Below are 110,302 nucleotides of genomic sequence, written 5' to 3'. Positions count from 1 at the left end.
GCGCTGCCATCCATGGCGTCGAGATCGGCCCTGCGGCCGGCTCCTGCGGAACGGCTGCGTGGTGCGGCGAACAGGTGATCGTTTCCGACGTCTTCGCCGATCCGCTCTGGGAGGAATACGCGCCTCTCCTGGGGCCTTCCGGCCTCCGCTCCTGCTGGTCCACGCCCATCCTGTCGCGCGAGCGCAATGTGCTCGGGACATTCGCGCTCTATGCGCAGGAGGTTGGAACGCCGAGCGAGCAGCAGCAGGAACTGATTGCCATGGCCGCTCATCTCGCCGGAATAGCGATCGAGCGCAAGCGGGCGGAGGACCGCATCGGTTTCATGGCCCATCACGACGCCTTGACGGGGCTGCCGAACCGCGTCCTTTTCGAGGAGCAGGTCGCCGGCATGCTCGAGGAGATCCGCGAGCGGGATCAATGGGCCGTGCTCGCCTTTCTCGACCTCGACGATTTCAAACTGATCAATGACAGCCTTGGGCACGCCACAGGTGATGAGCTCCTGAAGGTCGTAGCCGGGCGCATGCGGGGTGCCGTGCGCAGGTCCGATTCCGTCGTGCGCGTCGGCGGCGACGAGTTCATCATCCTCCTGAACGGCCTGCCGAAGGAGCGGGACGTCGTTCTGTCGCGGCTGGAGGACATCCGCGCTGCAATCGCCATGCCGGTGCAGTTGCAGGGCCGCTCCCTGCAGGTGAACTGCAGCATGGGCGTGGCCTGCTTCCCCAACCAGGGCACGACGGCGGGCGAACTTCTCGCCAATGCCGACATGGCCATGTATCGCGCCAAGGAGCTCGGCCGCAACAACATCCAGGTCTTCACCGAGGCGATGGCCGCCAGAGCCCATGAAAAACTCCAGTCGCAAGAAGAGCTTCGCGAGGCGCTTGCGCGGGAGGAGTTCCTGCTGCATTTCCAACCGCAGATGAGCCTCGAGACCGGCCGCATCTTCGCTGCGGAGGCGCTGTTGCGCTGGCAGCACCCGGTGCGCGGCATCATCTCGCCCGCGGCATTCATTCCGCTCGCCGAGGAAACCGGTCTGATCGTCCCGATTGGAGACTGGGTCCTGCGCGCCGCCTGCCGCCAGCTGAAGGCCTGGCAGGACGCCGGTCTGCCGCCGCTGATCGTCAGCGTCAACGTTTCAGCGCGGCAGTTCCGCGAGCGCAACTGGGCGGCGCGTGTGGCGGCGGTTTTGGAGGAGACCGGCCTCGAGGCCCGTTACCTCGAACTCGAGCTCACCGAAAGTCTGATCATGCAGGACGTGCCGGGGGCGATCGCCACGATGCATGCGCTGGAGGCGATCGGCGTGCACCTTGCGATCGACGATTTCGGGACAGGCTATTCGAGCCTCAGCGCGCTCAAGCGCTTCCCGGTGCGCCGGCTGAAGATCGACCGGTCCTTCGTGACGGACATTCCGGACGATGCCGACGACATGGCGATTACATCCGCGATCATCTCGCTTGCACAGAAGCTCGGCCTGCGCGTCATTGCCGAGGGTGTCGAGACAAAGGCCCAGGTCGAGTTTCTCAAAGAAAGCGGCTGCGACGAGATCCAGGGCTATTTCTTCAGCCAGCCCTTGTCGGGCGAGGATTTCGAAGCGCTGCTTTCCTCCCAGCGGCCGTGATGTTCGCGAGCGGCCGTAAATGCAATCTGGTGCCACAGGGAGCGGTTTCCGCTTGCGTCCCGTTCCGACTTGCCGATAACCATTCGAGACGGCTTCGCAACGATTCACTTTCGAAGCACCTTGATCCGGCCCTCGGAATGGAGCACCTGGACTCTTTCCGTGCAGCACAACCCCGTTAGAGTTAGATGTCATCACTGCCAGCTTTGTCCCGACGTCAGTTTCTCCGCACATCCGGCTTGGCAATCGCCTCCGCCGGACTTGCGGGCTGCACCTCATCGATGAACACGAACCGCTTCCGCGAGCAAACGATGCCGGTCTACCGCAATCCTGCGCTCGAAAGCCGCTGGAACGGGCCGCCGGGCGGGATCTTCGAGGGACCGGTCGGCGAGGGGCCGATCGGCCTGCCGCCGCAGGATGCCTATTACGCGGAGATCTATGCGGCGCGGGAGGATGGCGGCTTTCTCATCCCGGAGGTGCCCTTCAGACAGATCGATCCGCGCTTTTATCGCCAGGAGGTCGGCGATCCCTTCGGTGAGGCCCCCGGCACGATCGTCGTCGATACGGCCGACCGCTATCTGTACCTCGTCCAGCCGGGCGGGCGGGCGATGCGCTATGGCGTCGGGTTAGGCCGCGAAGGCTTCGCCTGGTCGGGCCGCGGTCTGATCCAGTGGAAGCAGAAATGGCCGAAGTGGACGCCGCCGAACGAAATGATCGCCCGTCAGCCGGTACTGGCGAAATATTCCGCCGATAATGGCGGCATGCCGCCGGGACTCGACAATCCGCTCGGCTCGCGCGCGCTCTACATCTTCCAGAACGGCCAGGATACGCTCTATCGCGTCCACGGGACGCCCGAATGGCAATCGATCGGCAAGGCGGTCTCTTCCGGTTGCGTCCGCATGGTCAATCAGGACGTGATCGATCTTTACGATCGCGTGCGCAACAAGGCGCCGATCCTCGTCATCTGACGGCCTGTGCGGGGGCGTAACGAAGGAGCCGTTCATCTCTGCGGCGAAAATCGCTTCTTTCTGCGTTTTGATGACCAGCGAAAGCGTTGCGTCATCACCCGATCGTATGGGCATCAAACAACCCGAACCGGCCGCCCAAAGCTACAGGCCGGAACGACCGTCAGAGAAGACCCTTGGCCTTGAGATCGGCGGCGAAGGTGACCAACGGCATGACCAGCGTGAGCGGCCGGTTCTGAAGCGGCTCTGCTCCGTAGCCGGCATACCATCGCGCAGCACGCTCGCCTTTGGCGTCGATAATCAGCAGCACGCCGCCGGCTTCGGACGCGACCCGCAAGCAGCGAAGCGCCGCGGCGGCAAGAAGCTGACCGCCCAGGCCGTGACCCGCTACGCTGACATCGGTGGCGATCCGCGCCAGCTTAAACCCGGAGACCTCGTGCTGGGCCAACCCCTGCGTCATCGACGCCGGCACGTCGTCGTGCTTCACGGCAGAAGGGGCCAACGTGTAGAAGCCGAGCACGCGGTTAGGCGTGGCGACATCGATCGCGCAGAAGGTTTTTGAGGCATTCTGTTCGTGGCTTTGACGCGCAAAGCGTCGAAGAAAATCATTCATGGCGGGATCGCCACAGTCGAAGGACTGGCGGTCATGCGATTTCGCGATTGCTTCCTCGTTCCAGACCGGCAGCGTCATAGAGTATCAGGCAACGCCGCTATCGCTGCCCGCAGCTTCGCGTTGGGCTTGGGGGGATTTTCCAGCAGTTCGAGCACACGCGCATGATCGCGCGCAGACAAGCGCACGACATCGGCCGCCTCGATCACGGCCTCGGCTTCACGCAAGGCGGTCTGCGTAACGAAGTTGGTTAGATCGGTGTCGCGCAACGCAGCGGCGCGCACGAGCTTGGCCTTCGTTTCCGGCGAGACCCGCAGATTCATGCGCTTATTGTCATCTACGGCAGCTCGGGGCATCTCCGTTGTCCTTGTATATCGTACACATTCAAGATGTACGCGATCACCCTCGGATTTTCAAGGCCGTGCGTCTTCATGATGTACGTGGCCTGCCCGACAACGCCGGGGGCGGGGGAGACGTTGCGGGTCTAACCGTAGATGTGGGCGTCCGAGACCGTGGCTCGACAAGGACATACAGCAGCTTGCGAATAGTTCGCGGCCTACTCAACCCTTTGAACCCGAACTTCCGGACGGAGAGCGGTACACCTTTTCCTTCAGGTGCTCTTGTCAGCTTTCGTGTCGACTCCCGGCCAGCCGCTGCGTCAGCCTGTGCAGCGCGTCGCGCAATTCGCCGACCTCCTCGAGGCTGCAGCCTGATGCATTGCCGATGTCGCGCAGAATACCGAAGGCTTCGGCCTTCAGCTCCCGGCCGCCATCCGTCAGGCTGACGATCACCTGCCGCTCGTCCGCCGCATCGCGTACGCGGCGGACATATCCGCCTGCTTCCAGCCGCTTGAGCAGAGGCGAAAGGGTGCCTGAATCGAGGCCCAGTTCTTCGCCGATTCGTTTCACCGTCATGCGGTCCTGCTGCCAGAGCGTGAGCAGCACGAGATATTGCGGATAGGTCAGCCCGAAGCGGTCGAGCAACGGCTTGTAGGCGCGATTGAAGGCATGCGCCGCCGAGTAGACGGCGAAACAGAGCTGGCGGCCGAGCGCCAGCACCTCATCGGAATCTGCGTCGAATTTTGCCGCTTTCCTCGTCATGATGTCATTGTCGCAAATTCACGCCGGCAAAGCAATTTGCAAAATTAATTTGCGCGCTATTTAATATTGCGATATATAAATCCCGGCAACCACAAGGAAGGAGACTGTCATGCCCATCCTCTACCGCACTACCGCGTCCGCGACCGGCGGCCGCGCCGGCCAGGCCAAGAGCAAGGACGGCGTTCTCGACGTGACGCTGACCGTTCCGAAGGAACTCGGAGGCGACGGCGCGCGCGGCACTAATCCCGAGCAACTCTTTGCCGCCGGCTATTCCGCCTGCTTCCTCGGTGCACTGAAATTCGTCGCCGGCAAGGAGAAGGTAAAGCTTGCGGAAGACACGACGGTGACGGGCACGGTCGGCATCGGACCGCGCGACGACGGGACAGGCTTCTTTATCGACGCGGCGCTGGAAATCTCGTCTCCCGGCGTGGAAAAGGCGGTCCTGGAAGACCTCGTCCAGAAAGCGCATATCGTTTGCCCTTACAGCCATGCGACCAGGGGCAATGTCGACGTTAAGCTGACGGTGGCCTGATAGAACCGTTGCAGATAGCCGAAGCCCGTAACCCCGGGCTTCGGCCTGCCCCGGCAGTTCCGCCGCAAGCAAGTGTAGGGGATCGATCGGGAGGTCTCACGCCTTCTTCAGAAACTCGGTACGCAGCACCAGTCCCTTGATTTTTTCTACCCGGCATTCGACCTCGTCCGGATCGTCCGTCAGGCGGATGCCCTTGACCAACGTGCCACGCTTCAGCGTGGCGGAAGTTCCCTTTACCTTCAGATCCTTGATCAGGATGACATTGTCGCCGTCCTTGAGAACGGCGCCGTTCGAATCCTTGACGTCCATGGCCGATGCTCCCCGGCTTTTCTAGTGCGGGATGAGGAAAACTATGTGCAGTTTTCCGCCCGCATCCCGCGTCTCAACGATCGTGATCTAGCGCTTCAGACTGCCGAGTATTCCGCGCACAAGGGCTCGCCCCACCTGGGTCGCAACCGTTCGCGCGACCGACTTCATCGCAGCTTCCATGATGGTTTCCCGCTTGTAGCCGGAGGATCGCGGCCGGGCCTGCTTGCCGGAAGGCGCTTCGGCCGCATCGTCGCCGAAGCCGGGCAGGGTCCAGCGGCTGCCGCCGGAAGTCTCCTCGGCGGGTTTTTCTTCTGCCTGCCGGGCAGCCTCCGCCTGTTCCGCTGCCTTGGCTGCACGTTTGGCAAGCATCTCATAAGCCGAGTCGCGGTCGAAGTCCTCGTCGTAGAGACCGCGCACCGGGCTCACGTCCACCACCTTCTGCCGCTCCGCATCCGTGAGCGGGCCAAGGCGCGACGAAGGCGGCCGGACCAGGGTTCGCTCGACGATCGACGGCGATCCCTTGCCCTCGAGCGTCGAGACCAGAGCTTCGCCGGTGCCAAGATTCGTGATCACGTCGGCACAATTGAAGTCGGGATTCGGGCGGAATGTGTCGGCAGCCGTCTTGACGGCCTTTTGTTCGCGCGGGGAATAGGCGCGCAACGCGTGCTGGACGCGGTTGCCGAGCTGGGCGAGGACCGTCTCCGGTACGTCCAGCGGGTTCTGCGTGACGAAATAGACACCGACGCCTTTAGAGCGGATCAGGCGGACGACCTGCTCGACACGCTCGACGAGAACCTTCGGCGCATCGTTGAAGAGCAGATGTGCCTCGTCGAAGAAGAACACCAGCTTCGGCTTGTCGGGGTCGCCGACTTCGGGCAGTTCTTCGAACAGCTCGGACAAGAGCCACAGGAGGAAGGTCGCGTAGAGACGCGGGTTCATCATCAGCTTGTCGGCGGCAAGCACCGAAATCGCGCCGCGCCCGTCATTTGTGGTCCGCATGATGTCGGTGATCTTCAGCGCCGGCTCGCCGAAGAAATGCTCCGCACCCTGCTGCTCCAGAATCAGGAGTTCGCGCTGGATAGAGCCGACGGAGGCCTTGGAGATGAAGCCGAACCGATTGGAAAGCTCGCTCGCATTCTCGCCCATGTAATTGAGCAGCGCCTGCAGGTCCTTGAGGTCGAGCAGCGGCAGGCCGCCCTCGTCGGCGATCTTGAAGGCGATGTTCAACACGCCTTCCTGCGCGTCCGTCGCATTCATCAGCCGCGACAGAAGAAGTGGGCCCATTTCGGAAATGGTGGTGCGGACCCTGTGGCCCTTCTCGCCGTAGAGATCCCAGAAGATCACCGGGAATTCCTGGAAATCGTAAGGCTCGAGGCCGATCTGCTCGGCGCGCTTCAGCAGGAAGTCCTTGGGCTCGCCCATGGCGCCGATACCGGACAGGTCGCCCTTCACGTCCGCGCAGAAGACCGGAACGCCCGCATTCGAAAAACCCTCGGCCAGGATCTGCAGCGTCACGGTCTTGCCGGTCCCAGTGGCGCCGGTGATCAGCCCGTGGCGGTTGCCGAACTTCAGCTCCAGATATTCGCCTTTGTTGATCGAATCGTCCGGCTTGCGGCTGGTTCCGATATAGATCTTGCCTTCCTGCAGCATGGGGGCTTCATCTCCGTCTTGTCAATTTTATCAATGAAAGCGGGTATTTCCCGCATGTCGCACAAAGTCGGTCATCGAAACATAGCGTGCATCTGTTATAGGCGGTGCGTCTGTTCCCGGCAACATGATTGCGGGCGCGAACAAGGCCGGATTGCCATCTGGCGAGCCCCGTGAAACGATGCTGCGAGGTGGCGGAATATGGTATTCGGCGTGCGTTTCGATGCTCTTGTCATTCCGGCATCGTTCATTTACCTTGACGTTAACGTCAAAATTCGATCGAGGAGATTTCCATGAGTGAACTGGTCACGCGCGTGGCGGAAAATGTCGGAATCGAGACCGCAACGGCGGAAAAGGCAGTGGGGATGATCCTCGGCTTCCTGCAGCGTGAGGCAGCCGAAGGCCCGGTCGCCCAGATGATCGAGGCGATCCCCGGTGCGCCCGAACTGGTCGCCCAGTACAATGGCGAGGGCAGCGGTGGTGGCGGCCTTCTTGGCGGCCTGATGTCGGCGATCGGCGGAGGCGGCGGCGTCATGGCGCTGGGGCAGCAATTGATGAGCCAGGGTCTTGGCATGGGGGAGATTACGGCGCTCGCCAAAGAGACGATCGCATTTGCCAAGGAGAAGGCGGGCGAGGAGGTCGTCGACGAGGTGGTTGCCTCCGTTCCGGGCCTCAGCCAGTTCGTCTGATTGCTCTGATGCGCAGGCAGGCGTTACCCCCTCTGGTCGGCAGCCAGAGGAGGTAACGGTCGCGGTGCGGCATGGGGGCCGCTAAAGGCCTTCACCTCACGCATCCCATTCGGGAGCAAGACCCTGCGGATTGACGATCCGCCCGGACGGGCGGGCAAGCTCGCGGACTGCCGCCATCTCCTCCCGCGTCAGCGCGAAGTCGAATATCGCGGAATTCTCCTTGAGCCGCGCCTCCGTCGCCGTCTTCGAAAGCACGATCACATCCTGCTGTTGCACGAGCCAGCGCAGCGCCACTTGCGCCGCCGTCTTGCCGTGGCGGCCGCCGATCTCCGCGAGCAGCGGGTCGGCAGGCACTTTGCCGTTGGCCATGGCATAGTAGGCCGTGAGTGACATTCCGAGCCGCCGCGCCGTCTGGAGGACCTTCGTCTGGTCGAGATAAGGATGATACTCGACCTGGTTCGTGGCGATCGGCGCATCGCTGAGACGCGTCGCCTCTTCCATTTGCGCGGCGTTGAAGTTGCTGATGCCGATATGGCGTACTTTGCCGGCATTCCGCACCTCGTTCAGGGCGCCGATGCGTTCGGCCATCGGCACGTCGCTCCCCGGCCAGTGCAGAAGCAGCAGATCGACATGGTCGGTTCTCAGCTTTCTCAGGCTCTCATCGACCGAGGCGATGAAGGCGTCGTGGCGATAATTGTCGACCCAGACCTTCGTGGTCAGGAAGATGTCCGCCCGTGCAATGCCGGACTTCTGGATGGCCTCGCCGACTTCCGCCTCGTTGCCGTAGATCTGTGCGGTGTCCACGTGGCGGAAACCAAGCTTCAGGGCCTGCGGCAGGATGCGAAGCACCTCCGCTCCGGACATACGGAATGTGCCGAAGCCGAGCGCGGGAATATTGGCGCCATTTGAACTGACTGCATGCATTGAGAGCTCCTTCACTGCGAGCGCCCGGCGGGCCGAAGCGCGATCTCCTATACTTGTCCGCGCAAGGCGCGCCTTCAAGCTTGTCCGGAAGACAGGGCCGCGCCTGCCGGAGCCGGCGAGAACCCGCATGCACTCCCGCTCTAGCGATTTTTTGTCGCCACGATGAAAAGCCGCGGGAAACGCAGGAGCACGCGCCCGTTTTTCATCGCCGGATAGGCCTTCCTGATCTTTTCGGCATAGGCGGCGAGATAGCCCGCCCGCTGAGTGGTGGGCAGCGCGTCCAGATAGGGGCGTAATCCCGTGCCCTTCACCCATTCGACGATCGCGTTCGCATTTGCGAGCTGGTGGTAGTAGACGGTGTGCCAGACGTCGACGCGGACCTCCTTCGAGGTGAGCCTTTCGACATAGGTAGCCGGTGAGGGGAGGGACCTGCGCCGAATGGTGCGGCCCGCGAAGGCCGGGGCGAAGGCGGCCTCCTCTGCCGTTTCCTCCATCAGAAGATGCGACGATTCATCGAGGTTGTCGGGCATCTGCACGGCAAGCGTTCCGCCGGGCGCAAGCGCCAGTATGAGCCGCTCGAAAAGCGTGACGTGCTCCGGTAGCCACTGGAAGACCGCATTGGCAAAGAAGAGCGCGCTTTCCGCGGGCGGCGCCCAGGCGGCGAGGTCGCCTTTTTCGAAGCGAAGGTCCGGCAGGCGGGTGCGGGCGGCCGAAAGCATGTCATCGTCGCTGTCGATGCCGGTGAGCGGGCTGCCCGGAAATCGTTCGAGGATCAACTCGGTCGAATTGCCCGGGCCGCAGCCGAGGTCGAAGGCCGGACCGGCGGGCAGATCGGGTACCTGCGCCAGCAGGTCGCGCGCCGGACGCGTCCGTTCGTCCTCGAACTTGGCATATTGCGCTGCAGACCAGGCCATGGGCGGGCTCCTTCATACGCCGAATTGCAGGCTTTCGAGCGAGGGGAGGATCAGCGAAGGACCATGGTCCTTGTATTCATCCGGCCCGTCGGCCCGGTTGATCCAGACGGTGCGAAAGCCGAATTTCGTGGCGCCGGCGATATCCCACCGGTTCGAGGACTGGAACGAGACCGCCTGCGGATAGAGCCGGTAGCTCGTCGTCACCAGGTCGTAGACAGCCGGTGCCGTCTTGAACGCCTTGACGGCATCGACCGAGAAAACGTCGTCGATGACGATATCGAGTGCGGCGTTCTTGACGGCCGAGGCCAACATGGCCGGCGAACCGTTGGAAAGAATGGCGATGCGGGCGCCACGTTCCTTCAATCCCTTGAGGACCGCGGGAACTTCCGGATAACAGTCGAGCGCCCAATAGGCATCGAGAAGCGGCTTTTTGAGCCCGGGATCGGCTGAGGGGAAGCGCTGAAAGGCGTAGTCGAGCGACTGCTCGGTCAATTCCCAGAAGTCGACATAGGCGCCCATGAGCGAGCGCACCCAGGAGTATTCGAGCTGCTTGGCGCGCCAGAGTTCCGAAAAGGCCTGGCCGTCCGGCCCGATCGCATCGGCATGCCGGCGTACGGCCGCATGCACGTCGAAAAGCGTGCCATAGGCATCGAAGACATAGGCGGCGTAAGACATCGAGTTCTCCCGTCTATCCACCGTCCGGGCGGCGCGCCGGAGGTTTTCACCATTTTGCGCGAGTAGCCGCCGGGCAGGGGCTTGAGGCACTGCGTCGGAGACGCTGTGCCTCAGCATTCTTTTGCGCGCATCATGTCAAAACTTTGTGCGCCGCACAATGTCTTCGTCGCCCGCCTTCGTTCAATCTTTCCAAACCTTTGCCGGGAAACGCAGCGCCTGTTTCGCAAGTTTGCCCTTGAGGCCGAGGGCCGCGTCGCAAAGGCCGAGCACGTGCCGGTTCGGTTTCGCCTCCGGGCGCAGCGCGTGAAGCGCTGCCGCAGCCTCCTCCGGTCCCAGATAGCGCGCCAGAACGCCGAGGGTCAGCGCCGTCGAACGTCCGATGCCTCTGAGGCAGTGAACCAGCAGGTGCGCCTCTCCGGGCAGGCTGTCGATGAAGTCAAATGTCGCCTCGATGGCCGCCGGACGCGCGGCATCCGGCGCATCCGGGTCGATGGTGTCGCCGAAGCGGAGTTCCAGATGCCGCTCCGGCGGCAGGTCGATCATCGAAAGCAGACGCGTCGCTGGCGCTTGGATGGAGACGAGATGCGTCGGCGCCCATAGCGCGCGATTGTGCCGCGCCTCGGTTTGCGAGCTCACGATGAGGCGCACCGGCCAGCCGTTCGGATGCGCCGGATTCGCGTCGAGTACGGGCCGATAACAGGCGCTCTCGATAGCCTGAACCGCAAGAGCCATGACGTGCCTCCTGATTCGTCTCGGATTGCCGGCAGAATAGCAGCGCCGGCACGCAACCGAAATCCGGTCAGAACCGCGTGATGACACTGATGCCGAGGTCTGTCGCCCGGTCCATCGCAGCAAGCGCCGGCGCCGCCTCTTCGAGCGATATCTCACGGCCGATCAACTGCTTCGGGTTCAGTTTCCCGGCGGTGATCATTGCCAGCATCGCGTCGTAACGCCAGGCCTGCATTCCGTGGCTTCCATAGATCTCGAGTTCATGGCCGATCACTTGCGCCATCGGAATCTGCGGCGTCGCGTGCTCCGCCAGCATAAGCCCGACCTGGACGTGCCGGCCGCGGCGGCGCAGATTTTTGATCGAGTTGAAGCAGGTAACGGGCGAGCCGAGCGCATCGAGCGAGACGTGGGCGCCACCTCGGGTGAGTTCCCTGACAGCTCCCGCGACGTCCTCCGTCTCGCGGCCGTCGATGGTGGCGACCGCCCCGAGCGTCCGGGCGAAGGCGAGCTTCTCCTCCGAGATGTCGATGGCGATGGGGTTGGCGCCGAGTGCCGCGGCGATCATGATTGCGGAGAGGCCGACACCGCCGCAGCCGTGCACAGCCACCCACTCGCCGCCCTTGACGCGGGCCTGGTCGACGACAGCACGGAAAGAGGTTGCGAAGCGGCAGCCGAGGCTCGCCGCCGTTGCGAAATCCATGTTCTCGGGCAGATGCACGAGGTTCTGCTCGGCAAAGTCGATCGCCACATATTCCGCAAACGAGCCCCAGTGGGTGAAACCCGGTTGAAACTGCGCTTCGCAGACCTGGCTGTTGCCGGAGCTGCATTCGAAGCAGCGGCCGCAACCGGAAACGAAGGGTACCGTCACCCGGTCGCCGATCCTGTAGCGGAGGACCCCGCGCCCGGTCGCCGCGATCGTGCCTGCCAGTTCGTGGCCCGGCACATGCGGAAGGCGAATGTCCGGGTCGTGCCCCATCCAGCCGTGCCAGTCGCTGCGGCAAAGGCCGGTCGCCTCGATCTTTATGACGACCCCGTTCTCGGTCGGCGCCGGATCGGGAAGCGTCCGGATATCCGGCATCTTCTCGAAGGCATCGTAATACATCGCTTTCATCGAGATCTCTCCCTTGGGGCGTTTTCATCATTCTGACACGTCGCCCGGGAGGGCTCCAGAATGGACGCCATGACATTTTTTGATGTACCCATTCACCCTCATGCTGCTTTTTCCGGCTAGAGCGGAAGTGCGTGAAGAAAGAAGGAGGCACCGATGGCCGTCGATACATCCCCACGATCCACCACCTGGACCTTTGTCGACGGCGAATGGCTTGCCGGCAACCCGCCGCTGATCGGCCCGACATCCCATGCGATGTGGCTCGGTTCGACCGTATTCGACGGCGCCCGCTGGTTCGACGGCATCGCGCCGGACCTCGACCTCCATTGCCGGCGCGTCAACCGCTCCGCCGAGGCTCTGGGTCTCAGGCCAACGATGTCGGCCGAGGAGATCGAGGGACTGACCTGGGAAGGCGTGAAGAAGTTCGACGGCGAGACGGCAGTCTATGTGAAGCCCATGTATTGGGGCGAGCACGGGTCCTGGAGCGTCGTTGCGGTGGATCCTGAATCGACACGCTTCGCGCTTTGCCTTTTCGAGGCGCCGATGGGCAATGGCCGTGCCGGCTCGTCGCTGACGCTCTCTCCCTTCCGCCGGCCGACGCTCGAATGCATGCCGACCGATGCCAAGGCCGGTTGCCTCTATCCCAACAACGCCCGCATCCTCAACGAGGCACGTTCGCGCGGCTTCGACAATGCGCTGGTGCTCGACATGCTCGGCAACATCGCGGAGACCGGCTCCTCGAATATCTTCATGGTGAAGGGTGGCGTCGTCTTCACGCCGGCCGCCAACCGGACCTTCCTCGCCGGCATCACCCGCTCGCGCGTGATGGCCCTTCTCAGGGAGGCAGGCCTCGAAGTGATCGAAACCAGCTTGACCATGGCCGATTTCGAAGGGGCCGACGAAATCTTCACCTCGGGCAACTATTCCAAGGTGCTGCCTGTCACCCGCCTCGAGCAGCGCGAATTGCAGGCCGGTCCGGTCGCGGCGAAGGCGCGCGATCTCTACATGGACTGGGCGCACGCGACCGGAGGGAAGTGATCTCCTCTCAGTTCAGCCGGCCGTTATTTCTCCGCCGCCCTGAACGCGCGAGGCATCGCCAGTCGCTCTTCGAAGGTCACGGTTCAAGCGGACGGACGACCACATCGGCGGACGAGCGCGTGTTCGGTCCGTGATAGACGGCTTCGACATTGTTGCCGTCCGGGTCGAGGAGGAACGCGGCATAATAGCCCGGATGGTAGCTTCGCTCTCCGGGCGGTCCATTGTCGGTGCCGCCATTGGCCAGTCCGGCATCGTAGAACCGCTGCACCGCATCGGGTCCCGTGGCCTGGAATGCGAGGTGGACGCGGGTGCGGTAATCCTCCGCCGCGTCGACGAAGAACTCGTCGAACGCAAAGAACTCGTCGGTCTCGTAGGTCGGCTGGTGGCCAAGCGCGCCGAGCACCGCCTGATAGAACCGCTTGCTCGCCTTGAGGTCCCCGACGCGAAGATGCACATGGTCGATGAGCCGTCCCTGGTGAAATTCCATCGTCTTCTCCTGTGGCACGGTTGGGCACATGCCCTCGATAACGTAAGATAGGACCGCAAGGCGGCGCGTCGAGGCGCTTGCGCGCGAAGGCGGAAGTCACGAAAGCAATGAAAGTATTTTGCGTGGGTTAGCGAAATTTTGGCGCTGCATCGGTTGCCTCCCTGCAAGGCGGTGCCTATGTTCCGCTGACAGATTTCCCCGACGAAATCCATGCCAAGAGGAGATGCCACAATGGCTTTCGAATTGCCGAACCTTCCCTATGACTACGATGCGCTTGCGCCTTACATGTCGCGCGAAACGCTCGAATACCATCACGACAAGCACCACCTCGCTTACGTGACGAACGGCAACAAGCTCGCCGAGGAAGCCGGTCTTTCCGATCTTTCGCTGGAAGATATCGTCAAGAAATCCTACGGCACCAACCAGCCGTTGTTCAACAATGCCGGCCAGCACTACAACCATGTTCACTTCTGGAAGTGGATGAAGAAGGGCGGCGGCGGCACCAGCCTGCCCGGCAAGCTCGATGCGGCGGTCAAATCGGACCTTGGCGGCTACGACAAGTTCCGCGCCGATTTCATTGCTGCCGGCGCAGGTCAGTTCGGCTCGGGCTGGGCCTGGCTTTCCGTTAAGAACGGCAAGCTGGAAATCTCCAAGACCCCGAACGGCGAAAACCCGCTCGTCCACGGCGCAACCCCGATCCTCGGCGTCGATGTGTGGGAACATTCCTATTACATCGACTACCGCAACGCGCGTCCGAAATATCTGGAAGCCTTCGTCGACAATCTCATCAACTGGGATTACGTCCTCGAGCTGTACGAAGCGGCTGCAAAGTAAGCGCTGCTTTCTACCAGCGGGAATTCGGCCCGGCGCTTGCGCCGGGCCTTTCGTTATGAGGGGGGGTTTAAACGGCCATCTCGTCACGGTTTTCTACCCGTCCGCCGCCTCGAACGGCCGAACCGCATTCGCCTGCCATCCCGCAATCCACACCTGCCTCAGCCGGTTGCCTTCGCCGCGGAAATAGGCGTCGGCGGGTTCGCAGTGTTCAACGCGGTCGGCGCGGAAGTTGCGGATATCCTGCCGCAATTCGCACCACGCGACCATCATCGCGTGTTCGGAATAATAGATCAGCGCAAGCGGGAGTACTGTGCGCTCGGTCGCGCGCCCGAGCTCGTCGCGATAGTCCAGCACCAGCTTCTGCTCGTCACGGATAGCCCGCCGGATCATGGCCAAGTCGACCGCCGGCGGCGGCGAGGCGATCGTGCCCCAGGCGTGCAGCGCCTGTGACTGGAAGGCTTTGCGCAGCAGTTCCGGCACGGCGCCGGTGATCTTCTGATTGACGCGCCGTGCCGCCGCCTTCAGCTCCTCGTCGCCCGTGCGACCCAGAAGCGCAAGCGCCAGCACGATCGCCTCCGTCTCCTCGATCGAGAACATCAGCGGCGGCAGGTCAAAGCCGGGCCTCAGGATATAGCCGATGCCACGCTCGCCCTCGATCGGCACGCGCATCGCCTGCAGGGCGGCAATATCCCGGTAGATCGAGCGGGGCGTCACCTCCAGCGCGTCGGCGATTTGCGCCGCCGTCACCGGTGTACGGGCGAGCCGCAGCATCTGAATGATTTCGAAAAGACGCGACGCCTTGCGCATGAAGCGGCCTCTAACTGCTCACTCCTGACACGACCTTGTCAGTAGGAGAGAGATATAACACGCGCCAACGGGTTGAAACTAAACAATCCGCCCCTGGGATATCACGGAAATCGGATGAGCAACTGACATGACCTATGCGGAAAACCTCTGGCTCTTTTTCACCCTGCTCTTCGGCATCATCATCGTTCCCGGCATGGACATGGTTTTCGTCCTCGCCAATGCGATGACCGGCGGGCGCGCTTCCGGGCTTTCCGCAACGGCCGGAATCGTGGCAGGCGGCGTGCTGCACACGCTCTATGCAGCCCTTGGCGTCAGCGTCGTCCTGCATCTGGTGCCCCACCTCTTCAACCTGCTGCTCGCTGCCGGCGCGGCCTATATCGCCTGGATCGGTTTTTCGCTCCTGCGCAGTTCCATCACCATCAGCGGCGTCGAAGGAGGGGCACGGCTGTCGCGTTGGGCGAGTTTTCGGCAGGGCGCCCTGACGAGCCTGATGAATCCCAAGGCCTATCTCTTCATGCTTGCGGTCTACCCGCAGTTCCTCAAGCCGCAGTTCGGCCCGGTGTGGTCCCAGGCGGCCGTCATGGCCGTGATGATCGCGCTGACGCAGCTTGCGGTTTATGGCGGGCTTGCACTTGCCGCCGGCCGCGGGCGTGATTTCCTCGTGGGCAGCCCCGGTGCCACGGTCACCATCGGCCGGCTCGCCGGTCTCCTCCTCGTCGTCATCGCCATCTTAACGGTATGGCATGGCTGGAGCGGGGCTGTTTGAGACGCCGTCGAACAAGTATAAAGATGAGTTCTGTAATCATATTTGAATATCTGAAGGCGTCGCCACGCGGCCAGGTATTGCGTGGTGAATTGTGCTGAATCGATAAGCACATCAAAAAAAAGTTACTTCCGTAGAAAACCCAAAATGCCATCATGCCGGCGCTTGAACACCACGCCGCGGAAGCGGGTCAGACCGGAGAACATGATGAAGATACGAGCTCTTATGCTTGCCGCAGCCCTGGCGGGCCTGGGCGTGACCGCCGTGACGGCGGCCGACGAGCCGCAGGCGGTGCGTCAGCAGCTGATGAAAAAGGTGGGAAAGGCCACGGGCGAACTCAGCGGCATCGCCAAGGGTGAAAAGCCTTATGACGCCGAGATCGTCAAAGCATCTCTGGCGACGATAAGCGAGACGGTGAAGGTTTTCCCGAATCACTTCCCGGCCGGCTCCGAAACGGGAATGGAAACCGAAGCAAGTCCGAAAATCTGGGAGAACATGGAGGACTTCAAGGAAAAGGCCGCCAAGCTCGGCGGTGACGCAGAAAAGATCCTTGCCCAATTGCCGGCAGATCAGGCCGGTGTCGGCGCCGCGCTCGGCATTCTGGGAAAGGACTGCAGCAGCTGTCACGAGACCTACCGCCTGAAGAAGAATTGACGATCAGACGGTTCTTCCAATCCGTTTCGAACCGCGCCGGTTCGCCGGCGCGAGCTCTCCGCAAGCAGGTCGAAAAGCCCTCCGGCCGTTGTCATCCGCATTCGTGATTTCAAGAGGAGCCCATGGGCCGGCGCGCGAGGTATCTGCTTTCTGGTCTGGTCCTGCTGGTGGTGGCGGGAGGGAGTCTCGCCTGGTGGCTGACCAAGCCCGATCGCTGGGACGCCGCTCATTGGGAGGGGCTCGGCGAGCCCGATCTCGCCAATGGCGAACAGATCTTCTGGGCCGGCGGTTGTGTCAGCTGCCACGCTGCTCCGGGCGCCAAGGACGACCAGAGGCTCGTGCTTGCCGGCGGCCGCACCTTGAAGAGCCCTTTCGGCACCTTTTATCCGCCCAACATCTCCCCCGATGAAACCGTTGGCATCGGCAACTGGACGCTTGCGGAGTTCGGCGACGCGATGACCCGCGGCGTCGGAAAGGACGGGGAGCATCTCTATCCCTCCTTCCCCTACGGCTCCTATATCCGGATGACCGCGAAGGACGTGAACGACCTTTGGGGCTTCATGCAGACGCTGCCGAAGAGCGGCAACGCGACACCTCCGCACGACCTGGCATTCCCCTACAATGTCCGCCAGGCGCTCGGGGCATGGAAGCTGCTGTATCTGAACGCGGAGCCGCGTACTCAGGTCAATACCGCCGACACCAAGCTCGCCCGCGGGCAATACCTCGTGGAGGGCCCTGGTCATTGCGGCGAATGTCACACGCCGCGCAATGCGCTTGGCGGTTTCGAGGAGGGCCGGTGGCTCACCGGCGCACCCAATCCCGAAGGTGAAGGCCGAATTCCCGACATCACCCCGTCTTCGAAAAACATCGGGGGCTGGAGTGCATCCGACATCGCCTCCTATCTCGAAACCGGCTTCACGCCGGATTTCGACACGGTCGGCGGCTCGATGGTCGAGGTCCAGAAGAACATGGCGGAGCTGCCGGCCTCCGACCGCGATGCGATCGCGGCCTATCTCAAGGCGCTGCCGGCGCTGTAAACCGGAGCGACCCGCGGCCTCCGTCACCCGAGTCTCTGCAGGTAGCGCATGCCGGTTACCGGGCGCGGTACGAAACGCTCGGACTCGTAGAAACGGTGCGCCTGAAAGTTTCCGGTGGCGGCACTGACCGAGAGGTAATCGCAGCCCGCCATTTTCGCCTGCTCGCGAGCCTTGGCCACGAGGTGGCGCCCGATGCCGGTGCCGCGGTGACCGGGGCGTACGAAGAGGTGGTGCATTTCCATGCCGCGGGCACCTTCGGCCGCCCGGTATTGCGGGACGAGAACGGCATAGCCGATCAACGCGCCGCCGGCTTCGGCGACCAGCGCCGTGATCCAGGGCGTGCGTCCGAAGAGATCCCGCTCGAGCTGTTCGGGCGTGACTGTTGCGGCATCGCCGTGATGGGCGGCAAGCTCGGCGACCATCTCGCGCAATTCGGCGAGATCACGTGGCTTGGCGCAACGGATCGTCACCATCGGCGCACGGGCCGACGGAACGGGCTGAAGGGTAGGGGTGACGGTCTGCAGCATTCTCGGCTCCTAATGGTTCTCTTCCGCCATCAGGTGCCGTGAAAAACAAAAGCCGCCTGATGGCGGCCTTGTTGAATATGATCAGCAGGCCGCTCCTATCGGAACAGCCAAAAATATACGCTGGAAATGGGCGCGTTCTTGATCATGCGCGTAGATTGTCCAAATTCCGGAATTTGTCAACGAGGAATTTCAATGCTCTTTTCCGCACAGCGAGTGGTCGGCAAGCGCGCGGATCACATAGCAATCGCCGATCGTGTGATCGCCATGGCAGGCGACGATGCGCTCGAGCTCATGCTCCAGCCTTCTGAGCCGGGCGATTTTTTCCCGCACGGAGGCAAGATGCTCGGTCGCGATGCGGTCCGCCTCGCCGCAGGGGCGTTCCGGATGCTCGCTCAATGCCAGAAGGTCCCGGATAGCCTCAATCGAAAGTCCGAGGTCGCGTGCGTGGCGGATGAAGGCGAGCCTTTCGAGCTCGTGCTTTTCATAGCGCCGCTGATTGCCCTCCGAGCGCTCCGGCGCAGCGAGCAGTCCCATCTGCTCGTAATAGCGGATGGTCGGAATTTTTACGCCCGTCCGCCGGGAAAGATCGCCGATCGTGTACATGCGATGGCCCGTTGCTCCAACACTTTGAAACTGCGTGTTTCCGGACGGAAACCGTCACACCGCTTCCTTATCCTCTAGTCTCTAGAGCTTTATATGGGCAGGGACCTGCTGCCGATCAAGCCTTGAAAGCGGCATCCGGGGTCCGTTCCGTGTCGGAGAGCGCAGCTTCGGGCACAAGCCCGCCGCAATCGCCCTTTAGCGATTCGACCGTCGGAATCGCCAGGAATAATATTCCAGATCAATAATTTAGCTATGTCTCGGCGCTTGAGCCCCACAGACGGAGGAAGACATGCCTTTGCACATTACCCGCCGAGCAATGCTGGCCGCGTCGGCCATGCTCTATCCGGCATTCGTGCTCGGAACGCCCACGCTTGCGGCCGGCGGGGCGGAGGATGACGTCACGGAACGGCTTCGCCGGCTTGAAGAGCGCACCGGCGGACGCCTCGGGGTTGCCGTGCTCGACACCGAGACCAACATCTCGTTCGGGCACCGGGAGGCCGAGCGTTTCGCCATGTGTTCGACCTTCAAGGCGCTTGCGGCGGCTTGCGCGCTGGCACGCGTCGATCGCGGGGAGGAAAAGCTCGAACGGCGGATCACCTTCGGCAAGGAGGTCCTGCTGCCTCACTCGCCGGTGACCGAAAAGCATGTGGGTGGCAACGGCAAGACGGTCGCGGAACTCTGCGAGGCGGCGATCACCGTCAGCGACAATGCCGCCGGCAACCTGTTGCTCGAAAGCTTCGGGGGCCCCGAGGGCCTGACGTCCTGGCTGCGCTCGATCGGCGACGAGACCACGCGGCTCGACCGAACGGAGCCCGAGCTGAACGAGGCCAGGAAGGGCGATCCGCGCGACACCACCACACCGGCCGCCATGCTCGACACGCTCGGGAAATTGGTCCTGGGTCCGGTCCTCTCGCAAGAAGGGCGCCAGCAGCTCATCGACTGGCTGGTTGCGAACAAGACCGGCGATGCGCGGCTACGGGCGGGCCTGCCCAAGGACTGGCGGATCGGAGACAAGACGGGAACGAGTATGACCGGTGCCGTTTCGGATATCGCCGTCGCCTGGCCGCAGGGCCGTGGCCCGATCCTGATCTGCGTCTACATGGGCGAGGCCAAGGCGCCGCTCGACGACCTGAACCCGGTCTTCGCCGATATCGGCAGTATCGTCGCCGACATGGCCTAAGGCCTGTCGAGATACGGCCCGCCCGCCGCCGCTTGTTTGCCCTTCTCATCTCTGTGACAACCACAGAGATGAGAAGGGGAGAGATTGCAGTCCTCCGAAAAGCCCATGCGGGCGCGCACATTCCGGTTCGTGCGTCAGGGCAGCGTATAGGCGATGACATAGTCGCCCGGCTTGGTGCCGACCGAACCGTGTCCGCCCGCAACGATGAGCACATATTGTTTGTCGCCGACCGTATAGGTCATCGGCGTCGACTGGCCGCCGGCAGGAAGCCGCGCTTCCCAGAGCTGCTCACCCGTGGTCAGGTCGTAAGCCCGGAAGTAATTGTCGACCGCGGCACCCAGGAAAGCGAGACCGCCCTTGGTTATCATGGGTCCTCCGATGCCCGGCACGCCCAGCTTGAAGGGCAGCGGCAGCGGCGTCATGTCGTAGACCGTGCCGTTCTTATGCTTGTAGGCGATCTTGCCGGTTCTGAGATCGGCGCCTGCGACATACCCCCATGGCGGGGCCTGGCAGGGAATCCCGAGCGGGCCGAGGAACGGACCCATAAAGACCCCGTAAGGTGCGCCTTCATTGCGGTTGAGGCCCTGTTCGCTACCCTTTTCGCCCTCGCCCTTCGGGGCGATCTGGTCGCGCGGAACGAGCCGCGAGGTGAAGGCGAGATAGGTCGGCATCCCGAACATCACCTGGCGTTCCGGGTCCACGGCGACCGAGCCCCAGTTGAAAGTCCCGAAATTTCCGGGATAGACGATCGTCCCCTCGAGGGAAGGCGGCGTGTAGCGCCCCTCGTATTTCAGCGATCTGAATTCGATACGGCACGCAAGCTGGTCGAACATGCTGATCCCCCACATGTCGCGCTCCATGAGCGGCGGGGGCATGAAGGTGAGGCCCGAGACGGGCTGGGTAGGCGCAGTAAAATCCTCTGGGATCGCGCCGCCGGGCGCGGGTACTTCCTCGATCGGGATAATCGGCTCCCCGTTTCGCCGGTCGAGCACATAGATGTCGCCCTGCTTGGTCGGTCCGACGAGTGCCGGCACGACGGTCCCGTCCTCTCTCGTGATGTCGAGCAGGGCGGGTTGGGCGGGCACGTCCATGTCCCAAAGGTCGTGATGCACCGTCTGCCGTACCCAGCGAACCGCGCCCGTGTTGATGTCGAGGGCGACGATGGAGGAGGAATATTTCTCCACATGCTCGCTGCGTCCCATGCCGAGCTGGTCGGGTACCTGGTTGCCCATGGGAATGTAGACGAGGCCGAGCCCCTCGTCATAGCTGAAGACCGACCAGCTGTTTGGCGAATTGGTGGTGTAGGTTTCACCCGGAGGCAGCGGCGTCGTCACGTCCGGATTTCCGCTGTCCCAGTTCCAGATGAGGGCGCCGGTGTTGATGTTGAAGGCGCGGATCACGCCCGACTGCTCCATGGTCGAATAGTTGTCGTTGACGGCACCGCCGATGATGATCTTGTCGCCGACGGCGACCGGCGGCGACGTCGAATAGTAATAGCCGGCCGGGTTGTACTTCATGCCCTGCTCCAGGTGCAGGACCCCGTTATCGGCGAAGCTGGTGCACACCTCTCCATTCGTCGCGTCGAGCGCGATCAGGCGGGCGTCGGACGTCGGCAGATACACCCGTTCGGCGCAGGGGCTGCCGGGCGCCGCGGCCGGATCGGCCCAATAGGTGACACCGCGGCAGGTCTGGTGCTGGCGGTCCGGGTTCATGCCGGAATTCGAATCGTACTTCCACTTCTCCTGGCCGGTGGCGGCGTCGAGCGCGATCGCCCAGTTGTGCGGTGTGCAGACATAGAGCGTGTCCTTCACCTTCAGCGGCGTCACCTGGTAGGTGGTTTCGCTGACGTCCTCCGGCAGCTTCACGTCGCCGGTCTGATATTGCCATGCCACCTGGAGGTTCGAGACGTTCTCCGGGCGGATCTGGTCGAGCGGGGAATAACGCTGGCCGAAGGGCGTGCGCCCGTATTGGTGCCATTCGCCCGGCGGCACGTTACCCCCGAGATTCGGGTTTGCCACGACCTCGCCCGGCAGATCGCCCCTGATGTCGTGGGGGTTCTGTGTCATCGAAAACAGCGCAACGCCGATCGATAGAAGGCTGGCCAGGGCGAGCGGCCAGGCGCGCGCGCCGTATTGCTCGCCCGTGGGGCTGACGAAGCCGAGGGGGCGCCGTATCCAGGGTGTGAGCAACCACAGCCCGAGCAGGATAATCACGCCGCCGCGAGGCCCGAGCTGCCACCAATCGAATCCCACCTCCCAGACCGCCCAGGCAAGCGAGCCCAGGACGACCAGCGCATAGACCCAGAGCGCGGCGGCGCGTCGGCGAAAGAGCAGAAACGCGGTGAGCAGGAAGCCCAGGCCAGCGACGAGGTAGTAAGGGCTGCCGCCGAGCAGCAGGAGCCGCGTTCCGCCCGCACCGAGGGCGAGGCCGATCACGGCAAAGACGATGGCGGTCAGGACGATGAGCATCAAGTAGAACTCCCGAGTTGAGGACGTGCGTGGGCACGACTGATTCCGCGGGCAGGCCCGGCCGGGCCTGGAGGAGAATGCGCATTGCCGATGACGAAGGCGCGGCTCCGTGCGGAGCCCGGTCGGTGCGCTATTTCGAAGTTAACGCAAAACGCGTGCCTTTCAATGGCCACAATCCGCCGGAGACCGAGATTGTCGACATGGTCTCATGACGATCGACAGGGAGTGTCAGGTGCCGCAGAAGGTTTGGAGCACTTCCTCGCCCGGCTTTGGTGGCGCGGCGTAGGCTTCGCGGCCCGGCTGGTCCTCATAGGGACGGGAGGTCACCTCGACGAGCGCTTCGAAGAGCGAGAAATCCGCGTCTTGCGTTGCCGCATCGATCGCCTGTTCCACCCGGTGGTTGCGCGGAATGAAGGCGGGATTGACGGCGCGCATCGCGGCCGCGCGTTCGCTCGCCGGCTGCGGTTCGCGTTCGAGCCTTCGGCGCCAATCCCCGAGCCAGGGTGAGAGTGCCTGCGGTTCTTCGAAGAGGCTTGCAAGCTCCGTATCGGCGGCCGCGTTTTCCGCGGATGCCGCCAGCTGGCGGAAGGTGAGAGTGAAATCGGCTTTCCCGTTCTGCATGAGCGTCAGCAGCGACTGAACGAGGTCGAGATCCTCGTCTTCGTCCGTGAACAGGCCGATCTTGCGCCGCATGCCGCCGAGCCAATGGTTCTGGAAGATACTCCCGTATTCGCCAAGAGCGTCGTTGGCGAGGTTCACGGCCGTGTCCGCCACGGGATCGAACAGCGTCACCAGCGTCTCGGCGAGGCGGGCGAGGTTCCACTGACCGATCGCCGGCTGGTTGGCATAGGCATAGCGGCCGAACTGATCGATCGAGCTGAACACCGTTTTCGAATCGTAAACGTCCATGAAGGCGCAGGGGCCGAAATCGATCGTTTCGCCCGAAATCGTCATATTGTCGGTATTCATCACCCCATGGATGAAGCCGACATGCAGCCAGCGCGCGATCAGTGCAGCCTGACGCGCCGCGACCGCCTTGAAGAGCGCGAGATAGGGTTTCTCATCCTTCTTCAGCTCCGGATAATGACGGTCGATCACATAATCCGCGAGCGTCTTTATCGACTCCATGTCGCCGCGTGCCGCGAAGAACTGGAACGTGCCGACACGAATGTGGCTTGCCGCGACCCGGGTGAAGACGGCACCCGGCAGGATCTGTTCGCGGTAGACGGGCTGACCCGTGACCGTGGCGGCCAGCGCACGGGTCGTCGGCACGCCGAGCGCGTGCATCGCCTCGCTGACGATATATTCGCGTAGGACAGGCCCGAGCGCCGCCCGTCCGTCGCCGCGGCGGGAGTAGGGCGTCTGGCCGGCTCCCTTGAGCTGGATATCGCGCCGCCGTCCGCCGGCGTCGGTCACCTCTCCGAGCAGGATGGCACGTCCGTCGCCGAGCTGCGGCACGAAAGCGCCGAACTGGTGGCCCGCATAGGCCATGGCGAGCGGTTCGGCACCTTCGGGGACGAGATTACCCGAAAAGATCGCCGCGCCGTCGCGTTCGAGCGCTTCGGAGTCGAGCCCAAGCTCGACGGCCAGCGGTCGGTTGAGCTTGATCAGCCACGGTTCCGCGACCGGCGTCGGCTCCACACGGGCGTAGAAATTGGCCGGCAGCCGGGCGTAGCTGTTGTCGAAGCGGAATGCGGTCATCTTTGAAATTGGCTGCGTTGGAACGGAACTCATCGCGATACAGCGGCACGCCGGAAGTCGGCCGCCCTTTCGCAGCAAGTCTACACGAGCCTCGCGCTTTTCGCGAGTTTTCGGCCTGGACGCCTATATGAGCCCCCTCGCTCCTTCGTGCGAAGGGGCCGTCGCGATCAGGCACTGAGCGCAGCTCGTGGCAGGCACGCCTCGCAGATCGCCGCCATGTGCCGGTGGTCGGTACCGCAACAGCCGCCGAGCACCCGCAAATGCGGCAGGCGGCGGGTGAGCGAACGATAACGTTCTGCAAGGTCGCACGCGTCGCCCGCATCCAATGTCTCGCTCTCGTCGAGTTCGGCATGGCTCTTCGTCGAGGCATTGGCGCGAATGCCGCCGATCCGCCGGACCCAGGCGCTCTGCCGTTCCAGCACATTCTCGAAATGGGTCGGATGGGCGCAATTGATCATGTAGTAGTGCGGATAACCGCCGGTCTCGGCGTCCACCGTCTCGATCGCGTGCTGTAGCGAGCGACCGGTAACCAGGCGGCCGTCGGTCTCCACCGTGAAGGAGATGGCGCAGGGCATGTCATGGCCCCTGGCGGCCCGGACGACCCCGATCGCCTCCTCGGTATTCGTCATCGTGACGGCCGTGATCATGTCTGCTTGGCTGTCGGCAAAGGTGGCGACCTGGGCGCAATGATAGTCCTCCGCTTCGTCGGCCGTAATCCGGCCCGCCTGATAGCCATCGCCGCGCGGGCCGATCACGCCATTGAGGACGACCGGAGCCTGCGGCCGCTCGTACTCGGTGCGCAACCCCGTGAGGAGATCAACGGCATCCTGATTGACCTTTCTCAATGCCGCCGCATCGTAGCCGAGTTTTTCACCCCAATCGGCATTGGCGCGCCATGTGGCGGTATCGAGCACGAAGCCGGTGCCGTGGCGCCTGGCGATTTCGAGATAGCGCGTGTAGTAGCGCAGAAGCCGCCGCCGGCCTTCCGCCGTCGAGAGCAGGACGAAGGACGCGAAATGCGGGAGTTCGATCCCCTCCTGGAAGATCAGCGCGGTCTCCATGCCACCGTCGCTCAAGAACATGCCGCCCCGTACAAGCGGCAGATCGTGTCTGTACCTGGCCAAGTCCTCCACCTTTATCCCTCCTTGCGTTTGTTCTCCTGCCAAATTGGCAGGGGCGCAGCAGAGTATGCACAGGTGTCGGCGTCTCGCTGTAACGTCAGGAACCCACTTCCATCGCGGCGGCCATTTCCGCCAGCTTGCGTATTGTGTTGAGATTGCGCGCCGTGCCCGGTCTGAGCGCCGGAAGCTTCAGCTTCGATCGTCCGGATCCATTCGGATAGTGGATATAGATTTCGCGCCCGTCGATCCGCACCTTTTCTCCATCGGGTGCCACCAGCTTGTCGAGCGCGTCGCGGGGAGGCGGCTCCGGCAGGAAGGTGATCAGCAGCAAGTTCGGCTTGGCATCGAGAAACCGCTCCGCCCTGGCGGCGACGTCCTCCAGTTGGCGGCGGCTGCGGAGCAAGACTCCCGGCGCCTTGCCCATTTTCGCCGCCAGCGCCTGTTCGAGTTTCGCCTGCACTGCGGGCTCAGGCAGGTCAGAGCGAAAAACGACGTTGCCGCTCTGGATATAGGTCTTGGCCCCCGCGAAGCCGAGCCCATCGCAGGCGGCCCTCAGGTCCGCCATCGTCAGCTTGCCGGTGCCGCCCACATTGACGGCCCTGAGCAGTGCTACATAGACCGGCACCGGCTCTTCCCCTTACGCCTTGCCTGCGACCTTGATGGCGAAGGCATATTCGAAGGCGATCTCCTCCAGCCGCTGAAAGCGACCGGAAGCGCCGCCGTGGCCCGCATCCATGTTGGTCTTGAGCAGGATGGGTTCGCTGCCGGTCGTCTCCTCGCGCAGTTTCGCCACCCATTTCGCCGGTTCCCAATAGGTGACGCGCGGATCGGTCAGGCCTCCGAGCGCCAGAATGGCGGGATACGGCCTGGCACCGACATTGTCGTAGGGCGAGTAGCTCGCGATGATGTCGTAGAACTCCGGGCTGTCGATCGGATTGCCCCATTCGGGCCATTCCGGGGGTGTCAGCGGCAGCGTGTCGTCCAGCATCGTGCTGAGCACGTCGACGAAGGGCACCGCGGCGATGATGCCGCGGAACTTCTCCGGCGCCATATTGGCGATGGCGCCCATCAGCATGCCCCCAGCCGATCCGCCCTCGGCGACGATGTTCGCGTAGGAGGTGAACTTTTCCTGATTCAAATAATCGGCGGCTGCGATGAAGTCTTTGAACGTATTGGTCTTCTTCGCCATCTTGCCGTCTTCGTACCAGTGGAAGCCCTTGTCCTTGCCGCCGCGGATATGGGCGATGGCGTAGACGAAGCCGCGGTCGACGAGCGACAGGCAGTTGGTGTTGAAGCTGGCGGGAATGGTGATGCCGTAGGCACCGTAGCCGTAAAGCAGGCAAGGGGCGGATCCGTCGAGCGGTGTGTCCTTGCGATAGAGCAGGGTGACCGGCACCTGCTCGCCATCATGCGCCGGGGCGAATACCCGGCGGGTCACATAGGCGTCCGGATCGTGCCCGGAGGGGACTTCCTGCGTCTTGAGCAGTGTGCGCTTGCGCGTCTGCATGTCGTAGTCGAACAGCTGCGAAGGCGTCGTCATCGACGAATAGGAGAAGCGGATGATGTCGGTGTCGTATTCGGCCGCACCCGAAAGCCCCAGAGAATATGCCTCCTCGGCGAATGCGATGGCGTGTTCCTCGCCGGTGCGGCGGTCGCGGATGACGATTTCCGGCAGCCCGTTGCGGCGCTGCAGCCAGACCAGATGCCGGGCATAGGCCATATGGCTGAGGATCAGCGTTCCCGGCTTGTGCGGCACGACCTCGCGCCAGTTTTCCTTCTGCGGCGCTTCCACCGGCGCTTCCATGATCTTGAAATCCTTGGCGCCGTCGGCATTGGTCAGAATGTAGAAGACGTCGCCGCCCTCGGTCATGGAATATTCCAGACCGGTTACGCGCTCCGCCACGAGCCTGGGCTCCGCGGCAAGGTCGCTGGTCGGGATGAGCCGATACTCGCTCGTCTCGTGGTCATGGATGTCGATATAGATGAAATCGTCGAGGAGCGAACCGCCGACAGACATGAAGAAGCCGGGATCGGGCTCCTCATAAACCAGCCGGTCTTCCGACTGCGGCGTTCCGATGACGTGGTGGAAGATCTTCGATGGCCGGTGGTTCTCGTCGAGCACGGTATAAAAGAAGCTCTTGCCGTCCGGCGCCCAGGCGCCGCCGCCGCCCGTATTTTCGAGCAGGTCCTCGAGGTCCTCGCCGGTCGAAAGGTCGCGCACCTTCAAAGTGAAATATTCGGACCCTTTGTCGTCGTACCCCCAGATTCCGCGGGAATGATCGCTCGAATGGTCGAGCCCGGCGATACGGAAATAGGCCTTACCTTCAGCCTCCCTGTCGCCGTCGAGCAGCACCTTGCGGATCGTCTCGTCGCCCGCTGCACCCTCGCGCGGGATCCGGAAATAGCGCGGATGCTCGCCGCCGGTGACGTAGGACGTCCCGTAGGCAAAAGGTCCATCCTTCATCGGAACCGATGAATCGTCTTCCTTGATCCGGCCGCGCATTTCGGCAAACAGCGTCTTCTGCAGATCCTTCGTGTCCGCCATCGCGGCGTTCATATAGGTATTCTCCGCCTCCAGATGGCGACGGATCTCGGGATCCAGGATCGACGGATCCTTGAACATGGCCTGCCAGTTTTCGGCCCTGAGCCAAGCGTAATCGTCGGTGCGGGTCATGCCGTGGCGGGTATCCGTTGCCGGCTTTTTCGGGGCGACGGGTGCGGCGGGCAGGTTCTTGAATACGGACAAGGCATGTCTCCGGGATCGGTCCTGCTGCATGTCTTCCGGAGGGGAAAACAGGCAGCAGATTAATGCGCTACAGCGACCTCTTGCGCGTCTGACGAGACGTGCGGCGCCGTATGGGGGAGACAATGAGATAGAGGGCACCAGCGCGGCGATCAAGCGGAAAGGGCCGCCGAGACGCCTAGGCGACGAGTTTGAGGCCGATGCCCCACGGGTCGGTGAGGCTATGCGTGTCGCCCTGCCTGTCCCTCGCTATTTCGAGCGCGTCGAGCTTCTGGATCGCCGCGTCGAGGGCCTCCGGGTCCCGGAAGCGGATCGTGTAGTCGGCAAGACCGGTCATGTTGCCCAGGCGTTTCGGCGCTCCGCGAGAATTCCAGATATTGGCCGCCACGTGGTGATGGTACTTGCCGGTCGCGAAGAAGCTGGCTCCAGGGTAGCGTGCCATGAGGTCGAGCCCCAGGCCATTGCGGAAAAAATTGTCCGCCTGCGGGATATCCGAGACCTGGAGGTGAATGTGACCGATCCTGGTGCCGGCCGGCAAGCCGTCCCAGCTGTTCTTCGGCACCTCGTCGTAGAGTGCCTGCAGATCGAGCGGCAGCGTGTTCATTGCCACCATGCCGTCCGCTCCGTAATTCCATTCGGCGCGTGGGCGATCGCGATAAATCTCGATTCCGTTACCCTCCGGATCAGCGAGATAGATTGCTTCGCTGACGAGGTGATCGGAGGCTCCCTGCAACTGCACCCCGTTCTCGGCGGCGTGCACGAGCCAGCGTCCGAGCTCGGTGCGGTCCGGAACCAGGAATGCGTGATGGAAGAGACCGGGTGCACTTCGCGGAGCCCTTACGGCATTGCCGTCGCCCGTCAATGTCAGGAGCGGTCTTCCGGCGACGCCAAGCGTCACGCCGCTTTTGTGCGCCTCGATCGGCGACAGGCCGAGTATCCGCTGGTACCAGGACGACACCGTCTCCAGGTCGCTTACGACAAGATGCGACCGGTCGACATAAGCGGGCATCGCGGTCGCGTGATCGGCGGGAACGCTGGCCTGCGGCTTCGGTTGTGCGGTGTCCTTCATCCTATTCGCCTTTCGGACAGCGGGAGGGCGACGCCCGAGACTGTGATCTGCTGCCCTCAATCCAATATGAGTACGTGAACAGGTAGGCGGAAGCTCTTATATTACTTGATGTTGTGTTCGACAAACGTTGACAGTCGTCGCGGCCGCGCTACCTTTAACGGTGGGAGCGATGGGAGCAGAGGGGCGGTCACTTTGATCCAAGTCAAGGCCCGTACAGCCGTCACCGTTCGATGTCGGTCCGGCGCAGGACGGCGTACGTGATGTGGTTTCCGTCTCTATCGGGAGCCAGGGGCCGTCGCATTCGGCGTGCGACGTGGTAACATAGAAAAGGACGTAGCAGCATGTACAGGAAGATCATCGTGCCGATCGCCATGGATCAACTGGAGCACGGCGAGTCCGTCCTTGGCATCGCCGAGAAACTGATCGACGAGGGGGGAGAGATCATTCTGCTCAACGTCGTCGAGGATCTCAACGCCTATGCACAAGGCTACATGATCGTCGATTTTCCGCTGGAGATGATCGAGGAATCGCGCAAGCACGCGGTCAAGACCCTGGAAGCGCTGAAAACCAAGCATGGCATCAACGGACGCGTCGAAATCCGCACCGGCGGAGCTGCCGGCAGTATCAATGCACTGGCCGAGGAAGAGAAGGCCGACCTGGTGATCATCGCGTCCCACCGCCCGGGCCTGATCGATTATTTCATCGGGTCGACCGCCAGCCGTGTCGTCAGCCATTGCCCCTGCGCGGTTCTCGTCGACCGGTAACACTGGGAATAAAACGGCACGGTGCAGGCCCCCTGCGCCGCGATCCGAAGGAGTCACGCAATGGATAAGTATGCGCTTGACGACTTTCGCGAACAGCTTTTGCGCCGCAAACGCGAACTTCATGGCCGGTTGGTGCAGATAGAAGAAGACCTCGAGCAGCCGATGAATGCCGATGTGCCGGATCGCGTAACGGAACGGGAGAGCGATGAGGTCCTGGAAGGACTCGGCCTGGCCGGCCAGGGCGAAATTCGCGCGATCGATGCTGCACTCAACCGCATCGAAGCAGGGACCTTCGGCATTTGCGTGCGTTGCGGCGACCCCATATCCCCGGAAAGGCTGCGCGCCGTGCCGCATGCTCCGCTCTGTCAGACCTGCGCCGCCGAGATCGCGACCGGCGGGAGATAACCGCCCAAACTCCCACCTGCTCCAGAGGAAGCCGCCTGCCGCACGCTCCGGCGGAGGGTGCGGTATTTGTTGTAATGCGTTGCAAAAGTTGATCCTTTCGCCCGATCCTGGTGCTTTGACGCGCCGCTGCCCTGTGGCAGGATGAACCGAACCAGTGGTCTTGTGCGGCGTTACGGACCGTTCGAATTCGCCGTGATCGATCATGAGGTATTTCGTTGCTGCTGCAGGCTGCACGGATATCGGAAGCGGAGCGGGAGGGGCCGCGTGAAGGTTGCCGGCGTCAAATGGGACTACGACCGATCGGAGATGATCGCCGACGCAATCGTCCATGGGATCGGCCTTTCGGCGGCGCTCGTCGGTGTTACCGCCCTGATCTTTTACGCCACCGTCTGGAGCACGTCCGGGCAATTGGCCGCGGCTTCGATCTATGGCGGCGGGCTCATCGCCGCTCTGTCCATCTCATTCGTCTATAATCTCCTTCCGGTCGGCCGGGCCAAGTGGCTGCTGCGTCGGCTGGACCACTCCGGAATCTTCGTGCTGATCGCTGCAACCTACACGCCGTTTCTGCAGCGCGGCTGGGATGATCCGTTCCTCTTCTCGATGCTGGTCGCCATCTGGCTTATCGCAGCCGCCGGCATCGCCATGAAGTGCCTCCTGCCCGGGCGCTTCGATCGGCTGGCGATCTTGCTTTATCTCGCAATGGGCTGGAGCGGCTTGCTCGCCGCGAAATCCCTCTTTACCGCCTTGAGCGCAACGACGCTCACTCTGATCGTCATTGGTGGCGTCATCTATTCGGTCGGGGTCATCTTCCATGTCTGGGAGCGCCTGCGCTTCCAGAACGCCATCTGGCACGGCTTCGTCGTCACGGGAGCTGCTGTGCACTATTCCGCAGTCCTAACCTGCATCAGCAGCGCCGCCGTATCTTAAGCTTGGAGTCAGAGCTGCAGCTTCAGTCTGCAGCAGGCTGACATTCTTCCGACGGCCTGAGTGCCGAGGCCATGCGCGAGATGACCCCATCGAAACTGGTCAGTTTGCTCTTCCGATACTGGAGCCTGAAATAGGCGGCGCTGCCGTCGCAGAGCGCAATCGCCCGCGTATAGAAGACGTCGCTCTCGCGCGCGCCGGAAAAGCTCGCCCAGGCGGACGTGACGCGCGAGAAGATGATTCGCCAGTCGTCCTGCTTCTCGTAGCCGATCCTTTCGGCGACGTCGGTTTCGAAGTCGCCATCCGGCGGATGGGTGCCGAACACCATGAGCGTCGCGCCGTTGTCATCGGCGTGAAATCTGACGCCGTCGCCGTTATCGGCCTCGAGGCCCATCTCGAATCCGGGCGGGATGTCGACCGTGTAACCGAAGCGGGGATTGGCGTAAGGGTGCCAGTCGTCCTCGGCGACAGCGGGCGAGGCAAGCGTCACGAGGAGCAGAGATGCGATACAGGCACGGCGCATGCGGGGCGTCCTCTAGGCTTCGTTCGACCTGCCGCTTCTCCTCACCGCGCCGCGCGTTTTGTTCTGGACGCCGAGGGCCGCCGCAACGGCTTTGAACTGCTGCACCATCTTATCTTCAAAACGTTCCGGGTTTAAGGGCATGCGGCAGACCACACGCATGCTGGAAAGTGCCGCCGAAACAGGCCCGTGGTCAATCCTCCTCGAATGTCATCGCGGTGCCGTTCAGGCAATAGCGCAGGCCCGTCGGAGGAGGCCCGTCGGGGAAGACATGGCCGAGATGGGCGTCACAATCGGCACAGCGAATCTCCGTTCTGACCATGTGGTGCGAGCGGTCCACATATTCAGAGATCGCGTCCGGATCGACCGGGGCGAAATAGCTGGGCCAGCCGCAGCCGGAATCGAACTTTGTATCCGAGCGGAACAGCGCGCGGCCGCAACAGACGCACTTGTAGGTGCCATGCCTTTTATTGTCGAGGAAGGGGCCGGTGAAGGGACGCTCGGTGCCATGTTCGCGTGTGACGCGGTACTGCTCGGGCGTCAGCGCTGCCCGCCACTCCTCGTTCGTCTTCGTAATCTTCGGCATCCGGTTTTCGGACATGGCTGCGCTCCTTTCGATTGCAGCGAATATATAGGATGGGTTCTGCTTGGGCACAAATGGGAGTCGATGCCAGGAGCTCCGCGTTTTGGACAGGATGATCAGGGTCGGGACGAAGCCGCTGCCCTCTACACAGTATAAACGTGGCATAACCTCACACCCCGGCCGATTTCCCTTGAGGCAGGCCCGACCATCTTCTATGTCCGGTTAAAGCTTGACTGAAAGATCAAAGACAAGGAGCGTGTCGATACGATGGATGCCGCGGCCCTGACATTCCTGGCCCTCGGTCTTCCCTTTGCCGCGGCCGTCGTCGCGCCGGCCCTGACCCGGCTTCTCGGCGGGAATGCCGCCTGGCTGTTGGCGCTGGCGCCACTCGCCGTCTTCATGCATCTCGCAGGCTTCATTCCGGAAGTCGCCGCCGGCGAGATCGTCACCGGCGGCTATATCTGGATACCATCCTTCAACGTCAGCTTCTCCTGGCTGATCGACGGCTTGTCACTGACATTCGCACTTCTGATTTCGGGCATCGGCACACTGATCGTCCTCTATTCGGGCGGATATCTGAAGGGGCATCCCGACCAGGGCCGCTTCTTTTCGTTCATTCTGATGTTCATGGGCTCGATGCAGGGCCTCGTCGTCTCGGACAGCTTCCTGATGCTCTTCGTCTTCTGGGAGCTGACGTCGATCACTTCGTTCCTGCTGATCGGCTTCGATCACGGCCGCGAGGCGGCGCGCCGCGCGGCTTTGCAGGCTCTGGTCGTGACCGGGGGAGGCGGACTTGCCTTGCTAGCCGGGCTCCTCATCCTGTGGAACGTCAGCGGCGTCACGCAATTTTCGCTGCTGCTGTCCTTCGGAGACGAACTGAAGCAGAGCCCCTTCTATCTCGCGGCGCTGCTCCTCGTCCTCGGCGGCGCATTCACCAAGTCGGCACAGTTTCCGTTTCACTTCTGGCTGCCGAACGCCATGGAAGCGCCGACTCCCGTTTCGGCCTATCTGCACTCGGCGACGATGGTGAAGGCGGGCGTCTATCTTCTGATGCGGCTCAACCCGGTGCTCGGCGGCACGACGGAGTGGCAGGTGCTGTTGCCGCTGTTCGGCGTGACGACGCTCGTCGCCGGAGCCGCCCTGGCAGTGCGCCAGACGGACCTGAAGATGATGCTGGCCTATACGACCATGTCGTCGCTGGGTCTTCTGGTCATGCTGACCGGGCTCGGCCTGCCCTACGCCATTGAAGCCGCAGTGCTTTACCTGGTGGCGCATGCCCTGTTCAAGGGGGCGCTGTTCATGGTGGCCGGCATTATCGATCATGAAACCGGTACGCGCCACCTGACGAAGCTCGGCGGCCTGCGCAGCGCCATGCCTCTGACCTTCGCCATAGCTCTTGCGGCGGCCCTGTCGATGGGCGGCCTTCCGCCCTTTTTCGGGTTCCTTGCGAAAGAGGAAATCTACGCCGCACTCTCCGGTTTCGACCGTCGGTCCATGGTGTTCGCGGCCTTGACCATCCTCGGCAACGGCCTGATGTTCGCCGTCGGCTTCGCGATCGCTCTAAAACCGTTTCTCGGCCCTAAGGTCGATACGCCGAAGCATGCCCACGAGGCACCGGTGCTCCTCTGGATCGGCCCGGCTATCCTGGCTGCGATGGGCCTTTTCATCGCGCTGATGTCGGGCCTCGTTCATCGGTTCGTGACCTCGCCCATGGCCTCGGCCGTTGCCGGCGAGCCGAGAACCGTGACGATATCGCTCGCACCGCATATCGGCGTGCCGCTGTTGCTCTCCGTGGTGACGCTGGCGGTCGGCGTCGTTCTGTTCCTCAATCTGACGCGGCTGCGCGCAGCCATGGCGGTGATCCTTGCCGATATCGGCTGGGGACCGGATCGAGGCTTCGACCAGTTCATACGCGGCCTCGTGCGGTTTGCGGTCGCCGCGACCCGGCGCTTGCAGGGCGGCCGTCTCGATAACTACATGACCGTAACCTTCCTGCTCGTCGCCGCCGTCATGCTCGCATTGCCGCTGCGCTATGGCGAATTCCCGCGCGCACCTTTCTTTCCGGGCGACGTGCCGCTGCACGAGTTCGCGATCATGGCGATCGCGGTGCTTGGCCTCTTCGCCGTGGTGCTGGCCGCGGACCGGCTGACGGCGATCGTGTCGCTCGGAATTCAGGGCTTCGCCGTTGCGATGCTCTTCCTGCTTTACGGCGCTCCGGATCTCGCCTTCACCCAGTTCATGATAGAGACGCTGTCCGTCGTCGTGCTGGCACTGGTGATGACCCGGCTGCGGCTGTCTCCCTCCGATCACCGACCACTCAGACAGAAGCTTCCCGACTTCACAATCGCGCTCGCCTGCGGAATCGGATTCGGCCTTTTCCTACTCCGGGTTACCGGCGTGCCGTTCGATTCGACGCTGACGGAATTCTTCAACCTCTATTCGAAATCGATCGCGCACGGCGCGAACGTGGTCAACGTGATCATCGTCGACTTCCGCGGTACGGATACGCTCGGGGAAATTGCCGTCGTGCTGGTTGCTGGCCTGTCGATCCTTTCCCTCGTGCGGTTGCGGGCGGGATCGTTGAGACGCGGCGAAACGCGCGAGATCGCGGCCGCTGAAGCGAACACGAAGGAGCCGGTATGAAGTCGATCATTTTTCGGACCGTCGCGCCCTTCCTCGCCGGATTGATGATGCTTTTTTCGATCTTTGTGCTGCTGCGTGGCCACAACGAGCCCGGAGGCGGCTTCATCGGCGGGTTGATCGCCGTTTCGGCGCTGGCGATCTACGGCATCGCCCACGGTGTGGAGACGGTGCGGCGGGCGATATTCTTCCACCCGATGGCTATCGCGGGCGCCGGCCTTTTCGCCGCGACCTTGGCGGGACTTGCGTCACTTTTCGCGCGGGTGCCGTTCATGACCGGGCTGTGGATTTATCCCTCCTTTTTCGGCGTCGAGGTTCCGCTCTCCACGGTCATGCTGTTCGATACTGGGGTCTACCTGGTCGTCGTCGGTGCCATCAGTTCGATCGCGCTGTCGCTTGAAGAAAGAGGGGGCGCCTGATGGAGACCTGGTTTTCCCTGCTGGTCACTTTCTTCTTCACCGTCGCCATTTACCTGCTTCTGTCGAAATCCATCATCCGCGTCCTCCTGGGCGTGGCGATCCTGGGAAATTCGGTGAACCTCCTGATCTTCACCGGCGGCCGCCTGACGCGCGACGTACCGCCGGTCATAGCGGAGGGTGCCGATGTGCTTTCCGGTCCGGCGGCCAATGCCTTGCCGCAGGCGCTGATCCTGACCGCCATCGTGATTTCCTTCTCCTTCTTCGCCTTTCTCCTCGTTCTCGCCTGGCGCGCCTATGAAGACCTCGCGACAGACAACACGGACGAGATGCGTGTTGCGGAACCGGTGAACGAGCCGGCGCCGCCACTGGGATACTGACGCACATGGCCGTTTCCACCCCCGCTCCCGTCGACCTTTCCGCGGCCCTGATGCTGACCCCGGCGTCGGCCGTTGAATGGCTCGTCGTTCTGCCCGTCGCCTGGTGTCTGGCCGTCGGCGCGCTCCTCGTGATGCTTCGTCGCTGGGCCGGCCTCCAGCCCGCAATAGCGCTTGCGAGCCTGGCCGTTCTGGTTTTGATCGACGTGGCGCTGCTCGATCACGTCGCAAGAAACGGGCCGACGACCATGGTGATGGGGCGCTGGCTGCCGCCGTTCGGCATCGCCTTCACGGTCGACCTGACCGGTGCGCTCTTTGCCCTGGTGGCGGCCTTGGTCGCTTTTGCGGCCGGCATCTTTTCGCTGGCCGATATCAACGACAGCGGCCGGCGCTATGGTTTCTATCCGCTGCTGATGCTGCTGATGGCCGGCGTTTCGGGAGCCTTCCTGACAGGGGATATCTTCAACCTCTATGTCTGGTTCGAGGTCCTGCTGATTTCCTCCTTCGGGCTTCTGGTCCTCGGCTCCGAGCGCGGGCAGATCGACGGGACGGTGAAGTACGGCTTTCTGAACCTGGTCGCAACGACGCTGTTCCTCGTCGCTACCGGCTTCCTCTACGCCGTGTTCGGCACGCTCAACATGGCCGATATCGCGCGCAAGGCCGACGAACTGCGCGTCAATGCGCCGTTGATGACTTTGGTCGGACTCTATGTTCTTGCCTTCGGCATGAAGGCGGCCGCGTTTCCCTTGAACTTCTGGTTGCCTGCTTCCTACCATACCCCTCGCGTCGTCGTGTCGGCGCTCTTTGCCGGCCTGCTCACCAAGGTCGGTATCTATGCGTTGATCCGGGTGACGGTCATGCTCTTCCCGATCGAAAGGGAGGAATTGAGCTTCGTACTGGCGCTCGTCGGTGCCCTGACGATGATGGTCGGCGTTCTCGGCGCGCTCGCGCAAACGGATTTCCGGCGCCTTCTCGGCTACCTCGTCGTTTCGGGCATAGGTTCGATGCTTGCAGGCATAGCCATCGGCGGACCGGGCGGCATTGGCGGCGCGATCTTCTACGCGCTCCATTCGATGCTGGTGATGACGGGCCTTTATTTCGCCTCCGGGATCGCAATGCGCCTCGGTGCAGACAGCTCGATCGCAACGCTTGCGGGCCTTTACCGCAAGCATGCGGGGTTTGCGGCGCTGACCTTGATGCTGTGCTTCGCCATTTCGGGGCTGCCGCCCTTTTCCGGCTTCTGGCCGAAGGTCATGCTGGTGAAGGCGGCCATCGATATCGGCGCCTGGTGGCTTGCCGCCGCGCTCCTTCTCGTCGGCTTCTTCACCATGATTGCGACCGGCCGCCTTTTCCTCCTGGCCTATTGGCGAGACAGCGCAATACCCGAGGCGGCCGCCGGCCCGGCCCCCCTGTCCGCGACGGCCCTGGGTCCGCTTGCAGCACTTACGCTTCTGGCGCTTGCGCTCGGCCTCTATCCCGAACCGCTGCTTGCGACGATCCAGAGCGCCGCAGCCGGTCTTGCAGAGCCGTCCGCTTACCTGAATTCAGTCTTTCCCGCAGGAGGTCCGCAATGAAATTCCTGCTGACCAACCTGGTCTTTACGCTTATCTGGGGGGCAATCAGCGCCAGCTTCAGGCCCGCTAACCTCCTGCTGGGCTTCGCGGCCGGCGCCTTGTCGCTCTGGTTGATCCGGCGTGAGCTGCGCCCGGTGGCTTACCCGCTGAGACCGTTGCGGCTGCTGTTGCTCGCATTGTTGTTTTTCAAGGAGCTCGCGATTTCCGCAACGAAGGTCGCAATTCTGGTTCTCCGCTCGAACATGGCGCTGAAGCCTGGCATTTTTGCCTATCCGCTCGCGCTCAGGAGTGACTTCGAGATAACGCTGCTCGCCAATCTGATCACGCTGACGCCGGGTACGCTGTCGGTGGATGTCTCCGAAGATCGCAAGACCCTCTACGTCCATGCGCTCGATTGCGCCGACCCGGGGGCTCTACGGCGAGACATCGCCGGCGGCTTCGAACGTCGAATTCGGGAGGCCTTCGAACGATGACGCCCGCTGCAGTCCTGAGCACGGCCTCCGGCGTGGCGCTCGTGCTTCTCTCTCTCGCGCTGCTGTTGACGGTGCTGCGCATCATTCGCGGGCCGACTCTTCCGGACCGGGTGCTGGGCCTCGATATGCTGGTGGCGATTGCGATCGGCCTGATCGCGGTGATCGCTGTGAGAACCGGCTTCTATCTCTACATCGATATCGCGATCGCCCTCGGGCTCGTCGGCTTTCTTGCGACGGTCGCTTTCGCCCGCTTCATCCTGGCGCGCGGTCTCTCGCCGGAGCGCATGACGCCGGGCGCAACTGACCTGGCCCAGGCAAAGCCGTCGTCGACGCGCTCGCGCGCGGGACAGGCCGGGCGCCGCAAACGCAAGGGAGCGCGTTGATGGTTCTGCAAATCATCGCCTACCTCGTTGCGCTGATCATGATTGTCGGCGCCTGCTTCTCGCTGCTTGCCGCGGTTGGCCTCATCCGCTTCCCCGACCTTTACACCCGCATGCATGCGGCCTCGAAAGCCGGTACCGTCGGTTCGGGTCTGCTGCTCTTTGCGGCCGGGCTGCATTCGCTCGATGCCGCCGTCTTCGTGCGCGCACTTGCGGGATTTGGCTTCTTCGTGCTGACGGCACCGATCTCGGCCCATCTATTGGCAAAAGCCGCGCATCAAGCGGGCTACAGGATGACAAAACGATCGGTGATAGATCAGCTTCCCCATAAGGAAGAGCCGCGCGGGCATTGACGGGCAGCATTTCTGACTCTGTATTTGAGGACAATTTTGCCGAGCGTGACAATTTTAGCAACTCGGAATAAAGTTGCTGCATGCCGATAAATTTATGTTTGGACTTTTGGCAGATCAGTGTTAATGCAGTAAATGCAAAGTGTCGTCGTGGAAAATACTTTGAGATGAAATTCCAGCCTGAGTTGTGATGCTTGTCCGTTGCTTTGAGGTGTCGGCCGCTTTGGCGCCTTGGTGACGGTTCTTCCCTCTCGCAATTCGAGCCTTGATGTTGCGGCAGAACCGCAGTCTCCATTGCGAGATCGCGGTCGGTTCCGAGGCGGCAAGCGCTGATTGACGGCATTTTGTACATCCTCCCCCTGGAACTCTGTTTCAGGTTTCGTCGCTGGATTCCGATAGGAGAAAGAAATGACAGAGACTTCGCTCGGTGCGAGCAATGAACTCCTGGTTGAGCTTACGGCGGAGATCGTTGCCGCCTATGTAAGCAACCACGTGGTTCCGGTTGCCGAGCTGCCGACGCTGATAGCCGACGTGCATTCGGCTCTCAACAACACCACGGCTCCTGCACCGGTGGTCGTCCCGGTGGAAAAGCCGAAGCCCGCGGTTTCGGTCCGAAAGTCGGTGCAGGACGACCAGATCACATGTCTCGAATGCGGCGGCACCTTCAAGTCGTTGAAGCGGCATCTGATGACGCACCACAACCTTTCGCCGGAAGACTACCGAGACAAGTGGGATTTGCCTGCGGATTATCCGATGGTCGCGCCGGCATACGCGGAAGCACGCTCGCGGCTCGCCAAGGAAATGGGTTTGGGACAGCGTCGGAAGCGCCGCGGCAAGTGATCCGGGCGGCCCCACGGGGCCATCGGGAACGCGCAACGCCTGAGTTGTGTCATAAAGGCCGGCCGGTTCATTCGGGCCGGCTTTTTCAGGACGTTTAAGTATTTCATTGAAACACTGACACGCTGCCACCCGTTGAAGCTACGCGCTTCCGGACGAAAAACCGTTACGCACTTGTCCTGGAAGTGCTCTGACTCTTCGCCGGTCAGGCAGGCAGGCGTCCTTCGGCTTCGCTCTTGATACGCCGGATCATCGAGCGCAGGCCGTTCGCGCGTTGCGAGGAAAGATGTTCGATGAGGCCGATCTTGCCGAAGATGTCGAGAGCGTCGGTTTTGGTAATTTCCGAAGCACGCTTGCCGGAGAAGATGGCGAGGACGATTGCCACGAGGCCGCGCACGATATGCGCATCCGATTCTCCCTCGAAGGTGAGAAGCGGGTCTTCCGTATCGCCGGTCGCATGGGTCACGAGCCAGACCTGGCTGGCACAGCCCTGCACCTTGTTCTCGCTCGTCCTCGAGGCTTCCGGCATCTCGGGCAGGTTCTTGCCAAGTTCGATCACATAGCGGTAGCGATCTTCCCATTCGTCGAGAAATGCAAAGTCGTCGATGATCTGGTCAAGTGAAGTCATGCTATGTCCGGCTTTCGGCGCCCGCTGCGTAGCGCAGTCCGCGTGTAACTGCTTCAATCGCAGTGCGGGCGCATCGTTTCACCTTCATATAGGAGAGGCGGGCCGCAAAGAGAACAGGCAATCGCGTTTCCCCGCGCTGCCACGCCCCAACGATCAGTCTTGCTTCTCCGCGGCAGGGCTTACTTCCCGGAAGCCGGACCGGGATCGAGGCGGTGTTCCGGAACCGGCATACGCTTGAATGCTTGTTCGGCCTTCTCGGTCGCTTCCGCCGAAGGGATACTTTCTGCCGGTGCGACGGTACCGGTCATGACCTTGACGTCGGGAGCGGCGGCGTCGCCTTCCGCGAACTGGGTGTTGAGAAACTCATAGGCGATGCGAGCGCCTTCGCGGGCGCGATGTCCGAGGGCGACGAAAGTCTCCGCACCCTTCTCGCAGACGTCCGGCTTCTCTACGCAGATCGCGCTTATATATTGAAAGGCTTCGTTCGCGGCAGAGAATGTGCCGCCGATCTCCATCTTCGGGCCGTGCTCGAGCTTCTCGCTGCTCGACGGATCGAGAAACGGCAGCAGCACCAGCACCAGCGAGAACCAGAACGTCGCCTTTACGAGAAACCACATCTTGCGCCATCCTCTTTTGCCTTCGGCTCCGGCCGTGGTGTTTACGCTTCGAAACTAGCGCGGGAATCACAAGGCCGCTTTTCCAGAAACAACGGTATTTGCTTCAAATTTTATTGAAATTCAGGGATCAGCATATTCGTGCAGACGCTTTTCCCTGCATTTCAGCGGCCGTCGTTAACGCTCGTGGCTGAGGTCTCGGCCTCAAGCCTCGCGTTCCCGGCACCGGATAGTGGCGATGCCTGCCCAAATCGTTAACGCGAGCCGAAAAATCCACGAAAATCCGCTGCTTACGCACCGTTAACCACATCTGACGATGCTCGCTCGGATTGCCTCAAATCGGGAACTTTCGGTCGCCCCGGACGCCTCCGGAGAGCGGCCGTTTATTCTTTCATTAAGTCAGGGGTGCGAGATTCGGGTCATCACGAGGCGGTCGTCCGCGACGACGCGGAACGGTCCGAAATTGCCTCGCAAGAACGACAAATTCGGCAGGGCAAGGCGTGAGTTTATTGCGTGACATGGCTGGCAGATGGACATCCTTTGTGGATGAAGCGGCCGCACCCTGGCTGCCGCGCGGCGGCCTGGGCCCAGCAATTGCGCGTCACGACTTCAGACGCTTGCGTGCCGTCGCTGCCGTATCCCTGACCGCGCTGCCGATCGTCCCGCTCGCGCTGACCCTGGCATTGCCCGTATCCGCCGCGCTGCCGGCGGGAGCGGCGCTTTGGGCCTCGGCGTCCCTGCTGGCCGCGGCTGCAGCCATTGCGAGCGGCCGCGATTTCCCGGCGGCCGGCGAGGTGGAACTCGCGCCTGCACCGGAACTGCCCGATCTCAATGCGGCATATAATCTCTTTGCGGGTTTGGTGACCGTCCACGATACCCGGGGCCACGTCCTGTCCGTCCACGGCCGCGATGCGAGTGAGTATCTGAAACTGATGCGCGATCCGCATGGGCGCGGCTTCATCGAGCAGATCCATGTATCGGATCGCATCGCCTTCCTGAGAGCGATTGATTCGCTGCGCCTGGACAGCGAGCGCTCTGCCGTGGACATCCGTCTCGAACGGACGTCGGCGGATGGCGCTCAATTCGCACATATCTACTGCGAGATGACGCCGATTCGAGACGCTGAAGGAAATCTCCTTGCGATTGTCGCCCAGTCTCGCGATGTTTCCGAAGAGGCCCGCTTGCAGGCAGAGGCGGCCGCCAAGGCAGCACATGCCGAGTCGGCCAACGATGCCAAAACGCGGTTCCTTGCGGCCGTCAGCCATGAATTGCGCACGCCGCTCAATGCCATCCTCGGCTTTTCGGACGTGCTTGCAGGCGAATATTTCGGCAAGCTCGAAAACGATCGCCAGCGCGAATACGTGTCGCTGATCCATCAATCCGGCACGCATCTTCTCTCGGTCGTCAACACGATGCTCGATATCAGCAAGATCGAAGCAGGCCGTTACGAGCTTCTCCTCGAACCGTTCCGTGTCGCCGAGGCGATCGCCGCCTGCGAGGCCATGCTGTCGCACCAGGCGCGCGAAAAAGGCGTGCGGCTGACGAGCCGCGTCACCCGTTCCGTCGGCGAGATCAATGCGGACCAGCGCGCCTTCCAGCAAATCCTCATCAATCTCATCGGCAACGCCATCAAGTTTACCGACCGCGGCGGGCTTGTCACGGTGGATGCCGCACTTGAAGGCAACATGCTGAAGCTGACGGTCAGCGACACCGGGATCGGGATCGCTGCGGACAAGCTGCAAATGCTCGGCCAACCTTTCGTCCAGATTCAGAATGACTATACCCGCCGCTACGAGGGTACCGGACTCGGCCTCTCGCTGGTCAAGGGACTTGCCGAACTGCATGGCGGCGATTTTGCGATCCGCAGCGCCGAGGGGGAGGGTACCGTTATCGTCGTAACCATTCCCAGCGATGCCGCAGGCGCGGCAGAAAGGGAGTGCGCGAATGCGCCCGTCACAGTGGAGTTTCCGCCGCGATTGAAGCAGCACGCAGACGGAAAGAGCGAAACCGGAGTGCCGGCGCTCTCCGAGGCTTTCCACACCGTAGAAATTGACAGGGAAGGGGGACATGGCGCCGCGCAAGCGAAAACAGCCTGAGCGCAAGCGGGCGGCGCGGCGCGGAGCGGGTCTGGCCTTGCGCGGACTCGCCGTCGTCGGCCGTGGTCTGGTGCTCACCGGTCGCCTGATTTCCCGCCATCCGGTGAGCGCCGGCGGGTCGGCGATCTTTGCCGTCGTCTTCAGTTTCGTCGCCGCAAACGCCATGTGGTACCAGAACGGTACTCATCCCTCGCCGCTTCTGCGTACCCGCGTGCCCCTCGTCAGTCCCGAAGTGGCCGAACGCCTTGCGGCTGCCAAAGGCGAGCCGGTCGAGCAGCGCGATGTTACCACCTTCGTCATAGAGCGGGAGGGGAACGCGAAAGCCGGCGATGCGGCAACGGACGGGCCCAACGAACGGCAGGCGTCGCTTCCGGCGCAGGACTCACCGGATGCGCCCGGCAGCACGGTCTCGACGCTGGTTGCGGACATCCAGAAGGAACTGGCAAGGCTCGGCTTTTACGAAGGAGCGCCGGACGGCCGAAGCGGTCCGAAGACCTCGGCGGCGATCCTCCGCTTCGAAAAGCAAGCCGGCCGTATGGAGACGGGTGCGCCGAGTGACGATCTGCTTCGGGCACTGCGCAACGCCGGCGGCTCCCCGCCGGCAGTTGCGACGCCCGCCAACCGGCCCTATGCCGACCCGAAGACTGTTCCGGCCGAGGCAGATCCGGTCGCCGCTGCCATCCGCAGCGCCGAGAAGGAGAACGCGCTCGGCTCCCGCACGGAGGTTCCCGTGTCGAGCGAAATGGTGATGAACATCCAGAAGGGGCTGAGCAATCTCGCCTATGCGGATGTCGTCGTCGATGGCGTTGCCGGCGATCAGACGCGCGCCGCCATCCGCCATTTCGAAAAACACTATCGTCTTCCTCAGACCGGAGAGCCCAACCCCAAGGTTCTCAAGAAGCTTAAGGAAATCGGAGCGCTCTGACGGCCAGAGCAAGAGGATCAGTTGCGCACCACTGCCGGTCGACCGCTCCGTTTGCATCTCGCCGGTCGCGCGTGTATCAGCTGTGCATGCGCCTGAAGTCCCACATTTTCGTCTCCTCGCTTTTGCGGAACGCCTTTGGACGCGGCGGGTATGCGGCTGTGCTGCGCAAGGGAGCGGAGGACGCCGGCGCGATCTTCATCCGGCAGCGCGGACGATCGGGCTACGAGACGCTTTATGCGCCGGCGCCGCAGAATTTCTTCGATGGGGAAGGAGATACGTCGCGCCGCTTCGAGGTGCGATTGCGTGGCGCCGAGGCCGACGCCGTCGAACGGGCGCTTTCCTCGGAAATCCGCTTCGACCCGGACTGCTGGATTGTAGAGCTGGAACTCGACGACTGCAGCGATCTGTTCGATCTGGTTTGAGACCTGTCGAGATTCGGGACACCCGCCGCAGTTTGCTCGCTCTCCTCATTCCTGTGCTTGTCACGGGAATCCAGCCGGACCAAGTCCTTGGGCTGAAAGAACTCCTCCCGCGCCCGTAGCAATTTGAGCTGCTGGATGTCGTTGTGCTTTGATCGGCTACGATCAACGGATCTAGAACTGGCCGAAGCCTCGCTTTGGTTGGACGGCCTTGCTTTGACGCGCAATCGGTTGCGCGTCGTGCCGGCGCGGGTCCGCGGCTCGATTATCCGCAAGCAGGCTCTCATGCCGTCCTGGCTTCGGCCCGTTTGCATCGGCGCGAACCCAGGACGCCACCCGTTCGCCGCTCGCCTGCCGGTCGAGACTTCCGATCAGCGCTTCGGCGCGGTTGCCGCCGCCGATTCTTTCGGAAAGATGGGGATAGAGCGCCTCGAGCACGCGGCTTTCCTCGTCCGCCGGGAAGGCGAGAGCTGCAAGCGTCGCGGCGAGTTGCTGGCCGGAAACATCGAGCAATATCCGGTCGGTGAGTGCGCGGCTTGCTCCGAGCGCGTCTGCCAGGGCCGTGGAGAAGAGGGTCGCTTCGCCATTGCGCGCAAAACGGACGAGCAGCGCGCAATGCAGCTCGCTGACGGGTTGGATCGACGAGGTGCCGTTCTTCTCCTGTGATCCGACGCGCGCCAGCGCCTTGATTTCCGCGCGCAGCTTTTCTTCGCGATCGGCGGCTGCGGCAGCCGGCTGCGGATCGCTCGCCGCCGGGCGACTGGCGCCGTCGTGAAGACGTGCGGGGAGAGGAGCGGACTGATGATGCTCGACGAGCGCGTCGATCACCGAAGGCGAAAGGCTCTCCCGACGGGCAATGGCGTTCGCATGGCCCTGCCCTTGCTGGCGAATGATGGAAATGAGCACGCCGTCGGAAATCGCTGTCGCACGGGCAAGGAAGGCGGCGGCGATCGAAATCGGCATGCTGCCGATCAACAGGGCCACCGGCTCCGGCACGTGCGGGCATTGGGATAGTGCCGCCGCCGCCTGTCGGCGGGCCTCGTTGCTGGAGCCGAGGAAGAGCGGCTCGAACAGCTCGGCAAACTGCTTCATGTCGGACCTGCTTGGAATCCGAAGGCTCTCGAAGCCGGTGACAGTCGCCATCAGCACGACGTCCTTCAACCGCCCCGTCTGCGGCCGTTCCAACTCACGAAACCGGTTTGTCACGACATATCCTAAAACGCAAAGCATGACGGCATTCCGATGGCTCGGAACGACACACGTGTCTAAAACTAGATCGAAATCGTTAGCGCAGCATTAACTATGGACGTTGGGGCTTTATTCAGGCTTGCGTCATTCTGGTGACGAGCCGCCCCGGCAGCGGAGGCCGCTTTCCTCAGCCATAAAAAGTCCACAAGCGCTCCTATTTGATCCGATTGACGGCAAACGCCGGAAGCGAGTCGGGCTGCGGCCTCTCATGTGGGAGTTGATTTGTGAAGAAAATATTCTTGCGGGCAGCGGCTGCCTTTGCGCTGCTGCTCATGCCCGCGGCCGCATCGGCGGCCGAAGGTTTTGCCACTGCCAATGTCAATATGCGCTCGGGACCGAGTACATATTATCCAGCTGTAACGGTCATTCCGGTCGGCGAATCGGTGGAAATTCACGGCTGCCTGTCGGAAAGCCCCTGGTGCGACGTTTCCTTCTATGGCGGGCGGGGATGGGTCGCAGGCCGATACGTGCAGGCCGCCTATCGCAGCAGCCGGGTCTATGTGGAGCCGGAATACTACCGTCCGCTCGGCATTCCGACGGTCGTCTTCGAGTTCGACAGCTATTGGGATCGGAACTACCGCGGCCGGGATTTCTATCGCCATCGCGACCGCTGGAGGCATGACCGCGATTGGGATCGCGAGCGTGAACGCGACCGGCCGGAATGGGATCGCCGCCAAGTGCGGGAACGCCGAGACTGGGAGCGTGACCGGGAAAGGGAGCGGCGCGAATGGGAATCGGAGCGCGGCCGTGACGATGACCGCTGGCGGCGGGGGATCGAGGGCGCTGAACGGGAACAGTCGCGCCGCGAGCGCCGTTACCACGGGCAGAGGACGATCGCGGAATGCGACGGCGGCGATTTCCGCTGCGAAGAGTAGGCGCGGCGATTCGGCCGCTTCACTCCAGGGTGGGCGGCGATCGTCGCCGCCCTTCCTTGAGCCGCTGGTTCTTGCGTCGTCCTGATGGGAACCAATCCGGCCTCGACGCGTTGAAAACGCGCAAAGGGTGATACCGGAATGGCAAGGAGCGGAGAGATGGCGGAGAAGAATCTGGCGGCAGTCGGTGCAGAGACGGGTGCCCAAACGCGGGCGTCCGGCGCACAGGCCGAATTGGAATCCCAGGTCCAGGAACTGAAGGCAGAGATCGCCCGGCTGACGGAGACCGTCTCGGCCATTGGCACCGGAGCCAAGGCGATCGTGCAGGGGGAAGCGGAACTGATGACGCAGCGCGTCCGGGAGCGCGTTCGGGAAGAACCGATTTCGACATTGCTGACGGTTGCGGGTGTGGCTTTCCTTTTCGGTTTGATTGCAAGGCGCTGACGGACGGATTGCCGGATTTGCAAATCCCCCAGGATTGAGGATTGCGCGAGGTTAATGCGTCATGGTCTGGATTAACAAACGGTTAACCAGGCTGTGGCTCAATCGGCACAAGGCGGCTATTATCGCCTCGCCTCTTATGCCGAAACGGACGACATCCGGGTGACCGGAAGAAGGAGTGACTGAGAAGGGCGCGTCTGTCCGGGCACCCGGAAAATGCGTCAGCCCGAAAACGGGCAGGGTGAAATCTGTACGGTAGTTCATCCGTCTCGTGAGACTATGGAGACGAGCATGGCAGACGTAATCAGAATGCAGGACCGGATCGTCAAACGCCCTCGACGGCGTCCTGTCGGGAAGGGCGGCGCCAAGGTGTTGTTCTTCACAGGAATCCGTTACGAGAGGCTGGACGGCCGCGGACCGCAGCCAACTGCCCCGGCTGGCCGCCAGGCCAAGAAGCAGTAAACCCGCGGGCAAAGCGCCGGCAGCGCCCGCCCGGGCGGTGCGCCCGTTCGCCGCCCGACTTCGACCACTTCGATTTCAGTTTCCCCCAAATCGCCGTTACCTTCGCCTCTACCGCTGGAAGGGCTCGCACCTCGACTCCGCAAGGAATGTGCGGACCAGGTCCTCGAAGCTGTCGAGAGGTGCCAGGGCTCGAAGAACTGCGTAACCTTCCTCGTCCTTCATCTCGATCATGATCGATTGCGCCAGCGCTTCGGGCGGCGACTTGCGCAGCTCGACGAGCTGGATCGGTGTGGCGACCACGAGGTCGAGATCGCCATGGACGGCTGTCTGGTCGTTCATGCTGAAGACCTCGTTCGACCCGCTGTCGAAGATCGCAAGCGACCAGAAGGGCACGTCGCCGCGCCCGACGAAGCGAGCCGGAGCGTCCGCCACCGAGAAGCTGCAGACGGCCGTACGCAGGAAGGGGTCGGCGTTGTTCAGGCCTGTCGGCCCCGGTTCGGCGGTCAGCGGAAAGAAGCTGTCCATTTCGAGCAGGCCGAGCACGCGCGTATAGGCATCGCGGCCGGTGAACTGGGGCAGGGCGAGCACGATCACGATATGAAGAAGCGCCGCTCCGACGAGACCGACGAGAATGGCGAAGATGATGCTACGCATGCCCGCACCCGGTTTTTGCGATCTTCGGCATTGCGAGGTCGATCAAGCCGGAGGACCCTGCCGTCGGCGTGTCCAGAAGGGTCAGCACGAGCGCGAAGCTGCCCGTCCGGGGTATCGCCAGCCAGTTGTCGGGCTGGGCAACCGGGGAAACGTGGATGACGAAGCGGCTGTCCTCGGCGCGCAGGACGGTCCAGGAATTGATTGCGGAGGGCAGGTCCGGCCCCGGCAACAGCGCGGTCCCGTCCGCCGCCGCCGCATAAAGGGTCCAGAACCGCGCCGGCGGTGTCATACCCGAAATGTCATAGGAGCAGGCGGCCGAGAGGCGCGCACCGGTATCGTCCGTGAGCGCGGTAAAGGCCAGTCCCTCGGCGCCGCCATAGAGCAATTCGCCTGCCCGGGCGCGGTGCGCCTTGGCATAGGGATCGGCGGAGACGGTCTGCGCTTCGGGAAAAGCGATCCAGGGACCGATCGCGATCGAGCCGAAACCGACGGTCGCCTTCAGCGCCCATACGGCCGTCCCGATTCCGCCGCCGAACGCGACGATGAGGGCAAGAGCGACAAGGAGGGGAACTCGAAACAAGTGGCGGCTCTATCGAATGTTGCGTCGTTTACCCTGTCGGCGCTCGTAGGGGCGCCGCTCGGCCTGTGCGCCAGAGAACGGATTTCTGACTGCAAAGTCAATTGTTTGTCGTGCCGGGCATGGTCCGTATGTTCACGCCGCGATCCGTCGGCTCGAGCACGGCAACCTTGCCGCCGGGCCTTTCGCGCGCCTTGAGCGGTTGCGCTTTCTCGAATGTGTCGCCGATCTTTTTCAAGAGCCGGGTTACGTCGGCGGATAATGACCGCGGCCGCACGAGCGGCGGCAGGGCGTTCTCGTCCGGCTTCGCAGTTTCGGCGACCCGCTCCTTCGCCGGTTTGGCGGGTGCGATTTCGATGCCCGGAATCGCGCGGTGCTCGATCCCCTGTTCGGCATAGTCCATCAGCCGCTTGAAGGTCATCGCCGGGAGAGATCCGCCGGTCATTTCATCGGTGGAGGTATAGTCGTCATTGCCGAACCAGACGGCCGTGGTGTAGTCGCCGGTGAAGCCGACGAACCATGCGTCGCGATAAGCCTGTGTCGTTCCGGTCTTGCCGCCGGTGACGATCCCGTTGTCGAGGGCTGCGCGCCGCGCCGTCCCGATGACCGGAATCTGCGTCAGGATGCGGTTCATCGACGAGACCGCCTGTTCGCTCAGAACCCTGCGTGGCGGCGGCGCGTCGCGCCCGAAGTCGTAGAGAATGTCGCCGTCATAGTTGAGAATCTGGCTGATGCCGTGGCGTTGCGACTGGAACCCGCCCGCCGGAAAGACCGCATAGGCCGTCGCCTGATCGAGCACGGTCACTTCGGAGGTGCCGAGCGGCATGGTCTTGTCGGTCCGAACCGGGGTCTCGACGCCCATTCTCCTGGCGGTCTCGGCAATGATTTCGGTACCGAGCTTGTCCTTGGCGAGGCGGACCGGAATAGTGTTGATCGATCTGGCGAGCGCGTTCATCATCGTTACCCGGCCGGCATATTTGCGGCCGTAGTTCTGCGGCGACCAGCCGCGCCAGGTGATTGGCGCGTCCACGACCACGGTTTCCGGTGTCATGCCCTTTTCCATCGCGGCAGCGTAGGTATAGACCTTGAAGGACGACCCCGGCTGGCGCAGCGCGCGCGTGGCGCGGTTGAACTGGCTTTCGCCGTAGTCGCGGCCGCCCACCATCGCCCGCACCGCGCCGCCATGCTCGACCATGACGAGAGCGCCCTGCTTGACCTTGTAGCTCTCGCCATATTGCCTGAGGCCCGATTCGACCGCTTCCTCGGCTGCTTGCTGCAGCCCCATGTCGATCGTCGTGCGCACGATCAGCGAATGCTGCGCGAAGGGAGCGGCAATGCGCTGGACCTCTTCGAAGGCCCAGTCGAGGAAGAAATCCGGTGCCTTGACCTGAGCACGATCGACCACCGAGGCTGGGGTCAGGCGGGCGGCGATCACCTGTCCTTCCGTCATCAGCCCACCCTGTACGAGATTGCTCAGGACCTCGTTGGCGCGGGCACGCGCCGCCGGCAGGTTCACATGGGGGGCATAGCGCGCCGGCGCCTTGAAGAGACCGGCGAGCATCGCCGACTCGGCAAGATTGACGTCGGTAATCGCCTTGCCGAAATAGAACTGCGCCGCCGCTGCCGCGCCGAAGGTGCCGCCGCCCATATAGGCGCGGTCGAGATAGAGGCGGAGGATTTCCTTCTTCGACAGGTTGGATTCGAGCCAGACAGCAAGAAAGGCTTCCTTGATCTTGCGCTCGATCGTCCTCTCGTTCGAGAGGAAAAGGTTCTTGGCCAGTTGCTGCGTGAGGGTGGAGCCGCCTTGAACGACCCCGCCGGCGCGAGCGTTCTCGGTCATGGCGCGTGCGAGCCCGAGAAAATCTATGCCCCAATGGTCGAAGAAACGCCTGTCTTCCGTGGCGAGGACCGCCTTTATGAGGTGATCGGGCAGCTCGTCGATCGGGACGGAATCCTCGTGGATGATGCCCCGGTGGCCGATCTCGTTGCCGTAGCGGTCAAGAAAAGTGACTGCGAAATCGCTTTGCGCCCGCCAGTTGCCCTTGGTTTCCTCGAAAGCGGGAAGGGCGAGCGCCAACATCAGCACCGAGCCCGCCGCGCCAAGGGTCATTCCCTCGCCGAGCACTTCGAAGAACGCTCTTTTCCAGCCACGCACGCGAAAACGGCGGAAGAAGATGGTGGTGTCCTCCCACCACTCACCGAGCCGGAATCCTGCACTCCATACGGTCGAATCGATCCAGGAATCGATCCGAAGAAAGATGTGTCGCCTTTTCGGCCGGTTGTCCTCTTTCCTCGGTTCCTGCACGGCTTTCATGTCCCGAAGGTTCTGCCTCATGACGATATTTGCACGGGGCGGCAATCCAATCTACTTGCATATCGCGCAACCCGCCTTAAAAAACCGGCAATTTTCTGCGAAGTTTCAAAGTTGGCTCGGATTTTACGAAAGTGTGACTTTATGGGCGAAATGCCTTTCTGGAAGACGAAAGGTCTCGAGGAGATGACCGGCGCGGAGTGGGAGAGCCTCTGCGATGGTTGCGGGCTCTGTTGTCTCAACAAGCTCGAGGATTGGGACAGTTCCGAGATCGCCTGGACTTCGATCCGCTGCACCCTGCTGGATGGCGAAAGCTGTCGCTGCAAGGACTATGACAATCGCCAGGCAACCGTCCCGGACTGCATCCAGTTGACGCCGAAAGCGGTGCGCGAAATCAGCTGGCTGCCGCCGACCTGCGGCTACCGTCTGGTTGCCGAAGGCAGGGATCTCTATTGGTGGCACCCGCTCGTCTCCGGCGATCCGGAGACCGTGCATGCGGCCGGCATATCCGTGCGCGGACGCACCGTCGCCGAGGACGGCATCGACATCGAAGATTATGAAGATTATCTCGTGACCTGGCCACTGGAGGTCGGCAGGGAACCGGCCGATTAGGGCACGCCTCAGAGGGCTGCAGCGACTTTGCGCACTGTCGCCGTCAGTGACGGCCGTTTTTGCTGACGAGGCTTCTCGGCGCGACATTGCGCCATGCGGTTTCCATGGACTGGCGAACGAGTTCGTCGTCGGCACCGACGAAATAGAATGATGTCCAGCCGCGTGCGCCCCAGCCGCCGGGAACGGCGGCGCAGACGCCGGGCTCCATTTCCAGAAGCATTCGCTGCTGGTCCGGCGTGAACTTGAATACGGCGCGACCGGCTTCCGGCAGGGTCATGAAAATCCGGTTGCCCACACGGAAATCCCGTGCACCGAAATGGGCATTTTCCTGGGTTCCCGGAAGGCTCAGGGCCAGCTTTTCGATTTCTTCGGACAGCATGGAAGGAGAGTAGCACGGAATTGCCGATTGGCAAAAATCCGGCGGCTCCGGGCCGCCGGGGCAATTCACTCTGCGGGAGGAACGGTCTTCTGTGCAGCCTCGCCGACCGTGCGCATTTCGCGCCACTCGTTCTCGAACCGCTCGAGCAGCGATTGCGGGATTCTGGATTGCGGTGATACCGGTGGCTTGTTCGCGAGTGTCTTCATCCGGACCTCCTTTGGGCGAGACTGTTGGACTGGGCGGACGATTCCACAGGATAAAGACTTTGTAAATCAGCGGTTTAAAGCATTTAAACGATTGAAAAAAATTTAAATCGATTAATTTCCCAGCCGATCCACAGAAAGGTGGCAGCAGTCTCGTTGATGCCCGCGCCGAGCTGTCCCAAAGACTTGTTCGTCCAACTTCTGCAATCTACGGTCGTTTCCCGTATCAGAGATCAGACAACCGCCGGACGCGAGTCTGCGGATCCACAAGGCCGACATTCATTTGCCATTCAGCCTGTATCGGTTAATGATTCCGGCATAGTGCTTCCCAAGTCGAAAGTGCGTTCATGTCTTCAGCATTGACCATAGCCGCGCTCGCCGCAGGCCTCGCAGGCTTTTCTCCGCCTGCCGTCAACATGCCTGCGGTTGTCGTCCGCGTGGCTGGCGATTGCAGCGCGGCCGCCGCGCAGGTGGTTGCCCAGACGGGTGGCGAGCTGCTTTCTGCCCAGCCGACCGGCGATGGGCAGTGCGTGGTGACGGTGCTCATCCCGGGCAACGGAGGGCGCCCCAAGAAAGTCACGGTGAAAGTGCCTATGTAAGCTTTTTCGGGGTACCCGAAGGCAAGGGAAGTGGACGAGAATGCGCATTCTGATCGTCGAGGACGATACCAATCTGAACAGGCAGCTGGCCGACGCTCTCAAGGAGGCCGGTTATGTCGTCGACCAGGCTTATGACGGCGAAGAGGGCCACTATCTGGGCGATGCGGAGCCCTATGATGCGGTGATTCTCGATATAGGCCTTCCGGAGATGGACGGCATCACCGTTCTCGAGAAGTGGCGCGCAGACGGCAAGACCATGCCGGTGCTGATCCTGACGGCCCGCGATCGATGGAGCGACAAGGTCGCAGGCATCGATGCCGGCGCGGACGATTACGTGGCGAAGCCTTTCCACGTAGAGGAGGTGCTGGCCCGCATCCGTGCTTTGATCCGGCGGGCCGCCGGGCACGCAAGCTCCGAGATCGTCTGCGGCCCCGTCCGTCTCGACACCAAGGGCTCCAAGGCGACCGTCGCAGGCGTGGCGCTGAAGCTCACATCGCACGAGTTCCGTCTGCTTTCCTACCTCATGCATCATATGGGACAGGTGGTTTCCCGCACCGAGCTGGTCGAACACATGTATGATCAGGACTTCGATCGCGATTCCAACACGATCGAGGTTTTCATCGGCCGGCTCCGCAAGAAGATCGGCAATGATCTGATCGAAACGGTGCGCGGCCTCGGATATCGCATGCAAGCACCCGGCAATGGCCATTAGATCGCTCACGGCGCGCGTTCTGGCGGTTTCGACCGTCTGGGCCGTCGTTGCCCTCGTGGTGATCGGGGTGGTCATCTCCGCCCTATATCGGCAGGGCTCCGAGCGCGGCTTTCAGGACCTGCTGCGGGCGCAGCTCTATAACGTCATCAACTCCATCTCTGTCGACGAGAAGGCCGCGCTCTCCGGGAGCCCGCAGCTTGGCGACCTGCGCTTTTCCCAGCCGCAGACGGGCTGGTATTGGATCGTCGAGCCGATCGGCGAATTCGACACGCCGCCGCTGATATCGACTTCGCTCGGCACGGCGAAACTGCCGATCGTCAGCGTCGACGAGGTCCCCTTCGATATCCGCTACGAGCGGTTCTACACCACCACGGATCCGTTCGGAAACGCGGTGGAGGTGGCCGAAACCGAGGTCGTTCTCGACATTCAGGGCCACGCCGCCCGCTTCCGCGTCGCCGGCAATCGCGATGTCCTCGAGGCCGACATAGATCGCTTCACGCGCAACCTCACGATCGCCCTGTCCATTTTCGGTCTCGGCGGCCTTGGCGTTAACGCGCTCACGATCCTGTTCGGCCTGAAGCCGCTCGACCAGGTACGCCGCTCGCTCGAAAAGATCCGCACGGGGGAGAGCGAACGGCTGGATGGCGCGTTCCCGCGGGAGATCCAACCCCTTGCCAACGAGGTGAACGCGCTGATCGACAGCAATCGGCGTATCGTCGAACGCGCGCGCATGCAGGTCGGCAATCTGGCCCACTCGCTCAAGACGCCGATCGCCGTGCTGCTCAACGAGGCGAGAGTGCTGGAGGTGCCGCACGGCGAGCTGGTCAGGGCCCAGGCGGACGCCATGCAGACACAGGTGCAGTCCTATCTCAGCCGCGCCAGGATTGCCGCCCAGCGCGGGTCGATTCTGGCGCGGACCGAAGCCCAGCCGGCACTGGAAAGAATCATGCGGGTGATGCGGCGGCTCAACCCGGACAAGCAATTCAGCCTCTCCATCAATCCGCCCGGACTGGTGCTGGCGATGGAACAGCAGGACGTCGAGGAAACGGTCGGCAACTTGCTGGAAAACGCCGCCCGTTACGCGCATGATAGGATTTCGCTGAATGTTGAGCCGGCCCCCGAAGATGCGCGCGAAAGGGACCCGGGCCGCCAGTGGATCGTGCTCCAGATCGACGACGACGGACCGGGGCTCGACCCCGATCAGATCGCGGTGGCGATGAAACGCGGCAAGCGGCTCGACGAGAGCAAGCCCGGAACCGGGCTCGGTCTTTCGATCGTAAGCGAGATCGTGGGTGAATATCAGGGAAGCGTTGAGCTCAGCCGTCGCGATGTGGGAGGGTTGCGGGCCACGCTCGTACTGCCGGCGGCGGTTTGAGCGCCGGTCGGATACGACTGATGCGGGACGATCGTGATCCGGCGGTCACACCCGGTCCTGAAAATGCCGGCGCTGACGGCAGGCGGTTGCCTCCACCCGCAGGTGGTGCAAAAAGAACTCGACCGAAGCCAGCCGTTTCGATGGATATTCCCGAGGCGCGACTGGCGACCGGCAAGAGGAATGAGTAGCGCGTATCATGAGGAATTACGCAGAAATGACGCGAGCTTTCGCGTCACGCGGCAGGATAGCGGTGGTGGCTTCGGGTGTAGCCCTCGCCGGCTGTGGCACGACGTCGTCCGGTCAGGGTGGGGCGGTTGCCGGGCTCGGAGCAGCGTCCACCCGCGTTGCATCGTCAGCCACCTATATCGAGGCCCTGCAGGGTGGCGTCGTTTCGCGTCTTGGCGGCGTCGAGCTCGGCAAGTCGGATCGGCAGCGGGCGCTCGAGGCCGAGTATCGCGCCCTCGAAGCCGCGCCGGGCGGGCAGCCCGTCGCCTGGCAAGGGCGGGGCGTCAGCGGCTCGGTCGTCGCTGCCGCACCCTATCAGGTCGGGTCGCAGAATTGCCGTCAGTACAGCCATACGGTGACCGTCAAGAGCCAACAGACCACGGCACGCGGCGCCGCCTGTCGCAACAGCGATGGAAGCTGGACGCCGCTCACCTGAGCGGCACCGCCCTCGAATATCGCGAACCGTGGAAGGCGTTGAATCGCCGGGGGCTGCTTTGGCGAGCGGATTCTCCTTGCGCGGCGGCATTCTTGCGGCGAAACGCCTCAAATATACGTCATTGCCGGTTTTCGAGTTGGAATGACATGGCCCTCATAGTATTCCCCAAGCATGTTGTTCTGGATCCTCGTCGCCCTTCTGACGGCGGCTGTCGCAGCCGTGCTTCTTCTGCCGCTCATGCGGGCGGCAGAGCCGCTGCCGTCTCGCCATAGTCACGACATCGAAGTCTATCGCGATCAGCTTGGCGAGTTGGCGCGGGACCGGGAGGCCGGTCTGATCGGAAGCGAGGAGGCCGAGCTGGCCAGGGCCGAGATCGCCCGCCGCATGCTGGCCGCCAGTGCCGCAGATCAGGCTGTGGCGGAGCGCACGCCGAAGCGGCTTCTATCCAACCGCCTGGCGCAGGCTTTCATTTTCCTCTGTCTTCCGGCCGTCGGCCTTTGTCTCTATTTGACGACCGGCAGCCCCGGTGTGCCGGCACAGCCGCTCGCGGCTCGCCTTGCCGATCCCGGCGACGACGTCAACATCCTGATCGCGAAGGCCGAAAACCACCTGGCCCTCAATCCGCAGGACGGCGCCGGCTGGGACCTGCTGGCGCCGATCTACATGCGCCACGGCCGCGTGGATGACGCCGTCGCCGCCTACGACCGCGCGATCCGCCTGCTCGGGCCAACCCCGGCAAGAATGGGCGGCTACGCCGAGGCTCTTGTGGCGCAGGCGGGCGGCCTGGTCACATCCGAGGCGCAGAACGCGCTGCAAAAGGCGCTGGCGCTCGACCCCGACGATCCGCGCTCCGCATTCTACCTCGCACTCGGCCTGAAGCAGGAGGGCAAGCACACCGAAGCGCTCGCAGCCTTCCGCAAGCTCGCGGAGAGCTCACCGGCCGATGCGCCCTGGCTGGCTCTGGTGAACCAGCATATCGCGGAGCTCGCCGCCGCTCCGGCTGGTCCAGGCCCTGCCGCGCCCGGAAATCCGGCTCCCGGCGATATCGCCGCCGCGGAGCAAATGAATGCCGGCGACCGGCAGGCGATGATCCGCGGCATGGTCGACAGCCTGGCAAGCCGCCTGAAAGAGGATCCGGCCAATCTGGAGGGGTGGATGCGCCTGATCCGTTCCTATGTGGTGCTCGACCAAAGGGACAGGGCGAAAATTGCGTTGCATGACGGGCTGAGGGCCTTCCCGGAAACGGGCGAGCAGGGAAAGCAGTTGCTGGCCTTGGCCCGGGAACTGGGGATCGACGCCGGCGGAGAGGCTGAATGACACGCAAGCAGAAAAGGTTGGCGATAATCGGCGGCGGCGTGGCATTTCTGACGGCCGCGGTGCTGCTCGTCATGTTCGCCTTCAGCCAGGCGGTCGCCTATTTCTACGTTCCGGGCGATCTTGCTAAGGCCGGCGTCGCGCCGGGGACGCGCATCCGCCTCGGCGGGCTTGTCGAGGCGGGCTCCGTAAAGCGCGGCGAGGGAAGGACTATCACATTCACGGTGACGGATACGCTTGCGACCGTTCGGGTGACCTATACGGGCATCCTGCCCGACCTCTTCCGCGAGGGCCAAGGCGTGGTGGCCGAGGGAGCCTTCGTCGGAGGCAGCCCGGTTTTCGTTGCGGACACCGTCCTCGCAAAGCATGATGAGACATACATGCCGAAGGATGTCGCCGACCGCCTCAAAGCGCAGGGCGTCACGCTCGGCGGGGAGGAAAACATCCGATGATCATCGAACTCGGGCACTATGCACTGGTCCTGGCGCTCGCGACCGCGATCATCCAGGGGGTCTTGCCGGTCCTGGGAGTGCGGCGCGGCGACCCTTCCTTGATGGGCCTGGCAGCAAACGCGGCGCTCGTCTGCTTCCTGCTGGTGGCATTCTCCTTCGCGGTGCTGACATTCGCCTATGTGACATCGGATTTCTCGGTCAAGAACGTCTGGGAGAACTCGCATTCCCTCAAGCCGCTGATCTACAAGATCACCGGGGTCTGGGGAAACCATGAAGGCTCGATGCTTCTCTGGCTGCTGATTCTCGTCTTCTTTTCCGCGATGGTGGCGCTCTTCGGCCGCAACCTGCCGGAGACGTTGAAGGCGAACGTGCTTGCGGTGCAGGCCTGGATCGCGACGGCCTTCGCGCTCTTCGTCCTGCTGACCTCCAATCCCTTCGCGCGGCTCGTGCCGGCACCGGGCGAGGGCAGGGACCTCAATCCCGTGCTGCAGGATATCGGGCTCGCGATCCACCCGCCCTTGCTTTATCTCGGCTATGTCGGCTTTTCCGTATGCTTCTCCTTCGCGGTCGCCGCCCTCATCGAGGGGCGGATCGACGCGGCCTGGGCGCGATGGGTGCGGCCGTGGACACTCGCCGCCTGGACCTTTCTTACCGCCGGCATCGCCATGGGCTCCTATTGGGCCTATTACGAGCTGGGCTGGGGCGGCTGGTGGTTCTGGGACCCGGTCGAAAACGCCTCTTTCATGCCTTGGCTTGCCGGAACGGCACTTCTGCACTCGGCCCTGGTCATGGAGAAGCGAGAGGCGCTGAAGATCTGGACCGTGCTGCTGGCGATCATGACCTTTTCGCTGTCGCTGCTCGGCACGTTCCTGGTGCGCTCCGGCGTGCTGACATCCGTCCATGCCTTCGCCACCGACCCGACCCGCGGCGTCTTCATTCTCGCCATTCTGGTCGTCTTCATCGGCGGTGCGTTTTCGCTCTTTGCCTTCCGTGCCTCCCATCTCAAGGCCGGGGGAATTTTCGCGCCGGTTTCGCGCGAGGGTGCGCTCGTCGTGAACAACCTGATCCTGACGACGGCCACGGCGACGGTGCTGACCGGCACGCTGTATCCGCTGGTACTCGAAGCGCTCACCGGCGACAAGATTTCGGTCGGCGCGCCGTTCTTCAACATGACGTTCGGTCTGCTGATGCTGCCGCTCATCGCCGTCGTTCCCTTCGGTCCGCTGCTTGCCTGGAAGCGCGGCGACCTTGCCGGTGCGGCGCAACGTCTGTTTGCGGCTGCCGCCCTGGGCCTGCTCGCTGCCGCGATCTGCTATTACGCGCTGCACGGCGGCCCGGTCCTGGCTCCCTTCGGCCTCGGCCTCGGCGTGTACCTGATCCTGGGAGCGCTTACCGATCTGGTTCTGCGCTCCGGTCTCGGCAAAGTGGCGGCGGGCGTTGCCTGGAGACGGCTTTCGGGACTGCCGCGTTCGGCTTTCGGCACGGCGCTCGCCCATATCGGGCTCGGAATCACCCTTATCGGGATAGTCACGGTCACGGCTTTCGAAACGGAAACGGTCGTCGAGATGAAGCCCGGCGCGGTGGTCGACGTCGGGCGCTACAGCCTGCGCTTCGACGGCATGCGTGAAGGGCGCGGGCCGAACTATACCGAGGAGGCCGGCCACTTCACCATCAGCCGAGGCGGGGTCGCGGTTACCGATATCTGGTCGTCGAAGCGGCTCTATTCCGCGCGCCGCATGCCGACGACGGAAGCCGGAATCCGGACCTTCGGCCTCAGTCAGCTCTATGTTTCGCTGGGCGACGACATGGCGGATGGCGGCATCGTCGTCCGCATCTGGTGGAAACCGCTGATTCTCTGCATCTGGGGCGGCGCGCTCGTGATGATGGCTGGCGGCATCGTCTCGCTCAGTGATCGGCGCCTTCGCGTGGGCGCACCGGCGCGTGCCAGAAAGGCGCTGGCGATGGGAGCTGCGGAATGATCAGGCGGCTGCTGCTCGCGCTCTTCCTTCTCCTTGCCTCGGTCGTTCCGAGCCTTGCCGTCAATCCTGACGAGGTGCTCGCAGATCCGGGGCTAGAGGCGCGTGCCCGTGCGATTTCCGCCCAGCTTCGCTGCATGGTCTGCCAGAACCAGTCGATCGACGACTCCAATGCCGAACTCGCCAAGGATCTGCGGCTGCTCGTGCGCGAGCGGCTGAAGAACGGCGATACGGACGAGGCTGTGATCTCCTACGTCGTCTCGCGCTATGGCGAATTCGTTCTTTTGAAACCTCGCTTCGAGGCCAAGACGCTCGTGCTGTGGGGCATGCCCGCCATCCTTCTCGTGGCCGGCATCGTCACCCTCGTCCTGGCGGGGCGGCGCCGCGCCGCGAGGATTCCCGGCGCCCCCCTTTCCGCCGAGGAAAAGGAAGCGCTGGACAAGCTCCTGCGGCCCTGATCTCGAGCGGGATTCCCGGCTTTGCGGCGCACCACCCGGCGCAGGGACTCCGGCAGCTTGCCGGGCCGAGCGGAACATTACCAAAAATTCATCTGCCGGACAGAACTCAGTAAGGTCCAACCCGTTACATCTTTCGACACAGGCTGTTTCCCCAGGGGACAGCCAGACGAGCGGATCTCCGGCAATCAGGCCCTTGGTCCGGCTCGGAGAAAGGTTTCGAAGCCGCCTGCCCCTGCAGGCGGGCTTCCTGAAAGAGAGAAGGCAAAGCGAATGTCCACGATCAAAAATTCCCGGCCCTCCTTGAAGACAGTGCTGAAGACAACGACGGTTGCGGGTGTCGCGGCCGTGCTGCTGACCACCGGCCTCCCGGCAGAGGTTACCAAGTCCTTCGCCGAAGCCGTCAGCGTGCCCGCTCCGGCTGTTCCGAGCTTCGCGAACGTCGTCGACGCCGTTTCTCCGGCGGTCGTCTCCGTCCGCGTCCAGGCACGTGAGCGCGTCAGCGACGACGGAAGCAACTTCACCTTCGATTTCGGCGGCCGCGGCTTCGAGGATCTGCCCGAAGACCATCCGCTGCGGCGCTTCTTCCGCGAATTCGGTCCCGGTGACAACGACCGCGCGGATCGCTGGCGCGACCGTCGCGGCCCCCGCGGCGAGGGTCGTCTCCGTCCGCGGGCACAAGGATCCGGCTTCTTCATCACCGAGGACGGTTACCTCGTCACCAATAATCATGTCGTCTCCGACGGCTCGGCCTTCACCGTCATATTGAACGACGGTACCGAGCTCGATGCCAAGCTCGTGGGCAAGGACAGCCGGACCGATCTCGCCGTGCTCAAGGTCGACGACAAGCGCAAGTTCACCTATGTCAAGTTCGCCGACGACGAAAAGGTCCGCGTCGGCGACTGGGTGGTCGCCGTCGGCAACCCCTTCGGCCTCGGCGGCACGGTGACCGCGGGCATCATCTCCGCCCGGGGACGCGATATCGGTTCCGGTCCCTATGACGACTATCTGCAGGTCGATGCAGCGGTGAACCGCGGCAACTCCGGCGGCCCGACCTTCAACCTCGCAGGCGAAGTGGTCGGCATCAACACGGCCATCTTCTCGCCCTCCGGCGGCAATGTCGGCATCGCCTTCGCGATTCCCGCAACGGTCGCGAAAGACGTCGTCGACTCCTTGATGAAGGACGGCACGGTTTCGCGCGGCTGGCTGGGTGTCCAGATACAGCCGGTGACGAAGGACATCGCCGAGTCGCTCGGCCTGTCCGAAGCGAATGGCGCCCTCGTCGTCGAACCCCAGGCAGGCTCGCCGGGTGAAAAGGCGGGCATCAAGAACGGTGACATCGTGACGGCCCTGAATGGCGAACCGGTCAAGGATCCGCGCGATCTTGCCCGTCGGGTCGCGGCATTGCGCCCCGGCTCCACCGCCGAGGTCACGCTGTGGCGTAGCGGCAAGTCGGAGACGGTCAAGCTCGAAATCGGCACGCTGCCGAGCGATTCCAAGGAAACGCCGGCGCCCAGCGAAGCGCAGCCCGATGAAGGTCAGGCAGGCGAGGAGGCGCTGGCAGACCTCGGCCTGACGGTAACCCCGTCGGACGACGACAGTGGCGTCACGATCACGTCCGTCGATCCGGACTCCGCCGCCAGTGATCGCGGCCTGAAGGAAGGCGAGAAGATCGTCTCCGTCAACAATCAGGACGTGAAATCGGCGGATGACGTTCTCAAGGTCATCAACAACGCCAAGAAGGATGGACGGACCAAGGCTCTGTTCCAGATCGAGGCTCAGGAAGGCAGCCGCTTCGTCGCACTCCCCATCGCTCAGGGCTGAGACGCCGCAGGAAGGGGCGCGGACTTTCCGAACCCCGCTCCGCCTTGGAAGGCGCCGCGACATCGAAAACATGTCGCGGCGCTTGGTGTTTCAAATCCCGTCAGCCGCAGCGGGCTGAAACCGGTTGAGACGAACGGAGGTCCGGGACTATGGTCACCCGTATGAAGATTCTGATTGTTGAAGACGATCTGGAGGCGGCCGCCTATCTGGCTAAGGCATTCCGTGAGGCAGGCATCGTCTGCGATCACGCGAGCGACGGCGAGGCCGGCCTGTTCATGGCGAGCGAGAATGCCTATGACGTTCTCGTCGTGGACCGCATGCTTCCCCGCCGCGACGGTCTTTCGCTGATCACCGAACTCAGGCGCAAGGACATCCACACGCCCGTGCTCATTCTCTCCGCACTCGGGCAGGTGGACGACCGCGTCACCGGTCTGCGTGCCGGCGGCGACGATTACCTGCCGAAGCCCTACGCCTTCAGCGAGCTCCTCGCGCGTGTCGAGGTGCTCGGCCGCCGAAAGGGCGCACCCGAGCAGGACATGGTCTATCGCGTCGGCGATCTCGAACTCGACCGCCTGTCCCATTCGGTCCGGCGGCAGGGCAAGGAGATATCCTTGCAGCCGCGCGAATTCCGGCTGCTCGAATACCTCATGAAAAATGCCGGGCAGGTGGTGACAAGAACCATGCTGCTCGAAAACGTGTGGGACTACCACTTCGACCCCCAGACCAATGTGATCGACGTGCACGTCTCGCGCCTGCGCTCGAAGATCGAGAAGGATTTCGATCCTCCCCTGCTGCGGACGATCCGGGGCGCCGGATACATGATCAAGGACGACCGGACCACGGACACATGAGCAGGGTAGGCGTGCTGTTCAGGACGACCGCAGTCCGGCTCTCTGCGCTCTATCTGGTCCTCTTCTCCCTGTGTGCGGCCTTCCTCGTCTTCTACGTGACCGGCATGTCGGAGCGCCTCCTGCAGCAGCAGACGCGGGAAGCGATCGCCGCCGAAGTGGCGCAGATCGCCGGCGTATACGACCGGGCCGGCATCAACGGGCTGCTTCGCTCGCTCGAGCGCCGGGCACGTCAGCCGGGAGCCAATCTCTACGTCATTGCGGGTCCGAACGGAGAGATCCTCGCCGGAAACGTGGCCGCGCTGGAGCCGGGGCTGCTCGATGACGAAGGATGGAAATCCGAGCCGTTCCGTTACCGGCGCTTCACCGACGAGAGCCGCGCCGACAGGCATGTCGCCCTTGCCCAGGTCCTGATGCTCGACAACGGGTTGAGAGTCCTCGTCGGACGCGACCTGCAGGAACCCGAAAAATTCCGTGCGCTCGTCCGTCAGGCGTTGATGGTCGCGCTCGGCATCATGGGGCTCGGTGCGCTGGTGATCTGGTTCGGCATCGGCCGCAACGCCCTGCGCCGGATCGACCGCATGTCGGAGGCGAGCACCAAGATCATGGCCGGCGACCTCTCGCAACGCTTGCCGACGAGCGGTTCCGGCGACGAGTTCGACCGTCTTTCCGAATCGCTGAACGCGATGCTCGAGCGCATCGAAAAGCTGAACGAAGGACTGAAACAGGTCTCGGACAACATAGCGCACGATCTCAAGACACCGCTGACGCGCTTGCGCAACAAGGCAGAGGCGGCGCTCGCCGATACCGAAGAGGGCAACCAGAGCGGTGCGCTCGAACAGATCATCGCCGAGTCCGATCAGCTGATTCGTACCTTCAACGCGCTTCTGATGATTTCCCGCGTCGAAGCCGGCTCCGCCGTCGCCGAGATGAACGAGGTCGACCTGGCGCAGATCGTGGCGGATTGCGTCGAACTCTACGAGCCGCTGGCGGAAGACAAGGAAATGCGCATCGAAGCGGAGGCGGCGGCGGGGGCGGCGATCTCCGGCAACCGCGAACTGATCAGCCAGGCGCTTGGCAACCTGATCGACAATGCGATCAAATACGCGGAAGGTGCCGAAAATCCGCTGATACGGGTTGAATTGAAGAGGAGCGCTCGTCACGCCGTGTTGACCGTTGCCGACTACGGGCCTGGCGTTCCGGAGAATATGCGCGGGGAGGTCGTCAAGCGTTTCGTTCGCCTGGACGAAAGCCGGTCGAAGCCGGGGACGGGTCTCGGCCTCTCGCTCGTCGAGGCCGTCATGGAGATGCACCGCGGCTCGCTGGAACTGTCGGCGACGGAGGAGGAAGGTCGGGGCCTGGCGGTTCGCATGGTTTTCCCGGCGGTTGCGACCTGATAAACCCATGACGGGAACCGAAGGGGGGATTGTGCATGGCGGAAGCGATCGAGCGGTCTTTGTCCGATATCGATGTGGTGGCGATTCGCCCGGCGAGCCAGGCGGACGCCAAAGCCGCCCTTGCCGTACTCAAGGATGCGCCGAAAGGCAGCGAGCAGATTGCCAAGCTCATTGCCTCGGACGCGCCGCTCAAGGATTTTCTCGTTGCCGCCTTCGCGCTTTCGCCATTCCTGCGGGACACGGCGCGTAGCCACCCGGCGATCCTCGAAGCATTGCTATCCGAGGCGCTGCCGACGTTTTTGAAGCGCAGGATCGAGGCCGCAAGGGTGTCCTGGCGGGGCGATGCGCCCGGGGCGGCGCTGCCGGACGCCGAGATCATGACGCGATTGAGACGGGCGAAGCGCGAGGTCGCCTTCGCCGTCGCGCTTGCGGACCTTTCGCGGCTTTTCGGTGGACGTGAGACGACACGGTGGCTCAGCGATTTTGCAGAGGCGGCCGTTTCGGCGGCGATCGATCATCTGCTGCTCGGCGCGCATGAAAGCGGCAAGTTCGTGTTGAAGGACAGTTCCGCGCCGTCTACCGCCTCCGGCGTCGTCGTGCTTGGAATGGGTAAGCTCGGCTCCGGCGAGCTCAACTATTCTTCCGATATCGATCTTGTCGTCTTCTACGATCCGCAGTCGGGCATCATCACCAATCGCGACGATGCTCCTGAAACCTTCGCCCGGCTGTTGCGGCGCTTGATTCGCATCCTGCAGGAGAGAACCGGCGACGGCTATGTCTTCCGCACGGATCTGCGGCTCAGGCCAGACCCGGGCTCCACGCCGCTTGCCATCCCGGTCGAGGCGGCAATGCTCTATTACGAGAGCAGGGGGCAGAACTGGGAACGGGCCGCCTTCATCAAGGCGCGGCCGATCGCGGGCGATCTGGAGGCGGGCGAACGCTTCCTGAAGGAACTGACGCCCTTCGTCTTTCGCAAGTACCTCGACTATGCGGCAATTGCCGATATTCACTCGATCAAGCGGCAGATCCATGCCCATAAGGGGCACGGAGAAATCGCCGTGAAGGGACACAACATCAAGCTCGGGCGCGGCGGCATCCGGGAGATCGAGTTCTTCGTTCAGACCCAGCAGCTGATCGCCGGCGGCCGCACGCCCGCGCTGCGGCTGCGCGAAACGGAAGCGATGCTGCGGATGCTCGCCGAGAGCGGCTGGATCGACGCGGCGACGGCCGAGGAGCTTACCGATGCCTATTGGTTCCTGCGCGACGTCGAGCACCGCATCCAGATGGTGCATGACGAGCAAACCCACCTCCTTCCGGAAACCGAGCCGGAGCTCAGGCGGATCGCCTATATGCTGGGCTTCGAGGATACGGCTTCCTTTTCGAATGCGCTGTCGCGCGTGCTGCGCGCCGTCGAGCGGCGCTATGCGCAGCTTTTCGAGCAGGAGGCGAAGCTATCCACCGAAACCGGAAACCTGGTCTTCACCGGTCAGCAGGACGATCCGGATACGCTCGAAACGCTGAAGAAGCTCGGTTTCCAGCGGCCGTCCGACATAGCGAATATCATTCGCACCTGGCACTACGGGCGCTATCGGGCAACGCAATCGGTCGAGGCGCGCGAGCGGCTGACGGAACTGACGCCGGAGCTCCTGCGCGTCTTCGGCGAAAGCAGGCGGGCCGACGAAGCGTTTCTGCGTTTTGACCACTTCCTCTCCGGTCTGCCCGCGGGGATCCAGCTCTTCTCGCTGCTCGGCAACAATCCCGGCCTCCTGTCGCTGATCGTCAATATCATGTCGTCGGCACCGCGCCTGGCTGACATCATCGCCGCCAAGCCGCATGTCTTCGACGGCATGCTGGAGCCGGGGCTGCTTGCCGAACTGCCGACAAGGGATTATCTGGCGCCGCGCATCGCGACCTTCGTCGGCGCAGGCCGGCACTATGAGGAGGTGCTGGACCGCTTGCGCATCATCGCCGCCGAGCAGCGCTTCCTGATCGGTATCCGGCTGCTCACAGGCGCGATCACCGGCCTTCAGGCGGGGCGCGCTCTCACCGACCTTGCCGATCTGATCATTGCCGCCGCGCTCGATGCGGTTCTGGAGGAGGTCCGGTCGGCGCATGGACGTTTGCCCGGCGGGCGGGTCGCAATCGTCGGAATGGGCAAGCTCGGCAGTCACGAATTGACCGCCGGCTCCGATATCGATCTCATCCTGCTCTACGATTACGACGACGAAGTGCTCGAGTCCGACGGCGCCAAGCCGCTCGATCCGGTGCGTTATTTTACGCGGGTCACGCAGCGGCTGATCGCCGCGCTTTCCGCCCCGACCGCCGAGGGCATCCTCTACGACGTGGACATGAGGCTGCGACCCTCCGGCAACAAGGGGCCGGTTGCCACCCGCATAACCGCCTTCGCCAAGTACCAGCGAACGGAAGCCTGGACCTGGGAGCATCTGGCGCTGACGCGGGCGCGCTGCATCTGCGGCGACGAGAGCCTCGTCGGCGAAGCGGAGGCGATCTTTGCCGAGATACTCACTGAAAAGCGCGACATCGCGAAGATCCGCAAGGACGTCGAGGAGATGCGCGGCCTGATCGACAAGGAGAAGCCGCCGAAGGACATCTGGGATTTCAAACTCATTCCCGGCGGATTGGTCGACATCGAGTTCATCGCCCAGTACCTCGCCCTGATCGCGCCGGCGAGGGGAGTGACGTCCCCTCCTGCCGGCACGCATACGCTCGAGGCGCTGAAGGCGCTCGGTGCCGGGATGATGAATGCGAACGATCTCGATACGGCCGCCGAAGCGCTCGTACTCTTCACCGAGCTGTCGCAGCTCGTGCGCCTCTGCATCGATGGCGACTTCGATCCGAAGGAAGCGCCGGCCGGTCTCGTGGATCTCGTCTGCCGTGCCGGAGACTATCCGGATCTGACGCATCTCGAAGCCGACATTCGCCGTTACTCGAAGGCCGTGCGCCGGATCTTCCAGGGGGTCGTCGCTGCAGCGTAAGCGGACGTAGTCAGCCGCGGTCGGGAATCCTGACCGATATGATGGTGCCGACATTCTCTGCCGAATGGATCTTCATCGTCCCGCCGTGAAGCCGCGTCAGCGAACGGGATATGGCGAGCCCGAGCCCGGAGCCGCCCTTGCTCTTGGCATATTGGCTCTGCACCTGCTCGAAGGGCTGGCCGATCTTCTGCAACGCGCCCTTGGGAATGCCGATGCCGGAATCGGCGATCGTCAGCGTGACGGCGCCCCTCACCTTGCGCGCCCGCAAGGAGATGCGGCCGCCTTCATTGGTGAACTTGACCGCATTGGAGAGGAGATTGAGCAGGACCTGCTTCATCGCCCGGCGGTCGGCGAACATCGTCAGGCCGGAGGATATCTGCTGGACCACGCGGATGTTCTTTCGCTCCGCCGGAATCGCCGTGAAACGAAGGGTCTCCTCGATGAGTGGCGCGAGATCGATCCGCTCGCGCGTGATGCGCATATGGCCTGCCTCGATCTTCGACATGTCGAGTATGTCGTTGATGACGTTGAGCAGATGCTTGCCGCTCTCGAAAATGTCGCGCGAATACTCGTGGTATTTCTCCGAGCCGAGGGGGCCGAACATCTGGTCCTGCAGGATTTCCGAGAAGCCGAGAATGGCGTTCAGCGGGGTGCGCAGCTCGTGCGACATGTTGGCGAGGAATTCGGACTTTGCCCGGTTCGCGGCCTCGGCGCGCTCTTTCTCCGCCTGATAGTTCGCGTTGGCGACGGAAAGTTCGGCCTTCTGCTGCTCGAGCGTTACGCGGGAGGCGGACAGATCGCCGATGGTTGCCATCAGCCGCCGCTCCGATTCGCGCAGGCGAACTTGATGCCGCTTGAGGAGCGTGATGTCCGTGCCCACCGAGACGAGCCCGCCGTCGCGCGTGCGCCGCTCATTGATCTGCAGCCAGCGTTCGTCGGCAAGCTGAACCTCGCTCGTCTGCGAGTGATTGCTCCGGTCCGGATCGGCGACGCGCCTTTCGACAACGGGCCTTGCCGCCGCCGCATGGACGATCGTGCGTTCGGTGCCGGGCACCAGCACGTGGTCGGGCAACTGCCAGGCTTGCTGGTAATGGGTGTTGCACATCACCAGGCGATCGTGCTTGTCCCAGAGCACGAAGGCCTCCGAGGTGCACTCGATCGCGTCCGCCAGGCGCTGATCGGCCTCGGCGTAACGCTGCGCAAGCCTGTGTTGCTCGGTCACGTCCATCGCAATGCCGATCAGATGCGTCCGGCCCGACACGGTGCGGATCACCTGGGCACGCGCTCGAAGCCATACATAGTGGCCATCCGCATGGCGCATCCGGAACACCTGATCGATCTGGCGCTCGTTGCCTTTCGCGATCGCCCGAGCGACCCGGTATATGCCCCGGTCTTCGACATGCATGAGACGGGCGGCATCGCCGAACGAAAGCACGCTCGCGTCGCCCGGCATTCCCAGCATCTCGTACATCGAGCGGGACCAGAAGAGGCGCCGGTTGTCGAGATCGAAATCCCAGAGGCCGCAGCGTCCACGCGAGAGCGCCGTTTCGACGCGCAGGTTCGACTCGGCAAAGACCGCATCGGCATCTCGGGCGCGCTTTGCCTGGATGTAATAGGCATAGAGGACGACCATCAGGATTGCCGAAACGCCGGCAAACAGCGTGACGTTGAGTGAAATTTCGTCACGCCAGGCCGCTTCGAATCTGGCGATCGACGTTGCCGCCAGAACCGCGCCGCCGGAATCCGGCAATTGCCGGAGCGCGATGAAATGCTCGATGCCGTCGATCGACGCTCTTACGACGCCGGCACCCTCGCCGTAATATTGCAGCGTCGCGACCTCGGGAGCGATTGCGGAGAGCGTGCGCCCGATGAGATGGACGCCATCCTGCGTCCCGGCAAAGACGCGTCCGTCTCTGCGGACCGTCAGCAGGAAAATTCCGGCGTCCAGGATTTCGGCAGGCAGAAGTTCGGTGAGCCGGCGTTCGACCTCCCAGCGGCGGCCATCGGCGAAGAGTTCCGATCCGCCGGTCTGGAAAACACCGGCTGCCGCTGCGGCCGCGAGGCTGACCGTCCGGCGGGAGGAGGCTTCCATGCGGGCATGCTCGTCCATGATGCCCGACATCCGTGAGATCGCCACGATGAGAAGAAAAGCGATAATGAGGACCGGGATGGACCGCTTGAGCATCGGCTCTGCCATTGCGAGCTTCTGCGAGGCCGGTTCGGCAAATATCTTTGCCTGCTCGATGAACTCCCGTTCGAGGCTCGAAAAGCCCGGAAACTTGAGTCGCAACCGCCCTTCGGCTGCGCTTCCCCGTCGCGCGTCCGCCATCTTATCCAATTTGTCGTCCTCGAAAAGCGATCCGCACGCGACCATGCCGCAAGGAACGCTTGATTCTTCTCAGTCCGAAACGTCGGTCCCGTCTTTATCGGTTTCCCGGAAGCGGGCGTTTCAGTGATTCGGCGCGCCGCTCGCCCGAATCTGACTCAATGAATCACAGGGCGATTCGCCTTGTCCAGAGGTAACGGTAAAGATTTGTTAACCATATTTCATCGTTGGGAAATGATAGCCGGACTGCCAGAGCCGACTTCGGGCCAGATCCACGACGGTTTCAGGTCGATCCGACCTGAAACCGTCGTGTTCGGCGGTGTGCCGGTGCTCCGGTCAGTGCTTGTCTTTGAGCATGCGGTCGACGATGTCGCTGACATCGGCGGAAAGATTGGAGGCGCGCGCGATATCCTCGAGCGCGCTGCGGGCGTGGCCGGCCCGGATCTTTTCGAGCGACCGCCAGGAGCGCATCGACGTCAGAATACGCGCCGCAAGTTGCGGGTTGCGCGCATCGATGTCCAGAATCTGCCGGGCAAGGAAACGATAGCCTTCACCGTCGATGCGGTTGAAGCCGGTGGCATTCGCGAAGGCGAATGTGCCGACCAGTGAGCGAACGCGGTTCGGATTGCTGGCATTGAAGAGAGGATCCGACATCAGCGCCCGAACGCGGTCGAGCGTCGATGCTCCGGGAATCGTCGCCTGAATGGCGAACCACTTGTCGATGACCAGCGCGTTGTCGGCAAAGCGCTTCTTGAACGCGGCCAGGGCGTCCGCCGTCTCTTCGGCGCCCGGAAACCGATGCGCAAGAAGCGTCAGCGCCTGGCTGAGGTCGGTCATGTTGTTGGCGGACCGAAACGCATCAGCGGCTTTCTCCGGTTTTCCGTCGGCATAGACGAGGTAGGTGAGCCCGGAATTGCGCAGCGCCCGCCGCCCGGCGCTGTCGGCATCGGGACGGAACGGGCCGGACAGGGACATTTCGTTCACCAGTCGCGCAAAGGTGTCTTTGCGGGCAGTGGCGATGGCGGCCAGAATAGCCTGGCGGCCGGCGTGAATGGCATCCGGGTCGTTGTTGCCGCCGATTTCGCGGCCTATGTCGGTTTCGCTCGGCAGGGACAGCACTTGCGATCGGAACGCCGGCTCCAGTCGGTCGTCGCCGGCTGCGACAAGCAGGGCGTCGACGAGCGCATCGTCACAGGCAACCGGCTGGCCGGTACGCGCTTCCGCTGCCGCCTTGACGAGATTGTCGAGGGCCATCGCGTTCAGCGCCTGCCAGCGTGCGAAGAGGTCGGTCTCGTGGCGTGCGATCAGCGCCCGGTGCTCGGCGCTTTGCGCCAGGTGCAGATTGACGGGCGCGGAGAAGCCGCGATTGAAGGAGGGGACCGGCTCGGATGGCATGCCGGAAAAGGTGATCGTCTGTTTGCGCTCGGTCAGGTGCAGTACGTCGCCGGTGATCTCGGCGCCGGAGACGGCCGAGGGCCTCGCCTCGCTTCCGTCCGGAAGCAGCAATCCGAAGCGGAGCGGGATATGCATCGGTGCCTTGCTGCTCTGCCCGGGCGTCGGCGGAACGGTCTGCTCCAGCGATAGCGTGTATGTCTGGCTGGAGGCGTCATAGGTGCCCGCAGCGGTGACGAGCGGCGTTCCGGCCTGATGGTACCATAGCGAGAACTGCTTGAGGTCGCGGCCGCTCGCAGCCTCGAAGCAGGCAACGAAATCCTCGATCGTCACCGCCTGGCCGTCGTGCCGCTCGAAGTAGAGGTCCATTCCCCTCTTGAAGTGGTCGCGGCCGAGGATCGTCGCGATCATCCGCGTGACCTCGGATCCCTTCTCGTAAACCGTCGTCGTGTAGAAATTGTTGATTTCGCGGTATTGCGTCGGGCGCACCGGATGGGCGAGGGGGCCGGCATCCTCGGGGAACTGCTCGGATTTCAAGTGCCGCACTTCGGCGATCCGCTTCACGGCGCGCGAACGCATGTCGGCGGAAAACTCGTGGTCGCGATAGACGGTCAGGCCTTCCTTCAGGCAGAGCTGAAACCAGTCGCGGCAGGTGATGCGGTTGCCGGTCCAGTTGTGGAAATATTCGTGGGCGATGATCGCCTCGATATTGGCATAGTCCGCATCGGTCGCCGTCTCGGGATCGGCGAGCACGTATTTGTCGTTGAAGATGTTGAGCCCCTTGTTCTCCATGGCGCCCATGTTGAAATCGGAAACGGCAACGATCATGAAGATGTCGAGATCGTATTCGCGGCCGAAGACTTCCTCATCCCATTTCATCGACCGCTTCAGCGCTTCCATGGCGTAGGCGGCACGCGGCTCCTTGCCGTGCTCGACATAGATCTTGAGCGCGACGTCGCGGCCGGAAGCGGTGGTGAAGGTGCCCTCGACGACGCCCAGATCGCCGGCAACGAGCGCGAACAGGTAGCTCGGCTTCGGATGCGGATCGAACCAGGAGGCAAAATGACGGCCGTCGCCCATGTCGGCGCCGCCGAGATAGTTGCCGTTCGAAAGCAGGAGCGGTGCGGAAGCCTTGTCCGCGATGATGTTCACGGTATAGACCGCCAGCACGTCGGGGCGATCCGGGAAGTAGGTGATGCGGCGGAAGCCTTCGGCTTCGCACTGGGTGCAATAGACGTCGCTCGTGCGGTAGAGGCCCATCAGCTTGGTGTTCGTCTCAGGCGACAAGGCCGTCGTGGCGGTGATCTCGAAGGGCGCCGCTTCCGGCAGGCCACGAATGGTAAGCGTGTCGTCCGTCGCTTCATAGAGCGTGCCGGGAATCGCTTCCTGGTCGAGCAGCAGGCCGGTCATGGTGAGCTCGTCGCCGTCGAGAACGAGCGGTGCAGAGGGGCTGACGCCTTCGCGGCGATGGAAGATCATGCGCGCCTCGACCTTCGTTTCCCTCGGGTCGAGTTCGAAAGTCAGGTCCACCCTCTCGAGTACGAAATCGGTCGGCCGGTAGTTTTCCAGATGAACGATCTGGCCAGTGTTTGTCCGCATGGTCAGTCCTGCTTACGCCTTCTTGCTCTTTTGATTTGTAGAGGGCGCTCGTGATGGTGAAAAGCCAAGATCCGAGATTTACGCACGAATGTGGTGCCGGCGACAGTACATCCGGCAGCAAAAACGCAGGGCCACTCCCGCCTCTTATTGACCGAAGGTTTATCGGAGCGGCACTAACAAGAACTAAATCCGTGACGATTTTTTCGGGCTTGCTAAATAACCTGCAGACCCATCTTTCTTGGCAACAAGCTTTGCATATGCGGGCGAATTCATCACGAAAAAACCAGCTCCATCACGAAATTTGATCCAACATGCTGCGCAAGCACGGCTAAGGTGGCGTGGTCCTTTCGCGGCCTTGCCGCCGCGTCCTCCCGTTTCTGTTGGCCTTCCGACCGGTTCGCCGATGTCAGTTTGAAAAGTTGCGTTTCATGGATGCGGACGATGTGAGCCCGATGAAGGGGATTGTGCTCAAGGTGCTCTCCGTCGTCGTCTTCGTGTGCATGTCGACCTGCATCAAGGCTGCGGGCGACGATATCCCCACCGGCCAGATCACCTTCTATCGCTCGGCTTTTGCGATGGTGCCGATCCTTGGATTTCTGGCATGCCGTGGCGCATTGCGGGACGCGTTCAGGACCACTGATATCACCGGACACCTGGTGCGCGGCTTTGTCGGCATTCTCGCCATGAGTTGCGGCTTTTACGGCCTCGTCCATCTGCCGCTGCCGGAGGCGATTGCGATCGGCTATGCCATGCCGCTGCTCGCTGTCGCTTTCGCGGCAATTTTTCTGGGCGAGATCGTGCGGCTCTATCGCTGGTCTGCGGTGTTTGTCGGGCTCGTCGGGGTGTTTATCATCTCCTGGCCGCGGCTTACGCTGTTCAACGAAGGCGGCTTCGGGTCGGCCGAGGCCAAGGGTGCGGTCGCCGTATTGCTTTCGGCAGCGCTCGGGGCAACGGCGATGGTGCTCGTGCGCAAGCTCGTGCAGAAGGAGCGCACGCATACCATCGTCCTCTACTTCTCCCTTTCGGCCGCGGTGTTCTCGCTCGCGACGCTGCCTTTCGGCTGGTCCGAGCTTTCCTGGCAGGCCTTCGTTCTCCTGACGATCGCCGGCTTTTGCGGCGGCGTCGGGCAGATCCTGCTGACGGAGAGCTATCGCCACGCCGATATGTCGACGATCGCTCCCTTCGAGTACACGTCGATCGTGCTCGGCATAGTCATCGGCTACTTCCTCTTCGGCGACGTGCCGACCTTGACCATGCTTGCCGGGACGGCAATCGTCGTCGGCGCGGGCATCTTCATCATCTACCGGGAGCATCGGCTGGGACTGGAGCGCAAGGGCGCGCGCAAGCACGTGACGCCGCAGGGATAAAGGGATGTGCTACTCGGCGCGTTGCTCCCAGGCAGGAACGGTATCGTCCTCGATGAGTTCGCCTGCGTCCTGCTGTGCGAGCGGACCGGTGACGTCGGGACCGGGGGTCGGCAGCACCGTGGTCGCCTGAAAATCGGTCTTCGCGACGAGGCCGTCATGCTGCTCGCGCTGAAGGATGCGCCACGCGGCATAGCCGCTGTAGAGTGCAAAATACACGGCAAGCGCGATGAACAGTGCGACGGGGCCAAACCGGTCCATGACCGGACCGACCATCAGCGGACCGGAGATCGTGCCGAGGCCGTAGGTGATCATCAGCCCGGATGAAATCTCCACATATTCGTCGGGGCGGGCAAGGTCGTTGGCATGCGCGACGTTCAGCGCGTAGATCGGGAAGAGGACCGTGCCGATGCAGGCGGCGAGTGCATAGAGAACCGGGGGACTGCTCGCAATCGAAACGGACATGGCAAGGCACGACACGACGCCGGCGATGCCGCAGGCAACCATGACGATGCGCCGGTCCATCCGGTCCGAGGCGCGGCCGATCGGGACCTGCGAGATCGCGCTGCCGGCCAGAAGCGACGCGAGTAGTGTCGCTCCCTCGCCGGTCGAAAGGCCGATCTTCTGGGTGAAGACGCCGCCGAGATTGAGCCACGCGCCCGAGAGCGCACCGGCGAGAAAGCCGCCGACGACGGCGACCGGCGAGCGGCGATAGAGTGCGGGGATATCGAAATTTGCCCGTGCCGGGGGGGCCGGCATCGGCGAGGAGGAAAGGGCGGTCGGCAGCAGGGCGAGCGAGAACAGCACGCCGCAAAGGATGAACAGGGAGGTGTTGCTCGGATCGCCGAGCGGCACCAGGTACTGTCCGCCGATCGTGCCGACCATGCTGGTGATGAGATAGAGCGAGAAGAGCAGGCCGCGATTGTCGTTCGTCACCCGCTCGTTCAGCCAACTCTCGATGACGAGATAGCTTCCGGCAATCGCAAAGCCCGACACGGCACGGAAGCCGATCCAGGCGCGCCAATCGACGACGAGCCCGCACATCAGTATCGCGATGGAAAGGAGCGTTATCAGGGCTGTGAAGACGCGGACATGGCCGACGCGCAGGACGAATTTAGGCGTGACGATGCAGGAAAGGGTGAACCCCAGCGTGTAGCCGGTTGCGAAGATCGAGATGGTGAGGGTCGACCAGCTTTCCGCCACGGAGCGTACAGGGATGACATAGCTCTGCAGCCCGAAGGCGACCATCATCAGGAAGGTCGAGAGCATCAGGCTGAAAACGGAAGCGAAGTTCGCCAGCATCGGCGCTCCTGGAGAGGGGATTAAGGAGCGGCTTCGTTTCGGCTCGGCCGATGAACTTCGTCACTCCGTCAAAACGAATCGAGAGTGGCTGTAACGAAGTTCCGGGGCGCTGTCGATTGCGACAGGGAATGGCGAAATGGCGCAGCCGGAAGGCTGGAGCGGGATGAGGAAAGTGTGTGCGGATTTCCGCCCGCATCCGCGTTCCACCAATTGGAATCGATCACGTTGGTTTCAGGTCGATCCGGGACCCAAACGAGCCCTATCTCGGCAGCAACTGGCTCGCCGCGCCGTGATCGGCGCGGCGCCCGTCGCTGGCGATGCTCAGGCGGCTGTACTCGCGAGACGCGCGGACGGCGGTGCGAATGTCGGAGATCGTGTCGACGAGACCGCGAATGCTGTCGAGCGGCTTGGACATGATCGTTCTCTCCTGCAGTCTTTCCGGCGCAGGGCGTTCAGCGCTGGATGAATTCGGCGTAGATCTGAGCCGGGCGGGTCGTCCGCGCGAGACCGATTGCTGTCAGCTGCTCGTTGGCAGCCGACCCGAAGCTGTTGAACGGCGCGCGCGAGGAGGCACCGGCGTAGCGGAGCGTCTCGAAGCTGCTGTGAATCGGGCGATAGCGGGCAGTCATGGTTCAAATCCTTATCCATTCCTCCCGTCGTGCTATATTGCGGTGCAGCATTGATTTTGCAATGCGCTAAAACGCCGCTCAGACATGCGCAAATCGCATGGCTTTTTTCACACCTTTTTCATAAATCGAGCAGTTGGATCAGCCGAGGCGCGACTTGAACGCCAGCAGGTCCAGCCAGGCAAAGCGCTTGTTGACGGGAGCGGCGACAAGGTCCTGCGGATGCAAGGTGGCGAGCGTTGGAATGCGGGTGCCACCAAAGGTGAGCTCTCGCCATTCGCCGCGCAGTTGATGGATCGTTTCGCCGCCGAAGAAGAAGCGGGCGGTGAAGTTGCCGAGCAGAAGCAACTGCTTGGGTTCGGCCAGCGCGATCTGACGCTCAATGAACGGCCGGCAGATATCCGCCTCGCGAGCGCTCGGAACGCGGTTTCCCGGTGGCCGCCAGGGCACGGCATTGGCAAGAAGCACGTCCTCGCGCGAAAGGCCGATGCCGGACAGCATGCGTTCGAGCATCTCGCCGTGCCGCCCCGCAAAAGGGCGGCCGTCGCGGTCGTCATCCGCATAGGGCATCGGACCGATGATCATGACACCCGAAGCAGCACTGCCTTCGGCAAAGACGAGGTTGCGGGCGCTGTTCCTGAGGTTGCAGCCGGCAAAGGCCTCCATGGCGGTGCGTAGCTCTCCCAGCGATCGCGCTGCATCGGCGACGAACTGCGCCTCCTTGATGGCCTGCTCGTCCGGTATCGCAACCACCGGAGGGGATGCCGGAGGCGCGGGGCGACGCTCGCGCGAGGGGGCGGCAAGGGGAGCAGGCTGCTGCGGTTCGACTGCGGTCGCGCTGGTTTGCGGCACGGCGCGGCTTTGCGCGCGCCTGATTCTCATCGCCTCGAATTCAGCGAGCCGATCGACCGGTTCGTCTTCGAGGAGCCACTCGACACCCGCCTCCGCATGGAAGGCGAGAAGGGCAGCGAGTTCGGAGCGGGAGAGGTCGTTGGCCGAGATCATGAGGCGAATGTAACAGATCGGTGGGCGTGGTCCACTGCACGTTACTCAAATCTGTGGTGGCAGGGACTGCCTTCAGGCCGCCGCTGTCCAGGCCGCGATGTCGTTGCGCTCGCCGATAAGCGCCAGGCCATGGGCGATCGACAGGAGCTCGCCGCCGCTCTCGATGCGCTCTTTGCCGAAGCGGTTCTCGAAGAGACGGCGAATCGCCGGCACGAAGGATGTCCCGCCGGTCAGAAACACCTTGTCGATCCCGTCCGGTGTTGTCGCAGACGTTGAAAGGACCTCGTCAAGCGCCTCCTCGATGCGGGCAAGGTCAGGCGCAATCCAGGCTTCGAACTCTTCCCGGTGAACGGTACGGCGTGCGCGCTCGCCCAGCGGCGCAAAGGCGAATTCGGTCTCCTCAGCCTGCGAGAGCCGCATCTTGGTGGCCGAGACCGCCTGATAGAGTGGATAGCCTTCGTCGTGCTCGATGAGCTCCACGAAGGACTCCAGCTTTTCCGGCTCCAGGCTTGCGCGCACCAGTTTTTTCAATTCGGTGAAATCTCTCAAGGTCTTGAAGATAGAAAGCTGATTCCAGCGGCCGAAATTCGCGTAGTAGCTCGACGGCACCTCAAGCAGCTTGTCGAAGCTCTTGAACAGACTCCCCTTTCCGATGAGCGGCGAGACGATGTTGTCGATAATCCGGAAGTCGAAATGGTCTCCTGCGATGCCGACGCCGGAATGTCCGATCGGCGTTGCCGTCAGTCGACCGGCCTGGCTCTCGAATCGGATGATCGAGTAGTCGGTGGTGCCGCCGCCGAAGTCGGCGACGAGCACCGTCGCGTCGCGATCGAGGTTGCGCGCGAAATAGAAGGCGGCCGCGACCGGTTCGTACACGTAATGGACTTCGGGAAAACCCATGCGGGTAAGCGCGCGATTATAGCGTTCGAGGGCCAGTTTCTCGTTCGGATTGGCGCCCGCAAACTGCACGGGACGGCCGATGACGACACGCCTGAAGGTGGACTCCCAGTTACTGCCGGCATAGTCTTTGAGCCGCGTCAGGAAACGCTGCATCAGGTCCTCGAACTCGTAGCGCTTGCCGAAGATCAGCGTGCCCTGGAAGAGCGCGCTCGCGGCAAAGGTTTTGATCGACTGAAGGAAGCGGCATTCGCCCGGATTGTCGATGAATTCGCGGATTGCCGCCTGTCCTGCTTCGACTTTCAAGGGCGAGGGACCGGCATCCTTCAGGAAAGAGAGCGCCGTGCGCGTCGTGTCCGATCTCCCGATCGGGCTTTCCACGACGATGGAGCGCGTCGAGGCGCCGTCGGCCTGCGCCAGTACCGAATTGGTCGTGCCGAAGTCGAGGCCTAGGGCGAATGCCATGATCGTCTCCGTCTTGTCGGTGATGCGGCTTGCGGGGTGGGGCGGGCCTCCTCGCATGCGAGCGCTGCAAAAGCAAGCTGCCCATCGGCCGGATCCGCCCAGATGGATTTACGTTTACGTTCAAGTAACATAGTAATCTCATGAACTCATGCGCAAATGCAGAGACAGTCTGTCGCATCCCGGCTCGACAAGGTTTACGGCATTTGTCATGACGGGATGATTTGGCCGGGAACGGAGCCGGCAGAAGACCGGCAGAACTGGAGAGTGTAATGACCGAGCAACAAGAACTCCCCGAACGCGAGAGCATGGAATTCGACGTCGTGATCGTCGGGGCGGGACCGGCTGGTCTTGCGGCGGCGATCCGGCTGAAGCAGGTCAATCCGGAACTCTCGGTCGTGGTTCTGGAGAAGGGCGCCGAAGTGGGCGCGCATATCCTCTCCGGCGCCGTGGTCGACCCGATCGGCATCGACCGGCTCTTGCCCGGCTGGCGCGACGAATCGGACCACCCGTTCAAGACGGAAGTCACCGACGACCAGTTCCTCTTTCTCGGCCCCGCCGGTTCGGTCCGCCTTCCCAATTTCCTGATGCCGCCGCTGATGAACAATCACGGCAACTACGTCGTCTCCCTCGGCAATGTCTGTCGCTGGCTGGCCACCCAGGCGGAAGCGCTCGGCGTCGAAATCTATCCGGGCTTTGCCGCGACCGAGGTCCTCTACAATGACCAGGGCGCGGTGATCGGCGTTGCGACCGGCGACATGGGCATCGAGCGCAACGGCGAGCCGGGGCCGAACTTCGCCCGCGGCATGGAGCTGCTCGGCAAGTACACCCTCATCGGCGAGGGCGTGCGCGGCTCGCTCGCCAAGCAGCTGATCGCCAAATACAAGCTCGACGAGGGGCGCGATGTGCCGAAATTCGGCATCGGCCTGAAGGAACTCTGGGAGGTGAAGCCGGAAAATCATAGGCCCGGCCTCGTGCAGCATTCCTTCGGCTGGCCGCTCGGCATGAAGACCGGCGGCGGATCCTTCCTCTATCACCTCGAGGACAATCTGGTCGCCGTCGGTTTCGTCGTCCATCTCAACTACAAGAACCCATATCTCTATCCGTTCGAGGAGTTCCAGCGCTTCAAGACGCATCCGGCGATCCGCGGCACCTTCGAGGGCGGCAAGCGGCTCTCCTACGGCGCACGCGCCATTACCGAGGGCGGCTACCAGTCTGTGCCGAAGCTTTCCTTCCCCGGCGGGGCTCTGATCGGCTGCTCGGCCGGTTTCGTCAACGTGCCGCGCATCAAGGGCAGCCACAATGCGGTGCTGTCGGGCATTCTCGCGGCGGAGAAACTCGCCGAGGCGATCGCCTACGGCCGCGCCAATGACGAGCCGATCGAGATCGAGCGCGGCTGGCGCGAGAGCGCCATCGGCCAGGACCTGAAACGGGTCCGCAACGTCAAGCCGCTCTGGTCGAAGTTCGGCACCGCTGTCGGCGTGGCGCTCGGCGGTCTGGACATGTGGACCAACCAGCTCTTCGGCTTCTCCTTCTTCGGCACGCTGAAGCACGGCAAGACCGATGCGCAATCGCTCGAGCCGGCCGCCAAACACGAAAAGATCGACTATCCGAAGCCGGATGGCGTGCTGACCTTCGACCGGCTCTCCTCGGTGTTCCTGTCGAACACCAATCACGAGGAGGACCAGCCGGTGCATCTTCAGGTGAAGGATTGGGATCTGCAGAAACGCTCGGAATACGAGGTCTATGCCGGCCCGTCGTCGCGCTACTGTCCGGCCGGCGTCTATGAATGGGTGGAGAAGGACGGCGAGCCCACCTTCGTCATCAACGCCCAGAACTGCGTCCACTGCAAGACCTGCGACATCAAGGACCCGAACCAGAACATCAACTGGGTGCCGCCACAAGGGGGCGAAGGGCCGGTCTATCCGAACATGTGAATGTTCGGAGAGGCGGGCCCGCACGGACTCCCGTGATGAGAAGCGGGCGAAGGGCCGGTCTATCCGAACATGTGAATGTTCGGAGAGGCAGGCCCGCACGGACTCCCGCCATGAGAAGGGTGGCGAAGGGCCGGTCTATCCGAACATGTGATGTTCGTGGAGGCAGGTCGAACGCCCCTGTCCGAACACGCAATTGCACTTCTGGAAAGGCCGGCGATCGTTCGCCGGCCTTTTCGCATATCCTTCTAAGTCGTCCAGCTTCCGACGTTGATGATGGGGGCTGCCGGCAAATGAATTTAAAAAAGGGGGTTAAACCCATCAATTATTTGTGTAGTTTGACAAACGGCAGGAATGTCAGCCGCTGACGCAAATGGGAAAGTGTTCGCCGGAAAGACACGATAGCAATGTGGGCGGTACCGGTCCGAACAGGTATCGGTTGACCCGCGAGCTGTCGCGCCCCGGCATCGGATCGGGGCGGGTGCTTGTTCCGTTCACTGTCAGCAGCTGCGGTGAGGCTGGCAGTCCGCCATAGAGACACCGCCAAAACAGAGGGAGCCGAAATGAAAAAACTTCTTGCAACGACATGCCTGGCCGCCGGTCTTTTGGGACTCGGCAGCGCGGCATCGGCGGCGGAATGCGGCGATGTGACGATTGCCAACATGAACTGGCAGAGCGCCGAAGTCCTGGCGAGTGTGGACAAGTTCATTCTGACCGAAGGCTACGGCTGCAGTGCGGAGCTCGTCGTCGGCGACACGGTGCCGACCATCACGTCGATGATCGAGAAGGGCGAGCCGGATATCGCGCCGGAGGGCTGGGTCGACCTGCTGCCGGACGTGGTGAACCGCGGCCTCGAAGAAGGCAAGCTCGTAGGCGCCGCAGTCGCGCTTTCGGATGGCGCCGTACAGGGCTGGTGGGTTCCGAAGTACATCGTCGATGCCAACCCGGACATCAAGACGATCGACGACGTCCTGAAGCATAAGGAACTCTTCCCCGATCCGGAGGATCCGAACAAAGGCGCGATTTTCAACGGTCCTCAAGGGTGGGGCGGCACGGTCGTGACGACGCAGCTTTACAAGGCCTATGGCGCCGAGGCGGCGGGCTTCACGCTGGTCGATACCGGCTCGGCGGCCGGCCTCGATGGCTCGATTGCCAAGGCCTACGAGCGCAAGCAGGGTTGGGTCGGCTACTACTGGGCCCCGACAGCGCTGCTCGGCAAGTACGAGATGGTCAAGCTCGAGCATGGCGTCCCCAACGACATGGCCGAATGGAAGCGCTGCAATACGGTTGCGGATTGCCCGGATCCGAAGAAGAACGATTGGCCGAAGGACAAGGTCCAGACACTGGTAACCAAGGAATTCGCCGACCGCGCCGGCCCGGCCATGGAGTATCTCAACACCCGCGCCTGGACGAACGACACGGTCAACAAGCTCATGGCCTGGATGACCGACAATCAGGCGAGCGGCGAGGAAGGCGCGAAGCACTTCCTCGAGGAAAACCCGGACCTCTGGACCAAGTGGGTCTCGCCCGAAGTCGCCGAAAAGATCAAGGCTGCCCTCTGATCGACTCGCCTCGAATGAACGGCGCGCGTAAAAGCGCGCCGTTTTTTGTTTTCTGCTGCGTAGTTTTCGAAGGAAGGCGCAAGATTTCGTTCACCGCATGTCGGTTTGAGAATAAGATTGCGCGGCTTCATCGTTTACACCGCGCGTTAGCGTTAAGAGGCAGGCGGCAAAGCAATAACAACCATAAGCCGCCCAAAAGAGTGCGAAGGGGAATCGACACATGGAATGGCTGACCAAATTTCCGCACATGGACGACGATCGGCTTCGGCAGTTGAAGAAGATAATCGACGAAGGGTTCCGTAGCTTCACACGCGCCTATGGCGACGCGATCGAATCGTTCTTCGACCCGCTCCAGTTCTTCCTGATCCACGCCGAACGGTTCATGACACGAACGCCCTGGCCGATCATTCTCATACTGATTGCCGTGATCGCCTGGTTTGCCAGCCGCAACTGGAAAATCGTTGCCGGCGCCGTCGGTACCCTGCTCCTCATCGGTTATCTCGACATGTGGGACGACACGATGAAGACGATCTCGATGATCTTCGTCTGTACGGTCCTGTCGATAGCGATCGGCATACCGATGGGCATCATCATGTCACGTTCCGATCGTTTCCAGAACATCGTCAATCCGGTGCTCGACGTGATGCAGACGATGCCGAGCTTCGTCTACCTCATTCCCGTCGTGATGCTTCTCGGCATCGGCAAGGTTCCGGGGCTTATAGCCGTCGTCATCTACGCGATCCCGCCGATGATCCGCCTCACCAATCTCGGAATCCGGCTGGTCGACAAGGATGTGCTGGAGGCGGCGGACGCCTTCGGCTCGTCGAACTGGCAGAAGCTGAAGAACGTGCAGATGCCGCTGGCGCTGCCGACGATCATGGCCGGGATCAACCAGACCATCATGATGGCGCTCGCCATGGTCGTCATTGCTTCGATGATCGGCGTTCAGGGCCTGGGTCAGCCGGTCTTGAAGGCGATCGCCAACCAGTATTTCACGCTCGGCATCTTCAACGGCCTCGCCATCGTCGGAATCGCCATCATCTTCGACCGGGTGAGCCAGGCTTACGGGCGCCGGCTCCAGCGCCACCGCGAAATCATTCACGGATAGAAGCACCAAAGAACTTCCCCTCCCCAGTCCCTCCCACTTGTGGCACTTGTGGGGAGGGGTTGGGGAGGGGCCTTGCAGACGGCCCACATCGCCACCGGATCAGAATCCGGCGAGCACCAGCTTGCCGCGCGTGCGGCCGGTTTCAATCATCTGATGCGCCTTCCTGAGCGTTGCCGCGTCGATGGGGCCGAGCGTCTCCGTTAAGGTCGTGCGGATCTTGCCGCCATCCACCAGTTCCGCGACCCTGTTCAAGAGGTTGTGCTGCTCGATCATGTCCGGGGTCCCGAACAGCGGACGCGCAAACATCATTTCCCAGTGGATCGAGACGGATTTGCGCTTGAACGGCATGACATCGAGGACCGCCAGGTCGTCGATCAGCGCAAAGCGCCCCTGCGGCGCGATCAGCTTGACGATCTCGTCGAAATGCTTGTCGGTGTTGGTCGTTGAAAACACGAAGGCCGGCGCGCCGAGGGCGAGCTGCTCTACCTCGGCCGCAAGCGGGCGGCTGTGGTCGAGCACATGATGGGCACCGAGCTTCAAGGCCCACTCGCGGGTTTCGGCGCGTGAAGCGGTGGCGATGACGGTGACATTGGTCAGAGCGCGCAGCAACTGAATGGCGATCGAGCCGACGCCGCCGGCGCCCCCGATGATCAGCACCGCGTTCGCTGCTCCCGGTACGGGATCATTGACCCTGAGCCGATCGAAAATCGACTCCCAGGCGGTGATCGCCGTAAGCGGCAAGGCGCTGGCGGCCGCGAAATCGAGCGAATGCGGTTTCCGCCCGACGATCCGCTCGTCGACGAGGTGAAACTCCGCATTCGTCCCGGGCCGGCTGATGGCGCCTGCGTAGAACACTTCGTCGCCGGGTTTGAAGAGCGTAACCTTCGGGCCGACCGCCTTGACGACGCCGGCGGCATCCCATCCGAGAACCTTCAGCTGCTCCGGCTCCGGCTGAACGCCGGCGCGCACCTTGGTGTCGACCGGATTGACGGAAACCGCCTTGACTTCCACCAGGAGATCGCGCTCCCCCGGCGTCGGCACAGGCAGGTCCACGTCCATCAGCGCGGTCTCGTTGGCGATGGGTTGCGGTGTCTTGTAGGCGACGGCACGCATGGAATGCTCCTTTTTAAATTGAACAGGAGCTACATGGCCCCTATGCTCAATGCACACAAGAATGCACAAATTTGGCCTATAGTGTCGAAAAGGATACCGTATGTCCCGGCCGCGCGCGAAGCTGACGAACACATTTCCGGGCTGCCCGGTCGAGTCGACCTTGAGTTTCATCGACGGCAAATGGAAGGGCGTCATCCTCTATCACCTGATGAGCGAAGGCGTCCTGCGCTTCAACGAACTGCGCAGGAGGCTGCCGAGCGTGACGCCGCGTATGCTGACCAGGCAGTTGCGTGAGCTGGAGGAGGCGGCGCTTCTGTCGCGTACGGTCTTTCCGGTCGTTCCGCCGCGTGTCGACTACGCCTTGACGCCGAGGGGAGAAAGCCTGAAACCGGTGATCATGGCCCTGAAAGCCTGGGGCGACGAGAATGTCCTCTGCGACGGCGATCGCATGACACTGAAGCCGCTCGAATCCCGCTCGGGGCCAGAACTCAAGCGCGCGTGATCGCTTCGTTGAAACTTCCGTACGCCGAAGCGGCCGGCGATAAGGCCGCCCGCACTTTTCGTCCGCATAGCTCTGGAAACCCCCGCTGCCGCTCTTATCTGAGAAGCTGAACGCACTCGCATGACGGAGGCAGCAGCCCTTGAAAGTCAAAGCCATCTTCAATCGAGATGGGGGAACTTTCCGCACGACGGACATGGATGCCTACAGCAGGAAGGTCGAGGAGGACTTTCGGGCGGCCGGCCACGAGATCGAGATCGCCGTGGTCGCAGCGGATGAGATGCGGGACGCGTTGGAGACCGCTTGCGGACGGGACGATCTCGACGCGATCGTCGCCGGCGGCGGCGACGGCACGATTTCTGCGGCAGCAGGCGTGGCCTGGAAAACCGGCATGCCGCTGGGCATCGTCCCCGCCGGGACGATGAATCTCGTCGCGCGCTCCCTGAAGCTGCCGCTCGATATCTGGAAGGTTCCGGAGGTGCTGGCCAATGGCCGAATCATCGATGCCGATATAGGCAGCGCTGACGGCCGCGCATTCGTGCATCAGTTCTCGATGGGGCTCCACGCCCGCATGGTGCGTTATCGTCAGTCCTATCGTTTCGCGTCGCGACTCGGAAAGATCAGCGCCAGCGTACGCGCCGCCATCGGGGTAATCTTCAACCCGCCGGATTTCGAGATCGAATTCGACGCGGACGGGCACCGCGAACGCCGGCATGTTTCGGCGATTTCCGTTTCAAATAACCATTTCGGCCACGACACGCTGATGTATGCGGAAGACCTGACGAGCGGCCACCTTGGCTTCTACACGGCGCCGCCGCTAAGCCCTGCGGGCGTGGCGAAGCTCTCCTTCGACATCCTGCGCGGAAAATTCAGGAGCAGCACGCTGATCACCGAGATGAGCGCTCTGACGGTCGACCTGCACTTTCCGAAGGTGGATCGGAAGATCAACTGCGTCATCGACGGCGAGCTTATCCCGATCAGAAGCGGCAAGGTCGCATTGCGCGTTCACCCCGGTGAATTGAAGCTGCTGGTCGGCTCGCAGGAGAGCAATTTCGGGAACCCCGTGTAGCGGCTTCCCGCGCGTCTATTCCGCGACCCAGATATAGCTGAAGCTGTAGCGGTCCTCGCCGGTCCCGTAGAGATAGGGCAGCGCGAGGTGGCGCGGTGCCGCGGCCGCGTCCGGAATGCCAAGTGCGGAGAGAGCGTTCCGCAACAGGTCGGGAACGGGTGCTTCCGGCTGTGCGTCGTTATGCCAGACCGCGAGAAGGGGCCTTTTCGACATATCGACCGGAAGCGCATTCGAGGGGCTTGGCATCGTGACCTGTGCTCCGCTGAACTGCATTCGGAGATTTCCCGCGATCTGCTTGTCATTGGCGAGGATAAGCGCCGGCTGGCCTTCTGCCTGTGCCACCGCTTCGGCCAATGCGGCGTAGGGTATGTTCAGCCTCGAATAGTCACCAAACCACGGCCGCACGACCGCTCGCGCCGACACGAGCACGAGTGCGCCCAGCACGATGACTAAGACCAGCAGAAAGAAGCGCCTGAGGCTGTCTGTAAGGTCGATATTCGCCGCCTCGATCTTCAGGCAGAGATAAAGCGGAATGAGAACGAGGAAGAGGACCAGCCATTTTTCGCGCACATGCGTGGCGGCCACGCCGAGTACGACCAGCAGGACCGCGATCAGGCAAAGGGCGAGCATCCGCCCGATGATCCTGCTCCACGGGCTTTCCGCCTGCCAGATCGCGCGGAACTTGCCGCGGAAGACGAGGCCGAATACGAGCAGCGGCACCAGGCTGCCGCCGATGACGGCGGAGCCGAGCGAATAGACGCCGTAAAAGGCCTGAAGCAGAAATCCCTCCGCCTCGCGCTCCCTCATCTCGTTCAAGGTCCCACCCGAGGCGAAACCGAAATTCTGCAGCATCCAGTAGGCGTGGGGCAGAACGATGAGCGTTGCTACCGCAATCGCCGGCAGAATGCGCCAGTCGAGTATCCGCGCCCGCAGCTCCCGTTCCGGCAAAACGGCGACGATCGCCGCGACCGGCACGAGGACGAAGTTGTACTTCGCCATCAGGCCGATACCCACCGCAACGCCGGTGAGAATATAGGAGAAAAGGCTGGGCCGCTTCAGCGTCTTCAGGAAGCTGTAGAGAAACAGCGAGACGGCGAAGAGTGCTGCGACCGTGTGGGAAAGATCGCGCTGTGCGAGTAGGAAGATCGGGGGCAGCGTAAGAACGCCGAGCATTGCGATCGGGGGCAGACGGCGGTCGGTCAATACCAGCCGTGCCGCAAGGCCGTAGAACAGACAGCAGAGAAATAGGAGCCCGTTCTTGAGGATGGTCATCGTCGCCAGCGAGGTCCCGATCACCTCTGCCAGTCCATATTGCAGCCAATTGTAGAAGGGCGGCTGCGGTCCGTATCCGAGGGCGAGGAACTGAGACAGAAATGCCTGTTCCGCCTCGTCGATTTCCAGCGAGCTCGAGACGGAGACCCGCAGGATGATGCACAGCAGGAAATAGCCGGCAACCGCCAGGACGACCGCTCCAGGGCGTCGATTGACCGCTTCAAGCACGCGGCTGCTCCCGCTCGAAAGTCTGGCGCACGATGTAACTCGTCATTTCATCGTCGCGGAAATAGGCGCGCGCCATCATCTCCGAGAGAATGCCGGTGGTGATCAGCTGGACCGAAGAGAGGAACAGCATCACGCCGACGATCAGCATCGGACGGGTGCCGATGTCGTTGCCGAAGATGAACTTGTCTATCGCTAGATAGAGAAGGATCAGCACACTGAGACCGCCGGCAGCCAGGCCGATGGAGCCGAAAAAGTGCCCGGGCCGCGCCTTGTAGCGCATGAAGAACAAGACCGCGAGCAGATCGAGAATAACGCGGAACGTGCGCGAGATCCCGTACTTCGAGCTGCCGTAATGCCGCGCGTGATGGGTCACCGGCATCTCGCCGATCCGACTGCTCGGCACGACACCCGCCACCCAGGCCGGAATGAAGCGGTGCATTTCCCCCATCAGCTTCACCTGCTTGATGATGGAACCGCGGTAGATCTTCAGGCTGCAGCCATAGTCGTGCAATCTCACGCCCGTGATCTTGCCGATCAGAACGTTGGCGCACCAGGACGGGATCTTCCTCAGAATCAGTGCATCGCGTCGGTTTTGCCGCCAGCCGACAAGGAGGTCGAGCCCGCGCTCTTCTATCGCCGCGACCATGTTGGGAATGTCCGCCGGATCGTTCTGAAGGTCGCCGTCGAGCGTGGCGATCAGCCGGCCGGACGCCGCGTCGATCCCCGCCTGCATTGCGGCCGTCTGGCCGAAATTCTTCTGGAGTTCGATGATCTTCAGTTGCAGGTCGGGGTGTGAAAGCTCCTTGCGCGCGTTCGGCAGGGTTCGGTCCGTGCTGCCGTCGTCGACGAGGATGAGTTCCCATGACTTCAGGAACCCGGCCATTGCCGCCCGGATGCGCGTGACGAGCGGTCCGACGCTCTCCTCCTCGTTGAACACCGGCACGACTATGGAGAGCTCGACACCCTCCAGGACTTCGGTCATCGGCTTCACGGGTTCTTCGATGCGATTCAAGAGGGCAGTCTCCGGTGGGCTGGCAGGTTTTCTTGCATACTTCTGAGGTTATAACCAATGTCGAATCGCATTGCTGATACAGGAAAACGGTCTCGATGAATACGAACTGGGAGCGCAGCCGGCGGTCGTGGCTCGCGCGCAACCGTCTGGCACTGATTTCCGCTGCGGCAATCGCGGCTTATGCCGTCTTCGTGGAGTGGGTCTGGGGCTGGCCGGTATTGCTGCGGCAATGGGCCGAAATCGGCGTCGTGCCGGTGCTCTCGGCGCTAGCGCTTCTCGTCGCCACCTATCTCATCCGTTGCTATCGGATCCACGACTACTTCCCGGGCGAAACCAGGGGCCGGTTTCTGTCTCTCTTCCGGGTGACCCAGGTTCACAATCTGCTCAACATCATGCTGCCGTTCAGAGCGGGCGAAACGAGCTTTCCCTTGCTCATGCGCAGCGAATTCGGTGTGCCGCTGGTGCGTGGTACCGCAGCGCTCTTCGTCATGCGGCTTCTGGACCTGCACGCCCTGCTGACCGTCGCTGCGGTGGGTCTGGTGGCCGGGCGGGGCCCAGGGGCGATCGGCTGGGTTCTCTGGCTGGTCGCTTTTCTGTCGCCTCTTGCCTTCTTTCTCATGAAGGAGAAAGCTCTCACCGGGATGCGCCGTTTCGCGCCGGCGAAGGTCGGTCCGCATCTGGACGAGGTGGAGGCGGGCCTGCCGATCGACATTCCCGCTTTCCTGCGGGCTTGGGCGATGACGATGCTGAACTGGGCGGTAAAGGTCGTCGTTCTCGCCTGGGTGCTCGCGATCATGGGGGTCGCTCCGCTCGCCGCCTCCTTCGGCGGGGCGCTCGGCGGCGAATTGTCTTCCGTCCTGCCGGTGCACGCGCCGGCGGGTGTGGGAACCTACGCAGCGGCGATCGTCGCCGGTGCGGTTTCCTTCGGAGCGGATCACGCGACGCTCGAGACGCTCGGCCGCGCCAGCGTCAATGCCCACCTCATGGTCATCGTGTCCGCGGTAGTCGGCACGCTGCTGTCGCTCTTCCTGCGGCCGAAAGCGTGAAACGCTTCTGAGCGACAGGATGCGGGCTCTACTGGAACGAAGTCTCGTAGAAGCTTCTGAGCTTGCGTGAATGGAGCTTCTCGGAAGGCATCGCCGCCAGCTTCTGCAGGGCCAGGATACCGATTTTCAGATGCTGGCTCACCTGGGTCCGGTAAAAGGCGCTCGCCATGCCGGGCAGCTTCAGTTCGCCGTGCAACGGCTTGTCGGACACGCAGAGCAGCGTCCCGTAGGGGACGCGGAAGCGGAACCCGTTGGCGGCAATGGTAGCCGATTCCATGTCGAGCGCGATGGCCCGGGCCTGCGAGAGTCGTTTGACCGGCCCGCGCTGATCGCGCAGTTCCCAGTTGCGGTTGTCGATCGTCGCGACCGTGCCCGTGCGCATGATCTGTTTGAGGTCGTAGCCCTTGTAGCCCGTCACTTCGGCGACGGCGTCCTGCAGGGCAACCTGCACCTCGGCCAGTGCCGGTAAGGGAATCCAGACCGGCAGATCGTCATCGAGCACGTGATCCTCGCGCATATAGGCATGCGCCAGCACGTAATCACCGAGCCGCTGGCTGTTGCGCAGGCCCGCGCAATGGCCGAGCATCAGCCAGACATGCGGCCTCAACACGGCGATATGGTCGGTGATCGTCTTGGCATTGGATGGGCCGACGCCGATATTGACGAGAGTGATGCCGCCGTGCCCCTTCTTCTTCAGATGATAGGCGGGCATCTGCGGCAGGCGGGCGAGCGAATAGTCGGCATCCGGCCGGTCGGCACCCGCGGGGGTGGTGATGTTGCCGGGTTCGATGAAGGCGGTGTAACCGTTGCCGCCCTCCGCCATCTGCTGGCGCGCCCAGGCGCAGAACTCGTCGACATAAAACTGATAGTTTGTGAAAAGCACGAAGTTCTGGAAGTGCCTGGCGCTGGTCGCGGTATAGTGGCTGAGGCGCGCGAGCGAATAGTCGATGCGCTGCGCCGTGAAGGGCGCGAGCGGCGACGGCTCTCCCGGACCCGGCTCGTAGGAGCCGTTGGCGATCTCGTCGTCGGTGGTCGTAAGATCCGGCGCGTCGAAAAGGTCGCGCAGCGGAATGTCGATGCCGTCGGCCGCAGACGCTTCGACATGCGCCCCTTCGCCAAAGGCGAAATGGAGGGGGATCGGTGTCGAGGATTCCGACACCGTGACGGCGACGCCGTGGTTGCGCATGAGATGGCCGAGCTGTTCTTTCAAATAGTGCCGGAACAGTTTGGGCCGGGTGATGGTCGTCGTGTAGACGCCGGGCGCGCTGACATAGCCGAAGGAAAGCCTCGAATCGACATGTCCGAAGCTGCTCGTCTCGATGCTGACCTGCGGATAGCAGGCGCGGAAACGAGTGAGGGGCCTGCCGCTTTTCCCGAGACCTTCGAAGGCTTCGCAGAGGAAGCGAGTGTTGCGTTCGTAGAGCGCTTCCAGACAATCGACGGCCTGGGTCGCATCGTCGAAGAGCTGCGGCTCGAAGGGTTCAGGGGTGGCGACGGAGAGGACGGAGTGTGAAGAGATTCGCTTGTTCATGTCGCATTATATGCAGCACCTTTCGACAAGCAAACGACAAGAGTGCTGTTTTTTGTTCTACAGCGCCGCACGTTGTACTTCAGCGCGGCCCCGCGAGAATGATCGCGCTGCCGGCGAGCGCCACGGCGGCGCCCGTCATGTCCCAGTGATCCGGCCGGACGCCTTCGGCAAGCCAGAGCCAAGAGAGCGACGCGACGATGTAGACGCCGCCATAGGCGGCATAGGTGCGGCCCGCCGCTGCCGCGTCCACCATCGTCAGCAGCCAGGCGAAAAGCGCAAGCGAAGCCATGCCGGGAATGAACCATAGCGTGGATTTGCCAAGTCTCAGCCAGGACCAGAAAGCGAAGCACCCGGCGATTTCGGCAAGAGCTGCGGCAAAATAGATAGCGTATGCGGGCATGGCTTACAGGTCCTCCCGATCAGGAGAGGAGCGCACTTTCAACCGATATGCAAGGACCGAAGGCGGCGTCTCGAAATCAGCTCATCGCCTGGCGCTGGAGGGTGACGAAAAGAACGAAGCCGGCACCGTTCTTGCCGATGCCGTAACCGGCGGCTTTGCTGTAAGCGACCGCTCCGATGGGAGCGATCAGCAGGCCCGCGAGTATCAGGAGCCTGAGCGAAAGAATGGCAGAGGAGACGAGCGCGGCCATTCCACAGCTTCCTTCAGAGTTTGGCTTGGCAGTATTGCGCCGTGTGAGCGGTGCAATCCGTGAGCGAACCGATATAGGTGTTCTGGCGGCGGCGTTCCGTGTCGGCGCCGACTGCGGCGGCAAGCGTCATCGCGAAGACGACCATGAGCAGGCTGATAATGGTGAGGCGGCGAGCGAGAATGTCCATGGTTCCGTCCGTTGAAGCGAGACACGTTCAAATCGATTGATCGTCTTTTCGCACAACCAAACTGAACTCTGGCTGAGACGTCCGTTCATCTGGCGTTCATCTAAGCAGCGCCGGAGATGTGCAGCGGTTTAGGGAGAACGATCATGCACTTAAACGAATGCGCGCCGGACTGCGGCCTTGCCGATGAGCCGTCGTGTTCCTAAGTCTGTCCTTCCGACAAATCAGGAGAGACGCGATGACCGCTCCGATCGAGCTTTATTACTGGCCCACGCCGAACGGCTGGAAGATCACCATAATGCTGGAGGAGCTCGGCGTTCCCTACGTCGTCAAGTACATAAATATCGGCCGGGGCGATCAGTTCCAGCCGGACTTCCTGAAGATCTCGCCGAACAACCGGATGCCGGCGATCGTCGATCCGGACGGTCCGGGCGGCGAGCCCATCTTCGTATTCGAATCAGGAGCGATCCTGCAGTATCTCGGCCGCAAATACGGCAAGTTCTATCCGTCCGACGAGCGCGCCCGCGTCGAGGTAGAGGAGTGGCTCTTCTGGCAGGTGGGCGGCCTCGGCCCGATGGCGGGGCAGGCACATCATTTCCGCCAATATGCCCCGGAAAGAATCGCCTACGGCATCGACCGCTATACCAATGAAGTGAACCGCCTCTACGGCGTGATGAACAAGAGGCTCGCCGACCGGCCGTTCCTCGCCGGCGACTACTCGATCGCAGACATGGCCGCGATCGGTTGGGTGATTCCGCACGAGAACCAGGGCCAGGACCTCAACGAATTCCCTAACCTGAAGCGCTGGTTCGACGCCGTACTTGCGCGCCCCGCGGTGAAGAAGGCCATCGAAGTGGGCAAGGAAGAGCGGGCTCGCCAGAAAAGCCTCGCCGAGGACGAAGAGGCGCAGAAGGTCCTATTCGGCCAGCGCGCCCGCTAATGCGGGGGCGCGGGAGGGGCGAACAATGCCCCTCCATAGGCGTATCTGGTGCAGCGCCGCCCGTGTTCTTGCTGCGGAGGCTTAAAGACGCGTCCAGGTTTGCGATTTGCAAAGCACCTTCAGCACGCAGCCCCGCATCTTCAGCAGATTGCCGTCCACCGACCCCGTACCGCTATAGGTCTTGTCGCTTTCGGGATCGGTGACCACGCCGCTATAGCTGCCGCCGGTTCCGGACAGCGAACCGACACGCTTGCCCGCGTGCTTGCCCGTCTTCAGCGTGACGCAGAAGGCTGTGCCGCAAGCCGCGATTTCCGCGGTGGAGCCGCTCGCCGTCTTCCACTTGCCGAGGATCGGTTCGGCAGCGTGGACCGGGGCGGCTGCTGCAAAGCCAAGCGCTGCTGCGACGAGCAATGTGCGAATCATGCAATTTCCTCCGAAGTCGGCAGGCTCTTCGGTCCTGCCGCGTGCTTGTTCCCTGTGGAGCGCGAACTCTTGCTGCCGCACGGGCTATCGGGCGGATGAAGATCACTCCGGCACAGACAGTATATTACGCGTACGTAAAGGTAAATATCCGGGCGTTGCCCTGCCTTCCAAGGGGCTTCTTGCGCGCGCGGCGGCACCGTCCTTGAAAGAGCAGTTGTTCTCATGGTTAGCGTTCGGTTGAAATCCGAACGTGAAATTTTCGTAAAATTCGAGGCGAATGCGTGCCTTTGCAGGGCCTGCGATGCTTAACGAAAACCCAAGTTTACCAAGCATTTGCACTTTGTTTGCGTCAAATTAAGCATGGATTTTAAGCGGCCATTGAAGGCCGTCAGGCATATTCACATCCATAAGACGAGCGGCGAAACAAGCCGCCGACCAACCGGAAAGCGACGCTGCAGAAGACGGCGCGATTTCCCGGAAAGCCCGCCAAGAGGCTCGATGAAACAGGGACCAGGAATACCAGCTGAAGCCGGGCTCGCCCCCACGGGCGGGCCGCTTCGCTCAAACGAAGAAAAGACAGGGACAAGAAAAATGGCACTCTTTAACATTGAGATCGTTTCGGATGACGCCATCGGCGGCGGCAACCGCGCCGACGTTCTGTGCGAGATGGGCCTCGCCTATGCGACGGGCCGCGGCAGGCCCGTGGATCTGGTAGCCGCGCACAAGTGGCTGAACATCGCCGCGATCAGGGGCTCGGACCGTGCGGCCGACCTGCGAGCCGACCTCGCGGCCACGATGAGCAAGGCGGATCTCGCCGCCGCGCTGCGCGCAGCACGCGAATGGATGACGATGCACTGATGCGTGGCGGTTGCCGCCGGTTCAGGTGGCAGCCAAACTCCTGATCACCTCCGGAAGCGCGGCCGCAAGAAGATCGAGTTCGGTTTCGGGCGCAGTGCTGATGCGGATACAGCGGTTGAGCGGCGCGACCCCGGGCATGCGGATGAAAATGCCATGATCGCTCATCAGCCGATCGACGATCGCCCGCGCATAGGCCGCATCCTTTCCACAGTCGACAGCCACGAAATTCGTGGCTGAGGGAAGAGGGACGAGGCCGTTGTCGGCAGCGATCCGGCCGATCCTCTCCCGTGAATTCGCGATCTTGCGCGTGACTTCCTTCAAGTATTCCTTGTCGGCCAGTGCGGCAATCGCTGCCGACACGCTGATTCGGCTCATTCCGAAATGATTGCGGATCTTGTCGAAGGCCTGAGCCGTCCCGGGCGTCGACAGCGCGTAACCGACGCGGGCCCCGGCCAGTCCGTAGGCCTTCGAAAAGGTGCGCGTGCGTATGACGTTAGGCCTGTCGATCAGGCTCTCGATCGAAGGAATTGCCTCCCGCGGCGCCGTTTCACAATAGGCTTCGTCCAGCACGAGGAGTGTCGTTTCCGGCAGAGCGTCCGCAAAGGCGATCACGCGTTCGGCGGGCCACCAGCTGCCCATCGGATTATCGGGGTTGGCGAGATAGACGAGCGCCGCATTCTCGCGCTTCGCGGCGGCGAGCAATCCATCGATATCCTCCCGATCGCCGGCATAGGGGACCGTGACCAGCCGTCCACCATGTCCTGCGACATGATAGTTGAAGGTCGGATAGCCTCCGAGTGAGGTCACGACCGGCATGCCCGGTTCCACGACGAGGCGCACGATCTGCCCGAGCAGGCCGTCGACTCCCTCTCCGATCGCGATATTGGCGGCTGGGACACGAAGATGGCCGGCGAGCGCCTGCTTCAGATCGTGATTCTCGGGATCGGAATATTTCCAGCTCTCATCGGCCGCCTGACGAATGGCCAGCAACACGGATGGTGCCGGGCCGAACCCGCTCTCATTGGCGCCGATGCGCGCCGCGACCTCGCGGCCGTGCTGACGCTCGAGCGCCTCAGGGCCAACGAAGGGGACGGTAGCCGGCAGGGATTGGACGAGTGGCGTGAAGCGTGAGAATGCGGACATGTTGGTAAAACGTACTCCGTTCGGAAATGCCGGCGGAACTTATCGCATAAGAAGGCGAAGCGGAATCGATGCGATGAAGAATCGGTAGAAGAACAGCCGCCTCGAAGGGGCTTCTCCCAGCTCTTAGTCCCGGGCAACACGATTTCACCATATCCCGATCGGGTGGTGACCGCGCCGAAGCGGATGAAAATGGGATGATTTCCCGAAATTCGACAAAAAAATCTTGCATTGGAAACGCGGTGACACTAGTCAGGCGCTAACGGAGAGGTGGCCGAGTGGTCGAAGGCGCTCCCCTGCTAAGGGAGTATACCGGAAACGGTATCGAGGGTTCGAATCCCTTCTTCTCCGCCATTTCCCTCTAAAAACCCCCAGAAACGCTGGATTTCGGCCTTTAGGCGAAAGGTTTTGTCGTCAACTGCAACACAATCGTGCTACACGCACGGGCATGGACGACATGGCAAAACCACCGGGCCTCATGCAGCGTGGCCGCGTTTGGTATCTTCGCATAAGGGTTCCAACGGACCTTGTTGACCGGTTCGGGCGGCGCGAAATCCCCATCAGTCTCAAAACCGGCGACTACAAAGCGGCGCTGGGCTTGTTTCACATTGAAATGGCTAAGCTCCAAGCCGAGTTTGCCGAAATACGGCGTCGGCGTGATTTGGTCCTCGGTGTGGCTGCCTCAGACGTGCCGCAGGATGTCTTAAAGGTCAGCGAGGAAGAGGCTGTTGCCATTGCGCGTGCCTTGGTGATGGAGCGCATCTCTGATCCGGAAAGCAAGCGGACCGCGCGGGAATATCCCCCGGAGGCAGTTTCCGATGTTCGTGAGGAGATGAGCGGCGACATTGGCGATTTGCTTGATCCGGAGAGCCTTGCCGCCGATCAGCGTGTTCACGCAGCCACGCTGAGTGCGTTGCGCCGATACGGCTACAGCGTGCGGGATCATCAGCGCGTGGATGCGCAACTGTTGCAAATGGTTCGTCGCGCTCTTGCGGCGGCGGGCCGCATCGAATTGGCGCGGTTTGACGGTGACTTTTCTGACGATCCGCGAGATGCAGCCTTTATTGGCTTGTGCGAGGACGATGCGGCGCGGGTAGCGGATGCCCAAAAACCAAAGGTTTCGTTAGCGTCAGCCATCGCTCTGTTCTGGGATCGGGTGATTTCCCTTGAACCGAAGGCGGCGAAAACGGAAGCCAAGTACCGAGCGATCTTCGAGGTCATTAAGCGCTTTTTCGGAGCCGACACCCCAATCGCGGCTATCACGCGCGAGCGATGCTTCGCGTTCCGCGACGCGGTGGCCAAACTGCCACCGAACTACGCGAAGAAGAAGGGTGCGCCGTCCGCCGACGCGAGCATAGATGAGATCATCGAATATGCTCGCCAGAACGGCCTCCCGGCGATGTCTTATGGCACACAGGCGATCTATGTTGCATTGATGGTGCGGCTCTTCACATGGGCCAGCAACGAGAAGATGACCAAAGACCTTGTGGTGACCGACATCAAGCCGCGCGGCAAACGACCTGCCAAGCACGAGTTGCGCGGAACTTTCACCCCTGAACAACTCGCGGCCATATTCAATGCGCCGATCTATCGCGGGTGCAAGGACGACGAGCGCGGATTTGCAACCCCCGGACCAAACATCGTCAAGAGAAGCCGATACTGGGTGCCCCTGTTGGGCCTCTTTACCGGTATGCGCGAAGGTGAAATCCTTAGCCTAACGGCGGACAACGTCCGCGTCAGCGAAAAAGGTACGCATTACCTCGATCTCAGTAAACGTCAGGGTAAGAACGCCTACAGTAGACGTGAGGTGCCGTTGCATTCAGCTTTGCTGAAGGCTGGTTTCTTAACTTTCGTGGAAGAGCAGCGGAAATCAAAGAGCCGCGCCCTGTTCCCAGACGTTCAAAAAGGCGCTGACGGCACGCAGACGGTGATCTTCTCGAAGCGCTTCGGCACCTTCCTGAAGGCGTGTGGGATCAAGGACATCGACACCGCGACCTGCTTTCATATGTTTCGGCACACACTGAAGGATGGGCTTGATCGCGGGCAAGTGCCTGAGAATTATGCCGAAGCCATTCAAGGCTGGTCCCGCGCCATGAAAACAAGCCGGTCATATGGGCAGGGCTTCGAGGCCGACACACTGAAGCCTTGGATTGAGAAACTAGTGCTGCCGAAGTTCGATCTTTCGCATATCACTGGGGACTTGAGAGCGAGCCACGATGCCAATCTGGCAAAGGTACGTCATCGGAAGCGCTTGACCAATCACTCTGGCTCCCTCTAGCCGCTTCGCCTTATCCAGCGTACCTTCGTCGCCGGAAGGTTGCAGCGTGGGATCGGGTATGGATAGGGTTGAATTTGTTGTCGATGATTTCAAAGCCGCTACGGGCTTCGCCAAGTCGTTACCAAAGAAGGTCAAGGAAGCTCGCTTCATATTAGACCCACGGACGCGCGCTCCATACAGATGGACCCCGGATCATGTTGTTATTGCCCGTATTCAGGGGCGCAGCGTGGCTATGGCCGACGCGATTTATTCGGAAGAAAGTCCCGTTGCGAACGTTAGCATCGTCGCTCTGCCCGAACATGGGGGCTACGCGGTTCGATGCTTGCGGCACTTGATGCGGAAGTTCCCTGTGGACTGCTGGGAGGCGACCTTTCGTTCTCCGACGGATGCGACAATTGCTATCGCTAGGCGATTTTACGACTTCGCATATGATCAGAAGGCGTGGCAAATGTGTCAGGAATTGGCTTCGTCTTTTGGTGAGGGAGCAAGGTATGCGCCTACACCCTTGTTAGCGACTGAACGCAATATCAAGCGAATTGGCTTGCGGAAGCTGGCCGATCTGGACGCACACGGACGGGCGCAAATTCTTCGATTGGCGCGATTGCCCACCGACGGCAAGCTGGTTGCCCCCAATGGCACACCCCTCTACCACTCTGATGCGGTCGCAATGGCATTCGACTTGTTGAATATTCCAATTCGGACCCGCCAATACGTCACACGTTTTCACGCCGCAATGAACATGGCGAAGACCGCGAGGACGCTTCCCGATCCGGACGGGATGAGCCGCGTCCTCGACATGCAAGCCGTTCCGAATTTTATTGTGCAAGTCGAGGCGGCGCTTGCTGCCCTGCCAAGTGACGCACGATCCGGCTACTTCAATGAAAGCGCATCAAGCATGGCATTCAACATGCGCGTTCGCGACTTCTGGACGCAGAGAAGCCTTGCATAGGCGGGATAGCTGCACGAGATCAAACGATGAAGACCCATTGTTCTCTCCGTTGGCGGTAAGGGACAAAGATGGGCCGACCGAGGGGAAAACGGTCGTTTCGCTAATGAGCTCGGCAAACATCATGCCTGCAACCTGTTGCACGCGCGAACGAGGATTGATCCCGTACATACGCGAGCGAGCTTTTTGCGTGCGTCAAACGAGGCATATTCGAAACGATGAATGGGTGAACGCACTGGCGGCTTGGAAATACGGTTCGTAATGAGCAATTCGGTGATGCAGCGCCGCTGCAAGGCCATTTGCTTTTTGCACCCGGTCGGCAGGTAATCGTTCTCTGACCAGCGCTTTGAACCAGTAGCTGTCTCGCTCGTCTAACGTATATCGCGGGTCCTTTATGTAGAAGATCGCATCGAGAATTTGTGCCCGGTCATCGGTGGAGCTAAGCGCTCCCATCTTCCGACCAAAAAAATACTCAACGGATGCCGTTCCCTCTTTAATTTCGGTGTTATCGGAGATAATCAGAACGCGTAGTTGCCCGTCCTTCGGCACGAATTTCTCATACTCCTCGAATTTCTTCTCGGCTTTTCGTACTGATTTCATGACTTGGTTCATCATGAAGTCGGTCATCATTTTTGTGGCGCCTTCCGGATCGGGTAGCTGCCTAATCACCGCCTTCAAATTCATTCTGCCGGCCGCCCAGAATGGTGTGCCTTGCTGGGCGGCGATTTCTTGCAGCTTCTCGTAAAATTGAGATTGATCGACAACGTTCCGTGATTTCCTTTCGATGGCGATTTCACCATTGAGGATCAAATGGTCTGGGGCCTTGTGTTGCTTGCCATTACCAAGGTGGTTGTGCTGATCTGGGATTGATTGGTCTGGAAACAAATCCTCAATCGACATTCTCACAACGTCATCTACTGAGGTTAGGTTTGTCATCTATTGAACTCTTCTATTCGAGACGCGCCACACATCGCCATTGTTTGTGAAGTGCAGCTTCGCCTCGCCTTTTTCGCCTGCGCTCACTTCCGCCCTGACCGTCTCAGGCTTGCAGGTAGCATCACGTCAATCTCATGCTCGGTGAAGGTTAGGTCCTCATTGTTTTTCAGCGCGTCCTGCGCTTTGCCGTAAGCCTTCCCGTCTGTGTGTGGCGCTGCGTGATAAATTTTATGTAGCGCCGCCTGCAAACCATCCCGCCGTTCACGAAGTGCGGCTAGGTCTGAGCCCTGATCCAATATATCCGTGATGAGGCTTAGGTAGGCCTCCCGAATGTTCCAGATGTCCGATCCAGCTTCACGATGGCGCTGTGCAAGTGCGCCGGGGTCCAAATCCTTTAAATACGCATTGAAAATAAGGCTGAGGACCGAAAGAAAGGCGGTGGCGTAGCCTGCGTACTCTTCCCACGCAGACCCCTCGGCGAAGACCACACTGACCGCACCGCCCGTAATCAACGATGACAGAATAATGTTAGCCCATTTCCCACGCTTGTGCCGGGTATGAAGCCGTTCTGCCATCTTCTCATGCGTCTTGTGCGTGTATGCACATCGCCCGTAGCACTCCCGAATTTGGCTTTCGAGTGCATAGCGTTCCGGTTCAAGTTGGGAATGTTGGGCCAAAGACCGACCTCCATTTAGCTCGGCGCAGATGGCCTTCCTCCTCTTTTTGAAGACCGCAAGCCGCAACGGCGATGTTGTAATCCGTGAGGGCCTTCGACTGAAAGTTGCCCTTCTTCCAAACGTAGGAACCACTGCCGGGCATGCGCCAGTAGGTCTTACTCTTGTCCTGATCGGCAAGATATTTCAAAAAGTCGCGGGCCATGTAGTCGTGGTACAGGAACGACTTGTCCCGGTATCCCCACGTCTCGATGAACTGATAGGCCAGCGTGTCGATCAATGCACCTGAAATGGGTGCGTCGTTGTGATCCCGCCATACCCGCATCATCCGGCACAAGTGCTTCAGGTTTCGGTTGGTAGCGAGGTTGCGAGTATGGATTGCATCGATCTCGGCACGTGGGTTGCAAGTCTGCCAACTCCCGCCATTGTTCGCGTTTGGATATGTCCACGTGCCAGCTTGATTGTTAAAAACTGGTAGCACCTCGAACGTGATGCCATCGTTGAAGTTAATGACTACGACTTGGCCGTCGCCGGCAACCTCGGATGTTGAGTAGGTTTTCTTAATTGAGTTCCTTACCGCCTGAAGGAGTGCGGACTGACCGTTCGAGACATAGGCGTTGTATTGCGCGTATAACCCCGGCGGTAGGACGTACGCCACATCCAAGTCACTAACACCTTTTGCGGCGGTATCGCGACCGTATGAACCGACATACAGGCTATTGGCCGTATCATTCGATAATGAACGGAAGTCCCAGTTTAGCTGACCTGTGATCCGCTTGTAGCGGTAGGAAATGGAAGAGATTTTATCCTTTCCAATATTGTACCCATCTTTAAATTCCGCAAATTCTTCCGCTACTCCCAATGTGTCCCCTCCGGAAATTTAGAACAATATAGGAACACATGGTGGCGACTGCAACGGACGCGGCCTGCGATCCACTGAAATGTCGCGGGCAATTCTAGGATGGTGTGGCCCTCTAGGCAGCGACTTCAAATCGGCAGACCTGCTTCCTTTCTCGTCCCGCATGGCCTTGCCCGAGTGAGACGGCATCCACGCATTTAGCTCCTGTCTCAATGAACTTACCTCTTGCGTTTTTGAGACAGTTTCTCATTATGTGTAAAAACATATGAGAAACAGAGGGTTAAATGTTAATCGGCTACGCGAGAACTTCCACGGCGGAGCAGGAGGCAGGGCTTCAGGCTCAAATCCGCGACCTTGATGCAACGGGTTGCACCAAAATTTTCAGCGAACAGATTTCGTCGGTAGGTGAGCGGCAGCAGTTGAAGGCGGCGATGGAGTTCGTCCGGGAGGGCGATACGCTGTGCGTGACGAAGCTCGACCGGCTGGCGCGTTCAACGGCGCACCTGCTTTCACTTGTTGAGCAGTTAGAGAAGAAAGGCGTGGCGCTGCGGATACTGGATTTCGGCGGTGGCGCGGTGGACACGAAATCACCGTCCGGCAAGATGCTGCTGACGGTCTTCGCTGCGATGGCCGAGTTCGAGCGTAGCATCATGCTTGTTCGGCAACGGGAAGGGATCGCTGCGGCCAGGGCGGCTGGCAAATATAAGGGCCGGGCACCTACGGCGCGGCGAAAGGAAAAGGAAATCCTTGCGTTGAAAGAGGCTGGCGTCGGAGCGAGTGAGATCGCTCGGCAACTCGGGATCGGACGCGCGTCGGTTTACCGTATTCTCGCTGCCTAGCGTGAAGGAGGAGACAAGCGGTCGATAACGTTATTTGCGGTGTAGCGTATGACATCGCTCCGGTCGCGAATATGGTACTGAACCCGAAGTTCCCTGCCAAAGTCCGACAGATGGTCGGGAACGGTGTCACTTAGCAGATAGGTCCACCACATCTCCTCCCAGCCCATTTTTTGGTCGGCGTCTTCTTCTGGCGCAAATCTCAGGAAGGCCTTCACTTCGGGGAGCGTGAGGACACCGCGCTTCGCCTTCCGGAATAGGTCCGGTCTAGATAACTTCATCATGACCAGCCCTCCCATGACGCCTCCGAGTTGGAGGTGGTTACTCGGGGTGAATGAGACCGCCAACGCCAGCACTGTAAATGCCCGTTCGAGGGTGCGGAAACTCATCCCGTCATATCGGATTATGCGAATAATGGTCTCAATGGCGGGCTGCAAAGGGCTATTCGAACCGCTTCGCAGTCCCAGTTCTTTGACGAGGAAATCTGCATATTTATTGAAGTCACTCGGTTGGTGCTTTTGCTCGAACTCCACGTTGGAAATCGTCAAATTGATGAATTTCTGAAGATAGGCGGAGGCGTCGATGTCGCTGCCATATGCAAAGCGAACCGACCCTTCCAGTTGCCGGAGATGGGTGCCGAGCACGAAGTGCACGTTGGGGACCGACATGAAGTGCTTGATACGTTCGAGCAGCGCCAATGCAAAAAGCGGTTTGCATCGGTCCAATTCATCGATGATGTAGATCAGCGGTCTTTGCTTCTCTCCCTCGGTTGCCGGGGCGAGGAGGGAGGGGAGTGCCGTCAACGCATCTCGGAAACTCTCCACCGTCTCTTTCTGCTTTCGCGGCCGGTCTAAAAGCTGGTTCATATATGCTTCTGCCATTGTCTCGGCCTCGGAGGTGAGGTCCTCTGCAACTTCTTTTACGTCCTCCGCTTTCAGTATTCCGGCTGTCGCTGCTCGAACCGCAGCCTTAGTGCCCACCTTGGCCGCTCCTCGGAGCAACAATGAGCCCAGATTGACTGCCTTCTCTCGAAAAGATTGTGCAGCCTTGTTTCCGACGGAAGTTTTATCCTCCGCCAGTTCCACCAGTTCACGCGCCAAAGCGGCGAACGCATCTTCGACGTAATCGTTCTCAAACGCATCGAACAAGACTACGGGAAATCCGACTTTTCGCAGTTCCCCCGCCCACATCCTGAGGAAGGTTGTCTTCCCGGACCCCCAAGCGCCGTCAAATGCGATAACGAGCGGGTCCTCCACCGTGCTGACAAGATTGCTCATACCGCCGGCAAGTTGCGCGCGACCGAAAAGGTCCTTTTCCGCCGAGAAGCCTTCCTCATCGCCTATTTGCATTGGTTTCGGATATATCTTCATGCTTGCCCCCGACGAACAGCGCACGCGCAAATTGCCAGTGTCACTCGACGCCTGCAAGCGCAATTCCTTTGACAATTCAAACAATTCACGCCAAATAACAGGTGAAGCAGTACGTGCTGCTTCGGGGCGTAGTAACCCCTCATGACTAGGCTGGTGCCGCCGATACGGCACCACTCTTCGACCTGTAGGGTCGGGGAGCCTGCGGCGTATGCAACAGGTTCTCCGGAACTAAAGGCCGTGGGGCCGTGTCATGCGGTTACTAACTCCCCGATCACCAAAGGATCGAAGGGGCAACTTCGCGGGGACGTACCGCGATGACCACCCCATTGGGGGCAGGACTTTGTTCACGACATTCGAAGCGAGAGGCGGTCGTTGGTTGGAACTGGTGCACCGTGTTGCACCAGCATCGGTAGCATTGTTCATGGGGATGACGGCTACGCTTGGCGCTGGTGGGACGGCTTCTGCTGCCGATTTCGGCAAGTGGCAAGTCAAGCTCTATACCGATCCCATGAATGATAGCAGCATCGCTTTGGTGATGATCCAATCCGAAGCCGGGGACGTGACCCTCGGCCTGAACTGCCGGAAAGATACCGGTGATGTTGGGATCGTGTGGAGGCGGTTTCTCGGCGGGGAGGAAGTCAACGGCGAGGAGTGGAAAGACATCACCTACCGGGTCGATCAGAACCAACCCATCGTGGCTACTTGGAAAGTCATGCCAGACCGCACGACGGTGCGCGCCTTCACCCCTGAAGGCTTCGTCAGAGAGATACGCGACAGTAGCCGTCTCGTCATGCAGGTCGAGCCCTATCAAGAAATGCCGCTCACGGTCGTGTTTGAAACCAAAGGGCTGAGAGATGCTTTGCTTGCGACCACCCCGGAATGCGATTGGTTCGTCCGTGACATTCTCTGGAACAAGCATCTGGAACAGGCCAAGAAGGACCAGCCAAAACAGGTCTCCAAACCGGTCGATCCCATCCCATTTCAGAAATGGACAGAGGACGCCGCTACCAAATGACAGAAACCCTCTTCGGGCATCCGGCAACGCGTTTCCCCTCGCGGGCTCAGAATTGATCAGTACGCGCCGGCGGAAGGGTTGGCGGCTGTCCGGTAGCAGGCAACAAGCCAAGCGCACTGGACAACGGTCTCTGAAGGTCCGTGCCGCTCTCCATCTTTCCGGGCATCAGAAGCCTGAAATCGTCGCAGCGCTCGCGGCTCAGGTCGCGGCTGTCATGGCCTTCCTTGCGCCCGTTTCCGCGCAAGCGATCAACGTCGAGGCGATGGAGGGTGCTGCGGAATGAAAGGCTTGCGCAAATGGGTGTGGGGCACGACGCCGGTTTATAACGGCTTCACCTTCGAAGAGAGGGTGCGCGGCTGGCAACTAATCATGTTTATGATTGACAACGGCTGGGCGGGGCGCGGTGCAACATGTTGCATCTCCGGGCAGACAGAGCAACTGAGATTACATAGCGAGAATTACTATTCTTGGGAGCCCCACACCCTCAATCACTCCATACACATGGCCTTGCATCGACGTTTCAAAGAACCGGATCAATGGCGGCGCATTGTGGACCGATACGCGGTCACAGGCGAAGAATGGTTCGCCCGGCTGTCTCTAGTGCCGGTTGATCTCGCGGGTGAGCTACGGGCCCGCCATGGCCCCGAAGTTGCAGACATCTTCAGTCGCGCGCCAATCCCCGAAGGCGTCGCAGTTCCCTTTGATCAGATTTATCGTGGTGAGGGCATGTAGATGAGCATCAACGTGCTTGCAGGTGATTGGAGCCGGGAACGGCTTGCATGTCCGAAGAGGCGAAATTCGAGACCGCACTCTGCCGCCCTGAACCCGTCCGGCAACGGCTCCCGATCTCGTGCCGGTGTGCGCATTTCAGTCGGTGGCGGAGACAAAAAATGAGAATACGCGCTCTTATTCTTGCGACACTTGCGTTGACCGGCTGCATCGCCGTCGATCCGATCCTGCCCAGCGCCGACGGCTACGACGCAATCGAGTTCACCCGCGTGACCTTGGTGCGCGACCATGCTTTGAACATGTACACGTTTCCGGCTGGGCGCCGGTTCATAGCGGATAGAAGGGCGAGAGACGGGAGCAGCCTCTACTGCGGTCTGTTGACAATCAATGGTGACCCGAGGCCATTCGACGCCTGTATTGGCTTCGAAGCACCAAATACCCTCGTTCTCGCCCCGGGAGTACCTTTGAAGGAAGTGCGCAGGCCCCAACCCGAAGGCGTGGTCAAAAGGATAAAAGCGAAGATCTAGGGAAGCTGTAAAATTGCTCTTAGCCAGGGACGCGATACGGCTCCCCCCACTCGCGGCTTGGGCGCGGCGTGACAAGTCCGCCGCGTCATAACGAAGCCTCAAATTCTCGACGGTCTCGTCCTCTAGCCCCTTTTGTTCCAAAGCGGTCGAGTACTTACGTCTCTGAGAAGGTCCCTCTCTCTGGCTACATAGTCTTCGGTCACCTCCCACCGGACAAAAACGCTTAGGCCTTCACAAAGCGCTGCATTGATTTTTGCGTTCGTCCTGCACTTTTGAAGCTGACCGCCAGCAAAGGGGTGACGGGGCGAGACGTTGCCGTACTGCGCAGAGAGCCGATTGCGTAGGTTTGCAGCACGCCCGATATAGACGAGGCTGTCACCGATGGAAATTCTGTAGATGCCCGGCTGCGGTGGTGCATCGATCTTGAACGAGCAATAGCCCACGTCGTGTTCTGGACTGAGGAAATACGACTTTGGGTTCCTGAAGCGATCCTGGGGGCGCAGGTTCAGGGTTGCCAGTATTTGTTGCTGTCCCGTCGTAACTATGGAGCCGTTCAACGTCGGGGTTTTCACTTTCTCCCTGACTTGCGGCATTCCGATGGTCCTGCAACATGTTGCAACAGATACAATCTCGCTTACTCGATAAAGACCTAAGTGATTGTTTCTTCTCCATCGCGGCGAAGGCCTAGACGCCGCTCAATGGCTCGGATGAAAGTCGGACGCTTGCCCAGCCCTTCGTGAGGATCGGAGAAATCTGGTAGCAGGTCCGCTAGATCGGGATATTCGCCAGTCCGTGTTTGCACCACGTTGCAGTACTCAACGATGTTGCGCATAGCGTTCACGTAATCACGAGAAAGGCTGGGAGCGTTGAAGGCAAGTTTCGCCCAGAGTTGGGCGACATATCTGCTAGTTTCTTCTTCGCCGTCCTTCCAGATGTAACCCCGTCGCCAGTGGTGGAGGCTCCTTATCGTTTCGCGAACCCTTTCTAGTCCGCCTGCTCGCTCGGTTGGTGCCAGTTCTATAGCTTGTAGGATGTGGTTAGTTGCCCGGATGTCCGGCATCCAGTCAATGCCCTCCCCATTCCCATAGCCGTCATGACCGAGGAAATTGATCCCCGCAGGTGAGGTGATGATGCACTCCTTTGGAGCCTTCAGTCCCAGAGGCCCACATTCGTGGTCCCTTGCGCGACCTACAAGGTAGCTGTCGGCCGCCCGCACACTGTCTAAAGCACGTCCGAGGATCAGAATGTTATCCGCGTAGGACACTACACGGACATCATCGGGCATCCCCATAAGAAGGTCTGCCGCAAGAACTTCGGCGGCGACAGGTGAGGCAGCGCTCCCTTGTGCCAGTAAGCCTCTGGGGGGAAGAGGCGCATCATCAACTGAGGTAGAATGAGCATCAGACGAACCGGGAGACCCGTGTCTATACCCGATGACATTCATCACCACCGAACCCGGTAGTGGCCTCAGCAACTTCGCAAGCCCTTGGAGGTTCACGTTCGGATAGAATTGCTCGATGTCCCGTTCTATCGCGTAAATGAACCCTTGCCGGGCATGCTCATCAACCGCCTCTAAGGCGGCTTTGACACCGCCATTTATCGTGAAATGCCGTCCCGTGGGAAGAGGGAACATCGCCTTGATGAGGTCCGCCACCATGCATTGCAGCGCATGCTTTCCCGGGCCAAACGCATATATGGTTCGGCGTCGCTTGTGTGGGGCGGGTTGATGCGTCCTTGCTGTCACGGCTTCAGAGAAATGATAGGTAGCCGTCATTCTTGCGGCCACCTCACGCATCGCGTCGGGCGGATAGCTCGCGAGCAGCTTTTTCGCTCGAACGCTCTTAAGCAGATAGAGCAACTTCAGATTTTCGTCGCTGAGAAACTGGCGAATGAGGAAGCGTCGTTTAACCCGGTTCGCAGTGTTCTCGATCCGCGCCAGAAGGGCGTCCCGGCGTTCTCTGTGGCTAAGGACTTCCTCAACGAAGCTGCGGTGATCGTCGCGGTAGTTGTTAAAGGCGTAAGGCGGCTGGGTCATGCAGACCGTGTAGAACGAACAACGGCCCTTGACCAGAACATGCAGCCGTTGCAACGCGCTGCAAACTGCCTTAACGGTGCTACACGTAACTGCAACACAAACGACGCAGTTTGGCGACCACAGATCGCGGTTTTCCGGGCTCTCTGAGGAATTGATGGCGTTTCCCTTCTTCTCCGCCATACAGTCCTTGAGTGGGCACTGAGTTTCCGCCACTTCCCGCCGCAAGGCCTATGTAGCAGCCGGGACTTCGGTCCCATGATGCGAGCCTCGCCTTCGCCAACCTCGAAGCGTGTTCTGTCTCCTTCAAACAGGCCAACCGTTTAGTTCGGCCCGATGCGCGCTCCTACGCGCAGCATTGCCGTTATTCAGCGGCCTCCCTGATGGTTCCGACGATCCATTCATTCAGGCTCTTGCCCGCGGCTGCGGCAGCAATGACTGCTGCGGCATGTTCGTCAGGGGTGAGGCGGACATTGAACTTGCCAGAGAACTTCCGGCGAGGCTCAATACCCTTTTCCCTGCACATTTCGAGATAGACGGCCAGCGACTTGCGGCCTTCCTCAATCAGATCGTGGACGCTCTCGGCATAGAAGTCGGCCCCGCCATTCAGGGCGACAAACTCGCCGCGCAGCATCTGAATCTCGGGATCGAAGGCGATGACCGCCTTCTCGCCATTGATTTCAACGACATTGTTCATGGCTTTACTCCGTGTTCGTCCAGCCATTTACGGATGCTGGCAACCGCACCTTTATCCGTATCCGGTGAAGGATGCGGGCGATGAAAGACGCGCACTTCGCCGAACAGGAACACGCCTGTCCGCGAACCTTCCCGCTCGCTGACCTCCGCCCCGAGGGCTACAAACAGCGCCTCTATGTCGGCCCAGCGGATCGAGCCGCTGACCGGGCGGGCGAAGATCAGTTCCAGCGTGGCTCTGTGACGCTTTTTCATGGGATGTCCAGTACCATTTTCTGGTACCGTTTTCAAGTTCGATTTCGACCCCGTCGTCGGGCTATCCGGTATCAGGGCGAGCAGTTCATCAAGCAGGTCGTCCGAGGTCGTACCCGGCCGGCCTGCCGGGGAATGGTCACGGAAAGCCCAGCAATTTCTCGATCTGACTGGCACCAACCAGCAGAGCCAGCTTGTCGCCCTGCTCAAGTCAGCGCAGCCGATGCAATCATAGAAAGTGTGTTCATAGGTGAGGGCGGATATAGGGCTATAGAGCGAACGTGGTGATCATCACCATCGGTCGCGGCCAGTTTCCCTTCGGGGGCAAATCTCCCTTGTCTAAAGCGATTGACGGTACCCCCGGCGTCGGGGATGCGGCATGCGTCGCCTCGACGGCACTCACGGTCATGGAGCTCAATTTTAAAACTCCGGGTAAAGAGTGGAGCCGGCGCAGCTATTCCGATTGCGCTCGTGAGTGCTTCTCGATTCGCGAATCCCTGTGCGCTGATTCTTCCGTGAATCGGCCGGGAAGCGGCCCGACTTCGATGCGCGGGCCCGGGATCGACGCGTCGATGGCTCTCGAAAAGATAGGACTTGGGCAGGGGCTTCGCCCGGTTTCGACCCCCTTTCCGGCCATTTTTTGCCCCTTTCCGACACAGATCACAGCCCGACATCCTGCGCTAACCCCTCGTCGCTAAAGGATTTTCTTAACGCTCTGTTAATTTCCTCGGGCCGTCTGGGGCGATTTTGTGTCGTTTCAGCAACAGGGATCAGGGAAGGGCAGGGCAAAGGAGTCGATCTGGTAAGTTGGTCGTTGCGCGCCCCACCCGGTTTTGTATTTTCAACTCCGGAAGCAAGGGCGGTTGATCGTCCGACTTCTTGAACATTGGGGATGGGGCAGGGAACGCTGTCCTTCAGCAAAAAACCCAGACCCGTTTTAAACTTTTGACTGGAGGTCAGAAATGAACATCAAGAGCCTTCTTCTCGGCTCCGCTGCTGCTCTCGCAGCAGTCTCCGGCGCTCAGGCTGCAGACGCGATTGTCGCTGCCGAGCCGGAGCCCATGGAATATGTCCGCGTCTGCGACGCTTTCGGCACGGGCTACTTCTACATCCCCGGCACGGAAACCTGCCTCAAGATCAGCGGCTTCATCCGCGTTCAGGGCACTTTTGGTCGTGACGAAGTGACCAGCCGCTACGATTCCGGCAACGGTACGTCGGACTGGGACATGTTCTCCCGCGCTTACATCGCGTTCGACTCGAAGAGCGACACCGAATACGGCACGCTCACCGGCTTCTTCGCTGCTGAGTTCAACGCCGACAACGACACCGACGAAGGCGACAGCTTCATCGACGTCGACGAAGCCTACATCCAGCTCGGCGGCTTCAAGGCCGGCTTCTTCTACAGCTGGTGGGATAAGGGTCTGAACGGCGAAACCGACACGCTCGGCAACTTCACCGAATTCAACTCGCTCGCTTACATCTACGATGGCGGCACCTTCCAGGCAGGTATCTCGGTCGACGAACTCGAAGGCGCAACGACTAAGGACAACGGTGTCGGCGTTACCGGTATCGTCTCCGCTACGCTCGGTGGCGTTGCTTTCGACTTGCTCGGCAGCTACGACACGGAAGCCGAAGAAGGCGCGATCCGTGCCCTGCTTTCCGCAGACCTCGGCCCGGGCACGTTCCAGATCGCTGGTATCTGGGCATCCGAAACGAACGCCTACTGGGATGACTCCGAGTGGACCGTTGCTGCGTCCTACCGCTTCAACGTGAACGACAAGTTCGCCATCACCCCTGGCGCTCAGTACTTCGGTAACGTGAACGAGAACAACAACTTCGGCAACGACGATGCATGGCGCGTTGGTATCACGACCGACTACCAGATCACCGAAGGTCTCGCCACTCGCTTCACGATCAACTACGAAGATCAGGACAATGGCGACGAAGAAGTCTTCGGCTTCCTCCGCCTGCAGCGTGACTTCTAATCTGACCTGACCTCGGTCAGTGGAAGGAAAGCCCGGCTCAAAGCCGGGCTTTCTCTTTTTGGGACAGTATTGTGAGTGCCGCGCTACTGCGGCGCGTTCCGCGATTTACTTGAGGTGCCGTTCCAGGACAGGCACGCACATATCGAGGTCGTGGGAGGCGAGATGGGCGTAGCGCATCGTCATCTCGAGCGTCTGGTGGCCAAGCCACATCTGAACCCGTCTAAGATCGATCCCGCCTCTGACCAGGCGTGAGGCGCAGGTATGCCGCAGGATGTGCGGAACGACGTCTTCTTCGTCACCGAGGCGCGCATCCACCTTTGCAGCGTTCCAGACGGCGCGATACTTCTGCTGATCAATTCTCGAAAAGGGCCCCGGGGCTCTGTCGGCACATTTCTTCAGGGCGTCCTTTGCCCTCAAGGTGAGCGGGACCGTACGGCTGCGGCCCGATTTGGTGACCCAGAATGTCGCCCGGCCCTCATGGATGTCGTTCCATTTGAGAGCGATGGCCTCGCCCAGGCGCGCACCCGTATCCACCAGGAATATCGAGAGATAAAGGTATAGTTCAGACCGGCTCGCGATCTCCCGGAAGAGCAGTTCCTCCTCGTCTGCCTCCAGAAAGCGCAGGCGCCCCGCCTTCTCCTTCTGGCGCTTGAACTCCGGTAGATTGTGTACATCCCCCATCTTGTACGCTTTCCGCAGCAGCTTTCGCAGCGCCGCCATCTTCCGGTTGATGGTCGCGTTGCTGTTGCCGCGCTTTCGCAGCGCACCGATGAGGCCGTCGAGCATCTCCTGCGAGAAGACGGAGAAACGCTTGCCGAGCAGAATCTCGTCCAGCTCTCCGACGAAGGCCTTCACATTGTATTTGTGCTTGCCTTCGTCCCACAGGATGTCGGCATAGCGCTGAAGCAATTCGGCGAGCGTGGCTTTGCAAGTGTTTTTTGCAGATTTTTTGATCGGATCGCTTGCTTCCATATGTTCGGCCTTTCGGTGTGGCCGCACAGGGCCACTGGCCAAGATGGTTTCCGCAACGCCTGTGCCAAACAGTGCAACGGCCTTGGAAGGCCATTGGGATGAGCGGCGTGTCAAGCGTCTTGGGAATCGATTGATCGCACCATCTGCTTGTTCTCTTGCAAGTTCACAGCATCAGCCGGACACGGGCGGCTTTGTGTTGCGCGCCCATGGCGGCCAATCTCTATGCGGCCTGCGGCTGCTCTTCCATCCTCCGATAGGTTTGGCCGCTTACCATCAGCTTCCAGGCGATCCGGGCGATCTTGTTGGCGAGCGCCACGGCAACAAGCTTAGGCTTTTTGCGTTGCAGCAGTCCGGTGAGCCATTGCGAGGCATGCCGGCTTCGGCCGGCTCTGACCTGTTGAAGAAGAGAGGTCGCCCCAACCACCAGAACGCTTCGCAGCATCTCGTCGCCGGCACGGGTGATCACCCCAAGCCTCGTCTTGCCAGCGGTCGAATGATCCTTGGGCGTCAGTCCCA

The 110,302-nt window shown here is 61.7% G+C and carries 111 protein-coding genes and 1 tRNA gene (1 of these 112 cut by a window edge); 57 read left to right on the top strand and 55 right to left on the bottom strand.

The genetic code is table 11. The features are described 5' to 3' along the window. Both ACTJKL_RS14185 and ACTJKL_RS14180 read left to right on the top strand, forming a co-directional pair. Positions 1 to 1,616, top strand: partial view of a putative bifunctional diguanylate cyclase/phosphodiesterase gene (locus tag ACTJKL_RS14185; protein ID WP_440853138.1) — the 3' portion only. 703 nt of this gene lie to the left of the window's left edge; the window shows 1,616 of its 2,319 coding nt (coding positions 704-2,319); its start codon lies off the left edge, out of view; the stop codon is at positions 1,614 to 1,616. Positions 1,617 to 1,801: 185 nt separating this feature from the next. Then, positions 1,802 to 2,581: a L,D-transpeptidase family protein gene (locus tag ACTJKL_RS14180; RefSeq protein ID WP_026168561.1), complete on the top strand. Its 780-nt coding sequence runs from the start codon at positions 1,802 to 1,804 to the stop codon at positions 2,579 to 2,581. 160 nt (positions 2,582 to 2,741) lie between these two features. Here the strand turns inward: ACTJKL_RS14180 and ACTJKL_RS14175 are convergent, their stop codons facing one another. From ACTJKL_RS14175 to ACTJKL_RS14165, 3 genes are all read right to left on the bottom strand, one after another. Beyond that, complete coding sequence (locus ACTJKL_RS14175) at positions 2,742 to 3,269, bottom strand: GNAT family N-acetyltransferase (protein ID WP_100674543.1); 528 nt, start codon at positions 3,267 to 3,269, stop codon at positions 2,742 to 2,744. After that, positions 3,266 to 3,544, bottom strand: a complete 279-nt coding sequence (locus ACTJKL_RS14170) for a type II toxin-antitoxin system TacA family antitoxin (RefSeq protein WP_100674542.1) — start codon at positions 3,542 to 3,544, stop codon at positions 3,266 to 3,268. The genes ACTJKL_RS14175 and ACTJKL_RS14170 overlap by 4 nt, the downstream gene beginning before the upstream one ends. A gap of 267 nt (positions 3,545 to 3,811) precedes the next feature. Further along, positions 3,812 to 4,288: a MarR family winged helix-turn-helix transcriptional regulator gene (locus ACTJKL_RS14165; protein WP_275596599.1), complete on the bottom strand. Its 477-nt coding sequence runs from the start codon at positions 4,286 to 4,288 to the stop codon at positions 3,812 to 3,814. A gap of 109 nt (positions 4,289 to 4,397) precedes the next feature. Between ACTJKL_RS14165 and ACTJKL_RS14160 the strand changes: the two genes are divergently transcribed. Then, positions 4,398 to 4,820, top strand: a complete 423-nt coding sequence (locus ACTJKL_RS14160) for an organic hydroperoxide resistance protein (protein WP_010968954.1) — start codon at positions 4,398 to 4,400, stop codon at positions 4,818 to 4,820. Positions 4,821 to 4,916: 96 nt separating this feature from the next. Here the strand turns inward: ACTJKL_RS14160 and ACTJKL_RS14155 are convergent, their stop codons facing one another. Further along, positions 4,917 to 5,129: an alkylphosphonate utilization protein gene (locus tag ACTJKL_RS14155; protein WP_010968955.1), complete on the bottom strand. Its 213-nt coding sequence runs from the start codon at positions 5,127 to 5,129 to the stop codon at positions 4,917 to 4,919. An 87-nt stretch (positions 5,130 to 5,216) separates the two neighbouring features. Then, the gene (locus ACTJKL_RS14150) at positions 5,217 to 6,779 is read right to left on the bottom strand and encodes a helicase HerA-like C-terminal domain-containing protein (protein ID WP_100674540.1); all 1,563 of its coding nucleotides are present in this window, start codon (positions 6,777 to 6,779) and stop codon (positions 5,217 to 5,219) included. A gap of 290 nt (positions 6,780 to 7,069) precedes the next feature. Between ACTJKL_RS14150 and ACTJKL_RS14145 the strand changes: the two genes are divergently transcribed. Further along, on the top strand, positions 7,070 to 7,465 hold the full coding sequence (locus ACTJKL_RS14145; RefSeq protein WP_018094505.1) for a DUF2780 domain-containing protein: 396 nt from the start codon (positions 7,070 to 7,072) through the stop codon (positions 7,463 to 7,465). 96 nt (positions 7,466 to 7,561) lie between these two features. On the opposite strand, the gene ACTJKL_RS14140 is transcribed toward ACTJKL_RS14145, so the two are convergent. The 5 genes from ACTJKL_RS14140 to ACTJKL_RS14120 form a co-directional block, all read right to left on the bottom strand. Next, positions 7,562 to 8,389 (bottom strand): aldo/keto reductase, encoded by an 828-nt coding sequence (locus tag ACTJKL_RS14140; RefSeq protein ID WP_440853137.1) that lies wholly within the window; start codon positions 8,387 to 8,389, stop codon positions 7,562 to 7,564. Between the two features lie 140 nt (positions 8,390 to 8,529). Further along, positions 8,530 to 9,303 carry a trans-aconitate 2-methyltransferase gene (tam, locus tag ACTJKL_RS14135; RefSeq protein ID WP_338278570.1) on the bottom strand — a complete coding sequence of 258 codons (774 nt, stop codon included), beginning with the start codon at positions 9,301 to 9,303 and terminating at the stop codon, positions 8,530 to 8,532. Positions 9,304 to 9,315: 12 nt separating this feature from the next. Further along, positions 9,316 to 9,978 (bottom strand): haloacid dehalogenase type II, encoded by a 663-nt coding sequence (locus ACTJKL_RS14130; RefSeq protein WP_018094508.1) that lies wholly within the window; start codon positions 9,976 to 9,978, stop codon positions 9,316 to 9,318. 180 nt (positions 9,979 to 10,158) lie between these two features. Then, a complete protein-coding gene (locus ACTJKL_RS14125; RefSeq protein WP_440853136.1) occupies positions 10,159 to 10,710 on the bottom strand; it encodes a phosphatase in 552 nt (183 codons plus the stop codon). Between the two features lie 67 nt (positions 10,711 to 10,777). After that, positions 10,778 to 11,818 carry a zinc-dependent alcohol dehydrogenase family protein gene (locus ACTJKL_RS14120; RefSeq protein WP_440853135.1) on the bottom strand — a complete coding sequence of 347 codons (1,041 nt, stop codon included), beginning with the start codon at positions 11,816 to 11,818 and terminating at the stop codon, positions 10,778 to 10,780. A 153-nt stretch (positions 11,819 to 11,971) separates the two neighbouring features. Here ACTJKL_RS14120 and ACTJKL_RS14115 point away from each other — a divergent pair, with 153 nt between their 5' ends. Then, entirely contained in the window at positions 11,972 to 12,853 is an 882-nt protein-coding gene (locus tag ACTJKL_RS14115) for a branched-chain amino acid aminotransferase (RefSeq protein ID WP_440853134.1), read from the top strand. 76 nt (positions 12,854 to 12,929) lie between these two features. Here the strand turns inward: ACTJKL_RS14115 and ACTJKL_RS14110 are convergent, their stop codons facing one another. Then, on the bottom strand, positions 12,930 to 13,340 hold the full coding sequence (locus tag ACTJKL_RS14110; protein WP_440853133.1) for a VOC family protein: 411 nt from the start codon (positions 13,338 to 13,340) through the stop codon (positions 12,930 to 12,932). 231 nt (positions 13,341 to 13,571) lie between these two features. Here ACTJKL_RS14110 and ACTJKL_RS14105 point away from each other — a divergent pair, with 231 nt between their 5' ends. Beyond that, entirely contained in the window at positions 13,572 to 14,174 is a 603-nt protein-coding gene (locus ACTJKL_RS14105; RefSeq protein ID WP_018094513.1) for a superoxide dismutase, read from the top strand. A 93-nt stretch (positions 14,175 to 14,267) separates the two neighbouring features. Here the strand turns inward: ACTJKL_RS14105 and ACTJKL_RS14100 are convergent, their stop codons facing one another. Continuing rightward, the gene (locus ACTJKL_RS14100) at positions 14,268 to 14,981 is read right to left on the bottom strand and encodes a helix-turn-helix transcriptional regulator (protein WP_440853132.1); all 714 of its coding nucleotides are present in this window, start codon (positions 14,979 to 14,981) and stop codon (positions 14,268 to 14,270) included. Between the two features lie 127 nt (positions 14,982 to 15,108). Between ACTJKL_RS14100 and ACTJKL_RS14095 the strand changes: the two genes are divergently transcribed. The 3 genes from ACTJKL_RS14095 to ACTJKL_RS14085 all read left to right on the top strand — a co-directional run bounded on the left by ACTJKL_RS14095 (position 15,109) and on the right by ACTJKL_RS14085 (position 17,435). Beyond that, on the top strand, positions 15,109 to 15,747 hold the full coding sequence (locus ACTJKL_RS14095) for a LysE family translocator (RefSeq protein ID WP_440853131.1): 639 nt from the start codon (positions 15,109 to 15,111) through the stop codon (positions 15,745 to 15,747). A 204-nt stretch (positions 15,748 to 15,951) separates the two neighbouring features. Beyond that, positions 15,952 to 16,398, top strand: coding sequence for a c-type cytochrome (locus tag ACTJKL_RS14090; RefSeq protein WP_013844129.1), 447 nt, complete (start codon positions 15,952 to 15,954; stop codon positions 16,396 to 16,398). Positions 16,399 to 16,520: 122 nt separating this feature from the next. Continuing rightward, a complete protein-coding gene (locus ACTJKL_RS14085) occupies positions 16,521 to 17,435 on the top strand; it encodes a c-type cytochrome (RefSeq protein ID WP_440853130.1) in 915 nt (304 codons plus the stop codon). Between the two features lie 23 nt (positions 17,436 to 17,458). Here ACTJKL_RS14085 and ACTJKL_RS14080 read toward each other — a convergent pair whose 3' ends face one another. Further along, positions 17,459 to 17,962 (bottom strand): GNAT family N-acetyltransferase, encoded by a 504-nt coding sequence (locus tag ACTJKL_RS14080; RefSeq protein WP_100674527.1) that lies wholly within the window; start codon positions 17,960 to 17,962, stop codon positions 17,459 to 17,461. A gap of 189 nt (positions 17,963 to 18,151) precedes the next feature. Continuing rightward, positions 18,152 to 18,565 (bottom strand): MerR family transcriptional regulator, encoded by a 414-nt coding sequence (locus ACTJKL_RS14075; protein ID WP_440853129.1) that lies wholly within the window; start codon positions 18,563 to 18,565, stop codon positions 18,152 to 18,154. A gap of 289 nt (positions 18,566 to 18,854) precedes the next feature. On the opposite strand from ACTJKL_RS14075, the gene bla reads away from it, so the two are divergent. Next, the gene (gene bla / locus ACTJKL_RS14070) at positions 18,855 to 19,745 is read left to right on the top strand and encodes a class A beta-lactamase (RefSeq protein WP_440853128.1); all 891 of its coding nucleotides are present in this window, start codon (positions 18,855 to 18,857) and stop codon (positions 19,743 to 19,745) included. 134 nt (positions 19,746 to 19,879) lie between these two features. Here bla and ACTJKL_RS14065 read toward each other — a convergent pair whose 3' ends face one another. The 6 genes from ACTJKL_RS14065 to ACTJKL_RS14040 form a co-directional block, all read right to left on the bottom strand. Then, complete coding sequence (locus tag ACTJKL_RS14065) at positions 19,880 to 22,213, bottom strand: glucose/quinate/shikimate family membrane-bound PQQ-dependent dehydrogenase (protein WP_324763090.1); 2,334 nt, start codon at positions 22,211 to 22,213, stop codon at positions 19,880 to 19,882. A 228-nt stretch (positions 22,214 to 22,441) separates the two neighbouring features. Continuing rightward, complete coding sequence (locus ACTJKL_RS14060) at positions 22,442 to 23,914, bottom strand: protein adenylyltransferase SelO (protein ID WP_324763091.1); 1,473 nt, start codon at positions 23,912 to 23,914, stop codon at positions 22,442 to 22,444. Between the two features lie 167 nt (positions 23,915 to 24,081). Beyond that, positions 24,082 to 25,038, bottom strand: a complete 957-nt coding sequence (locus ACTJKL_RS14055; protein WP_324763092.1) for a homocysteine S-methyltransferase family protein — start codon at positions 25,036 to 25,038, stop codon at positions 24,082 to 24,084. A 94-nt stretch (positions 25,039 to 25,132) separates the two neighbouring features. Next, positions 25,133 to 25,660 carry a DUF1697 domain-containing protein gene (locus tag ACTJKL_RS14050; RefSeq protein ID WP_275599990.1) on the bottom strand — a complete coding sequence of 176 codons (528 nt, stop codon included), beginning with the start codon at positions 25,658 to 25,660 and terminating at the stop codon, positions 25,133 to 25,135. A gap of 12 nt (positions 25,661 to 25,672) precedes the next feature. Next, complete coding sequence (locus ACTJKL_RS14045; protein WP_440853127.1) at positions 25,673 to 27,781, bottom strand: S9 family peptidase; 2,109 nt, start codon at positions 27,779 to 27,781, stop codon at positions 25,673 to 25,675. A 175-nt stretch (positions 27,782 to 27,956) separates the two neighbouring features. Next, entirely contained in the window at positions 27,957 to 28,847 is an 891-nt protein-coding gene (locus ACTJKL_RS14040) for a VOC family protein (protein WP_440853126.1), read from the bottom strand. 341 nt (positions 28,848 to 29,188) lie between these two features. Here ACTJKL_RS14040 and ACTJKL_RS14035 point away from each other — a divergent pair, with 341 nt between their 5' ends. From ACTJKL_RS14035 to trhA, 3 genes are all read left to right on the top strand, one after another. After that, entirely contained in the window at positions 29,189 to 29,611 is a 423-nt protein-coding gene (locus ACTJKL_RS14035) for a universal stress protein (RefSeq protein ID WP_100671998.1), read from the top strand. A gap of 60 nt (positions 29,612 to 29,671) precedes the next feature. Further along, on the top strand, positions 29,672 to 30,016 hold the full coding sequence (locus ACTJKL_RS14030; protein ID WP_018094528.1) for a TraR/DksA family transcriptional regulator: 345 nt from the start codon (positions 29,672 to 29,674) through the stop codon (positions 30,014 to 30,016). A 264-nt stretch (positions 30,017 to 30,280) separates the two neighbouring features. Further along, positions 30,281 to 30,943, top strand: a complete 663-nt coding sequence (trhA, locus tag ACTJKL_RS14025; protein ID WP_440853125.1) for a PAQR family membrane homeostasis protein TrhA — start codon at positions 30,281 to 30,283, stop codon at positions 30,941 to 30,943. Between the two features lie 22 nt (positions 30,944 to 30,965). Here trhA and ACTJKL_RS14020 read toward each other — a convergent pair whose 3' ends face one another. Next, positions 30,966 to 31,463, bottom strand: a complete 498-nt coding sequence (locus tag ACTJKL_RS14020; protein WP_100672001.1) for a hypothetical protein — start codon at positions 31,461 to 31,463, stop codon at positions 30,966 to 30,968. A 190-nt stretch (positions 31,464 to 31,653) separates the two neighbouring features. Beyond that, positions 31,654 to 32,061 (bottom strand): peptide-methionine (R)-S-oxide reductase MsrB, encoded by a 408-nt coding sequence (gene msrB, locus ACTJKL_RS14015; RefSeq protein ID WP_100672002.1) that lies wholly within the window; start codon positions 32,059 to 32,061, stop codon positions 31,654 to 31,656. Between the two features lie 249 nt (positions 32,062 to 32,310). Between msrB and ACTJKL_RS14010 the strand changes: the two genes are divergently transcribed. The 8 genes from ACTJKL_RS14010 (at position 32,311) to mucR (ending at position 39,093) form a co-directional block, all read left to right on the top strand. Beyond that, complete coding sequence (locus ACTJKL_RS14010; RefSeq protein ID WP_440853124.1) at positions 32,311 to 34,686, top strand: putative monovalent cation/H+ antiporter subunit A; 2,376 nt, start codon at positions 32,311 to 32,313, stop codon at positions 34,684 to 34,686. Continuing rightward, positions 34,683 to 35,102: a Na(+)/H(+) antiporter subunit B gene (locus ACTJKL_RS14005; RefSeq protein WP_018094534.1), complete on the top strand. Its 420-nt coding sequence runs from the start codon at positions 34,683 to 34,685 to the stop codon at positions 35,100 to 35,102. The genes ACTJKL_RS14010 and ACTJKL_RS14005 overlap by 4 nt, the downstream gene beginning before the upstream one ends. After that, positions 35,102 to 35,479, top strand: coding sequence for a Na+/H+ antiporter subunit C (locus ACTJKL_RS14000; RefSeq protein WP_018094535.1), 378 nt, complete (start codon positions 35,102 to 35,104; stop codon positions 35,477 to 35,479). Before ACTJKL_RS14005 ends, ACTJKL_RS14000 begins: the two co-directional genes overlap by 1 nt. Before the next feature lie 5 nt (positions 35,480 to 35,484). Then, entirely contained in the window at positions 35,485 to 37,050 is a 1,566-nt protein-coding gene (locus ACTJKL_RS13995; protein ID WP_440853123.1) for a Na+/H+ antiporter subunit D, read from the top strand. Beyond that, a complete protein-coding gene (locus ACTJKL_RS13990; protein ID WP_440853122.1) occupies positions 37,047 to 37,523 on the top strand; it encodes a Na+/H+ antiporter subunit E in 477 nt (158 codons plus the stop codon). The genes ACTJKL_RS13995 and ACTJKL_RS13990 overlap by 4 nt, the downstream gene beginning before the upstream one ends. Further along, a complete protein-coding gene (locus tag ACTJKL_RS13985; protein ID WP_100672007.1) occupies positions 37,520 to 37,906 on the top strand; it encodes a cation:proton antiporter in 387 nt (128 codons plus the stop codon). The genes ACTJKL_RS13990 and ACTJKL_RS13985 overlap by 4 nt, the downstream gene beginning before the upstream one ends. Beyond that, on the top strand, positions 37,906 to 38,256 hold the full coding sequence (gene mnhG, locus ACTJKL_RS13980) for a monovalent cation/H(+) antiporter subunit G (RefSeq protein ID WP_100672008.1): 351 nt from the start codon (positions 37,906 to 37,908) through the stop codon (positions 38,254 to 38,256). Before ACTJKL_RS13985 ends, mnhG begins: the two co-directional genes overlap by 1 nt. 405 nt (positions 38,257 to 38,661) lie before the next feature. Then, positions 38,662 to 39,093 (top strand): exopolysaccharide biosynthesis transcriptional regulator MucR, encoded by a 432-nt coding sequence (gene mucR, locus ACTJKL_RS13975; protein WP_018094540.1) that lies wholly within the window; start codon positions 38,662 to 38,664, stop codon positions 39,091 to 39,093. A 202-nt stretch (positions 39,094 to 39,295) separates the two neighbouring features. Here mucR and ACTJKL_RS13970 read toward each other — a convergent pair whose 3' ends face one another. Together ACTJKL_RS13970 and ACTJKL_RS13965 are read right to left on the bottom strand one after the other, a co-directional pair. Beyond that, positions 39,296 to 39,718 carry a SufE family protein gene (locus ACTJKL_RS13970; protein WP_324763099.1) on the bottom strand — a complete coding sequence of 141 codons (423 nt, stop codon included), beginning with the start codon at positions 39,716 to 39,718 and terminating at the stop codon, positions 39,296 to 39,298. Between the two features lie 179 nt (positions 39,719 to 39,897). Then, positions 39,898 to 40,335, bottom strand: coding sequence for a DUF5330 domain-containing protein (locus ACTJKL_RS13965; RefSeq protein WP_275596579.1), 438 nt, complete (start codon positions 40,333 to 40,335; stop codon positions 39,898 to 39,900). A 515-nt stretch (positions 40,336 to 40,850) separates the two neighbouring features. On the opposite strand from ACTJKL_RS13965, the gene ACTJKL_RS13960 reads away from it, so the two are divergent. The 3 genes from ACTJKL_RS13960 (at position 40,851) to ACTJKL_RS13950 (ending at position 43,775) form a co-directional block, all read left to right on the top strand. Further along, the gene (locus ACTJKL_RS13960) at positions 40,851 to 42,428 is read left to right on the top strand and encodes a sensor histidine kinase (protein ID WP_440853121.1); all 1,578 of its coding nucleotides are present in this window, start codon (positions 40,851 to 40,853) and stop codon (positions 42,426 to 42,428) included. Continuing rightward, positions 42,400 to 43,353, top strand: coding sequence for a peptidoglycan-binding domain-containing protein (locus ACTJKL_RS13955; RefSeq protein ID WP_379938986.1), 954 nt, complete (start codon positions 42,400 to 42,402; stop codon positions 43,351 to 43,353). Before ACTJKL_RS13960 ends, ACTJKL_RS13955 begins: the two co-directional genes overlap by 29 nt. A gap of 86 nt (positions 43,354 to 43,439) precedes the next feature. Further along, entirely contained in the window at positions 43,440 to 43,775 is a 336-nt protein-coding gene (locus tag ACTJKL_RS13950; protein ID WP_275596577.1) for a DUF1491 family protein, read from the top strand. A 171-nt stretch (positions 43,776 to 43,946) separates the two neighbouring features. Here ACTJKL_RS13950 and ACTJKL_RS13945 read toward each other — a convergent pair whose 3' ends face one another. Further along, the gene (locus ACTJKL_RS13945; protein WP_100672014.1) at positions 43,947 to 45,002 is read right to left on the bottom strand and encodes a DUF2336 domain-containing protein; all 1,056 of its coding nucleotides are present in this window, start codon (positions 45,000 to 45,002) and stop codon (positions 43,947 to 43,949) included. 242 nt (positions 45,003 to 45,244) lie between these two features. Here ACTJKL_RS13945 and ACTJKL_RS13940 point away from each other — a divergent pair, with 242 nt between their 5' ends. The 3 genes from ACTJKL_RS13940 (at position 45,245) to ACTJKL_RS13930 (ending at position 46,795) form a co-directional block, all read left to right on the top strand. Continuing rightward, the gene (locus ACTJKL_RS13940) at positions 45,245 to 45,895 is read left to right on the top strand and encodes an SH3 domain-containing protein (RefSeq protein WP_440853120.1); all 651 of its coding nucleotides are present in this window, start codon (positions 45,245 to 45,247) and stop codon (positions 45,893 to 45,895) included. A 156-nt stretch (positions 45,896 to 46,051) separates the two neighbouring features. Next, positions 46,052 to 46,336, top strand: a complete 285-nt coding sequence (locus tag ACTJKL_RS13935; protein ID WP_440853119.1) for a hypothetical protein — start codon at positions 46,052 to 46,054, stop codon at positions 46,334 to 46,336. Between the two features lie 288 nt (positions 46,337 to 46,624). Next, positions 46,625 to 46,795 (top strand): hypothetical protein, encoded by a 171-nt coding sequence (locus ACTJKL_RS13930; protein WP_013844138.1) that lies wholly within the window; start codon positions 46,625 to 46,627, stop codon positions 46,793 to 46,795. Positions 46,796 to 46,903: 108 nt separating this feature from the next. Here the strand turns inward: ACTJKL_RS13930 and ACTJKL_RS13925 are convergent, their stop codons facing one another. The 3 genes from ACTJKL_RS13925 to ACTJKL_RS13915 form a co-directional block, all read right to left on the bottom strand. Next, entirely contained in the window at positions 46,904 to 47,449 is a 546-nt protein-coding gene (locus ACTJKL_RS13925) for a DUF1254 domain-containing protein (RefSeq protein ID WP_018094549.1), read from the bottom strand. Continuing rightward, a complete protein-coding gene (locus tag ACTJKL_RS13920; protein ID WP_100672015.1) occupies positions 47,442 to 48,029 on the bottom strand; it encodes a DUF1214 domain-containing protein in 588 nt (195 codons plus the stop codon). The genes ACTJKL_RS13925 and ACTJKL_RS13920 overlap by 8 nt, the downstream gene beginning before the upstream one ends. 97 nt (positions 48,030 to 48,126) lie before the next feature. Beyond that, the gene (locus tag ACTJKL_RS13915; RefSeq protein ID WP_440853118.1) at positions 48,127 to 50,361 is read right to left on the bottom strand and encodes a transglycosylase domain-containing protein; all 2,235 of its coding nucleotides are present in this window, start codon (positions 50,359 to 50,361) and stop codon (positions 48,127 to 48,129) included. 120 nt (positions 50,362 to 50,481) lie between these two features. On the opposite strand from ACTJKL_RS13915, the gene ACTJKL_RS13910 reads away from it, so the two are divergent. After that, entirely contained in the window at positions 50,482 to 50,949 is a 468-nt protein-coding gene (locus ACTJKL_RS13910) for a YcgN family cysteine cluster protein (RefSeq protein WP_003527370.1), read from the top strand. 43 nt (positions 50,950 to 50,992) lie between these two features. Here ACTJKL_RS13910 and ACTJKL_RS13905 read toward each other — a convergent pair whose 3' ends face one another. Continuing rightward, positions 50,993 to 51,328 carry an MmcQ/YjbR family DNA-binding protein gene (locus ACTJKL_RS13905; RefSeq protein ID WP_018094552.1) on the bottom strand — a complete coding sequence of 112 codons (336 nt, stop codon included), beginning with the start codon at positions 51,326 to 51,328 and terminating at the stop codon, positions 50,993 to 50,995. 65 nt (positions 51,329 to 51,393) lie between these two features. Further along, positions 51,394 to 51,534 carry a hypothetical protein gene (locus ACTJKL_RS13900; protein ID WP_003527368.1) on the bottom strand — a complete coding sequence of 47 codons (141 nt, stop codon included), beginning with the start codon at positions 51,532 to 51,534 and terminating at the stop codon, positions 51,394 to 51,396. 344 nt (positions 51,535 to 51,878) lie between these two features. Between ACTJKL_RS13900 and feuN the strand changes: the two genes are divergently transcribed. The 12 genes from feuN to ACTJKL_RS13840 all read left to right on the top strand — a co-directional run bounded on the left by feuN (position 51,879) and on the right by ACTJKL_RS13840 (position 66,140). After that, the gene (gene feuN / locus ACTJKL_RS13895) at positions 51,879 to 52,130 is read left to right on the top strand and encodes a two-component system FeuPQ modulator FeuN (RefSeq protein WP_003527365.1); all 252 of its coding nucleotides are present in this window, start codon (positions 51,879 to 51,881) and stop codon (positions 52,128 to 52,130) included. 40 nt (positions 52,131 to 52,170) lie between these two features. After that, complete coding sequence (gene feuP / locus ACTJKL_RS13890; RefSeq protein ID WP_003527364.1) at positions 52,171 to 52,842, top strand: two-component system response regulator FeuP; 672 nt, start codon at positions 52,171 to 52,173, stop codon at positions 52,840 to 52,842. Continuing rightward, complete coding sequence (gene feuQ / locus ACTJKL_RS13885) at positions 52,832 to 54,217, top strand: two-component system sensor histidine kinase FeuQ (RefSeq protein ID WP_440853117.1); 1,386 nt, start codon at positions 52,832 to 52,834, stop codon at positions 54,215 to 54,217. The genes feuP and feuQ overlap by 11 nt, the downstream gene beginning before the upstream one ends. A 214-nt stretch (positions 54,218 to 54,431) precedes the next feature. Continuing rightward, positions 54,432 to 54,878, top strand: coding sequence for an RT0821/Lpp0805 family surface protein (locus ACTJKL_RS13880; RefSeq protein ID WP_100672020.1), 447 nt, complete (start codon positions 54,432 to 54,434; stop codon positions 54,876 to 54,878). 171 nt (positions 54,879 to 55,049) lie between these two features. After that, positions 55,050 to 56,195 carry a c-type cytochrome biogenesis protein CcmI gene (gene ccmI / locus ACTJKL_RS13875; RefSeq protein ID WP_440853116.1) on the top strand — a complete coding sequence of 382 codons (1,146 nt, stop codon included), beginning with the start codon at positions 55,050 to 55,052 and terminating at the stop codon, positions 56,193 to 56,195. After that, complete coding sequence (gene ccmE / locus ACTJKL_RS13870; RefSeq protein WP_440853115.1) at positions 56,192 to 56,644, top strand: cytochrome c maturation protein CcmE; 453 nt, start codon at positions 56,192 to 56,194, stop codon at positions 56,642 to 56,644. Before ccmI ends, ccmE begins: the two co-directional genes overlap by 4 nt. Next, positions 56,641 to 58,623 (top strand): heme lyase CcmF/NrfE family subunit, encoded by a 1,983-nt coding sequence (locus ACTJKL_RS13865; RefSeq protein ID WP_338278632.1) that lies wholly within the window; start codon positions 56,641 to 56,643, stop codon positions 58,621 to 58,623. The genes ccmE and ACTJKL_RS13865 overlap by 4 nt, the downstream gene beginning before the upstream one ends. Beyond that, positions 58,623 to 59,078, top strand: a complete 456-nt coding sequence (locus ACTJKL_RS13860; protein WP_100672259.1) for a cytochrome c-type biogenesis protein — start codon at positions 58,623 to 58,625, stop codon at positions 59,076 to 59,078. The genes ACTJKL_RS13865 and ACTJKL_RS13860 overlap by 1 nt, the downstream gene beginning before the upstream one ends. Before the next feature lie 270 nt (positions 59,079 to 59,348). Continuing rightward, on the top strand, positions 59,349 to 60,899 hold the full coding sequence (locus ACTJKL_RS13855) for a Do family serine endopeptidase (RefSeq protein WP_275598127.1): 1,551 nt from the start codon (positions 59,349 to 59,351) through the stop codon (positions 60,897 to 60,899). Positions 60,900 to 61,048: 149 nt separating this feature from the next. Further along, positions 61,049 to 61,750, top strand: coding sequence for a response regulator transcription factor (locus ACTJKL_RS13850; RefSeq protein ID WP_018094561.1), 702 nt, complete (start codon positions 61,049 to 61,051; stop codon positions 61,748 to 61,750). Continuing rightward, on the top strand, positions 61,747 to 63,144 hold the full coding sequence (locus tag ACTJKL_RS13845) for a sensor histidine kinase (protein ID WP_440853114.1): 1,398 nt from the start codon (positions 61,747 to 61,749) through the stop codon (positions 63,142 to 63,144). Before ACTJKL_RS13850 ends, ACTJKL_RS13845 begins: the two co-directional genes overlap by 4 nt. Positions 63,145 to 63,179: 35 nt before the next feature. After that, positions 63,180 to 66,140 (top strand): bifunctional [glutamine synthetase] adenylyltransferase/[glutamine synthetase]-adenylyl-L-tyrosine phosphorylase, encoded by a 2,961-nt coding sequence (locus tag ACTJKL_RS13840; protein ID WP_440853113.1) that lies wholly within the window; start codon positions 63,180 to 63,182, stop codon positions 66,138 to 66,140. Positions 66,141 to 66,150: 10 nt separating this feature from the next. Here the strand turns inward: ACTJKL_RS13840 and ACTJKL_RS13835 are convergent, their stop codons facing one another. Beyond that, positions 66,151 to 68,478 carry a PAS domain-containing sensor histidine kinase gene (locus ACTJKL_RS13835; RefSeq protein WP_198516714.1) on the bottom strand — a complete coding sequence of 776 codons (2,328 nt, stop codon included), beginning with the start codon at positions 68,476 to 68,478 and terminating at the stop codon, positions 66,151 to 66,153. Between the two features lie 324 nt (positions 68,479 to 68,802). Continuing rightward, positions 68,803 to 71,457, bottom strand: coding sequence for an aminopeptidase N (gene pepN / locus ACTJKL_RS13830; protein ID WP_440853112.1), 2,655 nt, complete (start codon positions 71,455 to 71,457; stop codon positions 68,803 to 68,805). A gap of 428 nt (positions 71,458 to 71,885) precedes the next feature. On the opposite strand from pepN, the gene ACTJKL_RS13825 reads away from it, so the two are divergent. Continuing rightward, entirely contained in the window at positions 71,886 to 72,824 is a 939-nt protein-coding gene (locus ACTJKL_RS13825; protein WP_018094566.1) for a DMT family transporter, read from the top strand. A 9-nt stretch (positions 72,825 to 72,833) separates the two neighbouring features. Here the strand turns inward: ACTJKL_RS13825 and ACTJKL_RS13820 are convergent, their stop codons facing one another. The 5 genes from ACTJKL_RS13820 to ACTJKL_RS13800 all read right to left on the bottom strand — a co-directional run bounded on the left by ACTJKL_RS13820 (position 72,834) and on the right by ACTJKL_RS13800 (position 77,116). Beyond that, positions 72,834 to 74,123, bottom strand: coding sequence for an MFS transporter (locus tag ACTJKL_RS13820; protein ID WP_275596568.1), 1,290 nt, complete (start codon positions 74,121 to 74,123; stop codon positions 72,834 to 72,836). A 259-nt stretch (positions 74,124 to 74,382) separates the two neighbouring features. Next, positions 74,383 to 74,538, bottom strand: a complete 156-nt coding sequence (locus tag ACTJKL_RS13815; protein ID WP_411922024.1) for a hypothetical protein — start codon at positions 74,536 to 74,538, stop codon at positions 74,383 to 74,385. Between the two features lie 37 nt (positions 74,539 to 74,575). After that, complete coding sequence (locus tag ACTJKL_RS13810; RefSeq protein ID WP_440853111.1) at positions 74,576 to 74,752, bottom strand: hypothetical protein; 177 nt, start codon at positions 74,750 to 74,752, stop codon at positions 74,576 to 74,578. A gap of 138 nt (positions 74,753 to 74,890) precedes the next feature. Continuing rightward, on the bottom strand, positions 74,891 to 75,754 hold the full coding sequence (locus tag ACTJKL_RS13805) for a uracil-DNA glycosylase (protein ID WP_440853110.1): 864 nt from the start codon (positions 75,752 to 75,754) through the stop codon (positions 74,891 to 74,893). 72 nt (positions 75,755 to 75,826) lie between these two features. Further along, positions 75,827 to 77,116, bottom strand: coding sequence for an Hsp70 family protein (locus ACTJKL_RS13800; protein WP_440853109.1), 1,290 nt, complete (start codon positions 77,114 to 77,116; stop codon positions 75,827 to 75,829). 269 nt (positions 77,117 to 77,385) lie between these two features. Here ACTJKL_RS13800 and ACTJKL_RS13795 point away from each other — a divergent pair, with 269 nt between their 5' ends. The 3 genes from ACTJKL_RS13795 to ACTJKL_RS13785 all read left to right on the top strand — a co-directional run bounded on the left by ACTJKL_RS13795 (position 77,386) and on the right by ACTJKL_RS13785 (position 81,717). Further along, entirely contained in the window at positions 77,386 to 79,050 is a 1,665-nt protein-coding gene (locus ACTJKL_RS13795; protein WP_440853108.1) for an electron transfer flavoprotein-ubiquinone oxidoreductase, read from the top strand. Positions 79,051 to 79,610: 560 nt separating this feature from the next. Beyond that, the gene (locus ACTJKL_RS13790; protein WP_324763113.1) at positions 79,611 to 80,609 is read left to right on the top strand and encodes an ABC transporter substrate-binding protein; all 999 of its coding nucleotides are present in this window, start codon (positions 79,611 to 79,613) and stop codon (positions 80,607 to 80,609) included. 220 nt (positions 80,610 to 80,829) lie between these two features. Beyond that, complete coding sequence (locus ACTJKL_RS13785) at positions 80,830 to 81,717, top strand: ABC transporter permease (protein WP_018094574.1); 888 nt, start codon at positions 80,830 to 80,832, stop codon at positions 81,715 to 81,717. 99 nt (positions 81,718 to 81,816) lie between these two features. Here ACTJKL_RS13785 and ACTJKL_RS13780 read toward each other — a convergent pair whose 3' ends face one another. Next, positions 81,817 to 82,830: a zinc-binding alcohol dehydrogenase family protein gene (locus ACTJKL_RS13780; RefSeq protein ID WP_440853107.1), complete on the bottom strand. Its 1,014-nt coding sequence runs from the start codon at positions 82,828 to 82,830 to the stop codon at positions 81,817 to 81,819. A 100-nt stretch (positions 82,831 to 82,930) separates the two neighbouring features. Here ACTJKL_RS13780 and ACTJKL_RS13775 point away from each other — a divergent pair, with 100 nt between their 5' ends. Further along, the gene (locus ACTJKL_RS13775; protein ID WP_100672035.1) at positions 82,931 to 83,332 is read left to right on the top strand and encodes a winged helix-turn-helix transcriptional regulator; all 402 of its coding nucleotides are present in this window, start codon (positions 82,931 to 82,933) and stop codon (positions 83,330 to 83,332) included. 139 nt (positions 83,333 to 83,471) lie between these two features. Beyond that, complete coding sequence (locus ACTJKL_RS13770; RefSeq protein WP_127712297.1) at positions 83,472 to 84,398, top strand: diacylglycerol/lipid kinase family protein; 927 nt, start codon at positions 83,472 to 83,474, stop codon at positions 84,396 to 84,398. Between the two features lie 15 nt (positions 84,399 to 84,413). Here ACTJKL_RS13770 and ACTJKL_RS13765 read toward each other — a convergent pair whose 3' ends face one another. Both ACTJKL_RS13765 and ACTJKL_RS13760 read right to left on the bottom strand, forming a co-directional pair. Then, positions 84,414 to 85,898 (bottom strand): ArnT family glycosyltransferase, encoded by a 1,485-nt coding sequence (locus ACTJKL_RS13765; RefSeq protein ID WP_440853106.1) that lies wholly within the window; start codon positions 85,896 to 85,898, stop codon positions 84,414 to 84,416. After that, entirely contained in the window at positions 85,891 to 86,910 is a 1,020-nt protein-coding gene (locus ACTJKL_RS13760; RefSeq protein WP_100672038.1) for a glycosyltransferase family 2 protein, read from the bottom strand. The genes ACTJKL_RS13765 and ACTJKL_RS13760 overlap by 8 nt, the downstream gene beginning before the upstream one ends. Before the next feature lie 95 nt (positions 86,911 to 87,005). Here ACTJKL_RS13760 and ACTJKL_RS13755 point away from each other — a divergent pair, with 95 nt between their 5' ends. Beyond that, positions 87,006 to 87,956, top strand: a complete 951-nt coding sequence (locus ACTJKL_RS13755; protein ID WP_440853105.1) for a lysylphosphatidylglycerol synthase domain-containing protein — start codon at positions 87,006 to 87,008, stop codon at positions 87,954 to 87,956. 28 nt (positions 87,957 to 87,984) lie between these two features. Here the strand turns inward: ACTJKL_RS13755 and ACTJKL_RS13750 are convergent, their stop codons facing one another. The 4 genes from ACTJKL_RS13750 to ACTJKL_RS13735 all read right to left on the bottom strand — a co-directional run bounded on the left by ACTJKL_RS13750 (position 87,985) and on the right by ACTJKL_RS13735 (position 90,324). Then, positions 87,985 to 89,487 carry an AMP nucleosidase gene (locus tag ACTJKL_RS13750; RefSeq protein WP_100672040.1) on the bottom strand — a complete coding sequence of 501 codons (1,503 nt, stop codon included), beginning with the start codon at positions 89,485 to 89,487 and terminating at the stop codon, positions 87,985 to 87,987. 79 nt (positions 89,488 to 89,566) lie between these two features. Beyond that, complete coding sequence (locus ACTJKL_RS13745; protein ID WP_440853104.1) at positions 89,567 to 89,887, bottom strand: YnfA family protein; 321 nt, start codon at positions 89,885 to 89,887, stop codon at positions 89,567 to 89,569. A 76-nt stretch (positions 89,888 to 89,963) separates the two neighbouring features. Then, the gene (locus ACTJKL_RS13740) at positions 89,964 to 90,137 is read right to left on the bottom strand and encodes a hypothetical protein (RefSeq protein WP_003527319.1); all 174 of its coding nucleotides are present in this window, start codon (positions 90,135 to 90,137) and stop codon (positions 89,964 to 89,966) included. Positions 90,138 to 90,150: 13 nt separating this feature from the next. Next, positions 90,151 to 90,324: a hypothetical protein gene (locus ACTJKL_RS13735; protein WP_003527318.1), complete on the bottom strand. Its 174-nt coding sequence runs from the start codon at positions 90,322 to 90,324 to the stop codon at positions 90,151 to 90,153. A gap of 235 nt (positions 90,325 to 90,559) precedes the next feature. On the opposite strand from ACTJKL_RS13735, the gene ACTJKL_RS13730 reads away from it, so the two are divergent. Next, entirely contained in the window at positions 90,560 to 91,261 is a 702-nt protein-coding gene (locus ACTJKL_RS13730) for a glutathione S-transferase family protein (RefSeq protein ID WP_440853103.1), read from the top strand. A gap of 81 nt (positions 91,262 to 91,342) precedes the next feature. Here the strand turns inward: ACTJKL_RS13730 and ACTJKL_RS13725 are convergent, their stop codons facing one another. Further along, entirely contained in the window at positions 91,343 to 91,684 is a 342-nt protein-coding gene (locus tag ACTJKL_RS13725) for a DUF2147 domain-containing protein (protein WP_018094582.1), read from the bottom strand. A 591-nt stretch (positions 91,685 to 92,275) separates the two neighbouring features. On the opposite strand from ACTJKL_RS13725, the gene ACTJKL_RS13720 reads away from it, so the two are divergent. Then, positions 92,276 to 92,542, top strand: a complete 267-nt coding sequence (locus ACTJKL_RS13720) for a sel1 repeat family protein (protein ID WP_100672044.1) — start codon at positions 92,276 to 92,278, stop codon at positions 92,540 to 92,542. Positions 92,543 to 92,563: 21 nt separating this feature from the next. Here ACTJKL_RS13720 and ACTJKL_RS13715 read toward each other — a convergent pair whose 3' ends face one another. Continuing rightward, positions 92,564 to 93,685 (bottom strand): pyridoxal phosphate-dependent aminotransferase, encoded by a 1,122-nt coding sequence (locus ACTJKL_RS13715; protein WP_440853102.1) that lies wholly within the window; start codon positions 93,683 to 93,685, stop codon positions 92,564 to 92,566. Between the two features lie 261 nt (positions 93,686 to 93,946). Between ACTJKL_RS13715 and ACTJKL_RS13710 the strand changes: the two genes are divergently transcribed. The 3 genes from ACTJKL_RS13710 (at position 93,947) to ACTJKL_RS13700 (ending at position 96,909) form a co-directional block, all read left to right on the top strand. Further along, positions 93,947 to 94,036: transfer RNA gene (locus ACTJKL_RS13710), tRNA-Ser, on the top strand. Positions 94,037 to 94,130: 94 nt separating this feature from the next. After that, positions 94,131 to 95,960, top strand: a complete 1,830-nt coding sequence (locus ACTJKL_RS13705; protein ID WP_440853101.1) for a DUF6538 domain-containing protein — start codon at positions 94,131 to 94,133, stop codon at positions 95,958 to 95,960. 58 nt (positions 95,961 to 96,018) lie between these two features. Next, positions 96,019 to 96,909, top strand: coding sequence for a hypothetical protein (locus tag ACTJKL_RS13700; RefSeq protein WP_440853100.1), 891 nt, complete (start codon positions 96,019 to 96,021; stop codon positions 96,907 to 96,909). A 192-nt stretch (positions 96,910 to 97,101) separates the two neighbouring features. Here the strand turns inward: ACTJKL_RS13700 and ACTJKL_RS13695 are convergent, their stop codons facing one another. The 3 genes from ACTJKL_RS13695 to ACTJKL_RS13685 form a co-directional block, all read right to left on the bottom strand. After that, complete coding sequence (locus ACTJKL_RS13695) at positions 97,102 to 97,842, bottom strand: hypothetical protein (protein WP_440853099.1); 741 nt, start codon at positions 97,840 to 97,842, stop codon at positions 97,102 to 97,104. Between the two features lie 83 nt (positions 97,843 to 97,925). Further along, entirely contained in the window at positions 97,926 to 98,519 is a 594-nt protein-coding gene (locus ACTJKL_RS13690) for an SLATT domain-containing protein (RefSeq protein WP_440853098.1), read from the bottom strand. Continuing rightward, on the bottom strand, positions 98,497 to 99,378 hold the full coding sequence (locus tag ACTJKL_RS13685) for an SMODS domain-containing nucleotidyltransferase (RefSeq protein WP_440853097.1): 882 nt from the start codon (positions 99,376 to 99,378) through the stop codon (positions 98,497 to 98,499). Before ACTJKL_RS13685 ends, ACTJKL_RS13690 begins: the two co-directional genes overlap by 23 nt. A gap of 281 nt (positions 99,379 to 99,659) precedes the next feature. On the opposite strand from ACTJKL_RS13685, the gene ACTJKL_RS13680 reads away from it, so the two are divergent. Further along, a complete protein-coding gene (locus ACTJKL_RS13680; RefSeq protein ID WP_440853096.1) occupies positions 99,660 to 100,214 on the top strand; it encodes a recombinase family protein in 555 nt (184 codons plus the stop codon). Here ACTJKL_RS13680 and ACTJKL_RS13675 read toward each other — a convergent pair. Then, the gene (locus ACTJKL_RS13675; protein ID WP_440853095.1) at positions 100,211 to 101,581 is read right to left on the bottom strand and encodes a KAP family P-loop NTPase fold protein; all 1,371 of its coding nucleotides are present in this window, start codon (positions 101,579 to 101,581) and stop codon (positions 100,211 to 100,213) included. The genes ACTJKL_RS13680 and ACTJKL_RS13675 overlap by 4 nt on opposite strands. Before the next feature lie 376 nt (positions 101,582 to 101,957). Here ACTJKL_RS13675 and ACTJKL_RS13670 point away from each other — a divergent pair, with 376 nt between their 5' ends. From ACTJKL_RS13670 to ACTJKL_RS13660, 3 genes are all read left to right on the top strand, one after another. Next, complete coding sequence (locus ACTJKL_RS13670; protein ID WP_440853094.1) at positions 101,958 to 102,596, top strand: hypothetical protein; 639 nt, start codon at positions 101,958 to 101,960, stop codon at positions 102,594 to 102,596. Positions 102,597 to 102,875: 279 nt separating this feature from the next. Beyond that, positions 102,876 to 103,328: a hypothetical protein gene (locus ACTJKL_RS13665; protein ID WP_440853093.1), complete on the top strand. Its 453-nt coding sequence runs from the start codon at positions 102,876 to 102,878 to the stop codon at positions 103,326 to 103,328. Between the two features lie 158 nt (positions 103,329 to 103,486). After that, the gene (locus ACTJKL_RS13660) at positions 103,487 to 103,852 is read left to right on the top strand and encodes a hypothetical protein (protein ID WP_440853092.1); all 366 of its coding nucleotides are present in this window, start codon (positions 103,487 to 103,489) and stop codon (positions 103,850 to 103,852) included. A gap of 649 nt (positions 103,853 to 104,501) precedes the next feature. Here the strand turns inward: ACTJKL_RS13660 and ACTJKL_RS13655 are convergent. The 3 genes from ACTJKL_RS13655 to ACTJKL_RS13645 form a co-directional block, all read right to left on the bottom strand. Further along, entirely contained in the window at positions 104,502 to 106,067 is a 1,566-nt protein-coding gene (locus tag ACTJKL_RS13655) for a hypothetical protein (RefSeq protein ID WP_440853091.1), read from the bottom strand. 181 nt (positions 106,068 to 106,248) lie between these two features. Then, positions 106,249 to 106,581, bottom strand: coding sequence for a type II toxin-antitoxin system HicB family antitoxin (locus ACTJKL_RS13650; protein ID WP_324763120.1), 333 nt, complete (start codon positions 106,579 to 106,581; stop codon positions 106,249 to 106,251). Beyond that, positions 106,578 to 106,832 carry a type II toxin-antitoxin system HicA family toxin gene (locus ACTJKL_RS13645; RefSeq protein WP_440853090.1) on the bottom strand — a complete coding sequence of 85 codons (255 nt, stop codon included), beginning with the start codon at positions 106,830 to 106,832 and terminating at the stop codon, positions 106,578 to 106,580. Before ACTJKL_RS13645 ends, ACTJKL_RS13650 begins: the two co-directional genes overlap by 4 nt. Before the next feature lie 959 nt (positions 106,833 to 107,791). Here ACTJKL_RS13645 and ACTJKL_RS13640 point away from each other — a divergent pair. Then, entirely contained in the window at positions 107,792 to 108,814 is a 1,023-nt protein-coding gene (locus ACTJKL_RS13640; protein WP_275596558.1) for a porin, read from the top strand. A 105-nt stretch (positions 108,815 to 108,919) separates the two neighbouring features. Here ACTJKL_RS13640 and ACTJKL_RS13635 read toward each other — a convergent pair whose 3' ends face one another. Both ACTJKL_RS13635 and ACTJKL_RS13630 read right to left on the bottom strand, forming a co-directional pair. Next, on the bottom strand, positions 108,920 to 109,786 hold the full coding sequence (locus tag ACTJKL_RS13635; protein ID WP_440853089.1) for a tyrosine-type recombinase/integrase: 867 nt from the start codon (positions 109,784 to 109,786) through the stop codon (positions 108,920 to 108,922). Between the two features lie 220 nt (positions 109,787 to 110,006). Continuing rightward, on the bottom strand, positions 110,007 to 110,302 hold a 296-nt coding region (locus ACTJKL_RS13630; protein WP_440853088.1), incomplete at its 5' end, for a transposase.

This window comes from Sinorhizobium sp. 22678, from assembly GCF_052044265.1.
Taxonomy (GTDB): Bacteria; Pseudomonadota; Alphaproteobacteria; order Rhizobiales; family Rhizobiaceae; genus Sinorhizobium; species Sinorhizobium meliloti_A.
The sequence above is the reverse complement of the archived record's forward strand: the minus strand, read 5'-3'. Positions and strand labels throughout refer to the sequence as shown.

Excerpts from the sequence above, each read along its gene's own strand:
- ACTJKL_RS13915 (WP_440853118.1), bottom strand. The coding sequence starts at position 50,361 with ATGAGGCAGAACCTTCGGGACATGAAAGCCGTGCAGGAACCGAGGAAA.
- ACTJKL_RS14085 (WP_440853130.1), top strand. The coding sequence starts at position 16,521 with ATGGGCCGGCGCGCGAGGTATCTGCTTTCTGGTCTGGTCCTGCTGGTG.
- bla (WP_440853128.1), top strand. The coding sequence starts at position 18,855 with ATGCCTTTGCACATTACCCGCCGAGCAATGCTGGCCGCGTCGGCCATG.
- mnhG (WP_100672008.1), top strand. The coding sequence starts at position 37,906 with ATGGTTCTGCAAATCATCGCCTACCTCGTTGCGCTGATCATGATTGTC.
- ACTJKL_RS14065 (WP_324763090.1), bottom strand. The coding sequence starts at position 22,213 with ATGCTCATCGTCCTGACCGCCATCGTCTTTGCCGTGATCGGCCTCGCC.
- ACTJKL_RS13820 (WP_275596568.1), bottom strand. The coding sequence starts at position 74,123 with ATGCTGGCGAACTTCGCTTCCGTTTTCAGCCTGATGCTCTCGACCTTC.
- ACTJKL_RS13900 (WP_003527368.1), bottom strand. The coding sequence starts at position 51,534 with ATGAAGACACTCGCGAACAAGCCACCGGTATCACCGCAATCCAGAATC.
- ACTJKL_RS13740 (WP_003527319.1), bottom strand. The coding sequence starts at position 90,137 with ATGGCCGCGCTCGTCTCCTCTGCCATTCTTTCGCTCAGGCTCCTGATA.
- ACTJKL_RS13715 (WP_440853102.1), bottom strand. The coding sequence starts at position 93,685 with ATGTCCGCATTCTCACGCTTCACGCCACTCGTCCAATCCCTGCCGGCT.
- ACTJKL_RS13905 (WP_018094552.1), bottom strand. The coding sequence starts at position 51,328 with ATGCTGTCCGAAGAAATCGAAAAGCTGGCCCTGAGCCTTCCGGGAACC.
- ACTJKL_RS14005 (WP_018094534.1), top strand. The coding sequence starts at position 34,683 with ATGAAGTCGATCATTTTTCGGACCGTCGCGCCCTTCCTCGCCGGATTG.
- ACTJKL_RS13970 (WP_324763099.1), bottom strand. The coding sequence starts at position 39,718 with ATGACTTCACTTGACCAGATCATCGACGACTTTGCATTTCTCGACGAA.
- ACTJKL_RS14100 (WP_440853132.1), bottom strand. The coding sequence starts at position 14,981 with ATGCGCAAGGCGTCGCGTCTTTTCGAAATCATTCAGATGCTGCGGCTC.
- ACTJKL_RS14120 (WP_440853135.1), bottom strand. The coding sequence starts at position 11,818 with ATGAAAGCGATGTATTACGATGCCTTCGAGAAGATGCCGGATATCCGG.
- ACTJKL_RS14020 (WP_100672001.1), bottom strand. The coding sequence starts at position 31,463 with ATGCGCCGTGCCTGTATCGCATCTCTGCTCCTCGTGACGCTTGCCTCG.
- ACTJKL_RS13665 (WP_440853093.1), top strand. The coding sequence starts at position 102,876 with ATGAAAGGCTTGCGCAAATGGGTGTGGGGCACGACGCCGGTTTATAAC.
- ACTJKL_RS13680 (WP_440853096.1), top strand. The coding sequence starts at position 99,660 with ATGTTAATCGGCTACGCGAGAACTTCCACGGCGGAGCAGGAGGCAGGG.
- feuQ (WP_440853117.1), top strand. The coding sequence starts at position 52,832 with ATGGCCATTAGATCGCTCACGGCGCGCGTTCTGGCGGTTTCGACCGTC.
- ACTJKL_RS13720 (WP_100672044.1), top strand. The coding sequence starts at position 92,276 with ATGGCACTCTTTAACATTGAGATCGTTTCGGATGACGCCATCGGCGGC.
- ACTJKL_RS13635 (WP_440853089.1), bottom strand. The coding sequence starts at position 109,786 with ATGGAAGCAAGCGATCCGATCAAAAAATCTGCAAAAAACACTTGCAAA.
- ACTJKL_RS14105 (WP_018094513.1), top strand. The coding sequence starts at position 13,572 with ATGGCTTTCGAATTGCCGAACCTTCCCTATGACTACGATGCGCTTGCG.
- ACTJKL_RS13725 (WP_018094582.1), bottom strand. The coding sequence starts at position 91,684 with ATGATTCGCACATTGCTCGTCGCAGCAGCGCTTGGCTTTGCAGCAGCC.
- ACTJKL_RS13695 (WP_440853099.1), bottom strand. The coding sequence starts at position 97,842 with ATGACAAACCTAACCTCAGTAGATGACGTTGTGAGAATGTCGATTGAG.
- ccmE (WP_440853115.1), top strand. The coding sequence starts at position 56,192 with ATGACACGCAAGCAGAAAAGGTTGGCGATAATCGGCGGCGGCGTGGCA.
- ACTJKL_RS14000 (WP_018094535.1), top strand. The coding sequence starts at position 35,102 with ATGGAGACCTGGTTTTCCCTGCTGGTCACTTTCTTCTTCACCGTCGCC.
- ACTJKL_RS13995 (WP_440853123.1), top strand. The coding sequence starts at position 35,485 with ATGGCCGTTTCCACCCCCGCTCCCGTCGACCTTTCCGCGGCCCTGATG.
- ACTJKL_RS13775 (WP_100672035.1), top strand. The coding sequence starts at position 82,931 with ATGTCCCGGCCGCGCGCGAAGCTGACGAACACATTTCCGGGCTGCCCG.
- ACTJKL_RS13660 (WP_440853092.1), top strand. The coding sequence starts at position 103,487 with ATGAGAATACGCGCTCTTATTCTTGCGACACTTGCGTTGACCGGCTGC.
- ACTJKL_RS14125 (WP_440853136.1), bottom strand. The coding sequence starts at position 10,710 with ATGGCTCTTGCGGTTCAGGCTATCGAGAGCGCCTGTTATCGGCCCGTA.
- ACTJKL_RS13755 (WP_440853105.1), top strand. The coding sequence starts at position 87,006 with ATGAATACGAACTGGGAGCGCAGCCGGCGGTCGTGGCTCGCGCGCAAC.
- ACTJKL_RS14110 (WP_440853133.1), bottom strand. The coding sequence starts at position 13,340 with ATGGAATTTCACCAGGGACGGCTCATCGACCATGTGCATCTTCGCGTC.
- ACTJKL_RS13810 (WP_440853111.1), bottom strand. The coding sequence starts at position 74,752 with ATGACTGCCCGCTATCGCCCGATTCACAGCAGCTTCGAGACGCTCCGC.
- mucR (WP_018094540.1), top strand. The coding sequence starts at position 38,662 with ATGACAGAGACTTCGCTCGGTGCGAGCAATGAACTCCTGGTTGAGCTT.
- ACTJKL_RS14090 (WP_013844129.1), top strand. The coding sequence starts at position 15,952 with ATGAAGATACGAGCTCTTATGCTTGCCGCAGCCCTGGCGGGCCTGGGC.
- ACTJKL_RS13795 (WP_440853108.1), top strand. The coding sequence starts at position 77,386 with ATGACCGAGCAACAAGAACTCCCCGAACGCGAGAGCATGGAATTCGAC.
- ACTJKL_RS13855 (WP_275598127.1), top strand. The coding sequence starts at position 59,349 with ATGTCCACGATCAAAAATTCCCGGCCCTCCTTGAAGACAGTGCTGAAG.
- ACTJKL_RS14075 (WP_440853129.1), bottom strand. The coding sequence starts at position 18,565 with ATGTACACGATCGGCGATCTTTCCCGGCGGACGGGCGTAAAAATTCCG.
- ACTJKL_RS13645 (WP_440853090.1), bottom strand. The coding sequence starts at position 106,832 with ATGAAAAAGCGTCACAGAGCCACGCTGGAACTGATCTTCGCCCGCCCG.
- ACTJKL_RS13805 (WP_440853110.1), bottom strand. The coding sequence starts at position 75,754 with ATGATCTCGGCCAACGACCTCTCCCGCTCCGAACTCGCTGCCCTTCTC.
- ACTJKL_RS13930 (WP_013844138.1), top strand. The coding sequence starts at position 46,625 with ATGGCAGACGTAATCAGAATGCAGGACCGGATCGTCAAACGCCCTCGA.
- ACTJKL_RS13880 (WP_100672020.1), top strand. The coding sequence starts at position 54,432 with ATGACGCGAGCTTTCGCGTCACGCGGCAGGATAGCGGTGGTGGCTTCG.
- ACTJKL_RS14155 (WP_010968955.1), bottom strand. The coding sequence starts at position 5,129 with ATGGACGTCAAGGATTCGAACGGCGCCGTTCTCAAGGACGGCGACAAT.
- ACTJKL_RS14170 (WP_100674542.1), bottom strand. The coding sequence starts at position 3,544 with ATGCCCCGAGCTGCCGTAGATGACAATAAGCGCATGAATCTGCGGGTC.
- ACTJKL_RS13780 (WP_440853107.1), bottom strand. The coding sequence starts at position 82,830 with ATGCGTGCCGTCGCCTACAAGACACCGCAACCCATCGCCAACGAGACC.
- ACTJKL_RS13840 (WP_440853113.1), top strand. The coding sequence starts at position 63,180 with ATGGCGGAAGCGATCGAGCGGTCTTTGTCCGATATCGATGTGGTGGCG.
- ACTJKL_RS14140 (WP_440853137.1), bottom strand. The coding sequence starts at position 8,389 with ATGCATGCAGTCAGTTCAAATGGCGCCAATATTCCCGCGCTCGGCTTC.
- ACTJKL_RS13675 (WP_440853095.1), bottom strand. The coding sequence starts at position 101,581 with ATGAAGATATATCCGAAACCAATGCAAATAGGCGATGAGGAAGGCTTC.
- ACTJKL_RS13845 (WP_440853114.1), top strand. The coding sequence starts at position 61,747 with ATGAGCAGGGTAGGCGTGCTGTTCAGGACGACCGCAGTCCGGCTCTCT.
- ACTJKL_RS13850 (WP_018094561.1), top strand. The coding sequence starts at position 61,049 with ATGGTCACCCGTATGAAGATTCTGATTGTTGAAGACGATCTGGAGGCG.
- ACTJKL_RS14040 (WP_440853126.1), bottom strand. The coding sequence starts at position 28,847 with ATGAAGGACACCGCACAACCGAAGCCGCAGGCCAGCGTTCCCGCCGAT.
- ACTJKL_RS14180 (WP_026168561.1), top strand. The coding sequence starts at position 1,802 with ATGTCATCACTGCCAGCTTTGTCCCGACGTCAGTTTCTCCGCACATCC.
- ACTJKL_RS13785 (WP_018094574.1), top strand. The coding sequence starts at position 80,830 with ATGGAATGGCTGACCAAATTTCCGCACATGGACGACGATCGGCTTCGG.
- ACTJKL_RS13955 (WP_379938986.1), top strand. The coding sequence starts at position 42,400 with ATGGCGCCGCGCAAGCGAAAACAGCCTGAGCGCAAGCGGGCGGCGCGG.
- ACTJKL_RS13945 (WP_100672014.1), bottom strand. The coding sequence starts at position 45,002 with ATGCTTTGCGTTTTAGGATATGTCGTGACAAACCGGTTTCGTGAGTTG.
- ACTJKL_RS14150 (WP_100674540.1), bottom strand. The coding sequence starts at position 6,779 with ATGCTGCAGGAAGGCAAGATCTATATCGGAACCAGCCGCAAGCCGGAC.
- ACTJKL_RS14035 (WP_100671998.1), top strand. The coding sequence starts at position 29,189 with ATGTACAGGAAGATCATCGTGCCGATCGCCATGGATCAACTGGAGCAC.
- ACTJKL_RS14010 (WP_440853124.1), top strand. The coding sequence starts at position 32,311 with ATGGATGCCGCGGCCCTGACATTCCTGGCCCTCGGTCTTCCCTTTGCC.
- ACTJKL_RS13650 (WP_324763120.1), bottom strand. The coding sequence starts at position 106,581 with ATGAACAATGTCGTTGAAATCAATGGCGAGAAGGCGGTCATCGCCTTC.
- ACTJKL_RS14115 (WP_440853134.1), top strand. The coding sequence starts at position 11,972 with ATGGCCGTCGATACATCCCCACGATCCACCACCTGGACCTTTGTCGAC.
- ACTJKL_RS13825 (WP_018094566.1), top strand. The coding sequence starts at position 71,886 with ATGGATGCGGACGATGTGAGCCCGATGAAGGGGATTGTGCTCAAGGTG.
- ACTJKL_RS13640 (WP_275596558.1), top strand. The coding sequence starts at position 107,792 with ATGAACATCAAGAGCCTTCTTCTCGGCTCCGCTGCTGCTCTCGCAGCA.
- pepN (WP_440853112.1), bottom strand. The coding sequence starts at position 71,457 with ATGCGGACAAACACTGGCCAGATCGTTCATCTGGAAAACTACCGGCCG.
- ACTJKL_RS13730 (WP_440853103.1), top strand. The coding sequence starts at position 90,560 with ATGACCGCTCCGATCGAGCTTTATTACTGGCCCACGCCGAACGGCTGG.
- ACTJKL_RS14165 (WP_275596599.1), bottom strand. The coding sequence starts at position 4,288 with ATGACGAGGAAAGCGGCAAAATTCGACGCAGATTCCGATGAGGTGCTG.
- ACTJKL_RS13925 (WP_018094549.1), bottom strand. The coding sequence starts at position 47,449 with ATGCGTAGCATCATCTTCGCCATTCTCGTCGGTCTCGTCGGAGCGGCG.
- ACTJKL_RS14130 (WP_018094508.1), bottom strand. The coding sequence starts at position 9,978 with ATGTCTTACGCCGCCTATGTCTTCGATGCCTATGGCACGCTTTTCGAC.
- ACTJKL_RS13960 (WP_440853121.1), top strand. The coding sequence starts at position 40,851 with ATGGCTGGCAGATGGACATCCTTTGTGGATGAAGCGGCCGCACCCTGG.
- ACTJKL_RS13985 (WP_100672007.1), top strand. The coding sequence starts at position 37,520 with ATGACGCCCGCTGCAGTCCTGAGCACGGCCTCCGGCGTGGCGCTCGTG.
- ACTJKL_RS13750 (WP_100672040.1), bottom strand. The coding sequence starts at position 89,487 with ATGAACAAGCGAATCTCTTCACACTCCGTCCTCTCCGTCGCCACCCCT.
- ACTJKL_RS13910 (WP_003527370.1), top strand. The coding sequence starts at position 50,482 with ATGGGCGAAATGCCTTTCTGGAAGACGAAAGGTCTCGAGGAGATGACC.
- ACTJKL_RS13865 (WP_338278632.1), top strand. The coding sequence starts at position 56,641 with ATGATCATCGAACTCGGGCACTATGCACTGGTCCTGGCGCTCGCGACC.
- ACTJKL_RS13700 (WP_440853100.1), top strand. The coding sequence starts at position 96,019 with ATGGATAGGGTTGAATTTGTTGTCGATGATTTCAAAGCCGCTACGGGC.
- ACTJKL_RS14080 (WP_100674527.1), bottom strand. The coding sequence starts at position 17,962 with ATGCTGCAGACCGTCACCCCTACCCTTCAGCCCGTTCCGTCGGCCCGT.
- ACTJKL_RS14145 (WP_018094505.1), top strand. The coding sequence starts at position 7,070 with ATGAGTGAACTGGTCACGCGCGTGGCGGAAAATGTCGGAATCGAGACC.
- ACTJKL_RS14060 (WP_324763091.1), bottom strand. The coding sequence starts at position 23,914 with ATGACCGCATTCCGCTTCGACAACAGCTACGCCCGGCTGCCGGCCAAT.
- ACTJKL_RS13745 (WP_440853104.1), bottom strand. The coding sequence starts at position 89,887 with ATGCCCGCATACGCTATCTATTTTGCCGCAGCTCTTGCCGAAATCGCC.
- ACTJKL_RS13790 (WP_324763113.1), top strand. The coding sequence starts at position 79,611 with ATGAAAAAACTTCTTGCAACGACATGCCTGGCCGCCGGTCTTTTGGGA.
- ACTJKL_RS13935 (WP_440853119.1), top strand. The coding sequence starts at position 46,052 with ATGGCGGAGAAGAATCTGGCGGCAGTCGGTGCAGAGACGGGTGCCCAA.
- ACTJKL_RS14095 (WP_440853131.1), top strand. The coding sequence starts at position 15,109 with ATGACCTATGCGGAAAACCTCTGGCTCTTTTTCACCCTGCTCTTCGGC.
- ACTJKL_RS14160 (WP_010968954.1), top strand. The coding sequence starts at position 4,398 with ATGCCCATCCTCTACCGCACTACCGCGTCCGCGACCGGCGGCCGCGCC.
- ACTJKL_RS13655 (WP_440853091.1), bottom strand. The coding sequence starts at position 106,067 with ATGGCGGAGAAGAAGGGAAACGCCATCAATTCCTCAGAGAGCCCGGAA.
- ACTJKL_RS13815 (WP_411922024.1), bottom strand. The coding sequence starts at position 74,538 with ATGTCCAAGCCGCTCGACAGCATTCGCGGTCTCGTCGACACGATCTCC.
- ACTJKL_RS13735 (WP_003527318.1), bottom strand. The coding sequence starts at position 90,324 with ATGGACATTCTCGCTCGCCGCCTCACCATTATCAGCCTGCTCATGGTC.
- ACTJKL_RS13965 (WP_275596579.1), bottom strand. The coding sequence starts at position 40,335 with ATGTGGTTTCTCGTAAAGGCGACGTTCTGGTTCTCGCTGGTGCTGGTG.
- tam (WP_338278570.1), bottom strand. The coding sequence starts at position 9,303 with ATGGCCTGGTCTGCAGCGCAATATGCCAAGTTCGAGGACGAACGGACG.
- feuP (WP_003527364.1), top strand. The coding sequence starts at position 52,171 with ATGCGCATTCTGATCGTCGAGGACGATACCAATCTGAACAGGCAGCTG.
- ccmI (WP_440853116.1), top strand. The coding sequence starts at position 55,050 with ATGTTGTTCTGGATCCTCGTCGCCCTTCTGACGGCGGCTGTCGCAGCC.
- ACTJKL_RS13705 (WP_440853101.1), top strand. The coding sequence starts at position 94,131 with ATGGACGACATGGCAAAACCACCGGGCCTCATGCAGCGTGGCCGCGTT.
- ACTJKL_RS14030 (WP_018094528.1), top strand. The coding sequence starts at position 29,672 with ATGGATAAGTATGCGCTTGACGACTTTCGCGAACAGCTTTTGCGCCGC.
- ACTJKL_RS13800 (WP_440853109.1), bottom strand. The coding sequence starts at position 77,116 with ATGGCATTCGCCCTAGGCCTCGACTTCGGCACGACCAATTCGGTACTG.
- msrB (WP_100672002.1), bottom strand. The coding sequence starts at position 32,061 with ATGTCCGAAAACCGGATGCCGAAGATTACGAAGACGAACGAGGAGTGG.
- ACTJKL_RS13950 (WP_275596577.1), top strand. The coding sequence starts at position 43,440 with ATGCGCCTGAAGTCCCACATTTTCGTCTCCTCGCTTTTGCGGAACGCC.
- ACTJKL_RS14175 (WP_100674543.1), bottom strand. The coding sequence starts at position 3,269 with ATGACGCTGCCGGTCTGGAACGAGGAAGCAATCGCGAAATCGCATGAC.
- ACTJKL_RS13990 (WP_440853122.1), top strand. The coding sequence starts at position 37,047 with ATGAAATTCCTGCTGACCAACCTGGTCTTTACGCTTATCTGGGGGGCA.
- feuN (WP_003527365.1), top strand. The coding sequence starts at position 51,879 with ATGTCTTCAGCATTGACCATAGCCGCGCTCGCCGCAGGCCTCGCAGGC.